General features: G+C 69.1%; 106 protein-coding genes, 1 tRNA gene, 1 pseudogene and 1 riboswitch (2 of these 109 running past the window's edge). Of the genes and pseudogenes, 40 read left to right on the top strand and 68 right to left on the bottom strand.

Going from position 1 to position 115,343, the window contains the following annotated elements; translation table 11 throughout:
• The 9 genes from atpA to prmC all read right to left on the bottom strand — a co-directional run.
• Positions 1-749, bottom strand: the beginning of a protein-coding gene (gene atpA, locus HF323_RS05160; RefSeq protein ID WP_169581525.1) for a F0F1 ATP synthase subunit alpha. The gene continues 889 nt to the left of window position 1, outside the view; 749 of the gene's 1,638 nt are visible here — the first part of the coding sequence; it begins with the start codon at positions 747-749; its stop codon lies off the left edge, out of view.
• 60 nt (positions 750-809) lie between these two features.
• Positions 810-1,601 carry a F0F1 ATP synthase subunit delta gene (locus tag HF323_RS05165; RefSeq protein ID WP_169581526.1) on the bottom strand — a complete coding sequence of 264 codons (792 nt, stop codon included), beginning with the start codon at positions 1,599-1,601 and terminating at the stop codon, positions 810-812.
• Positions 1,601-2,161, bottom strand: coding sequence for a F0F1 ATP synthase subunit B (locus HF323_RS05170; RefSeq protein ID WP_169581527.1), 561 nt, complete (start codon positions 2,159-2,161; stop codon positions 1,601-1,603). The genes HF323_RS05165 and HF323_RS05170 overlap by 1 nt, the downstream gene beginning before the upstream one ends.
• 28 nt (positions 2,162-2,189) lie before the next feature.
• Positions 2,190-2,426: an ATP synthase F0 subunit C gene (gene atpE / locus HF323_RS05175; RefSeq protein WP_169581528.1), complete on the bottom strand. Its 237-nt coding sequence runs from the start codon at positions 2,424-2,426 to the stop codon at positions 2,190-2,192.
• A gap of 46 nt (positions 2,427-2,472) precedes the next feature.
• Entirely contained in the window at positions 2,473-3,273 is an 801-nt protein-coding gene (gene atpB / locus HF323_RS05180) for a F0F1 ATP synthase subunit A (protein ID WP_188241667.1), read from the bottom strand.
• 131 nt (positions 3,274-3,404) lie between these two features.
• Positions 3,405-3,920, bottom strand: coding sequence for a hypothetical protein (locus HF323_RS05185; protein WP_169581529.1), 516 nt, complete (start codon positions 3,918-3,920; stop codon positions 3,405-3,407).
• Positions 3,917-5,086 carry an MraY family glycosyltransferase gene (locus HF323_RS05190; protein ID WP_169581530.1) on the bottom strand — a complete coding sequence of 390 codons (1,170 nt, stop codon included), beginning with the start codon at positions 5,084-5,086 and terminating at the stop codon, positions 3,917-3,919. Before HF323_RS05190 ends, HF323_RS05185 begins: the two co-directional genes overlap by 4 nt.
• Entirely contained in the window at positions 5,083-5,769 is a 687-nt protein-coding gene (locus HF323_RS05195) for an L-threonylcarbamoyladenylate synthase (protein ID WP_169581531.1), read from the bottom strand. The genes HF323_RS05190 and HF323_RS05195 overlap by 4 nt, the downstream gene beginning before the upstream one ends.
• Before the next feature lie 51 nt (positions 5,770-5,820).
• On the bottom strand, positions 5,821-6,699 hold the full coding sequence (gene prmC / locus HF323_RS05200; protein WP_169581532.1) for a peptide chain release factor N(5)-glutamine methyltransferase: 879 nt from the start codon (positions 6,697-6,699) through the stop codon (positions 5,821-5,823).
• A 128-nt stretch (positions 6,700-6,827) separates the two neighbouring features.
• Between prmC and cysK (HF323_RS05205) the strand changes: the two genes are divergently transcribed.
• From cysK (HF323_RS05205) to epsC, 3 genes are read left to right on the top strand one after another with little or no spacing between them, the layout of a single operon-like run.
• Positions 6,828-7,766, top strand: coding sequence for a cysteine synthase A (gene cysK / locus HF323_RS05205; RefSeq protein ID WP_169581533.1), 939 nt, complete (start codon positions 6,828-6,830; stop codon positions 7,764-7,766).
• A gap of 26 nt (positions 7,767-7,792) precedes the next feature.
• Entirely contained in the window at positions 7,793-8,746 is a 954-nt protein-coding gene (cysK, locus tag HF323_RS05210; protein WP_169581534.1) for a cysteine synthase A, read from the top strand.
• Between the two features lie 8 nt (positions 8,747-8,754).
• Positions 8,755-9,333, top strand: a complete 579-nt coding sequence (gene epsC, locus HF323_RS05215; RefSeq protein WP_348981581.1) for a serine O-acetyltransferase EpsC — start codon at positions 8,755-8,757, stop codon at positions 9,331-9,333.
• Between the two features lie 102 nt (positions 9,334-9,435).
• Here epsC and HF323_RS05220 read toward each other — a convergent pair whose 3' ends face one another.
• The 11 genes from HF323_RS05220 to HF323_RS05270 all read right to left on the bottom strand — a co-directional run bounded on the left by HF323_RS05220 (position 9,436) and on the right by HF323_RS05270 (position 22,688).
• Complete coding sequence (locus HF323_RS05220; RefSeq protein WP_169581536.1) at positions 9,436-10,392, bottom strand: hypothetical protein; 957 nt, start codon at positions 10,390-10,392, stop codon at positions 9,436-9,438.
• A gap of 173 nt (positions 10,393-10,565) precedes the next feature.
• Complete coding sequence (locus tag HF323_RS05225; RefSeq protein WP_169581537.1) at positions 10,566-10,964, bottom strand: phage holin family protein; 399 nt, start codon at positions 10,962-10,964, stop codon at positions 10,566-10,568.
• Positions 10,965-11,031: 67 nt separating this feature from the next.
• Positions 11,032-12,111, bottom strand: a complete 1,080-nt coding sequence (gene prfA, locus HF323_RS05230) for a peptide chain release factor 1 (RefSeq protein ID WP_169582110.1) — start codon at positions 12,109-12,111, stop codon at positions 11,032-11,034.
• 6 nt (positions 12,112-12,117) lie between these two features.
• Positions 12,118-14,187, bottom strand: coding sequence for a transcription termination factor Rho (rho, locus tag HF323_RS05235; RefSeq protein WP_317451001.1), 2,070 nt, complete (start codon positions 14,185-14,187; stop codon positions 12,118-12,120).
• 180 nt (positions 14,188-14,367) lie between these two features.
• Positions 14,368-15,321, bottom strand: a complete 954-nt coding sequence (gene thrB, locus HF323_RS05240; RefSeq protein WP_169581538.1) for a homoserine kinase — start codon at positions 15,319-15,321, stop codon at positions 14,368-14,370.
• Positions 15,318-16,406, bottom strand: a complete 1,089-nt coding sequence (gene thrC, locus HF323_RS05245; protein WP_169581539.1) for a threonine synthase — start codon at positions 16,404-16,406, stop codon at positions 15,318-15,320. The genes thrB and thrC overlap by 4 nt, the downstream gene beginning before the upstream one ends.
• Before the next feature lies 1 nt (position 16,407).
• Entirely contained in the window at positions 16,408-17,715 is a 1,308-nt protein-coding gene (locus HF323_RS05250) for a homoserine dehydrogenase (RefSeq protein WP_169581540.1), read from the bottom strand.
• Complete coding sequence (gene lysA / locus HF323_RS05255; RefSeq protein WP_169581541.1) at positions 17,712-19,130, bottom strand: diaminopimelate decarboxylase; 1,419 nt, start codon at positions 19,128-19,130, stop codon at positions 17,712-17,714. The genes HF323_RS05250 and lysA overlap by 4 nt, the downstream gene beginning before the upstream one ends.
• 149 nt (positions 19,131-19,279) lie before the next feature.
• Positions 19,280-20,095 (bottom strand): DUF2993 domain-containing protein, encoded by an 816-nt coding sequence (locus tag HF323_RS05260; protein ID WP_169581542.1) that lies wholly within the window; start codon positions 20,093-20,095, stop codon positions 19,280-19,282.
• Between the two features lies 1 nt (position 20,096).
• Positions 20,097-21,764 (bottom strand): arginine--tRNA ligase, encoded by a 1,668-nt coding sequence (locus HF323_RS05265; protein WP_169581543.1) that lies wholly within the window; start codon positions 21,762-21,764, stop codon positions 20,097-20,099.
• 81 nt (positions 21,765-21,845) lie between these two features.
• Positions 21,846-22,688 carry a transglutaminase family protein gene (locus HF323_RS05270; RefSeq protein ID WP_169581544.1) on the bottom strand — a complete coding sequence of 281 codons (843 nt, stop codon included), beginning with the start codon at positions 22,686-22,688 and terminating at the stop codon, positions 21,846-21,848.
• A gap of 172 nt (positions 22,689-22,860) precedes the next feature.
• Here HF323_RS05270 and HF323_RS05275 point away from each other — a divergent pair, with 172 nt between their 5' ends.
• Together HF323_RS05275 and HF323_RS05280 are read left to right on the top strand one after the other, a co-directional pair.
• Complete coding sequence (locus HF323_RS05275; RefSeq protein ID WP_169581545.1) at positions 22,861-23,670, top strand: SGNH/GDSL hydrolase family protein; 810 nt, start codon at positions 22,861-22,863, stop codon at positions 23,668-23,670.
• A 43-nt stretch (positions 23,671-23,713) separates the two neighbouring features.
• A tRNA-Arg gene (locus HF323_RS05280) sits at positions 23,714-23,786 on the top strand.
• Positions 23,787-23,913: 127 nt separating this feature from the next.
• Here the strand turns inward: HF323_RS05280 and HF323_RS05285 are convergent.
• Entirely contained in the window at positions 23,914-25,071 is a 1,158-nt protein-coding gene (locus tag HF323_RS05285; RefSeq protein WP_169581546.1) for a site-specific integrase, read from the bottom strand.
• Positions 25,072-25,699: 628 nt separating this feature from the next.
• Positions 25,700-26,272: a hypothetical protein gene (locus HF323_RS05290; RefSeq protein ID WP_169581547.1), complete on the bottom strand. Its 573-nt coding sequence runs from the start codon at positions 26,270-26,272 to the stop codon at positions 25,700-25,702.
• 157 nt (positions 26,273-26,429) lie between these two features.
• Here HF323_RS05290 and HF323_RS05295 point away from each other — a divergent pair, with 157 nt between their 5' ends.
• From HF323_RS05295 to HF323_RS05315, 5 genes are all read left to right on the top strand, one after another.
• Complete coding sequence (locus tag HF323_RS05295) at positions 26,430-29,573, top strand: DEAD/DEAH box helicase family protein (protein WP_317451002.1); 3,144 nt, start codon at positions 26,430-26,432, stop codon at positions 29,571-29,573.
• Positions 29,563-32,253, top strand: coding sequence for a site-specific DNA-methyltransferase (locus tag HF323_RS05300; protein WP_169581549.1), 2,691 nt, complete (start codon positions 29,563-29,565; stop codon positions 32,251-32,253). The genes HF323_RS05295 and HF323_RS05300 overlap by 11 nt, the downstream gene beginning before the upstream one ends.
• A complete protein-coding gene (locus HF323_RS05305) occupies positions 32,250-32,720 on the top strand; it encodes a hypothetical protein (RefSeq protein ID WP_169581550.1) in 471 nt (156 codons plus the stop codon). Before HF323_RS05300 ends, HF323_RS05305 begins: the two co-directional genes overlap by 4 nt.
• A gap of 142 nt (positions 32,721-32,862) precedes the next feature.
• Positions 32,863-35,634, top strand: a complete 2,772-nt coding sequence (locus HF323_RS05310) for an ATP-dependent DNA helicase (RefSeq protein ID WP_169581551.1) — start codon at positions 32,863-32,865, stop codon at positions 35,632-35,634.
• A 215-nt stretch (positions 35,635-35,849) separates the two neighbouring features.
• Entirely contained in the window at positions 35,850-38,588 is a 2,739-nt protein-coding gene (locus HF323_RS05315; RefSeq protein ID WP_169581552.1) for an AAA family ATPase, read from the top strand.
• 167 nt (positions 38,589-38,755) lie between these two features.
• Here the strand turns inward: HF323_RS05315 and HF323_RS05320 are convergent, their stop codons facing one another.
• The 3 genes from HF323_RS05320 to HF323_RS05330 form a co-directional block, all read right to left on the bottom strand.
• Positions 38,756-39,745, bottom strand: coding sequence for a hypothetical protein (locus HF323_RS05320; protein WP_169581553.1), 990 nt, complete (start codon positions 39,743-39,745; stop codon positions 38,756-38,758).
• 2 nt (positions 39,746-39,747) lie between these two features.
• Positions 39,748-40,794 (bottom strand): nucleoid-associated protein, encoded by a 1,047-nt coding sequence (locus HF323_RS05325; protein WP_169581554.1) that lies wholly within the window; start codon positions 40,792-40,794, stop codon positions 39,748-39,750.
• Positions 40,795-42,026: 1,232 nt separating this feature from the next.
• On the bottom strand, positions 42,027-43,259 hold the full coding sequence (locus HF323_RS05330) for a hypothetical protein (protein WP_169581555.1): 1,233 nt from the start codon (positions 43,257-43,259) through the stop codon (positions 42,027-42,029).
• A gap of 159 nt (positions 43,260-43,418) precedes the next feature.
• Here HF323_RS05330 and HF323_RS05335 point away from each other — a divergent pair, with 159 nt between their 5' ends.
• The gene (locus HF323_RS05335) at positions 43,419-47,009 is read left to right on the top strand and encodes an NACHT domain-containing protein (protein ID WP_169581556.1); all 3,591 of its coding nucleotides are present in this window, start codon (positions 43,419-43,421) and stop codon (positions 47,007-47,009) included.
• 234 nt (positions 47,010-47,243) lie between these two features.
• Here HF323_RS05335 and HF323_RS05340 read toward each other — a convergent pair whose 3' ends face one another.
• Positions 47,244-47,423: a DNA-binding protein gene (locus HF323_RS05340; protein WP_223169206.1), complete on the bottom strand. Its 180-nt coding sequence runs from the start codon at positions 47,421-47,423 to the stop codon at positions 47,244-47,246.
• A 111-nt stretch (positions 47,424-47,534) separates the two neighbouring features.
• Here HF323_RS05340 and HF323_RS05345 point away from each other — a divergent pair, with 111 nt between their 5' ends.
• Complete coding sequence (locus HF323_RS05345) at positions 47,535-48,149, top strand: hypothetical protein (RefSeq protein WP_169581557.1); 615 nt, start codon at positions 47,535-47,537, stop codon at positions 48,147-48,149.
• A gap of 347 nt (positions 48,150-48,496) precedes the next feature.
• On the opposite strand, the gene HF323_RS05350 is transcribed toward HF323_RS05345, so the two are convergent.
• Positions 48,497-49,441, bottom strand: a complete 945-nt coding sequence (locus tag HF323_RS05350; protein ID WP_169581558.1) for a hypothetical protein — start codon at positions 49,439-49,441, stop codon at positions 48,497-48,499.
• A gap of 351 nt (positions 49,442-49,792) precedes the next feature.
• On the opposite strand from HF323_RS05350, the gene HF323_RS05355 reads away from it, so the two are divergent.
• The 4 genes from HF323_RS05355 (at position 49,793) to HF323_RS05370 (ending at position 53,220) form a co-directional block, all read left to right on the top strand.
• On the top strand, positions 49,793-50,890 hold the full coding sequence (locus HF323_RS05355) for a hypothetical protein (RefSeq protein ID WP_169581559.1): 1,098 nt from the start codon (positions 49,793-49,795) through the stop codon (positions 50,888-50,890).
• Positions 50,891-51,239: 349 nt separating this feature from the next.
• Positions 51,240-51,548 (top strand): hypothetical protein, encoded by a 309-nt coding sequence (locus tag HF323_RS05360; RefSeq protein ID WP_169581560.1) that lies wholly within the window; start codon positions 51,240-51,242, stop codon positions 51,546-51,548.
• 204 nt (positions 51,549-51,752) lie between these two features.
• A complete protein-coding gene (locus tag HF323_RS05365; protein WP_169581561.1) occupies positions 51,753-52,412 on the top strand; it encodes a DUF6226 family protein in 660 nt (219 codons plus the stop codon).
• A gap of 10 nt (positions 52,413-52,422) precedes the next feature.
• On the top strand, positions 52,423-53,220 hold the full coding sequence (locus HF323_RS05370) for a nuclease-related domain-containing protein (RefSeq protein ID WP_169581562.1): 798 nt from the start codon (positions 52,423-52,425) through the stop codon (positions 53,218-53,220).
• Between the two features lie 37 nt (positions 53,221-53,257).
• Here HF323_RS05370 and HF323_RS05375 read toward each other — a convergent pair whose 3' ends face one another.
• A complete protein-coding gene (locus tag HF323_RS05375; protein ID WP_169581563.1) occupies positions 53,258-54,178 on the bottom strand; it encodes a hypothetical protein in 921 nt (306 codons plus the stop codon).
• Positions 54,179-54,349: 171 nt separating this feature from the next.
• Here HF323_RS05375 and HF323_RS05380 point away from each other — a divergent pair, with 171 nt between their 5' ends.
• The 5 genes from HF323_RS05380 to HF323_RS05400 all read left to right on the top strand — a co-directional run bounded on the left by HF323_RS05380 (position 54,350) and on the right by HF323_RS05400 (position 58,516).
• The gene (locus HF323_RS05380; protein ID WP_169581564.1) at positions 54,350-55,003 is read left to right on the top strand and encodes a hypothetical protein; all 654 of its coding nucleotides are present in this window, start codon (positions 54,350-54,352) and stop codon (positions 55,001-55,003) included.
• Positions 55,004-55,293: 290 nt separating this feature from the next.
• Positions 55,294-56,769: a decarboxylase gene (locus HF323_RS05385; RefSeq protein WP_169581565.1), complete on the top strand. Its 1,476-nt coding sequence runs from the start codon at positions 55,294-55,296 to the stop codon at positions 56,767-56,769.
• Positions 56,770-56,849: 80 nt separating this feature from the next.
• The gene (locus HF323_RS05390) at positions 56,850-57,527 is read left to right on the top strand and encodes a hypothetical protein (RefSeq protein ID WP_169581566.1); all 678 of its coding nucleotides are present in this window, start codon (positions 56,850-56,852) and stop codon (positions 57,525-57,527) included.
• A gap of 52 nt (positions 57,528-57,579) precedes the next feature.
• Positions 57,580-58,128, top strand: a complete 549-nt coding sequence (locus tag HF323_RS05395; RefSeq protein WP_169581567.1) for a putative immunity protein — start codon at positions 57,580-57,582, stop codon at positions 58,126-58,128.
• Positions 58,129-58,264: 136 nt separating this feature from the next.
• Positions 58,265-58,516 carry a hypothetical protein gene (locus HF323_RS05400; protein ID WP_169581568.1) on the top strand — a complete coding sequence of 84 codons (252 nt, stop codon included), beginning with the start codon at positions 58,265-58,267 and terminating at the stop codon, positions 58,514-58,516.
• Positions 58,517-58,519: 3 nt separating this feature from the next.
• Here HF323_RS05400 and HF323_RS05405 read toward each other — a convergent pair whose 3' ends face one another.
• From HF323_RS05405 to HF323_RS05440, 8 genes are all read right to left on the bottom strand, one after another.
• Entirely contained in the window at positions 58,520-59,104 is a 585-nt protein-coding gene (locus HF323_RS05405) for a hypothetical protein (RefSeq protein ID WP_169581569.1), read from the bottom strand.
• On the bottom strand, positions 59,088-59,906 hold the full coding sequence (locus HF323_RS05410) for a prolipoprotein diacylglyceryl transferase family protein (RefSeq protein ID WP_169581570.1): 819 nt from the start codon (positions 59,904-59,906) through the stop codon (positions 59,088-59,090). The genes HF323_RS05405 and HF323_RS05410 overlap by 17 nt, the downstream gene beginning before the upstream one ends.
• A 2-nt stretch (positions 59,907-59,908) precedes the next feature.
• Complete coding sequence (locus HF323_RS05415; protein ID WP_211160318.1) at positions 59,909-60,226, bottom strand: hypothetical protein; 318 nt, start codon at positions 60,224-60,226, stop codon at positions 59,909-59,911.
• A complete protein-coding gene (locus HF323_RS05420) occupies positions 60,223-61,812 on the bottom strand; it encodes a radical SAM protein (RefSeq protein ID WP_223169207.1) in 1,590 nt (529 codons plus the stop codon). The genes HF323_RS05415 and HF323_RS05420 overlap by 4 nt, the downstream gene beginning before the upstream one ends.
• 140 nt (positions 61,813-61,952) lie before the next feature.
• A complete protein-coding gene (locus HF323_RS05425; RefSeq protein ID WP_169581571.1) occupies positions 61,953-62,423 on the bottom strand; it encodes a hypothetical protein in 471 nt (156 codons plus the stop codon).
• A 9-nt stretch (positions 62,424-62,432) separates the two neighbouring features.
• Positions 62,433-62,702: a hypothetical protein gene (locus HF323_RS15380; protein ID WP_223169208.1), complete on the bottom strand. Its 270-nt coding sequence runs from the start codon at positions 62,700-62,702 to the stop codon at positions 62,433-62,435.
• A gap of 225 nt (positions 62,703-62,927) precedes the next feature.
• The gene (locus tag HF323_RS05435) at positions 62,928-63,458 is read right to left on the bottom strand and encodes a GNAT family N-acetyltransferase (RefSeq protein ID WP_223169209.1); all 531 of its coding nucleotides are present in this window, start codon (positions 63,456-63,458) and stop codon (positions 62,928-62,930) included.
• A complete protein-coding gene (locus HF323_RS05440) occupies positions 63,446-64,756 on the bottom strand; it encodes an NAD(P)-binding domain-containing protein (RefSeq protein ID WP_169581572.1) in 1,311 nt (436 codons plus the stop codon). Before HF323_RS05440 ends, HF323_RS05435 begins: the two co-directional genes overlap by 13 nt.
• 80 nt (positions 64,757-64,836) lie before the next feature.
• Between HF323_RS05440 and HF323_RS05445 the strand changes: the two genes are divergently transcribed.
• Positions 64,837-65,184 (top strand): metalloregulator ArsR/SmtB family transcription factor, encoded by a 348-nt coding sequence (locus HF323_RS05445; protein ID WP_169581573.1) that lies wholly within the window; start codon positions 64,837-64,839, stop codon positions 65,182-65,184.
• An 80-nt stretch (positions 65,185-65,264) separates the two neighbouring features.
• On the opposite strand, the gene HF323_RS05450 is transcribed toward HF323_RS05445, so the two are convergent.
• The 14 genes from HF323_RS05450 to HF323_RS05515 form a co-directional block, all read right to left on the bottom strand.
• Entirely contained in the window at positions 65,265-66,032 is a 768-nt protein-coding gene (locus tag HF323_RS05450; protein ID WP_169581574.1) for an ABC transporter permease, read from the bottom strand.
• Positions 66,029-66,838 carry an ATP-binding cassette domain-containing protein gene (locus HF323_RS05455; protein ID WP_169581575.1) on the bottom strand — a complete coding sequence of 270 codons (810 nt, stop codon included), beginning with the start codon at positions 66,836-66,838 and terminating at the stop codon, positions 66,029-66,031. The genes HF323_RS05450 and HF323_RS05455 overlap by 4 nt, the downstream gene beginning before the upstream one ends.
• Entirely contained in the window at positions 66,835-67,209 is a 375-nt protein-coding gene (locus tag HF323_RS05460; RefSeq protein WP_169581576.1) for a DUF1048 domain-containing protein, read from the bottom strand. The genes HF323_RS05455 and HF323_RS05460 overlap by 4 nt, the downstream gene beginning before the upstream one ends.
• 1 nt (position 67,210) lies before the next feature.
• A complete protein-coding gene (locus tag HF323_RS05465; RefSeq protein ID WP_169581577.1) occupies positions 67,211-67,552 on the bottom strand; it encodes a PadR family transcriptional regulator in 342 nt (113 codons plus the stop codon).
• A gap of 391 nt (positions 67,553-67,943) precedes the next feature.
• A complete protein-coding gene (locus tag HF323_RS05470) occupies positions 67,944-69,545 on the bottom strand; it encodes a M20/M25/M40 family metallo-hydrolase (RefSeq protein ID WP_169581578.1) in 1,602 nt (533 codons plus the stop codon).
• Positions 69,546-69,682: 137 nt separating this feature from the next.
• Complete coding sequence (locus HF323_RS05475) at positions 69,683-70,003, bottom strand: multidrug efflux SMR transporter (protein WP_169581579.1); 321 nt, start codon at positions 70,001-70,003, stop codon at positions 69,683-69,685.
• Between the two features lie 9 nt (positions 70,004-70,012).
• A riboswitch (guanidine-III (ykkC-III) riboswitch) is annotated at positions 70,013-70,076 on the bottom strand.
• A gap of 46 nt (positions 70,077-70,122) precedes the next feature.
• Entirely contained in the window at positions 70,123-71,007 is an 885-nt protein-coding gene (locus HF323_RS05480) for a CPBP family intramembrane glutamic endopeptidase (protein ID WP_169581580.1), read from the bottom strand.
• Between the two features lie 11 nt (positions 71,008-71,018).
• Complete coding sequence (locus HF323_RS05485) at positions 71,019-72,341, bottom strand: MFS transporter (protein WP_169581581.1); 1,323 nt, start codon at positions 72,339-72,341, stop codon at positions 71,019-71,021.
• Positions 72,338-73,003 (bottom strand): tRNA (guanosine(46)-N7)-methyltransferase TrmB, encoded by a 666-nt coding sequence (trmB, locus tag HF323_RS05490; RefSeq protein WP_211160363.1) that lies wholly within the window; start codon positions 73,001-73,003, stop codon positions 72,338-72,340. The genes HF323_RS05485 and trmB overlap by 4 nt, the downstream gene beginning before the upstream one ends.
• Before the next feature lie 93 nt (positions 73,004-73,096).
• On the bottom strand, positions 73,097-73,525 hold the full coding sequence (locus HF323_RS05495) for a hypothetical protein (RefSeq protein ID WP_169581583.1): 429 nt from the start codon (positions 73,523-73,525) through the stop codon (positions 73,097-73,099).
• 2 nt (positions 73,526-73,527) lie between these two features.
• A complete protein-coding gene (locus HF323_RS05500; protein ID WP_169581584.1) occupies positions 73,528-74,703 on the bottom strand; it encodes a C39 family peptidase in 1,176 nt (391 codons plus the stop codon).
• A gap of 89 nt (positions 74,704-74,792) precedes the next feature.
• Positions 74,793-76,313, bottom strand: coding sequence for an insulinase family protein (locus HF323_RS05505; protein WP_169581585.1), 1,521 nt, complete (start codon positions 76,311-76,313; stop codon positions 74,793-74,795).
• Positions 76,306-77,268: a hypothetical protein gene (locus HF323_RS05510; protein WP_169581586.1), complete on the bottom strand. Its 963-nt coding sequence runs from the start codon at positions 77,266-77,268 to the stop codon at positions 76,306-76,308. Before HF323_RS05510 ends, HF323_RS05505 begins: the two co-directional genes overlap by 8 nt.
• 100 nt (positions 77,269-77,368) lie before the next feature.
• Positions 77,369-78,205: a DUF3097 domain-containing protein gene (locus HF323_RS05515; protein ID WP_169581587.1), complete on the bottom strand. Its 837-nt coding sequence runs from the start codon at positions 78,203-78,205 to the stop codon at positions 77,369-77,371.
• 166 nt (positions 78,206-78,371) lie between these two features.
• Here HF323_RS05515 and HF323_RS15600 point away from each other — a divergent pair, with 166 nt between their 5' ends.
• The 4 genes from HF323_RS15600 (at position 78,372) to HF323_RS05535 (ending at position 82,614) form a co-directional block, all read left to right on the top strand.
• On the top strand, positions 78,372-80,390 hold the full coding sequence (locus HF323_RS15600; protein ID WP_169581588.1) for a TPM domain-containing protein: 2,019 nt from the start codon (positions 78,372-78,374) through the stop codon (positions 80,388-80,390).
• Positions 80,391-80,464: 74 nt separating this feature from the next.
• Entirely contained in the window at positions 80,465-81,226 is a 762-nt protein-coding gene (locus HF323_RS05525; RefSeq protein ID WP_169581589.1) for a PspA/IM30 family protein, read from the top strand.
• A 111-nt stretch (positions 81,227-81,337) separates the two neighbouring features.
• Positions 81,338-82,159, top strand: coding sequence for an arginase family protein (locus HF323_RS05530; protein ID WP_169581590.1), 822 nt, complete (start codon positions 81,338-81,340; stop codon positions 82,157-82,159).
• Entirely contained in the window at positions 82,156-82,614 is a 459-nt protein-coding gene (locus HF323_RS05535) for a Fe-S oxidoreductase (RefSeq protein ID WP_169581591.1), read from the top strand. The genes HF323_RS05530 and HF323_RS05535 overlap by 4 nt, the downstream gene beginning before the upstream one ends.
• 37 nt (positions 82,615-82,651) lie before the next feature.
• Here HF323_RS05535 and HF323_RS05540 read toward each other — a convergent pair whose 3' ends face one another.
• From HF323_RS05540 to HF323_RS05555, 4 genes are all read right to left on the bottom strand, one after another.
• Positions 82,652-82,963: a hypothetical protein gene (locus HF323_RS05540; protein ID WP_169581592.1), complete on the bottom strand. Its 312-nt coding sequence runs from the start codon at positions 82,961-82,963 to the stop codon at positions 82,652-82,654.
• A 116-nt stretch (positions 82,964-83,079) separates the two neighbouring features.
• Positions 83,080-83,541, bottom strand: a complete 462-nt coding sequence (locus tag HF323_RS05545; RefSeq protein ID WP_169581593.1) for an SIP domain-containing protein — start codon at positions 83,539-83,541, stop codon at positions 83,080-83,082.
• 56 nt (positions 83,542-83,597) lie between these two features.
• Positions 83,598-84,326, bottom strand: coding sequence for a tyrosine-protein phosphatase (locus tag HF323_RS05550; protein ID WP_169581594.1), 729 nt, complete (start codon positions 84,324-84,326; stop codon positions 83,598-83,600).
• Entirely contained in the window at positions 84,323-84,829 is a 507-nt protein-coding gene (locus HF323_RS05555) for a carboxymuconolactone decarboxylase family protein (protein ID WP_169581595.1), read from the bottom strand. The genes HF323_RS05550 and HF323_RS05555 overlap by 4 nt, the downstream gene beginning before the upstream one ends.
• Before the next feature lie 73 nt (positions 84,830-84,902).
• Here HF323_RS05555 and HF323_RS05560 point away from each other — a divergent pair, with 73 nt between their 5' ends.
• The 8 genes from HF323_RS05560 to HF323_RS15390 all read left to right on the top strand — a co-directional run bounded on the left by HF323_RS05560 (position 84,903) and on the right by HF323_RS15390 (position 92,672).
• The gene (locus HF323_RS05560) at positions 84,903-85,850 is read left to right on the top strand and encodes an alpha/beta hydrolase (RefSeq protein WP_169581596.1); all 948 of its coding nucleotides are present in this window, start codon (positions 84,903-84,905) and stop codon (positions 85,848-85,850) included.
• A 137-nt stretch (positions 85,851-85,987) separates the two neighbouring features.
• Positions 85,988-87,499 (top strand): ABC transporter substrate-binding protein, encoded by a 1,512-nt coding sequence (locus HF323_RS05565; protein WP_169581597.1) that lies wholly within the window; start codon positions 85,988-85,990, stop codon positions 87,497-87,499.
• Positions 87,496-88,446 (top strand): ABC transporter permease, encoded by a 951-nt coding sequence (locus HF323_RS05570; protein WP_169581598.1) that lies wholly within the window; start codon positions 87,496-87,498, stop codon positions 88,444-88,446. The genes HF323_RS05565 and HF323_RS05570 overlap by 4 nt, the downstream gene beginning before the upstream one ends.
• Before the next feature lie 101 nt (positions 88,447-88,547).
• The gene (locus tag HF323_RS05575) at positions 88,548-89,480 is read left to right on the top strand and encodes an ABC transporter permease (protein ID WP_169581599.1); all 933 of its coding nucleotides are present in this window, start codon (positions 88,548-88,550) and stop codon (positions 89,478-89,480) included.
• A complete protein-coding gene (locus tag HF323_RS05580) occupies positions 89,477-90,313 on the top strand; it encodes an ABC transporter ATP-binding protein (RefSeq protein ID WP_169581600.1) in 837 nt (278 codons plus the stop codon). Before HF323_RS05575 ends, HF323_RS05580 begins: the two co-directional genes overlap by 4 nt.
• A complete protein-coding gene (locus HF323_RS05585; RefSeq protein ID WP_169581601.1) occupies positions 90,310-91,110 on the top strand; it encodes an ATP-binding cassette domain-containing protein in 801 nt (266 codons plus the stop codon). Before HF323_RS05580 ends, HF323_RS05585 begins: the two co-directional genes overlap by 4 nt.
• Before the next feature lie 34 nt (positions 91,111-91,144).
• Complete coding sequence (locus tag HF323_RS05590) at positions 91,145-92,221, top strand: M4 family metallopeptidase (RefSeq protein ID WP_169581602.1); 1,077 nt, start codon at positions 91,145-91,147, stop codon at positions 92,219-92,221.
• Positions 92,190-92,672: a protealysin inhibitor emfourin gene (locus HF323_RS15390; RefSeq protein WP_223169210.1), complete on the top strand. Its 483-nt coding sequence runs from the start codon at positions 92,190-92,192 to the stop codon at positions 92,670-92,672. Before HF323_RS05590 ends, HF323_RS15390 begins: the two co-directional genes overlap by 32 nt.
• A gap of 35 nt (positions 92,673-92,707) precedes the next feature.
• Here the strand turns inward: HF323_RS15390 and HF323_RS05600 are convergent, their stop codons facing one another.
• The 4 genes from HF323_RS05600 to HF323_RS05615 form a co-directional block, all read right to left on the bottom strand.
• Complete coding sequence (locus HF323_RS05600) at positions 92,708-93,319, bottom strand: GNAT family N-acetyltransferase (protein ID WP_169581603.1); 612 nt, start codon at positions 93,317-93,319, stop codon at positions 92,708-92,710.
• Between the two features lie 9 nt (positions 93,320-93,328).
• Complete coding sequence (locus HF323_RS05605) at positions 93,329-94,027, bottom strand: uracil-DNA glycosylase (protein WP_188241668.1); 699 nt, start codon at positions 94,025-94,027, stop codon at positions 93,329-93,331.
• A gap of 90 nt (positions 94,028-94,117) precedes the next feature.
• Complete coding sequence (locus tag HF323_RS05610; protein WP_317451003.1) at positions 94,118-95,014, bottom strand: metal-dependent hydrolase; 897 nt, start codon at positions 95,012-95,014, stop codon at positions 94,118-94,120.
• Positions 95,011-95,805, bottom strand: a complete 795-nt coding sequence (locus tag HF323_RS05615) for an SDR family oxidoreductase (protein WP_188241650.1) — start codon at positions 95,803-95,805, stop codon at positions 95,011-95,013. Before HF323_RS05615 ends, HF323_RS05610 begins: the two co-directional genes overlap by 4 nt.
• A 150-nt stretch (positions 95,806-95,955) precedes the next feature.
• Here HF323_RS05615 and HF323_RS05620 point away from each other — a divergent pair, with 150 nt between their 5' ends.
• The gene (locus HF323_RS05620; RefSeq protein WP_169581604.1) at positions 95,956-97,278 is read left to right on the top strand and encodes a bifunctional o-acetylhomoserine/o-acetylserine sulfhydrylase; all 1,323 of its coding nucleotides are present in this window, start codon (positions 95,956-95,958) and stop codon (positions 97,276-97,278) included.
• Positions 97,279-97,347: 69 nt separating this feature from the next.
• On the opposite strand, the gene HF323_RS05625 is transcribed toward HF323_RS05620, so the two are convergent.
• Complete coding sequence (locus HF323_RS05625) at positions 97,348-98,289, bottom strand: hypothetical protein (RefSeq protein WP_169581605.1); 942 nt, start codon at positions 98,287-98,289, stop codon at positions 97,348-97,350.
• 58 nt (positions 98,290-98,347) lie between these two features.
• Between HF323_RS05625 and HF323_RS05630 the strand changes: the two genes are divergently transcribed.
• On the top strand, positions 98,348-99,367 hold the full coding sequence (locus HF323_RS05630) for a DUF2332 domain-containing protein (RefSeq protein ID WP_169581606.1): 1,020 nt from the start codon (positions 98,348-98,350) through the stop codon (positions 99,365-99,367).
• A 251-nt stretch (positions 99,368-99,618) separates the two neighbouring features.
• Positions 99,619-100,824, top strand: coding sequence for a homoserine O-acetyltransferase (locus HF323_RS05635; RefSeq protein WP_169581607.1), 1,206 nt, complete (start codon positions 99,619-99,621; stop codon positions 100,822-100,824).
• A 1-nt stretch (position 100,825) separates the two neighbouring features.
• Here the strand turns inward: HF323_RS05635 and HF323_RS05640 are convergent, their stop codons facing one another.
• The 6 genes and pseudogenes from HF323_RS05640 to HF323_RS05665 form a co-directional block, all read right to left on the bottom strand.
• Positions 100,826-101,566 carry an NUDIX domain-containing protein gene (locus HF323_RS05640; RefSeq protein ID WP_169581608.1) on the bottom strand — a complete coding sequence of 247 codons (741 nt, stop codon included), beginning with the start codon at positions 101,564-101,566 and terminating at the stop codon, positions 100,826-100,828.
• Positions 101,567-101,614: 48 nt separating this feature from the next.
• Positions 101,615-102,991, bottom strand: coding sequence for a permease (locus HF323_RS05645; RefSeq protein WP_169581609.1), 1,377 nt, complete (start codon positions 102,989-102,991; stop codon positions 101,615-101,617).
• 135 nt (positions 102,992-103,126) lie between these two features.
• A pseudogene (locus tag HF323_RS05650) lies at positions 103,127-103,285 on the bottom strand (ATP-binding cassette domain-containing protein); the annotation flags it as partial.
• Between the two features lie 111 nt (positions 103,286-103,396).
• Positions 103,397-103,714, bottom strand: coding sequence for a thiamine-binding protein (locus HF323_RS05655; RefSeq protein WP_169581611.1), 318 nt, complete (start codon positions 103,712-103,714; stop codon positions 103,397-103,399).
• A gap of 30 nt (positions 103,715-103,744) precedes the next feature.
• On the bottom strand, positions 103,745-104,968 hold the full coding sequence (locus tag HF323_RS05660) for a glycosyltransferase 87 family protein (protein WP_169581612.1): 1,224 nt from the start codon (positions 104,966-104,968) through the stop codon (positions 103,745-103,747).
• 73 nt (positions 104,969-105,041) lie between these two features.
• Positions 105,042-105,875, bottom strand: coding sequence for an NAD(P)H-hydrate dehydratase (locus tag HF323_RS05665; protein ID WP_169581613.1), 834 nt, complete (start codon positions 105,873-105,875; stop codon positions 105,042-105,044).
• 31 nt (positions 105,876-105,906) lie between these two features.
• Between HF323_RS05665 and HF323_RS05670 the strand changes: the two genes are divergently transcribed.
• Positions 105,907-106,971, top strand: coding sequence for an NADH:flavin oxidoreductase/NADH oxidase (locus tag HF323_RS05670; protein ID WP_169581614.1), 1,065 nt, complete (start codon positions 105,907-105,909; stop codon positions 106,969-106,971).
• Positions 106,972-107,016: 45 nt separating this feature from the next.
• Here HF323_RS05670 and HF323_RS05675 read toward each other — a convergent pair whose 3' ends face one another.
• Both HF323_RS05675 and HF323_RS05680 read right to left on the bottom strand, forming a co-directional pair.
• Positions 107,017-108,075 (bottom strand): hemolysin family protein, encoded by a 1,059-nt coding sequence (locus tag HF323_RS05675; protein ID WP_169581615.1) that lies wholly within the window; start codon positions 108,073-108,075, stop codon positions 107,017-107,019.
• Positions 108,072-109,403, bottom strand: a complete 1,332-nt coding sequence (locus tag HF323_RS05680) for a hemolysin family protein (RefSeq protein ID WP_169582119.1) — start codon at positions 109,401-109,403, stop codon at positions 108,072-108,074. Before HF323_RS05680 ends, HF323_RS05675 begins: the two co-directional genes overlap by 4 nt.
• Before the next feature lie 321 nt (positions 109,404-109,724).
• On the opposite strand from HF323_RS05680, the gene HF323_RS05685 reads away from it, so the two are divergent.
• A complete protein-coding gene (locus HF323_RS05685; RefSeq protein ID WP_169581616.1) occupies positions 109,725-110,678 on the top strand; it encodes a hypothetical protein in 954 nt (317 codons plus the stop codon).
• A gap of 95 nt (positions 110,679-110,773) precedes the next feature.
• On the opposite strand, the gene HF323_RS05690 is transcribed toward HF323_RS05685, so the two are convergent.
• Positions 110,774-112,234 (bottom strand): GuaB1 family IMP dehydrogenase-related protein, encoded by a 1,461-nt coding sequence (locus tag HF323_RS05690; protein ID WP_169581617.1) that lies wholly within the window; start codon positions 112,232-112,234, stop codon positions 110,774-110,776.
• A 175-nt stretch (positions 112,235-112,409) separates the two neighbouring features.
• Here HF323_RS05690 and HF323_RS05695 point away from each other — a divergent pair, with 175 nt between their 5' ends.
• Positions 112,410-115,343, top strand: partial view of a multifunctional oxoglutarate decarboxylase/oxoglutarate dehydrogenase thiamine pyrophosphate-binding subunit/dihydrolipoyllysine-residue succinyltransferase subunit gene (locus tag HF323_RS05695; RefSeq protein ID WP_169581618.1) — the 5' portion only. 795 nt of this gene lie beyond the right edge of the window; only the first 2,934 of its 3,729 coding nucleotides appear in the window; its start codon is at positions 112,410-112,412; its stop codon lies beyond the right edge, outside the window.

Consider the following 115,343-nt stretch of genomic DNA (forward strand, 5'->3'; position numbering starts at 1 on the left):
GCGAGGTACTTGAAGCCCGCGGGGTCGGAGGCGGGAGCCGCGACGATCGTCGTGTACTCCATCGCGCCGGCATCCTCGAGCGCGCCCTTCACGGCCGCGATCGTCGAGCCCTTCTGGCCGATGGCGACGTAGATGCAGCGAACCTGCTTCGAGACGTCGCCCGACTCCCAGTTGGCCCGCTGGTTGATGATCGTGTCGATCGCGATCGCCGTCTTGCCGGTCTGACGGTCGCCGATGATGAGCTGACGCTGACCGCGGCCGACCGGGATCATGGCGTCGATGGCCTTGATGCCCGTCTGGAGCGGCTCGTGCACCGACTTGCGCTGCATCACGCCGGGCGCCTGAAGCTCGAGCGCGCGGCGACCCTCGTTCGCGATCTCGCCGAGCCCGTCGATCGGGTTGCCGAGCGGGTCGACCACGCGGCCGAGGTAGCCGTCGCCGACCGGGACCGAGAGGACCTCACCGGTGCGGGTGACCGACGCGCCGGCCTCGATGCCGGAGAACTCGCCGAGCACGACGACACCGATCTCGTGCTCATCGAGGTTCTGCGCGAGACCGAGCGTGCCGTCCTCGAACGTCACGAGCTCGTTCGCCATGACGCCGGGCAGGCCCTCGACGTGGGCGATGCCGTCGGCCGCGTCGATGACGGTGCCGACCTCGGTCGCCGCCGCCCCGGTGGGCTCGTACGCGGCGACGAAGTCCTTCAGCGCGTCACGGATGACGTCGGGGCTGATAGAGAGATCTGCCATTGTTTTCCTTCGTTCATGGGGCCTCGGCCCCGAAACCTCCGCCTGGCGGCGGGAAGACTTTTAGCCGGCGAGTCGCTGGCGGAGGTCCGCCAGCCGGGACGACACGCTCGCGTCGATCACGTCGTCGGCGATCTGCACGCGCAGCCCGCCCACCACGGTGGGGTCGACCACGGTGCTCAGCGACACGGCGGTGCCGTACCGCTTCGAGAGCGCATCGGCGAGACGCTCGGTCTGGGCGGCGCTCAGCGGCGTCGCGGCGTAGACCGTGGCGACCTTGCGCCCGCGCTGGTCGGCGACGAGCTTGATCGCCCGCGACAGCAGCTGGCGCACGCGGCGCTCGCGGGTCTGCTGCACGAGCGAGGCCACGATCAGCGTGGTGGAGCGGCTCGCACGACCGACGAGGAGCTTCTCGACGAGCGCGCCCTTCACGGAGGAGTCGCCGAGGCGGCTGCCGAGCGCGAGCTCGAGCTCGGAGTTCTCGGCGACCGTGCGCGAGAAGCGGAAGAGCTCCGCCTCGACGTCGGCTTCGGGCTCGGCGATCGAGGCCGCGCGGACCGCGAGCTCTTCGATGCCATCCACGAGCTCCGACGCCGAGGACCAGCGCTGCTCGACGGCCGTCGTCAGAAGCGACACCGTCGCGGGCTTGACCGCCTTGCCGAAGACCGCCGCCACGACGTTGCGGCGGGCCTCGACGGGCGCGGCGGAGTCGGCGAGCGCGCCGCTCAGCTGCGACGAGTCGCCCACGGCGCGTGCGGCGGCGAACAGCTCGCCGGCCACGTCGAGGTCGACGCCCGACGCGGCGTCGAGCGCCATCGTCGTCGCCGCGAGGGCCTGAGTGGTCGCGCTGCCCATTACTTCGACGCCTTCTCTGCCTCGGATGCCTCGAGCTCGGCCAGGAAGCGGTCGACGACGGCCTGAGCCTTCTTGTCGTCGGACAGCGTCTCGCCGATCACGCCGCCGGCGAGGTCGAGGGCGAGCGAGCCCACCTCGCTGCGCAGCGACACGAGCGCGGACTGGCGCTCTGCCTCGATCTGGGCGTGAGCGGTGCTGGTCAGACGCGCGGCCTCGGCGGCAGCGGTCTCCTTTGCCTCGGCGACGATCTTCTTGCCGTCCTCGCGGGCGGCGTCGCGGATCTCACCGGCTTCCTTACGGGCGTCGGCCAGCTGAGCCGTGTACTCCTCGAGCGCGGCCTCGGCCTTGCGCTGGGCCTCGTCGGCCTTGGCGATGTTGCCCTCGATCGCAGCGGAGCGCTCGTCGAGCAGCTTCTTCATCCGGGGCAGGGCGACCCGCCAGAAGATGATGAGGATGACGACGAAGCAGACCGCCGACCACACGATGTCGTACGTGGCGGGCAGAAGGGGGTTGTAGGACTCCCCTTCCTCCGCGGCGTACGTGACAAGAGCGTTCAGCATCCTGTCTCCTTAGGTCGAGAGATTGCGATCAGAAGCCGAAGATGAAGCCGGTGGCGATGCCGATGAAGGCGAGCGCCTCGGTGAAGGCGATACCGATCCACATGAGCACCTGCAGGCGGCCGGCGAGCTCGGGCTGGCGCGCCACGCCCTCGATCGTCTTGCCGACGACGATGCCCACGCCGATGGCCGGGCCGATCGCGGCAAGGCCGTAACCGACGGTAGCGACGGAGCCGGTGACCTCGGCGAGAACCGTAGTTGCGTCCACGGGGGTGTTTCCTTTCGGTTGTGGGCGACCTTCCGGTCGTCCCGTATCAGTGCTCTTCGGCGACCGCGAGCTGGATGTAGACCGCGGTGAGAAGGGCGAAGACGTAGGCCTGGAGGACAGCCACCAGGATCTCGAACAGGGTGAAGACGAAGCCGAACGCGAGGCTGCCGGCGCCGAGGATCGACCACCATCCGCCCAGGTCGAAGATGAAGAACTGCGTGGCGGCGAAGAAGAGCACCAGCAGGAGGTGGCCGACCATCATGTTCATGAGGAGTCGCAGCGTCAGCGTGACGGGACGGATGATGAAGGTCGAGATGAGCTCGATCGGCGTGACGATGATGTAGATCGGCCACGGCACGCCCGAGGGGAACAGCGAGTTCTTGAAGAAGTTCTTCGGGCTCTTCTTGATGCCGGCGTAGATGAAGGTGACGTAGCTCACGATCGCGAGGGTGAGCGGAACCGCGATGATGCTCGTGCCGGCGATGTTCAGACCGGGGATGATGCCGGTGATGTTCATGAACAGGATCATGAAGAAGAGCGTCGTGAGGATCGGCAGGAAGCGCTGGGCGTCCTTCTTGCCGAGGAGGTCCTCGCCGATGTTCACGCGGACGAAGTCGAGGCCCATCTCGACGAGGCTCTGGAACCGGCCCGGCACCACCTTCATGCGGCGCGTGCCCAGCCAGAAGATGAGGACCACAGCGATCGTCGCGAGGAACTGGATCAGGTGGATGCGGTGGATCGACAGCGCCTCGATGCCGAACGGCGTGAAGAGGATCTCCGGGAAGAACTCGACGATCGAGGGACCGTGGAATTCCGGCGGAGCATCCGCGGCAAGGGGGGCGATCAGGGTCGCAGCTTGAGTAGTCAGCGCTGGCTCCAGCTTCGGGGCATCGGTCGAGAACCGTTGCGACGATGGTCGGTGAGCGTCACTCCGCAAGGGCTCGCAGAGCGAGCATGGGCGGGCGCGAGATCAGCCTATCAAACTTGAGGGGCGCCGGAATCCGCGCCCGGACGCTGCGGTCCGTCCTCGCGTCGGTCCCCCTCGTCCGGATCGGTCGGCAGCTGCACGTCGCTCACGTGCGGCACCCGCATGCGCAGGAGCACGAGCACGTCCACCGCGAGCGAGGCGAGCACGCTGGCGACGAGGGCGAGGAAGAACACGGTCGGCTCGACCCACGGCTGTCCGCGGAGCACGAACAGCAGCACCAGGAACACGACGAACTTCAGGATCCAGCCGCCGAGCACGATGCCGAAGAAGATCGGCACGTAGAGCGGGTCGCCGTACCAGCGGTTGGCGATGAGGATGCTGGCGACGGTGATGCCGAGGAACAGCGCCGCGATCACGACTCCCGCCAGCGCGCTCCACAGCCCGTCGGTGCCGGCGACGAGGTATCCGATCACCCCTCCGATCACCGCGAGGGCACCGGCGACGATGCTCCCCCACACCAGGACGGTGCGCAGGATCGGCGTGCTCGAGACGGGGTTGGGGCTCATCGGGCGTCCTCCAGGACGGGATCGGGGGCGGATGCCTGCGCGGAGCGGCGCGAGGGCAGAAGGGTCACGACGAGGCAGGCACCGGCGCCGACGACGCCGAACGCGACGCCGAGCAGGTAGTCGCCGGGCCATCCCTCGGACGTGCCGATGTACATCAGCAGCACGGAGAGGCTCACGATCGTCGTCCAGGCGTAGAAGATGAGCACGGCCCCGAGATCGGAGTGGCCCATGTCGAGCATGCGGTGGTGCAGGTGCTTGCGGTCGGGAGAGAAGGGCGACTTGCCCTTGCTCATGCGCCGGACGACGGCCAGCCCGAAGTCGAGCAGCGGCAGCAGCACGATGACGACCGGCAGCAGGATCGGGATGAAGGCGCCCAGCAGCTGCGAGCGGCCGAACTCGTCGTTGTCGCCGACCATCGCCGGCGTGATGCTGCTGGTCACGGCGATCGCCGAGCACGCCATGAGGAGCCCCAGCATGAGGGCGCCGGAGTCTCCCATGAAGAGCTTCGCCGGCTTCCAGTTCAGCGGCAGGAAGCCCGCGCACACGCCGATGAGCACTGCGGCGATGAACGACGCGAGATTGAAGTACGAGCTCGCTCCGGTGTCGCGCGCGAGCATGTAGGAGTAGGCGAAGAACACGCCGTTGGCGATGAGGCACACCCCGGCGACGAGCCCGTCGAGGCCGTCGATGAAGTTGACGGCGTTCATGACGACGACGATCGAGAAGACGGTGAGCGTGAAGCTCATCCAGCTCGACCCCATCGCGATGCCGCCGATCGGCAGCGAGTAGATCTGCAGCTCGCCGAACCACGCGATGATGCCGGCGGCGAGGAACTGCGCGCCGAGCTTGATCATCCAGTCGAGGTCCCACAGGTCATCGGCGACGCCGACCAGCACGATGAGGAACGTCGCGCCGAGGATCGCCCACACCTGCACCGGCTCGCTCCAGATGATGGCGAAGAACGGATGCTGCGACGACACCAGGAATGCGGCGACCACGCCCAGGAACATCGCGACTCCGCCGAGCCGGGGCGTGGGGGTCTTGTGGACGTCCCGCTCGCGGATGCCCGGGTAGAGCTTGTACTTGAGACTCAGCCGCCAGACGGTCCACGCCAGCGCGAAGGTGACAGCCGCGGTGAAGAGGATCGTGAAGACGTACTGCTTCACGAGGAGCTCGGGTCTTCGGGGTCGGGCTCCAGCAGCTCGCCGAGCACCTCGCGGAGCTCGGCGCGCGAGACCGCCCCGTCGCGCAGCACCCGGACGAGCGACTCGCCGTCACCCACGAGGCTCGTCGCATCGATGATCGTCGAGGCGACGCCGTTGCTCGACAGACCGTCGGCGAGGTACACCGCGACGCTCTCGCCGAGCATCTGCTCGGCATCCTCCGCGCTGATGGCCGCGGCCCTGCCGGTGAGGTTGGCGCTCGACACCGCGAGCGGGCCGGTCTCCTCGAGCAGCTCGAGGGCGATGCGGTGCGCGGGCATGCGCACGGCGACCGTGCCCCGGGTCTCTCCGAGATCCCACGAAAGCGACGGCTGTGCCGGCAGCACGATGGTCAGGCCGCCCGGCCAGAACCTCTCGACCAGGCGGTCCACAGGCTCGGGCACCTCGGCGACGAGCGCCCTCAGCGTCGCGACGCCGGCGACCAGCACGGGCGGGGGCATCTGCCGCGTGCGTCCCTTCGCGTCGAGGAGCCGCTGGACGGCGTTCGCGCTGAATGCGTCGGCGGCCACGCCGTACACGGTGTCGGTGGGGATGACGACGAGCTCGCCGCGGCCGATGGCCTGACGCGCGTTGCGCATTCCGGACAGCAGCTGCGCCTCATCACGGCAGTCGAAGATCGGGGACATGTCGCGCACAGTCTAATTGCGAGGTCGTGGACGGATGCTGCGAACCGGCGCTCAGGGACGGATCGCCGTGGTCGCGCGATCCCTCATCGTGAGGTCGGGGTGGGTCGCGGCCGCGCGCCATCCGTCGGCCGTCAGGATCTGGCGGATCGCCTCGCCCTGCCACTCGCCGTGCTCGATCACGATCGTCCCGCCGGGGTGCGCGAGCCGCAGGCCGACCCCGCTCAGGACGCGCACGACGTCGAGGCCGTCCTCTCCGCCGTACAGCGCCGCCGGCGGATCGAAGAACCTCACCTCCGGGTCGCGGGGGATCGCGGCATCCGGCACATACGGCGGATTCGACGCGACCACCGACACCGTCCCGTCGAGCTCGGGGAACGCGCGGGCCAGATCGATGAAGGCGAGCGTGGCGTTGTCGGCGCCGGTGCGGGCGAAGTTCTCGGTGGTCCACACGAAGGCGTCGACGGAGTTCTCCGCGGCGAACACCCGCGCGTGCGGGACCTCGGTGGCCATCGCGAGGGCGATCGCGCCGCTTCCGGTCCCGAGATCCACGGCGACGGGGGCGGGGGATGCCGCGGCACGCAGCGCGTCGATGGCGAGCTGTGCGACCATCTCGGTCTCGGGCCGGGGAACGAACACCCCCGGGCCGACCCGCAGCTCGAGGTGGCGGAACGGCGCGAGCCCGGTGATGTGCTGCAGCGGCTCGCGGGTCGCGCGCCGCTCGACCACGGCGGCGAAGCGCGCGGCATCCGTCTCGGACATCGCATCGCCCCTCACGACCGCCGCCTGCACTCCTCCGCGCCCCGTGTCGAGCACGAATGCGAGGAGCAGCTCGGCATCGACGTCGGGATCGGGCACGCCCACGTCGGAGAGGCGGGCGACGGCGCGCCGGAGCGCGCCGGAGACGGAGGGGGTCGGGTCGAGTGCAGCCATGGGCCCGTCCAGCCTAAGCCCGCCAGGGTAGCGGGCCGGGGCCAGCACTTCGTCACACAAGGACTCACGTCAAACGCCTCCCCCTAGGCTGTTTCCACCCGCTGACGTCTTCTCTCGAAAGGGCCGACATGACCGGCATCCACCCCGACATCACCTCCGCCTTCGGGAACACCCCGCTCGTGCGCCTCAACCGCATCGCGGAGGGCGTCGGCGGCAACGTTCTCGCGAAGCTCGAGTTCTACAACCCGGCCTCGAGCGTCAAGGACCGCCTCGGCATCGCCATCGTCGACGCCGCCGAGGCCTCCGGCGAGCTCAAGCCCGGCGGCACCATCGTCGAGGCCACGAGCGGCAACACCGGCATCGCCCTCGCGATGGTCGGGGCGGCCCGCGGCTACCGCGTCGTCCTCGCCATGCCGTCCTCGATGTCGATCGAGCGCCGCCTGCTGCTCAAGGGCTACGGCGCCGAGCTCGTGCTCACCGACCCCGCCGGCGGCATGAAGGGCGCCCTCGCGAAGGCCGACGAGATCCTCGCCGAGATCCCGGGCGCCGTCCTCGCCCGCCAGTTCGAGAACCAGGCGAACGTCGAGATCCACCGCAAGACCACCGCCGAGGAGATCCTCCGCGACACCGACGGCCAGGTCGACTACTTCGTCGCCGGCATCGGCACCGGCGGCACCATCACGGGCGTCGGCCAGGTGCTCAAGGAGCGCGTCCCCGGCGCGAAGGTCATCGCGGTCGAGCCCGCGGACTCTCCGCTGCTCACCAAGGGCACGCCCGGACCCCACAAGATCCAGGGCATCGGCCCGAACTTCGTGCCCCCGATCCTCGACCAGGGCGTCATCGACGAGGTCATCGACGTGGAGTTCGCCGACGCGATCGAGACCGCGCGCGCCGTCGGCACGAAGGACGGCATCCTCGTCGGCATCTCGTCCGGTGCCGCCGTCTGGGCCGCCCTGCAGGTCGCGGCGCGTCCCGAGGCCGAGGGCAAGAACATCGTCGTGATCATCCCGTCCTTCGGCGAGCGCTACCTGTCGACGGCGCTTTTCGAGAACCTGCGAGAGGATTGAGCCACACCGCTCCAGAAAGGCGCTCCGTGCCAGGAATCCACTCCGACATCTCCACCGCCTTCGGCGAGACGCCCCTCGTGAGGCTCAACTCCCTCACCGAGGGCCTCGGCGCCGAGGTGCTCGTCAAGCTCGAGTTCTACAACCCGGGCTCGAGCGTCAAGGACCGCCTGGGCTATGCGCTCATCGCGGCGGCCGAGAAGTCCGGCGAACTCCAGCCCGGCGGCACGATCGTCGAGTCCACGAGCGGCAACACCGGCATCGCACTGGCGCTCATCGGCGCGGCGCGCGGCTACAAGGTCATCCTCACGATGCCCGCCTCGATGTCGAAGGAGCGCCGGACGCTGCTCAAGGCCTACGGCGCAGAGCTCGTCCTCACCGACCCCTACAAGGGGATGACGGAGGCGGTCGCCGAAGCGCAGCGCATCGTCGAGGCGACCCCCGGAGCGATCCTGGCGCGCCAGTTCGAGCACGAGGCGAACGCCGAGATCCACCGCCGGACGACCGCCGAGGAGATCTGGCGCGACACCGAGGGGCGCGTGGACTACTTCGTCGCCGGCTCGGGAACGGGCGGCACCATCACCGGGGTCGGGCAGGTGCTCAAGCAGCGCAACCCCGACGTGCGGGTGGTGGTCGTCGAGCCGAAGGACTCCCCCATGCTGTCGGAGGGCCGCGCGGGCGGTCACCGCATCCAGGGCATCGGGCCGAACTTCGTGCCGTCGGTGCTGGACCGATCCGTGATCGACGAGATCTTCGACGTCGAGTTCGACGACGCCATCCGCGTCGCGCGCGAGCTGGCGACGTCGGAGGGCATCCTCGCGGGCATGTCGGCCGGCGCCGCCGTGTGGGCGGCGCTCGAGATCGCGGCCCGCCCCGAGGCGGCCGGCAAGCGCATCGTCGTGATCGTGCCCGACTCCGGTGAACGGTACCTGTCGACGGCCCTCTACGAGCACCTCCGCGAACCCGAGAAGGCCGCGTCATGAGCGAGCGCATCGGCTTCTTCGCACGCCTGCAGGAGGACGTGGTGGCCGCGCGCCTGCGCGACCCCGCGGCGCGGAGCGGCCTCGAGATCGCCCTCCTGTACCCCGGCCTGCACGCCATCTGGGCGCACCGCCTGTGGCACGCGCTGTGGGTGCGTCGCGTGCGGTTCGTCGCGCGCGCGGGCTCGCAGATCACCCGCTGGCTCACGGGCATCGAGATCCACCCGGGTGCGACGATCGGCCGCCGGTTCTTCATCGACCACGGCATGGGCGTCGTCATCGGCGAGACGGCCGAGGTCGGCGACGACGTCATGCTCTACCACGGTGTGACGCTCGGCGGTCGTCAGCGTGAGGGCGGGAAGAGGCATCCGACCATCGAAGACGGCGTCGCCGTCGGAGCCGGCGCGAAGATCCTCGGACCCATCACCGTGGGCGCGGGCTCGCTCGTGGGAGCGAACGCCGTCGTCACGAAGGACGCCCCGCCCGACAGCGTCCTGGTCGGCGTGCCGGCCAAGCCCCGCGGCCGCCGAGACGGCGAAGACACCCGCGCCCTGCTCACCACCCCCGAGTACCCCGAGTACCACATCTGACGCGGGCGCTCCGGCCCCGGGGCACCCGACCGCTCAGCGCCGGCCCCGCCGGTGGACTCATCTCTACGAAACCGACCCTGCAGCGCTCAATGAGCGTCGACTTCACACAGACGAACTCTCGAGAGCCACGCGCACGCGCCGAACTGCTTCGCGCGGGACCACGAAGACGTGCGAACCCGTCAGGCGGATCGTGCGCCAGCCGGCGGCGCTGTACGCGGTGTACTTGTCGATGTCGCGCTCCAGCTGCTTTCGCGTGAGGTGCCCGTCGCTCTCGTACTCCACAGCCACTCGTCGATCCGGATAGGCGAGCTCGGAGCAGCCGAGCCATCGCCCATGATCGTCGAGGACGTCGTAGTCGAGTGCGGGCTCGGGCAGGCCGCCGTCGACGAGCACCAGTCGCAACCATGACTCCGGCCGCGAGGATGCGCCGTCGCGGGCCCGTTCCAGTGCCGCGCGGAGGATCGCCGCTCCACGTCGACGTCCGGCGACGAGGGCGGCCTCGAGCTCTTCCCGCGTCCCGAGCGGTCCCTTCGTCGATGGCCGTGCAACGCCCGGATGCCGCGGCACACGGATGATCGCATCAGCGACGGCGACGAGATCGTTGAGCCCGAGATGTCCTCCGAGCATCGCCCACGTCGTCGCTACGTCTGTCAGCGGCACCCCGTCGACGCGGGTGGTACGGAACATCCGTGGGAGGACCTGCACACCCACCACCCCGCGACGACGAGGCGCACTCCGCGGATACGGCACTCCGACATGGAGCGGCTGAGCCGGGGTGGGCGGGAGCGGCAGACCGTGGAGGGCTGCCGCGGTCGGTCCGACGAAGAAGGCGTCTGGCGGCATCGCCGGTAGGTAACCGACGACGCGCTTCTGCAGCTCGAGTCGGCGCCTCTCCCATCCGTCGAGCATCGGGGTCGCCCCGCGGACGAGGGTCCGTGTCCCGTGAGTGAGCCGCTCGAGGTCGGATCCGCGCAGTCGCCCCTCCCCCATCCCCGCCGCGAGGGCGTCCGCGACACGGAAGGAGCCGCCGAGACTCGGCGGGACGGCGATGCGAGGCATCCGACCACCCTGGCGCACGCCCGGAGCGGCGGTGCGCGCCTTCCACAAGCCCGAGCGCTCCTAGCCCGCGCTCGTCTGTACGAAAACGACGCCCTCTCCGCCGCTGAGCATCGGTTTCGTACAGACGAAACGGTCGTGGGCGTTCAGCAGCCGCAGGGCTGGGGAGGAGCCGCTCAGTCGCGGCGCTGGTCGACCTTCTTCTTGATCAGCAGCGGCGGGAGCAGCCAGGTGGCGAGCGCCGTGACCAGCCACACGACGAGCGTGCCGAGGATCCACGCGAGGGGTCCGTCGATGCCGATCCCGGCGGCGGGGATCACGACGGCGATCAGCAGCGCGACGAACGTCGAGAGCAGTCCGATCCCGCCGAGGAACGCGTTGGCGTGACGGCGGGTGATGGTGAACAGCCACGGCGCGAGCACGCTCTGCAGCACGGCGAAGATCACGACGGCGAGGAGCACGCCCCACCAGTCGTTCCAGTGCAGGGTGAACCCGGGCACGAGCAGGTCGGCGGCGATGAGCCCCAGGAACGCGGAGACGAGGAAGATCAGCGCACGGATGACGAGGGTGAGCACGCGCCCAGGCTAGTCCCCCCAACGCGGCAGAGGACGGATGCCTCGCCCACCGCGCGCTCAGACCGCGTCAGTCCTCGCCGCCGAGGGCCGCGAGCCGGGCTTCCTCGTCAGCCTGGATGGCCGACTCGATGAGGGGCTCGAGCGCGCCGTCCATGACCTGGTCGAGGTTGTAGGCCTTGTAGCCGGTGCGGTGGTCGGCGATGCGGTTCTCGGGGAAGTTGTACGTGCGGATGCGCTCGGAGCGGTCCATCCCGCGGATCTGCGATTTGCGGGCGTCGGATGCCGCGGCCTCGAGCTCCTCCTGCTGCTTGGCGAGCAGGCGGGCGCGAAGCACGCGCATGCCGGCCTCGCGGTTCTGCAGCTGCGACTTCTCGTTCTGCATCGACACGACGATCCCGGTCGGCACGTGCGTGATCCGCACGGCGGAGTCCGTCGTGTTGACCGACTGACCGCCGGGGCCCGACGAGCGGAAGACGTCGATCTTCAGGTCGTTCGGATCGATGTGGATCTCTTCGGGCTCGTCGACCTCGGGGAAGACGAGCACGCCCGTGGTCGAGGTGTGGATGCGTCCCTGCGACTCGGTCGCCGGAACGCGCTGCACGCGGTGCACGCCGCCCTCGTACTTGAGGTGCGCCCACACGCCCTGCGCGGGGTCGGTCGACGACCCCTTGATCGCGACCTGGACGTCCTTGTACCCGCCGAGGTCGGATTCGTTGCGCTCGAGGAGCTCGGTCTTCCACCCCTTGGACGCGGCGTACTGCAGGTACATCCGCAGCAGGTCGGCGGCGAACAGCGCCGACTCGGCGCCGCCCTCCCCCTGCTTGATCTCCATGATCACGTCGCGCGCGTCGTCGGGGTCCCGCGGGATCAGCAGGCGCCGCAGCCGCTCCTGCGCCTCGGCGAGCCCCGCCTCGAGCGAGGGGACCTCTTCGGCGAAGGCGTCGTCCTCTTTCGCGAGTTCGCGAGCGGCTTCCAGATCATCGGATGCCGCGACCCAGTCCTCGTGCGCCTTGACGATCCTCGACAGCTCGGCGTAGCGCCGGTTGACCCGCTTGGCGCGCGCCGCATCGGCGTGCACCGCGGGGTCGGAGAGCTCCTCCTGAACGGCGCGGTGCTCCTCGATCAGCCCTTTGACGGACTCGAACATCACGCGTCAGCGGATGCTGTTGTCGTCTGCGTGGCTGCGTCCGCCGCCGTGGCCGGTGGTCGGAGCCGGGATCGACTTCTGCATCTGCACGAGGAACTCGACGTTCGACTGGGTCTCCTTGAGCTTGCCGAGCACGACCTCGAGGGCCTGCTGGGGCTCGAGGCCGGCCAGCGCGCGGCGGAGCTTCCAGGTGATCTTGACCTCGTCGTTCGACAGGAGCATCTCCTCGCGACGCGTCGACGACGCGTTGACGTCGACGGCCGGGAAGATGCGCTTGTCGGCGAGCTGACGGTTGAGGCGCAGCTCGCTGTTGCCGGTGCCCTTGAACTCCTCGAAGATGACGTCGTCCATCTTGGACCCGGTCTCGACGAGGGCCGTTGCGAGGATCGTGAGCGATCCGCCGTTCTCGATGTTGCGCGCGGCGCCGAAGAAGCGCTTCGGCGGGTAGAGCGCCGACGCGTCGACGCCACCGGTGAGCACGCGGCCCGAGGTGGGCGCCGAGATGTTGTAGGCACGGCCGAGGCGGGTGATCGAGTCGAGCAGCACGACGACGTCGCGGCCCAGCTCGACGAGACGCTTGGCGCGCTCGATGGCGAGCTCGGCGACCGTCGTGTGGTCCTCGGCGGGACGGTCGAAGGTCGAGGCGATGACCTCGCCCTTGACCGTGCGCTGCATGTCGGTGACCTCTTCGGGGCGCTCGTCGACGAGCACGACCATGAGGTGGACCTCGGGGTTGTTGGTCGCGATGGCGTTGGCGATCTGCTGCAGCACGATCGTCTTGCCGGCCTTGGGCGGCGCGACGATGAGGCCGCGCTGGCCCTTGCCGATCGGCGCCACGAGGTCGATGATGCGCTGCGTCAGCTTCTCGGGAGCCGTCTCGAGGCGCAGGCGCTCCTGCGGGTAGAGCGGCGTGAGCTTGCCGAACTCGACGCGGGTCGCGGCATCCTCGACCGACAGGCCGTTGATGGCATCGACCTTGACCAGCGCGTTGTACTTCTGGCGGCTGGACTGCTCGCCCTCGCGGGGCTGCTTGATCGCACCGACGACGGCGTCGCCCTTGCGGAGGTTGTACTTCTTGACCTGGCCGAGCGAGACGTAGACGTCGCTCGTGCCGGGCAGGTAGCCCGAGGTGCGCACGAAGGCGTAGTTGTCGAGCACGTCGAGGATGCCCGCGATCGGGATCAGGACGTCGTCCTCGCCGATCTCGGTCTCGAACTCGTCGCCGGCCTGGTTCGCCCCGCGACGCTTGTTGCGCTGGCGGTTGCGGCCGCCGGGCTGCTGCTCGTCGTCGGCGTCGGCCGGCGCCTGCTCCTTGGGCGCGTTCTGCGCCGGGCCGCTCTGGCCGCCCTGCGCGTTGGCGTTCGCGTTCGCGTTGCCGTTGCGGTTGCGGCTGCGGCTGCGCGAGCGGCTGCGGCTGCGCGACGGCGCCTCCTCGCCACCCTCGTTCGCCTGCTCGGCGGAGTCGGAGTCGGATGCCTCGGCAGCCGCCTCGCCCTGGGCGGGCGCGGACTCCTCGGCGGGAGCGTCGGTCTTGGCTTCAGCCGGAGCGTCGGTGGTGGCCTCGGCGGGGGCCTCGGCGGGCGCCTCGGCCGGAGCGTCGGTCGTCGCCTCGGCGGCCGCGCCGCCGGCCGCAGCCTCGGCCGTATCGGCGGGAGCCTCGGCGGGCGCCGCGGTCTCGGCAGCGGGCTCGGGCTGGGGGTCGGTGCTCTTGGCACGGCGCGGGGCCCGCTTGCGCGGCGCCTTCGCAGGCTTCTCGGTGGGCGCCTCGGCCTCAGCGGCGGGGGCCTCAGCGGCGGGGGCCTCAGCGGCGGGGGCCTCAGCGGCGGGGGCCTCAGTGGCGGGGGCCTCAGTGGCCGGTGCCTCGGCAGCCGGCTGCTCGGCGGCCGGGGCCTCAGCAGCCTCGGCCTGAGCCGCGGGCGCCTCTTCGGCGGCCGGCTCGTCGGCCGGAGCGGCCTCGGCGGCGGGCGCCTCGGCCTCGACCTGAGTGGTGGTGTCGACGTTCTCGGCCGTCTCGGGCGCTTCGGCGCGCTCGTCGGCTGCGGCGTCGGCAGCATGGATCTCGGAGATGGACTCCACGAGTTCTCCCTTGTCAAACGAATGGAATATGCACGTTCGCACGGACACTCTGCTCGGCAGGCGTCTCTCCCCCTGGCGTACTCAAGACCTTCGATCGGCGTGAGTACCGCGATGGTGCTCAGAGACCGTCAGCAGGATGGGGGTCGTGCGGGGTTCGCAGAATTGCGACGGAGGCCAGATTCACGATGACGTGGAACCCTCCGCGTACTCCCTCACTGTACCACCCTTGAAGTCGACGGCGAGCATGAGGGCCTCCCACGGGGTGTCGGTCGCCGAGGCCGCCAGCGCGGCCGCCTCGAGGCGGCGTCCCGGGCCGTCCGCCAGCACGAGCACGCTCGGTCCGGCCCCCGACACGACGGCCGCGAACCCGGCGGCGCGCAGCGCGCGCACGAGCTTGTCGGTCTCGGGCATGGCGCTCGCGCGGTAGTTCTGGTGCAGCTTGTCCTCGGTCGCCGCCTGCAGCAGCTCGGGGCTCTGCGTCAGCGCGGCGATGAGGAGCGCCGAGCGCGAGACGTTGAAGACCGCGTCCTCGCGAGGCACCTGGAGCGGCTGGAGGCTGCGCGCCACCTCGGTCGACATCGTGAACTCCGGCACGAAGACCAGCGGCGACACGCCGCGGTGCACGAGGAGCTTCTTGTGCTGCGGTCCGTGCTCGTCGACCCACGCGATCGTCAGCCCGCCGAACAGGGCGGGGGCGACGTTGTCGGGGTGCCCTTCGAGTTCGGTCGCCAGTCGCAGCAGCGTGTCGGGACCGAGCTCGACATCGCCTTCGAGCAGGCCCTTCGCCGCGAGCAGCCCCGAGACCACGGCCGCACCCGACGAGCCCAGACCGCGGCCGTGGGGGATGACGTTGCGGGCGTGCAGGCGGAGTCCGGGCATCCGTCGTCCCACCGACTCGTACGCGTACGCGATCGTGCGCACCACGAGGTGGGAGGCGTCGCGGGGCACGTCGGCGGCGCCCTCGCCCGAGACCTCGATCTCGAGCTCGCCCTCGGGCAGCGCCGTCACGTCGAGCTCGTCGTACACGCTCAGCGCGAGGCCGAGGGTGTCGAATCCCGGTCCGAGGTTGGCGCTCGTCGCGGGCACGCGCACGGTGACACGGCGTCCCGGGGCCGGGACGACGGCTGCATTCACGCGGTCGCCCCGACGGGGGCGAGTCCGAGGACGGATGCCACCTCCGACGTCGCGGCGTCGACGACGGTCGGCTCGACCTGGCTGCCGTCGGCGTTGCGCAGGGCCCACTGGGGGTCCTTCAGTCCGTGGCCCGTGACCGTCAGCACGACGCGTGCGCCCTGCGGCACGACGCCGGCCTCGACGCGGTCGAGCAGACCCGCGACGCTGATGGCCGATGCGGGCTCGACGAAGATGCCGACCTCGCCCGCGAGCAGCTTCTGGGCGGCGAGGATGCGGGTGTCGTCGATCGCGCCGAAGTAGCCGTCGGTCGCCTGGCGCGCCTCGAGTGCGAGCTCCCACGACGCCGGGTTGCCGATGCGGATCGCGCTGGCCACCGTCTCGGGGTTCTTCACGACCTCGCCGCGCACGAGCGGCGCCGAGCCCTCGGCCTGGAATCCGAACATGCGCGGCACGCGGGTCGAGACGCCCGCGTCGGCCTCTTCGCGATAGCCGCGGGTGTAGGCGGTGTAGTTGCCGGCGTTGCCGACGGGGATGAAGTGGAAGTCGGGGGCGTCGCCGAGCTGCTCGACGACCTCGTAGGCGGCGGTCTTCTGACCGTCGATGCGGTCGGGGTTGACCGAGTTGACCAGGTGCACCGGGTAGTGCTCGGCGAGCTCGCGCGCGATCTCGAGGCAGTCGTCGAAGTTCCCGCGGATCTGGATGAGCTGCCCGTTGTGGGCGACGGCCTGGCTGAGCTTGCCCATCGCGATCTTGCCCTCGGGCACGAGCACCGCCGCGGTGATGCCGGCGTGCGCGGCGTACGCCGCCGCCGAGGCGGAGGTGTTGCCGGTCGACGCGCAGATGACGGCCTTCGCACCGTGCTCGATGGCGCGCGAGACCGCGACGGTCATGCCGCGGTCCTTGAACGAGCCGGTCGGGTTCATGCCCTCGAACTTCACCCACACGTCGGTGCCGGTGAGGCGCGACAGCGCCGGGGCGGGAAGGAGCGGCGTGCCGCCCTCGCCCAGGGTGACGACGGTCGAGGCATCCGTGACGCCCAGACGATCCGCATACTCGCGCAGGACTCCGCGCCAGACGTGTGCCATGTCAGTCTCCTTCCACGCGCAGGACCGAGACGACGCGCTCGACGACGCCGCTCGCGGCGAGACGGTCGACCGTCTCGCTGAGGTCCTGCTCCAAAGCCTTGTGTGTGCCGATCTCCAGACGCGCGGTGCGGGCGTCCTCGCCCGCGACGGTCTGCTCGACGGTCGCGATCGACACGCGCCCGTCGCTGAGGATGCCGGCCACGGTCGCGAGCACGCCCGGCTGGTCGTCGACCTCGAGCGTGATCTGGTAGCGCGTGGTCACCCGCCCGACCGGCACGATGGGCAGGTTGGCGAGGGTGGATTCGCCGACGCCGACTCCGCCGGCGATGTGGCGGCGGGCAGCCGACACGACGTCGCCGAGCACGGCGGACGCGGTCTGCACTCCCCCGGCGCCGGCGCCGTAGAACATGAGGTTGCCGGCCGCCTCGGCCTGCACGAAGACGGCGTTGTTCGCGCCGTGGACGCTCGCGAGGGGGTGGGCGCGGTCGACGAGAGCCGGGTAGACGCGCACCGAGATGGACTCGCCGGTCTCGGCATCCGTCAACCGCTCGCACACCGCGAGGAGCTTGATGACGTACCCGGCGTGGCGGGCGGCGTCCATCATCGTCTTGTCGATCGCCGTGATGCCCTCGCGGTGGACCGCCTCGAGCGGAACCGTCGTGTGGAAGGCGAGGCTCGCGAGGATCGCCGCCTTCTGCGCGGCGTCGTAGCCCTCGACGTCGGCGGTCGGGTCGGCCTCGGCGTACCCGAGGCGCTGGGCGTCGGCGAGCACGTCGGCGAACTCGGCGCCCTCGGTGTCCATGCGGTCGAGGATGTAGTTCGTCGTGCCGTTGACGATGCCCATGATGCGCTGCACGCGGTCGCCGGCGAGCGAGTCGCGCAGCGGGCGGATGATCGGGATCGCGCCGGCCGCCGCGGCCTCGTAGTAGACCTCGGCGCCCACCTGGTCGGCGGCGTCGAAGATCTCGGGACCGTGGGTCGCGAGGAGCGCCTTGTTGGCGGTGACGACGTCGGCGCCCGAGTTGATGGCCTGCAGCAGGTAGGTGCGCGCCGGCTCGATGCCGCCCATGAGCTCGATCACGATGTCGGCGCCCACGATGAGGGCGTCGGCGTCGGTCGTCAGCAGCTCGCGGGGCAGATCGGTCTCGCGCGGCGCATCGATGTCGCGCACGGCGATGCCGACGAGCTCGAGGTGGGCACCGGCGCGGTCGGCGAGCTCGTCGGCGTGCTGGCGCAGCAACGCAGCGACCTGAGAGCCGACGGCACCCGCACCCAGCAGTGCGACGCGGAGGCGGCGGTAGTCCGTCATGCGATCCCTTCCGTGGGGTGGCCGAGGCCGGCGTCGCGGGCGAGCAGATCGTCGATCGTCTCGCCGCGCACGATGACGCGGGCCTCTCCCCCGCGCAGCGCCACGACGGGCGGGCGGGGGACGTAGTTGTAGTTGCTCGCGAGCGAGAAGCAGTAGGCGCCGGTGGCCGGGACGGCGAGCAGGTCGCCGGGGGCGACGTCGCCGGGCAGGTATTCGGCGTCGACGACGACGTCACCCGACTCGCAGTGCTTGCCGACCACGCGCACGAGGGCGGGGGCGGCGTCGCTCGTGCGCGACGCGATGCGGGCGGAGAACTCCGCGCCGTACAGGGCGGGGCGGGCGTTGTCGCTCATGCCGCCGTCGACGCTGACGTAGAGGCGCTGCGCGCCCTCGCCGATCTCGACGGGCTTGGTCGTGCCCACTTCGTAGAGCGTCACGCCGGCGCGGCCGACGATCGCGCGACCCGGCTCGAAGGCGAGGTTGGGGACCGGGATGCCCCGCACCTCGCACTGCCGCGCGACGGCGTCGGCGATCCCGACCGCGAGCTCCTCGATGGGCGTCGGGTCGTCGACCGACGTGTAGGCGATCCCGAAGCCGCCGCCGAGGTTCAGCACCGGCAGATCACCGCCGGTAAGCAGCTCGGCGTGCAGCTCGACGATGCGCGAGGCGGACTCCTCGAAGCCCGCGGTGCCGAAGATCTGCGAGCCGATGTGGCAGTGCAGGCCGACCAGCTCGAGTCCGGGAAGCTCGCGGATGCGGGCGGCGGCGGCCGGGGCATCCGTCAGCGTGAAACCGAACTTCTGGTCTTCGTGAGCGGTCGCCAGGAAGTCGTGGGTCTCGGCGTGCACGCCGCTGTTGACGCGCAGGAGCACCGACTGGGTGACGCCGCGACGGTCGACGATGGCCGCGAGGCGCTCGATCTCGATCAGGCTGTCGATGACGATCGACCCGATGCCGGCCTCGACGGCGGCCTCGAGCTCGGCGACGCTCTTGTTGTTGCCGTGGAACCCGAGGCGGGCGGGATCGGCTCCGGCGGCGAGGGCGACGGCCAGCTCGCCGCCGGTGCACACGTCGACCGCGAGTCCTTCGTCGGTGACCCAGCGCACGACCTCGGTGCTGAGGAAGGCCTTGCCGGCGTAGTAGACCCGCGCCTGCACGCCGTAGAGGGCGGCCGCGGCGCGGAACGCGTCGAGGGTGCGGCGGGCGCGGGCGCGAACCTCGTCCTCGTCGAGGATCCACAGCGGCGTGCCGAACTGCTCGCGCAGGGCCGTGACCGGGATGCCGCCGAGCGAGAGCACCCCGTCGTCGGAGCGCTCCGCGTTCTCGGGCCACACCAGCGGCGCGAGCGCATTGGCGTCGTCGGGCTCGACGAGCCAGTCCGGTGCCAGGGAACGGGACTGCGAAGGGGCGGACACGGGTGGGACCAATCGATTCGAGCTTCGGCGCTGAGCCGTCCGGGGGCCGGATCGGCGCGGATGCCTCGGCCGGGATTTCACGTGCCGGGCGGTTTCAGCAGTCTAGGGCACGGCCCATGCCTGCCCCGTGATGTGTGACACCCGCCGACTCAGGTGCTGCAGGTTCCGTTCGCCTGCAGTTCCGGGTCGGTGACGATCGCGCCGTCGACGTCGGCCTCGGCGACGAGGAAGTCGCCGTCGACCGAGACGTCGGTGAGGGTCACGCCCGCCGGGATGTACTGCGCGAGGCAGACGGTCCAGTCGCGCACCACGGCGTCGGCGACCGCGCCGAACTGGTCGGACAGCTGCGCGGCGTCGATCTCGGCACCCGCGAGCTCGAACCCGACCGGGGTGAGGACGAGGTCTCCCTCGGCGATCGACGGCGTGAGCTCGACGCCGACCGGGAACCGCACGCCGAACACTTCGAGCTCGGCGTTCATCGAGACGTTCGGCTCGGCGAGGGCGACCGTGTCGACGGGGAGCTCGTCGATCGTCGAGAGCAGTGCCTGCAGCTGCGCCTCGTCGAGCGTGACGGTGGCGGTCGCGCCGCCCATGTCGACGCCTTCCTGGATCGGCACGTCGGTCGCCACGACCGTGACGTCGCCCTCGAACTCGCCGACCGGCACGTCGTGGGACGACACGGTCACCTCGTTGAGGCTGCCGCCCAGCAGCTGCGGGATCAGCACGCCGGGGACTTCGACGTCGACCGGGTGGTCGGCGGGGAGGGACAGCCGCTCGGTGATCTCGGTGCGGATCGTGCGGGTGACGAGGTCGCGGGCGATGGCCTCGGCCGCGAACCACGCCACGATGGCGAGGACGATCACGATGCCGAACGCGACCAGCCACGGCCACGCACGCTTCCGCCGGCGCGGCGCCGGCTCCCAGTCCGGCGGCCGTTCGGTCGAGTACGCGTCGCCGGCGGTCATGTCACATCCGTTCCGGCGCGCTCACGCCGAGCAGGTCGAGGCCGTTGCGGAGCACCTGGCCGGTGGCGTCGTTGAGCCACAGCCGCGTGCGGTGCACCGCCTCGACGGGTTCGTCGCCGAGCGGGATGACACGGCAGTTGTCGTACCAGCGGTGGTAGAGGCCGGCGAGCTCCTCGAGGTAGCGGGCGACGCGGTGCGGCTCGCGCATCTCGGCCGCGAACGCGACGATGCGCGGGAACTCCTGCAGTGCGCCGAGGAGCGCCGACTCCGTCTCGTGCGAGAGCAGCTCGGGTGCGAACTCGGAGCGGTCGACACCGGATGCCCCGGCATTGCGCGCCACGTTGTGCGTGCGCGCGTGGGCGTACTGCACGTAGAAGACGGGGTTGTCGTTGGTGCGCTTCTGCAGGATCTCGGGGTCGAGAGTGAGCGGCGAGTCGGCCGGGTAGCGGCCGAGCGAGTACCGCAGGGCGTCGGTGCCGAGCCATTCGCGCAGGTCGTCGAGCTCGATGATGTTGCCCGCGCGCTTGGACAGGCGCGCGCCGTTGACCGACACGAGCTGGCCGATGAGCACCTCGATGTCCTTGTCGGGGTCGTCGCCTGCCGCGCCGGCGAGCGCCTTGAGGCGGTGGACGTAGCCGTGGTGGTCGGCTCCGAGCAGGTAGATCTTGTGCGCGAAGCCGCGGTCGCTCTTGCTCAGGTAGTACGCGGCGTCGGCGGCGAAGTAGGTGTACTCGCCGTTGGAGCGGCGGATGACGCGGTCGCGGTCGTCGCCGAAGTCGGTCGTGCGCACCCAGACGGCGCCGTCTTCGTCGAAGACGTGTCCCTGCTCGCGGAGGCGGTCGACCGCCTCGTCGACGAGGCTCGGTCCGCCGTCGGAGGCCTTCGCGTGGAGCGTCCGCTCCGAGAACCACACGTCGAAGTGGACGTTGAACCTCTCGAGCGAGACCTGCAGCTCGCCGAGCTGGAAGTCGTACGCGAGGTCGCGCGCCGTCGTGAGCTGCTCGTCGGGGCTCAGCTCGAGCAGGTCGGGGCGCGCGGCGAGCACGCGCTGCGCGAGCGCCTCGATGTAGCCGCCGGCGTAGCCGTCCTCGGGAGTCGGCTCGCCCTTCGCGGCGGCGAGCACCGAGCGGCCGAACCGTTCCATCTGGGCGCCGGCGTCGTTGATGTAGAACTCGCGCACGAGGGTCGCGCCGCTCGCGAGCAGCAGGCGCGCCATCGAGTCGCCGAGGGCCGCCCAGCGGGTGTGGCCGATGTGCATCGGTCCGGTGGGGTTGGCACTGACGAATTCGAGGTTGATCGTGTTGCCGCGCTGGGACTCGTTGGTGCCGAACGCCGCGCCGGCGTCGACGATGGTCTTGGCGAGGGCACCGGCGGCTGCGGCATCCAGTCGGATGTTGATGAATCCGGGACCGGCGACCTCGACGCTCGCGACGCCGTCGACGGCTGCGAGTCCGTCGGCGATCTCGGCGGCGAACTCGCGCGGGTTGACGCCGACGACCTTCGCGAGCTTGAGGGCGGCGTTGGACGCCCAGTCGCCGTGGTCGCGGTTCTTGGGCCGCTCGAGGGGCAGGTCGGCGGCGGTGAGCCCTTCGGCCGCTCCGGGTCGTCGGGCCTCGGCGAGCGGGGCGACGACGGCGAGCAGGGCGGCGGAGAGGGCTTCGGGATTCATAGCCCGCTCATTCTACGGGCGCGCCCCCCGGTCGTTGAGCGAGCGAAGCGAGACGAAACGCGTCAGGCCCCCGCCCGCCCCTCAGGCCAGCTGCACCAGCGAGGTGAAGTCATCGAGCGACGGATCGGATGCCTCGGGCAGCGTCTCCAGTCCATCGAGGGTCGCCGTGTCGGGAACGACCCAGGCGTCGACGCGCATCCGCTTCAGTCCGACGTAGCCGCCGTGGTAGCTGAGGAAGGCGCAGTCTGCGGCATCCCTCCCCGTCGCGATGCGGACGAGCGAGCGGCGATTCGCGAGGCGCGTGCCGTCGATGACGTACCAGGCGCCGTCGAGGTACGCCTCGGCGACGGCGTGGAAGTCCATCGGCTGCAGGCCGGGGGCGAAGCACGCGGTGTAGCGGGCGGGCATGTCCATGGCGCGCAGGAGGGCGATGACGACGTGGGCGTAGTCGCGGCAGACGCCCTGTCCGGTCATGAGGGTGGTGACGGCGCTGTCGGTGCCCTGGCTGAGGCCGGGCGTGTAGGTGGTGCTCGTCGCGACGAAGTCGGACACGGCGGCGATGAGGTCGTGGCCTGAGAGTCCCTTGAACTGGCGGCGGGCCTGCTGGAAGACCTCGTCGGACTGGCAGTAGCGGCTCGGGCGCAGGTAGGTGATGGCTTCGAGGTCGCTGGTGCGGCCGGTCGTGGCGTGGCCGTCGACGGTGGCTTCGTACCGGACGTCGAGGCGTCCGGCCTCTCCGAGAAGGCGGTGCAGGCGGCTGCCGGACTGGTCGACGATCTCGGTCGGCGTGTAGACGCGGTCGCCCTGGGTGAAGGTCAGCTGCTCGCTCACGAGGGGGTTTCCCTGGGCCGCCGTGATCTGGAAGATGAGGTCGACGGATGACCCCAGTTCGAGGTCCAGTTCGGCGGTCACGACGCGTTGCACCGGAGTATCTTACGCATGCCGAAGTGACTGCTCTCTGCACGTGTGAGCGCGGAGCGGGCGGGGCCGCTCGACGGAGCTTCGGGAGCGCGTCGAGGCTCAGGATTCGCGCGGAGTTTCCCCACCTTTCGGACGCGGATGCGGAGCACACGGATTCGTGACGTACCCTCTGTGCATGCCCGCGCCCGGACGCCTTCGCGAACGGCGTCCGTGGCTGCCGCTCATCGGCGCCGCGCTCGCCGTCGTGGCCGTGTGCGCGCTCGGCATGTGGCGGCCGTGGGTGACGCCGTCGGCTCCCGTCGCGGTGGAGCAGAACGTGGTGGCGCAGATCGCTCCGGCCACCCTGCAGCTGCCGGATGAGCCGCACGTTCTCGTGTTCGGCGATTCGTGGGTATACGGCTCCGCCGCCATCGTTCCGACGCTGGGCTTCGCCTACCGTCTCGAGGACGAGCTCGGGTGGAACGTGACCGTCGACGGCGTGCGCGGCAGCGGGTACCTCAAGCCCGGCATCGACGGCGGCTCGTACGGCGAGCGCGTGGCTGCCCTCGACCCTTCACTGGATCCCGATCTGGTGATCGTCGAGGGGTCGATCAACGATCGTCGGCTTTATCCGGCGGGGTATCAGGATGCCGTCACCGCCGTGTGGGATTCGCTTGTCGCCCTCTATCCCGAGGCGCAGTTCGTGATCCTCGGGCCAGCGCCCCAGGTGCTTCCGGTCGAGGCGCCGACCGCTCAGATCGACGCCGACCTCGCGGCCCTCGCTGGAGCCCGCGGCTGGTGGTACATCTCCCCCATCGCCGAGGGCTGGATCAGCCCCGACAACTACGCCGCGGTGATCGACACCGGCCCCACCGGTCGCGACCACCCCTCGACGGCCGGGCACGCGTTCCTCGCCGGCAAGGTCGCCGAGGCGGTCGCCGGCATGATCGAGCCGACCGAGGTCGTCGCCGACGCTCCCCTGGACGAGGCGCCCATCACACCGTGAGCGACGAGAGCGAGGTCGCCGGGGTGGTAACCTCGATCGGCACGCCTCCGTAGCTCAGGGGATAGAGCGTTGGTTTCCGGTACCAAAGGTCGCAGGTTCGATTCCTGTCGGGGGCACGAGAGAAATCCCAGGTCATCCTGGGATTTTTTCTTTGCCCGAGTTCGGGGTTGACGATTTCGGGGCCGATTTGCCCACATTTTGCCCACATCCGTTTTGTAGACCTTCGACCACAGGCACGCGCGCTCAGCTGCCTAAGCCGACAACCTGCGTGGGATTGGTCGGCAGGATCGGGCGTGCGGGATCGTCGCGTGTGACGAGATGACGCTGCGCGGCGAGGTCGAGCGCGGCGGCCACGCTGTCGAGATCGTCGGGGAACAGGTCGGCGTAGACGTCGAGGGTCATCGTCGCGGAGGCGTGGCCGAGCATGCCCTGGATCGCCTTGATGTTCGCGCCCGACGACAGCGCAAGGCTGGCCGCAGTGTGGCGGAGATCGTGCGGCGTGACTCTGGGGAAGCTCGGGTCGGCCCGCTGCACTCGCTGCACTGCCGAGGCGAGGGTGCGGGACCGGAAGTTGCCGGCGCGGATGACGTCGCCGTTCGGCGACGGAAAGAGCAGATCGTCGGGCTCGCGATCTTCGCAGGCCTCTGCGATCGGGTCGACGAGGAACTGCGGGAACGGCACCGACCTTCGCGCGTGGGTCTTGGGCGTGCCGAAGACTATGTGGCCCGCCGGTTCAGAGACGGCGCGAGCGACCTCCACGCGGAGACGCGCGAACTCGACGTCACGGACGCGCAGCGCGGCCGCTTCGCCCCACCGCAGGCCGGTGTACGCAAGGAACAGCACGAGCGTCCGCGAATCGCCGCACTCGTCGGCGAGGCGATGGACCTGAGCGTGGGTGAGGTACCCGCGCTTTGCCTTGATGCGGCGCGGCAGCTGGATGCCTTCGGCGGGGTTCCGGACGAGCCGGCCGTCCCTGACGGCGAAGGAGAAGACGAGCGAGAAGACGGCGTAGATGTTGCGGACGGTCTGAGGTGCGAGGGTCTTCGACAGGTCGCTGATCCAGTGCTGGATCTCGGCGTAGCCGATGTCGCTCAGGCTGCGCCTCCCCCACCGCGGGATGATGTGCTTGCTCAAGGCGCTCTCGTACCCCACCAAGGTCGTCGGCTTGAGTTGGGCCTGGCTCTTGAGCCAGTCCTGCACCCAGGATTCGACGTTCACTCGCGCGAGCGCTGGGTCGACATATGAACCTCGAGCCTTCGAGAGCTCCACCGTGTGAAGGAACTCCTCCGCGTCGCGCTTGGTGCGGAAGCCGCGCTTGTCCGTCTGGGAGTGATCAGGCTTGCGATACCGCACTCGGTAGCGACGGCCCTGCGCCGATTCGTATGCCGTGATGGTGCCCATTTCGACCTCCGATCATGCGGGTTGACGGTCAGTATCGGGCCAGTGTCGGACACTGGACGGGGGTCGTCAACGCGATCGATCACGGATGTCGATGGATGTCGGAAGACGTCGTCAACTGGCGTTGGGTCGAGGGGCGCCTCCCTCCGACGCCGAGAGTGTAGCGATCGGTCGCGCCTCCGTTCTCGCCGCTCACTCCTTGCAGACTCCGCGCTGGCGCGCGTCGCTTAGCAGCCGTTCGACGACGAGCACTGCGCCGCGCCCGAGCGCTGGGAGGCTGATTGTCGGACGGACGCACAGCGCAACGAGCGTGCAAGCTAGCGATCGTTGATCCGCTCGGCGGCCCGCAGCCCGGCGGCTGACAGCTGCCATGAGCCATCCGCGTCTCCTACTAACAATCCTTCTCGGACCATCTTCGCCCTCTCGTAGCTCGCCCGGTTCCGCCACTTGGTCTCGAACGGTCGTGACCGAGGAGTGCTGAGGTCGTCAGAAGTCCAATAGCGACCCCACCTGTGATCGAGTTGGTCGAGAACTGAGCCTCGCGAGCGACGTTGGGCCGGTGAGTCGCGCAGGACCAGCAGAATCATCTCGCGAAGCCGTGGCTGGGGCGTGAGCGCCATCGCGCATCTCCTCAGCTCTTGGGCGCCGGGCTCAACGAGCCGGTCGCGTCGAGAACTTTCAAGGTGGCAAGCACGGCGCTGTCACGGTATTGCTTCGATTTGGCTGCTGTGCGCACGGTCTTGACGACAGTGCTTGCGTCGAACACCGAGACCGGGCCGCCCCCGATTACCTGCCCCGCTGCCCACGTCCGAATAGCTGCCTCGCTTGCGGCGGTCGAGAACCGTCCAGCGTAGAGGCGCATCTCAATTTGGCCAAGGTCGTATCCGAATCGCTCGGCGGCGCCTTCGACGACGCTCTCGCGGACGTCGGGCTGGTTCAGAAGCGCATACCATTTCGAGTAGGTCGGATCATTGCCAATCACGTGATCGGCCACTACACCACGGGAGCCGAAAAACGATTTCACGGTCGCAAGGACGAGCTTGTCTCGGCGAGCACCGACGAGGTCAACTTCGAACCCATGGGTCTGGTACTCGTCGTACGCCTGTTTGCGGGTCTTGCGGCGCACGTTGAACTTGAGCGCGCCCGATACAACGAGTCCTTCGGACTCCATCGCGAGCGCCACGAACTGTTCGAATGCTTCCATGGCTGTCGTCGTCATTCTAGTTGGAAACTCGGGTTTCAGAGCGGATGCTTGAGTTGATCGGAGCGGCAGTCCTCCCATCCCGCTAGAGTGCACAATCGGGGGATCGACGTGTTGGCGAATCCCCGCGAGCATGACGGATGCAAGGGGAGCAACAAGGGTGACGACGCAAGGCTCGTTGGAGAACCCGATAATCAATTCGCCCTACGACGAACCTGGAAAGCACTGGGTGGTGGGCGAAAACGGGCCTACCGGCGAGATCGCGGAGTTCCGCCGACCGAGCGAGTTTTTCGTCCCCGTGCCGAAGGTGCGCAAGCGCTCCGCGAAGGCCACACCGACTCAGCCGCAGTTCGAGCAGCTTGAACTAGAACTGAACGCGACCGACGAGAAGGTCGAGCGCAACGACTTCGTCGACCAGCTCCGCGCGGAAGTCCGACACTGGCGGCAGTTCGGCTACCAGCGAGTCACTCCGATCTCGCGCAAACTCCTGGAGCACTGGGCGGACGAGAAGCGTGAGAACCGCATCCTCTTCGCCCAGCGCGAGGCTGCCGAGACCGCAATCTTCCTTGCCGAGGTCGTGGGGCGCCGCGACTACGTGCCCAGCCGCGGCGGCCAGGCGACGGCGTGGCTGGACACGATCCGCTCGGCGAATGCGGAGCACAACGCGAACCTGCCCCGCATCGCACTGAAGATGGCGACCGGCTCGGGCAAGACGATCGTCATGGCGATGCTCATCGCGTGGCAAACGCTTAATAAGACCGCAAGCCCGCACGACGCCCGATTCGCGAAGAAGTTCCTCGTCGTCACACCCGGCATCACGATCCGTGATCGCCTCAAGGTGCTGCAGCCCGGCGACGAGGAGAACTACTACGACCTGCGTGGTCTCGTTCCCGCCGACCTGCGTGGGCAGCTCGGACAGGCCGAGATCCAAATCGTCAATTACCACCAATTCATGCCCCGCGACGCCAAGGAGATTAAGGGCGTCAACGCAAACACCCGCAAGCTCCTCCTCGCAGGCAAGGCTTCTGCCGAGGATCCTTTCCGTGAGACGCCGCAGGCAGTAGTCTCCCGCGTGCTGCGCGGGTTCAGTAAAAGCAAGGGCGACATCGTCGTGCTCAACGATGAGGCCCATCACTGCTACCAGCCGCGTGACCTGGGGGCGAAGCTCGACGCCGATAGTAAGGACGCGAACGAAGACGCCCGGGTCTGGTTCAAGGGGCTCGTCGACATCCGCAAGCATGCGGGAATCAAGCAGATCTATGACCTCTCTGCGACCCCGTTCTACCTCACCGGATCGGGCTGGGCCGAAGGACTGATCTTCCCGTGGACGGTCAGCGACTTCTCCCTCATGGACGCGATCGAGTCCGGAATCGTAAAGATTCCTCGGCTCCCCGTCGATGACGACGCAGCGCACAAGCAGGTGACCTACCTGCACCTCTACGACCAGATCAAGGACGATCCGCACTGGCCACGCACCGCCAAGTCTGCGCCGGCCAACCCGGCCGAGTGGGTGATGCCGGCGGCGCTCGAGGGTGCGCTACTCAGCCTCTACAAGAGCTACAAGGCGGCTTTCGCTGAGTGGGAAGCCACGCTCCGCGACCATGGCGAACCGCCGCCGGTGATGATCGTAGTTTCGCCCAACACTCTGGTCTCCCGCCTGATCTTCGACTGGATCGCCGGCTACGAAGTCGAGCAAGACGGCGCGGCCGTGCACGCGAATGGCAAGCTGCCTCTGTTCAGCAATGTCGTCAACGGCGAGCCGTTGGCCCGACCGCGCACAATCGTCGTCGATTCGAAGCAGCTCGAGTCGGATGCACCGCTCAAGGGAGACTTCAAGGATGCCGCGGCCGACGAGATCGAGGCCTTCAAGAAGCAGTACCGGGTCGACAATCCGGGCGCGGACACCGACAAGCTCACTGACAAGGATCTTCTTCGCGAGGTGATGAACACCGTCGGCAAGAAGGGAAAGCTCGGCGAGCAGGTCCGGTGCGTCGTGAGCGTCGCCATGCTCACCGAGGGCTGGGACGCCAACACGGTCACCCACATCCTGGGTATCCGTGCGTTCGGGTCGCAACTCTTGTGCGAGCAGGTCGTCGGTCGCGGGTTGCGCCGTCGGTCATACGCTCCCGACGAAGAGAGCGACCTCTTCGCGCCCGAATATTCCAACGTCTATGGCATCCCGTTCGCCTTCATCCCATCCGACAAGGCGGTACCCCCGCCCAAACCTCCGCAGCTCGCGACGCGCGTGCGTGCGATCGAAGAGCGCGATCACCTGCGCATCGACTTCCCGGTTCTCAGCGGCTACCGCGTCGAGATTCCTGACGCGAAGCTCATCTTCGATCGCGACAACGCGGACACGTTGCGAATCGACGGAAACACCGTCCCCAGCTGGGTCGAGACCGCTGGCATCGTCGGGCAGAAGGAGCGCATCGAGGGGATCGCGGAGGTGCGCGAGCAGGCGCTGTCGTTCCAGATCGCCGAGCGCATTCTGCGGACATACTTCATGTCGCAGGGCGACCGCCGGCCGTGGCTATTCCCGCAGCTCGTCACCATCACGAGGGAATGGCTGCGCGACTGCGTGCGCGTAGACCCGGGCTACTCGCTCGGCTACCTCACCCTCGCTGAGCCACAGCAACTCGCCGCTGCCACGATCTATAACGCGATCACGCGCCTCGAGTCGGAGGACGCGCGACGGCCCCGTCTGCGCCCGATCCTGCGCGCATTCGATCCAACGGGCACGACCGCATCGGTGCACTTCGACACGCGCAAGAAGGTGATCGAAACCGAGTTCAGCCACGTTAGCCACGTGACGCTCGACGGCAAGGACGGCAACGAATGGGAGAAGCGCGTGGCCCGCGTGTGCGAGGAGCTTGCTGCCAAGGGCATCATTCTGAGCTACGTGAAGAACGACCAGCTCGGCTTCTCGATCCCCTACGTCCATCTTGCTCGCACGCACGAGTACTGGCCGGATTTTCTGCTCCGCCTCCCAACGGACGACGACGGCCTAGAGCGCACCCTGATCGTTGAGGTATCCGGGTCGCACAAGAGTCCCGGGCCAACGAAGGAGAAAGCCCGCACCGCGCGCGACAGCTGGTGCGTCGCAGTCAATAACCACGGAGGGTTTGGCAGGTGGGGCTACATCGAGATGCACCAGCATGAAGTCGCCAACGCCGACACGGTGCTTCCTCGTGCCATCCACGATCTCATCGCGGGCACGCCGATCATCGGCGACCCCGATCTTCTTGACGACAACGTGCTCGCGGAGCGGCAGCCCGCGCACCAGGAGGAAAAGCATGGCGCGTAGCAGCACCCCGAAGGGTCCGACACCGGTCGAGTCGATCCGCCACGAAGACAAGCGGACGAACATACCGACGGCCGATGCCGCGGGCACCTTCTTCGACGAGCCGAACTCCGGCCTGCCTCCACTGCTGTATCCCCGCGACCCGAGCCTCGACCCGCAGCTCGTGTGGCGCGGCAAAGATGCCCAGGATCGCGAGGATCTCGTCGTCGATGCGCCGCCGATCTACATCCAAGAGAAGATCGATCCCCGTGTGCTCGTCGAAAACCTGCGCAAGACCGCGGCCGCGGGTCAGGTCGAGCCCGAGCTGACTCTCTTCGATCACTTCGATGATCTGCCCGAGATAGACGCAGTCGAGTTCTACCAGCACGACATGAACTGGAAGAACCGCATGATCCTCGGTGACTCGCTGCAGGTAATGGGCTCCCTCGCCGAGCGTGAGCAGCTGCGCGGCAAGGTGCAGATGATCTACATCGACCCTCCTTACGGGATCAAGTTTGGGTCGAACTGGCAGGTCTCGGCACGTAAGCGCGACGTCAAGGACGGCAAGCTCGAGGATGCCGCGCGCGAGGCCGAGCAGATCAAGGCGTTCCGCGACACGTGGGAGCTGGGAATCCACTCATACCTGTCGTACCTACGTGATCGGCTCGTGGTCGCGCGCGATCTCCTGACCGAGTCAGGTTCAGTTTTTCTGCAGATCGGTGACGAAAATGTCCATCTGGTGCGCAGTCTTATGGACGAGGTCTTCGGCGCCGAGAACTACGTTTCGCAGATCATCTTTCGAAAGAAGCTGATGCCGCTCGGAGCCAAGACTCTAGAGCGCATGCATGACCACATCCTGTGGTTCGCGAAATCCCTAGATGACCTCAAATATCGCCAGGCATATGTACCGACAACCCCGGATCGCAATGGTCGGTGGACGGGTGTCGAACTGGCCGATGGCACAAGGCGCCGGCTAACTACCGAAGAGCGGCAGGACCCTGCGTCGGTGAGCACCGACGTACGGCTCTTCGGAACCATCTCCCAGTGGGCTCCCTCATACTCCGACACAACAGTGTTCGAGTTCGAGTTCGAAGACAAGCTCTACCGACCCGCAGCTGGGCAGTCGTGGGTCACTACCGAACCGAAGATGCGCGCGCTGGCGAGCATTGGTCGGCTGTTTGTCGAGGGGGATTCCCCTCGATTCGTATCATTCCACGACGATTTTCCCTTCCGGAAGTTGACGAACCCCTGGCACGACACGGCTCCGGCCGGAGAGGCCACCTACGTTGTCCAAACGAACCCGGAAGTCATAAAGCGCTGCATGCTGATGGCCACTGATCCTGGAGATCTCGTTCTTGATCCGACTTGCGGGTCTGGCACGACGAGCTTCGTGGCGGAACAATGGGGTCGCCGCTGGATTACCGTCGACACGTCTCGCGTTGCGCTCGCGCTGGCGCGGCAACGCCTCATGGGCGGCAGGTACCCCTATTACCTCCTCTCCGACAGTGCAGTGGGCCGCGCGAAGGAGGCCGCGCTATCGGGCACGGCGATTGATCCTTCGACGGCTGGCGGCGACATCCGCCACGGGTTCGTGTATGAGCGTGTGCAACACGTCACGCTCAAATCGATCGTGAACAACCCTGACATTCGCGAGGGCATGACGCGCGCCGAGATCGACGTCGCGATCAAGCGGCACGCGGAATTCGAAGTGCTCTACGACAAGCCCTATGAGGACAAGTCAAAGGTGCGCGTGTCGGGCCCATTCACTGTCGAGAGTCTCTCGCCGCACCGCTCACTCTCGTTCGACGAGATCGACAAGACCGAGCCGGCGAGCGAGCGCGCGGCCGACGAAGACGCGGACACCGCAAACTTCGAGCAGTCGATACTCGACAACCTGCAGCGCGCCGGCATCCAGAACGGGCGCAAGACCGAGCGCATCCAGTTCGCTTCGCTCGGTGGCTACGCCGGAAGTTACGTCCAGGCGATCGGTGAGCGTCGCCATGACGACGAAGACACCGCGCCGAGCCACGTCGCTATCGCAATCGGTCCGCAGTACGGCACCGTGAGCCCGGGCTTCATCAAGGCGGCAGCGAAGGAGGCGATCGCCGATAAGGACGTCGATCTGCTCTGCGTGCTCGGATTCGCGTTCGATCCGCAGGCGACTGGTGTCACCGAGGCCGACGGCGTCACGATCGTCGCCGACGAGGGCTTTGCACAGGTGGAGGGCGAACGCACGCTCGGACGCATCCGCGTGCTGCTCGTGCGTATGAACGCCGACCTTCTGATGGGCGAAGAGCTCAAGAAGACAGGGGCGGGCAATCTCTTCACCGTCTTCGGCGAGCCCGACATCGACGTGGTCCCGCTCGACGACGATCAGTTCCGAGTCGACCTGCGTGGCGTGGACGTCTACGACCCGACGACGAGTGAAGTACGCAGCGCCGGCACCGATCGCATCGCGCTGTGGATGATCGACACCGACTACAACGAGGAGTCGTTCTTCGTGCGCCACTGCTACTTCACGGGCGGCAATGACCCCTACAAGAAGCTGAAGACTGCCCTGAAGTCCGACATCGACGCCGACGCGTGGGCAGCTCTCTACCGCGATAGCTCGCTTCCGTTCCCGCGCCCATCGACTGGCCGCATCGCTGTTAAGGTCATCAACGATTACGGCGATGAGGTCATGAAGATCATCGACATTCCGTGATGGAGTCGACGCCTCCTAACTGGACTGACATCGCCTCAGTCGTGATCGGTGCACTGACCTTCCTCACGATCGGAGTCGCGGCGATTCAATTGATCTTCCACAGCCGACAGATGCACCGCGAGTTCGAGTCGCTGTACGTGTCGCGTTACTGGGAGCTGATGGATCGGCGTTCCGAGAGCTTTGCGGTCGATCGCGTTCCGACCGCTGCCGATCGTCCCGTGATGCGTGCTTACCTTCAGCTTTGTGAAGACGAGGTAGATCTCCGGGGACTCGGTCGAGTAACAGATAGCACGTGGAAGTTCTGGGCGCTAGCAATCGTCGATCAATGCGCAGCCGACGGTTACCGGGATGAGCTTCGCGCGGCTAGCGACGATGAGTATCCGAATGTCAGACGTCTCATCGAGACTCGAGGTGAGGGAGATCCTCTTGACGCCTCGTGGGGATGGCGCATGAGGCACGGGCTCTGAACGGATCGGGAGACTGCGTGGGAGCGCTCAGCCCGCTGGCACCCGGAGCGAGCCGCCGCGGGCGGAATCGTTGCGAGGTGTACACCGGGCGGCTCATGTGCTTCGGGCGGCATGTCGAGAACTGGAAGCGAAGGCAAAATCGATGACGACATACACTCCTTCGCAGCGAGACGCGATCGCGGAGATCGATCGTCCGCTGCAGCTAGTCGCCTGTGCTGGTTCCGGAAAGACGCAGGTCATCTCACAGCGCATCTCGCACATCCTCGCTCAGCCGGGGGTTGAGCCACGCAACATCATCGCCTTTACGTTCACAGATAAGGCTGCCGCTGAACTCAAGGAGCGCATCCATGCGATTGTCGAGGCAGAGCACGGCGAGCTACAGGGCATGGCGGAAATGTTCATCGGCACGATGCACGCCTACTGCCTAAACCTTCTACAGACGTATGTGCCTGAGTCCTTTAAGTTCGGCGTCCTGACCGAGATTACGCAGAGGCTGCTCGTCGATCGGAACAGCCGTGAGTCCGGGCTAACGACGTGCCCCACGATGTCGGCCGGGACGCCCGTGCTCAAGCGCTACACCAACTCAAAGCTCTACCTTCAGGTGCTCTCGATCCTGCAGGAGGACGAGATCGACTTTGACCTCGTGCCAGACGGTGTCAACGCGAGTCTGCATTCCTACCTGCACATGATCGCCAAGCGCAACTACTTCGACTACACGACGATGATCGCCACCGCGGTCGCGATGCTCCAGATCGACGAGAGCGACGAGCTCGACGCATCCGAGCGTGCCCTACTCGATCACATCCGCGACGACATCCGCTTCGTCGTTGTCGACGAGTATCAGGACGTCAACCCCCTGCAGGAAAAGCTCGTGGCCGGCCTCGTGCGGTTCGGCGCGAACATCTGTGTGGTCGGCGACGACGACCAGACCATTTACCAGTGGCGCGGCAGTGAGGTGCAGCACATCCTCGAGTTTGCGGATCGCTACGATGACGTGCGCACGATCCAGTTGGTCGACAACTTTCGTTCATCCAAGGGCATCGTCGCACTCGGTCGGAGCGTCGCAGATCGTATTCCGGACGAGGAGCGGCTAGTCAAGCAGATGGAGTATGCGTCGCATCAACAGTGGGAACGCGGCGACATGCTTGCGCTTACTCTTAAAGATCTCGAGGCCGAAGCCGCGTGGATCGCGGACCGCATCGCTGCGTTGCAGGGGATGCCGTTCACGGATGAACCCGATTCGGATCCTCGCGGGCTCTCATGGTCGGATTGCGCGGTGCTGTTCCGAACGGTGAAAGACGCCGGGCCGCTCGTCGAGGAGCTGCGACGCCGCGGCGTCCCTTACCTGATCAAGGGACTCGCCCGGCTCTTCGACGCACCGGAAGTGGTCGCGCTCGTCGCGCTCTTCCGATACATGGTCGGTGAAATCGACGGCGGCGAGCTGCGGGGTCTGTGGGAAGAAGCAAATCTCGTGCCCTTCGCCGACCGTTTTCCTGCCGTGCTGCAGTCGCTCGACAGTGCTCGCCGCTTTGACAGCGGTGAGCGCTGGGGTACGTACAACATTCAGCGCCTCTACCTCGAAGTGCTAGAGCAGCTCGGGCTGCGCGAAGACACCATTCCCGGCGGCGCAGCCCGAGCCGAGCTGGTGATGTATCAACTCGGCAAGTTCTCTCAGGTGATCTCGGACTTCGAGACGATCTACTTCGCTTCCTCTCCTCAGAACAAGTACGACTCCTTCGTCGGATTCCTTCGCTACAACGCCCCCAGCTACTACGAGGAGGCCGACGAGGATGCCGGCTACGCCACGCCGGATGCGGTGACGATCTCGACTGTTCATCGCGCGAAGGGAATGCAATGGCCGGCAGTGTTCGTGCCGTGCGTCCGCCGCAATCGGTTCCCAGCCGCGGGGATCGGCGGTCTCGGCATCTTCCACGTCATCCCGCTCGAGGCCGTGCCGCACGGTCAGCGGTACAAGGGCGGCGAACTTGAAGAGACGCGCCTTTTCTACGTCGCTGTGACGCGTGCAAAGAAGTACCTCTACGTCACCTTTGCGCCAGGCAACGGAAAGCGGGATGCGAATCCGTCGGATTTCTTCGTTCATACGACCAAGGCGACGTGGGTCTCAACTCGAGATGAAGGCCTGCCAGACGTGCCTCGACTCGAACCCAGGCCGAAGCTCGAGACACCTGCCGTGACTATCTCGTTCTCTGAGCTCAAGTACCTGTTCGAGTGCCCATACCAGTTCAAGCTCCGCTTCATGTACGGATTCAACCCACCCATTCACGAGGCGCTCGGGTATGGGAAAGGGCTCCACGACGCGCTCGCTGAGATGCACAAGCGTGCGATCTCGGGAGACGTGCCGGCGCGCGCGGAAGCACAAGAACTCGTCGAGCGACACCTGCACACGCCGTACGCGTACCCAGCGCTCCGTGCGCAACTGGAGAAGGCCGCGGTTGAGTCGCTCGAGCGATACTTCGACCTCCACGGCGACGATCTGACACGCACGATCCACTCGGAAAAGCAGATCGAAGTGGTCGTTACCCCGGGAGTCACGGTCAACGGACGTATTGACCTGGTGAAGCGGCTGGAGACGGACGAAGTCTCGATCGTCGACTTCAAGTCGACCAACAGAGCGCAAGAGGAGGATGTCACGCGCGATCAGCTGCACGTCTATGCGCTCGGATATCGCGACCTCACAGGAGAGTCAGCCGATCTTGTCGAGGTGCTCAACCTGGATGCGGAGGCGAAGAATTCTCGCGAGACCGTGGACGCCGCGCTTCTGGGCGGCATACGGGCTCGGATCGCCGGCGTCGCCGATGACATTCGGAACAGTCGCTTCGCGTGCACACACGATCACACCGCCGAGAAGGGATTCGATGATCTCGCCTGGCTGCTCGAGGGCGGCAAAGCCTGACGCGACCGGGACGCGGCCCTCTGGGCACGCCACCCACGGAAGTCGCAATGCGCCAGCGCGATGTCTGCCGATCGAGCGCGGCATCGTAGACGAACCGACTGCAATGCACGCAGGCACCCAGGGTGGGCGACGCCCTTTAGGAGCACTCCCCTACACATACCTTCAACGCAGAAAAATACCTGGATAACGCACAAAACCTTGCCTACGCTGGCGGCATGCGAGGAGGCCTCGAGCGATGGAAGCGAGGTGCCGAGTCCCGAGGGGTTCGACAAGCGCTCACCTACGCGCTCGAGGGCACTTGCGATGCTCACCTGCAGCACTCCCCCAGTGTTGACGCACTTGGAGCGTACAGTGACGCTTCCGATTCGACCGTCGCGCGGTTCATCGTCGAGAACGGCGTCATCACCTCCGATGAGCTCGATGCCGGCGGCCTTCGCGTCTGGCTTACAGGACACGACCCAGTCACCGGCGAAGGGCGAGGCCATCAGCGACTGAGCCCTGACGCGGACCTTCTGCTTGACGGAACGCTCAATCATCCGAAGTCGTACAGCATCGCCGCGCTACTGCATCCCCAGCTCGCCGCCGAGTTCGAAGCCCTCCAGAATCGGCTACGTGAGCGCATCCTGCTCACCTGGCAGACGGAGCTCAACGCGCGGCGCGGGCACGGTGGGCTCATCCGCGAGGAGATCACCCGCATCGAGGTCGTCGAGCTACAGCATCGACGCTCGCGCGCGCTCGACCCGCACATCCACCGTCACCTCTGGCTCAACATCAAGGTGCTCGGCGCGGACGGCAAGTGGTCGAACCTCGACTCACGCGTCGCGATGAAACTGCACACTGTCGTCAACGCCGAGGGCGAACTCGCCGCTCGCACCGATCCCGCCTGGATCGCTGCGCTCGCGCGGCACGGATACACGCTTGACCACGCCGGCGAGATCGCCGAGCTCGCGGGCGCGGTCCGGCCCGTCTCGCGTCGGTCGGCGCAGATCGAAACCAACCGCGCGCGCATGATCGCGGAGTGGTCGGCGGCGCACGGAGGATCCGCGCCGAGCGTGGAGGTGTTGCAACAGATCGATCGGCGCGCGTGGGCGGTGGCGCGTCCGAACAAGCCGACCGATCTTGACGAGGAGTGTTGGGAGGCCCAGGTCCGTGACGAGATCACAGCGATCGATCCGAGCGCGACCCGCCCGCGCGCACCCATTTCAGTTGCCGCCACAGAGCTGCACGCCATCGACTTGGATCTGCTCGCGGCACAGGCGGTGGTCGACGCGGACGAACGGTCCACGTCATCCGGCGGGAGGTTCAGCGTTTTCGACATGCGCGCCGGCGCAATACGCGCTCTCTCGCGCACGGGCGTCGTTGCGGAACGCGACCGTCTCGACGGTGTGATCACCGAGATCACGGAGCGTGCAATGCGTTCCGTCTATCGGCTCGTTGCGGATGATCCACCCACGCAGGTGAAGGCGTTTATGGCGACGGAAACCGTCCTCGCCAAGGTGCGCCTCGCTGGCCGCTTGGACGCGCTCGCCCGACCCGGGCGCTCCCTACTGCCGGACGAATTGCACCGGCTCGCACCAGACGCGGATCTGTCGGCGCTGGATACGTCGCAGGGCGTTGCAGCGTGCGCCATCGCCGGCACGGACGGGCTCGTGACAGTTGCCGGCCCCGCAGGCGCGGGCAAGACCACGATGTTGCACGCCGCGTTCGCGGCGCTGACGTCGCAACGGCGACGAATGCTGGTCATTGCTCCCACGCGAAAGGCTGCATCGGTGGCATCTCGCGAGGTCGGGGCCGCGGCATCCAGTATTCACTCCTTGCTTTCGGATCACGGCTACCGATGGGGCACCGACGACGCTGGCGCGAAGGTGTGGACCAGGCTTCGAGTGGGAGAGGTCGATCCAAGCACGGGCGTCGCATACGGCGGACCGGCCCAGTACGTGTTGCGTCCTCGCGATCGGATTGTCGTCGACGAAGCCGGCATGGTCGATCTGCAGACGGCGAACATCCTCGTCGAGCTCGCGATCGAGCAGAGCGTCGGGCTGGCGTTCGTGGGTGACACGCACCAGGCGTTGCCGGTCGGACACGCGGGTGCGATGGGTTCTGCGATCCGGCACGCGAACGCTGCGGTCGAGCTCGACACAGTGCACCGGTTCCGCGATCCCGAATACGCGGCGCTCACACTGCGGCTCCGGGACGCAGGTGACCGCGGGCGTGCGCTCGCCGTCGCGGGCGAGCTTGCCGAACACGGTCACGTCGAGCGGGTCGACCATCACGACGCGGCGCGTGAGCGGATGATCGACGCGTACTTCGAGTGGCACGCGCGCGGCAAGCGGGTGACGCTGGTATCAGGCACGAATGCCGAGGCGGATGCGATCAGCGACGCCATCCAGCAGCGGCGAGTCGATCAGGGCGAGCTCGACGTCCGCGTCGCCGCGTGGGGAATTGGGCAGCAGCGCATCCTCGTCGGCGACACCGTCCAGACACGCCGCAACGACCGACTCACGGGCGTCGAGAATCGCGCGCACTGGATCGTGCGCGGCATCCGCGACGAGTTCCTCTCTCTTGCCTCCGTGAGCGACAGCGGCGAGGTTGCGCAAGTGTCCACCGAGTATGCGCGCGAGCACCTGCAGCTCGCCTACGCGTCAACCGTGCACGGCGTGCAGGGCGACACCGCCGACGCGTCGATCGTCGGGCCCGACGTGGATGCCGCGGGACTCTACGTAGGTCTCACGCGCGGCCGGCTGCACAACGCCGCGATCGTAGTCGCACGGAGCGATGCCGCAGCCCGCGAGTGCCTCGCCGAGTCGATGCAGCGCGGCACTCCGGACTTGACGATGCAGGATGCTGTGCGCGCGGCCCGGGCGGAGGTGTGGCGCGCGGCGCGGCGCCGGTACTCGGCGATGGCGACTGGTCCGGTCGTGGCGCCGAGTGCGGGGCGCGGGATCGGGATGTGACAAATGCTCGATTCACCGGACGATCATTGGGCAAGCCCTCGGTTGGCTATTCGGGCGGGGTCGAATGCGCCATCACCGCACTTGCGTCATTTTCTCCCCCTCCGGTAGAAGACCGGATTGCGGGCGGCCAAGACCAGCTCCCTTGTGCCGACCGGAAAACCGTCGAGCTATCCCCGAAGGAAGCCCATGTGCCCAGTCGCCATCGCGAGTCGTTCGACAGGGTCGAACAGGTCCGACCCTTCAAGTGCGTTCGACAGTGCATACTCGTCGCGGTTCAGCAAAGCGAGTATCAGGATCAGTTCGCCTTGAGTCGTTATCCACCCTGAGCTCACATCATGCGATTCGGATTTCGGGCCGTACTCGTTGATGACCGTCGAGACCTCCCCCAGATTCTCCCTCATATAGACCTCAACCAAAGCGCGAAGCTCGGTCGCGGAACCAAGGCCGGCCGACTCCACCTGCTCGATGACATGCATCGTTAAGTGAGCATCGCTGGGCGCGCGAGTCAGATGATTCACCGTTGCCTCAAGATATTGAGCTAGTTCAAGCCGTCGAAAGCCGTCGAGCTCGCGTGCCATGGACACGCCCTCTTCGAGCTGGAGGTCGAAGAGCTCCATCAAGACGAGGAGGCGATTAAAGTGTCGTTTCACGGCGTCCGGTACCTCGCCCTTCTTGTAGATGTAACGGTGCTCCGTTTCAGCCCAGGCGTGTTGCGCCGCGGTTCTGATTTGCACCTCGCATTGCAGTGGCGTCCCGTCCGGACGCTGAACGGCGTCCGAGGTGATGTGAGCGTGTAGCCCTCGATAACGAATGACCGATGGGTCGGACTGTTCCTCCTGGTTCTCTATGGCGATGACCTGAAAAAGATTGGAGCTTCGCAGACTAGCGACCACCTCCGACCTTTCGGATGACGTCCCGACAATCACGCGCGCGCCAACGATGTCGGAGCATTCAGACCATGGGTCGGAGTACTTCTTCCGCAGCTGCTTCTTGAAAAGCTCAAGCGGTTCTTTCGCTCGCGCTGACACCGCAGCCTTTAGAACGCCACGCTCGCCAATGCACTCGGCGAGGTCAACCTGGAGCTGACTCGCCTGCGCCTTATACTGCGCGTGCAGTCCTGCATATTGCTCATACAACTCTCGCGCTGTGATGGTCACACCTACCGCGCTCCGTTCTTGACGCTCTCCACTCGCGCTCCCATGATCTGCACGGTGGGTCCAGCCGTGCCGTCCGACACCTGCACTGCGCCATCGCCCCCCACCTCCTCAGGTGGCGCGGTAATTGTGATGTCGTTCTCGAGTTCGATCCGCACTTTCCGCATTCGACTATCGATCCGCGAGTTGTCCTTCGAGAACGCAACCAAGGGCGCCTTCGCGGCCTGCGCAAGGGAGGCGATCTCTTTTCCGTGCCCGTTCGGAACGTGCTTCTGAATGAATGCGACTGGATCGAACTGCCTGTCGTTTGAACGAAGTTCGGACAGCAGTGCATGCTGGACGTCGACCTTTTGGTCGCCTGTCATGCTGCTCCGGTTGATCGCTTGCGTGATGCCGTCCAGCAGCATCTCCGTCATGACCGACGGTTCCTCCCTCAGCCGCATTCCGAGAAACTTGCCGAGGAAGTATGCGGCGATGTTCCGATCGCTCTGCTCGTCGACCGCTTCCCCCGACACGAACCCCGTTGCCGACCAGGCCTTGATGAAAATCGCAACCTTGTAAATTCTTGTCTTGTCACCGAACACCAGGTCCCGGAGCAGCTCTACGGCGAACACGTTATTGCCGTGCTCGTCCTTTGTGGGCTCCAGGCGCATCGCCTCTTGGTGCTCAACTTTGGCGATAACGAAGCCCTCTTCGTTCCCGAGGCTAGCCTCGGCGACCACCAGCAGCCCTTCGGCCGCTGTACCAGGCTGAGTAGACGCCAACGCGTCCGCCAGCAACTTGCTTGCATCCTCGAGAGATGTGGACGAGCCCCAGAGCGCTAGGAGTGTGTCTCGGGCGGGGTGCTTCTCCGCGTTCGCCTGGACGATCGGGAGGGCTCTGTTGTAGAGAGACTTCTGAAACCGACTAACAAGGTACCCAAGGTCCTGCGCAGACAGTTCCACGGGCGCGTCGGTCAACATTGTCGAGAATGTGTGCTGCCCGGAACCATCGCGAAGCACTCGATGCATCATCACGCTCCCGAGCTTGAGCGACGAATAGTTAATCATCATGACCCTCCCGCCTCGAAGACTAGGGGACGCCCCTCCCCATTCCGCTGAATGGATGCGTGTACCCCCGCGCGTCGGGCGGGCGACGCCCGCACCCTTACCTTGACGCGGCACCGGCGTTGACCTCCGCACCCCTCAACCGCCGAATCGGCGAACCCGCAATTACCGAGGTTCCGGACTACTTCGATGCCGGCTCGCGGCATCCTCCGTCAGCACAGCCGGCGCAGCTCGCCGCGGCGGGTTCGCGCCGTGATCCAATGGGCGAGTCATCTATCATGCCGGCGTAGAGGTAGGCGGCCTGGCAGCGAGAGCGATGCTGAGGTTGCTTGCCACGTTGGTAGCGAAATCGCTAGTCACGTTGCTGGTGAGATTGCCCGTGACGCTAAGAGTGTCAACGAGACTTGACATCGTGTCAGGATTGCTAGTCCGACTGATAGCGACTCTGTGCACAACGTTGAGCGACACGCCGACTAACTTCGGTTACTCTTTTGAGTAGTGGTTTCCCCAGGACCGTCCGCAGCGCCAACTACGAACGGTCCCAGCGCGGGGCAACCATCGCCAGTCATTCAGGACCGGCACTGCCTCAGTCAGATAGGACTGGGACTCTTTTTCAAGAGAAGGCCTCGGGGTCATAACTCCCGAGGTCTTTCTCTATGCACAGGATACCGAGGCGAACCGACTTCCGCGCCGTTACACGTCACGCTGTCGGACACGACAAGCACGAATCGGTCTTGCTCCTTGACGCGGACGCCAAGCACGAAGGGCTGGCTTCACCACTCTCAGGTAGTACGCATCCCCGGAAATCCGCGGGCGCTGAATCATGTCGGCAGACGGTGTGTCGATGGGCACGGACCCTGAGAGTTTGCCTAGAAGGCGAGGCGGCGTCGAGCAGGGGCCGAAGTAGTAGCAGTATCGCGGGCGTCAGCTACCTGGCCCCTATACTCGCGGCCGTGGCAGACCTCGCCCCAATCCGCCTTTGGATCAGGTCCGGATCTCGTTCCTGGTGGCTCAACCGGTGCCTCACGGCTGAGCCCTCGCAGCACTCCAGCATGAGATCGCTCGCGATCCTCTGGTCCCATGACCGGCACGGGACACAGCCGCTGGTCGCGATCGCGCCAGTGCGCGCCGACGGCACAGCTTCGTTTGCTGCACGCAATCGGATAGTGCGTTGGCTTCCTTTGGCACGATCCATCCAGCCGGGAACGATCAGGGCTGGACGGGCGAGACTTCTCGATTCACTTCGGGGCAGGCGGGCCATCCCCCTCGAAGGGCGACGCGTGAGAGTGACGGCGCCTGCCCGCGAAAAGAAGTGCGCGGACGTGGTGAGCTAGCCCCATGCGTCCGCGATACCCCTCAGCCGCGTGAAGTGCTTCGAGGAGCTTCCGTTCGCGAGCTTCCGCCACGGCCACGCGCTTTCGCCGACTCGCGTCCGTGAAGAGCACCGTAGCGAGCCGACCACGCCACCAAGGTCCAACCCACAGCAGACCCGGAATAAGAAAGCCCGTCAGGTATAGAGCACTTTCAACCTCATGCCCTCGGTAACCGAGCGCCGCACGCACGACAATAGTCGCCCACAAGATCCAGAACACGAGAGGTAACAACGTGAGGCTCCACCGGACCCATGGGTCGAAAAAGAATCTCGCCTCGGTCGCGAGGACGGCGAATGACATCATGGCTAAACCCCACAGCGACAGAAGGAGCGCAACCGGCCCAAAAGGAGAGACCTCGCCATTGGCTGCGCCGATCCCCGACGCCACGACGAGTGGCACTACGGTGATCGCGCTCGAAAGTGCAATGGCCCTCCAGAAGGCCAGGTGAGGACGCGCACGCGAATGCCGCGCAATTCGCACATCCCAAGCGCGTGTCCGCTCAGCTTGATCTCGAGCGATGATGTAGCGAGACAAGAGAGAGCCGAGTGAGTAGCGCCCGCAAGACGCGCCGACGACAACCACGAGTGGGACCAGAGCAACGAGTCCAATGATCGAGGGGCTCCAGGGCACCGCGGGGTGGATTGAGAGACTAAGCAGAATCACTACAAATGCCACGTACGCCCCAGTGACCACTGTGGCGGACGTGGCGACGATCGAGCGAGTCGACTCGAGGTCGAGAAGGTCGTCGCCGGGTGCCACCTCAGGGAGCCCCTCGCTGGTCCAGCGCAGCAGTTCAGGCCGATCGTGCGGGATCGCCAACCACACAAGCAGAGCTACCAGCACCGTCGTCGTGAGGGGCGCGATCCAGCCCGCGAGCTCCGAAAGGCTTTCTGACCAACTGACCACGGCGTACTCCGAGGCGTACTCCAACTTCGAGATGAACGACGAGCCAGGGGCTGAAGTCAGTGCGTTAGCAACCACGCCGAACAGACTGAGCGATACCGCGATCACCAGTAGCAAGGCGACCGCCGCGATCTGCGCGATCGTCGATCGCCACGTATGCCGATCAGAGCCCGTCGTCGCGACTGATTCACTCATGCGGCAAACCTAGAGGACTCTGTGCGCATCACAGGTTCGCTCGGCCCCCTGGCCCGCTGCGCCGGCGCCCGCTGAGCGCTCCTGACTGCGCGCGGTGACCACCACGGTGTCGTACTCGCGCCAGTTGATCGCAGTCGCCTACAGTTGGGCGGACTCGACGTGGGCCCCAACTCCCCCAATAGAATCGCGTGGCGACGGCGCGCTGACGCGGCGACACCTGACTGGAGTGCGATGCATAACGGGAGCGCTGGCGGCTCGGCGAACGAACAGGGCAGCCGGCACAGAAGCGGTGCCGCGGCTTTTCTGGCTGTGCACGGCATGGTCGGCCGCGAAGTTGAGAGTCGCCCCGGCGCCGTACCATCGCGTGTCTACCTGGAGGCACCCGAAGATGTCGACGACATCGTCGTGCAGATGAGCGACGGTACGACGTGGTACTTGCAGTGCAAACGGTCGGCAGGAGTTGACGCTCCTTTTCGGAAGACACTGGCACAGTGGTGCGGACAGTCCTATCTCCCAGGCGACCGGCTCGGCCTTGTCTCTCGTGAATTTCGGGGCGCACTGCGGAGCATCCAGCGGACAATTGACCAGTTAGGCGACGATCACGCCCCCGCGCTGAATAAACGTCAGCTCGCCGATCTGAGCACAATTAAGTCCGAGCTGGAGCTTGCAGGGTGCTCAGAACCAGACAGGCTGATTCAAGACGCGCTCTTCTTGAACTTGGCAACTGAGACCGCGGCGGACCCTCATCGACAGGTGGCGTGCGCCTTGCTCAGCATGATCGTTCCACAGGGTAAGGCCGAGTCAGCCTTTCGCGCACTGGAGAGCCTGATGCAGGAATCAGCAGCCGCCAGGCGTTGGACGGACATGGCCGACTGGCTCGCGGCCCTCGAAGCCGCGGGCATCGAAGTCAGGGCTGACATCTCAGGGGTGCCAGCGGCGGCGGCCCAAGCGAAGCGTCAGGCAATTGATGCCTATCGTGGCCGACTTTCGCGCCCCCACGATCTCCTCGCCCTCTCGACACTTGCCCCTCGCCTCGCCGAGGTACGTGTCGAGGGACTGCTCCAAGGGTGGGAAGTTCGGTGGAGCGACCGGATGTCGGCTGACGTGCTGAGAGTCGCGCGTCGCAACACCAGATTCATCCTGACGGGGCTGCCAGGTATCGGAAAGAGTGAGGCGATGCGTCAGTTGGCAGCAGACTTCGCGTTGAACACCGAAGCTCCGGTCCCGGTCCTCTTTGACCTCAAAGAGTCTTTGGCAACGATCCAGTCGGGTGGCTCGCTCACGCTTGAGACCATTCTTCTCCGGGTATCGGAACAGGTCGTCAGTGTGGATCCGTCTGTGACTGTGGTCGCTCTGCGGGAAGCCCTCCTCTCGGGGAACGCGATCCTCATGGTCGACGGTCTCGACGAGGCGCGGAAGCAACTCGGCTCGGTCGCCGCCAACCTGGCACAAATTGTTGCCGCGCTGCCCGCACAAACTGGTTTCATCCTCTCAACACGCCCAAGCGCCGCAGAGGCCGCGCTTCAACTCGGTCTACCCACGGTCACTCTTGAGTCGCCCACGAGCCTAGAAAGGTCGCTGCCGGAGATCGTCAAAGCGCTAGTCCCAGAGGACGTTGCGGAGCCCGATGCTTGGGTTGATGAGCGAATCCGGCGCGTGATGAGCGCTTCGGAAGGTGCGGACGCCATCTGGAAGGTCCCACTGCTCGCCACACTTGCAACTCTCCGTATAGCCGCTGGCAAGGCCGACACCGGGAATCCGGTCGAGCTTCTCAGCAACGTGATCGACGACAGCGTCACAGCCTGGGAAGCCCTCAAGGCCAGCCACTCTGACGGACTCGACCCCGCGATGCGATCGTCGATGTTGACAGACGGCTTCATCACGATCGGGCGGCTCATCAACACAAGCCCCGCTACTTTGGAGGAGGCTGAGTCTGCGGTCGCTCAGCAACTCGAGCCCTGGGACCTAGCGCTCCCGCTTAGAAAGGAACTCGCACGCCAGATAATCCACTTCTGGGACGAACGAGTCGGTGTGTTCCTGGTGACTGGCGACCATCTGGTGGCACGAAGCCGTCAGTTCGCCGAGCTCGCGGACGCGCGTCGTGCTACCCAACTATCCCAGGCGGCCAAGCGGGAATGGCTTGCGACCGCTCTCGCGGACCCCGACCTCCGGAACACAGTACAGCTCGCGGTACAGACGGACGAAACGCTCCGAACTTTCCTTCTCGACATGGCGGACCGTGGCGCGGACGAACCCACCCGTAATCGAGCAGTCGAGTGGGCGGCTAGCTTCGCCTCGAACTGGACGGATACGTCTCTCGAATCACAGCGACGACTTATCGATATTGTCGCGAACGCAGCGGAGGATGCTCTCCCTGCGCCGCAACCTGGCACGTCCTGGATCGAGCGAATCCGAGCAGGCGATCTCGATGGCGAGGGCTGGCACTTCGCCGTCCAGCTCGCCCGGCTCCGGTCGTCCCAATCGCTCCGCGAGCATCAGCACGCTCGCGTTCGACGACTCGGCCTCCCTCCGCAGAGGAGGGCACTGATCGACCTTCTTTTCAGCCTGAGAACGGCGGAAGACGAGCGGCGGCCGCTGAATGACATCGAGCTCACGCTCGTCGCCGACCTCTTGGACTCATCCAAGCCTGCAAAGGGCTCGAAGGGATTCCGAAACGGGACGTTCGTAATCGAGTCAGTCGAACGCTACGTCGAGGGTACGGGTGACGTCATCGAGATGGCGGTGGAGCACGTCGACCAGCTGCCGGAAGGAGCCGCGGAAAAGTTTCTCGCGATCGCCAAGCGCTTGACCCACGGAACGTTCGAGAAAGTAGCAACTGAGCTCTCGGCACGGGGCTACAAAGTAGATTTCTCAGGAATGTTGTCCGCCCTCAGCCCGTTGCGCGAGTTCGCGGAGCTGTACGCGGACAAGCACGGTCTCGGGTGGCTCTTATCCCTGCTCGCGAGCTGGCCGGAAGAGAACAGTCCGGGCACGCCTCCTGAACCGTGGCGCTGGGGGGAGATTTCTGATCTCATTTCGATCATTGGCTGGGCCCAGGGCTCCATCGGCGATCTGAAAGAAGTCGCGAAGACCTCGGACGATCTTCGCGCGATTTGGATTGAGACGGTTGTCGGTGCATACGGCTTGGACCGTGAGAGATTGGCGACCGAAGCTCGCGCGATACTGCTTCAAGATGACGACGCGATGAACGACACTCTTCGGCAGGTCTGTACCACCCGTTTGGTCGCTCGCGAAGTCTCGCGTCAACTCACTTGCGAAGAAGCTGTCGCTCTGGCGGGATGCTTCTCTTCCGGGGCCGAATCGATCGTCTCTCTGACTGCGCAGTTGACAGTGAACACCGGCTGCTCCGGTGCAAGCGAGATGATCGAGGCGCTCGACGTCCCGATGACTTGGCAGAACCGATTCCTTGCCACCGTGGTTTCGCTCGCGACATCTGCAGGCGACCCCGTGCTGGTGGAGAAGTACCGCAATGCCGACAGCTCGTGCCGCGCGGCCCTCGCCCGATATGCATCATCCGTCACTGACCGAGAAGTCTTTCCCCTCGCGGAGCTTCGTGAGGATTCCGATGCCTCGGTGCGTCGCCACTGTGACGGCGACATTGAGTCCGCCGAGATTTGGACTTGCAGCCACTGCTGGACAGAGAACCCAATCGGTGTCGATTCGTGTGCCAAGTGCCACCTGCACCCAGGTTGGCTCGTCCGTTCGGGCGCTCATACCGACGGGCGCTGAGGATCGCCGCGCGCGACTTTCGACGTCGATGCGCGACCGGCATCCCTGGGGACTTGCTGATCCAGACGTCCTGCCACGTTGATGAGCCCGCGCGGCAGCGCGCGGACGTCGCAAATCATCTGCGGTTCCGCGGGCCCGCGCGACCGGACGCATCTAGCCTCGGCCACCGAGGTAAGCCCCGCGGGCCACGGGCTGGGTAACCACCAATAGGCCCGTCTTGCGACCGTCGTCCCGCTAGGCGTCCACGCCGAAGGCGCGAAGCAGCGGCACGCGTGGGATCATCCGACGCGGGCCTAGTTGGACCGTGGGGATGGTTCCGTTCTCGATGCCGAGCTTGATCGTGCGGTAGTCGACGCCGACGAGCTTCGCGGCATCCTTCATCGTCAGGGCGAGCGAATTCGGCGATGAGTTCATGACTTTCTCCTTCGTGGATGGTAGATGTCATCACTTGCTCACGCACTTTACTCCCGTGAGTGCTCGATGTCATCGCTTGCTCGCGCTTCCGGAACCTGCGAAACTCGCAGCATGCCTGAACTCTCGATCGAATCGATCGACGATGAGATCCTCGACGCCGGCGACGGCATTCATATCCCCCGCTCGTGGGTCGCGGTCGTGACGGGAGTTCCTGACATTCCGGGTACGGTCCGCGCGCACCTCGTGTACGACCCGACCCTGCGGCGGGCGGCGGCTGCGTCGATTCGAGTCGATCGGAGCGGCGAGGGCGATGAGGTGACCACCACGCTGCTGCGCGACCTCCGGGTGCAGGCCATCGTCAAATGGGCTGCGGCTCGCGTTGTCCGCATCGACGGTGATCTCTCGGAGCCTGAGACCTACGGAAAGTACCTGACGCGAGTGCGGGCGGACGAGTCGCGCTCCGAGGAACAGAACCTGCGCGAGGCGGTGAGGCTGTACCGGCTCGCCTCGGTCATCAACGACGGTCCACTCAAGCTCGTCTCGGAACAGCTCGGCGTCAGCGTCAGCACCGCGACGCGCATGATGAATCGGGCGCGTATCGCCGGCCTCGTCGACGAGGCCACCGGACGCGAGGTTCTTCGCCAGACACGCCAGCAGCAGCTCCGCGAGCAGCTCACCGGGCCCGTGGTCCGACCAGGTTCATCGGGGCCTTCGATCGGACGATGAGCGGCCCGCCGGCGCTGCCGGCCGACGACCATCAGGGGCAACGGGATTTGGCGAGGTGCGGCTGCGCGTAGGGCGCCCAACTCGCGTCCAATTTGCCCACATTTTGCCCACACTTGGTGAGATTTCATGTGTTTTCGGGCGAAGCCAAACGCACCTCGGAACCTCGAAAACCCGCGGAATTCCGCGGATTTTGGAGGTATCTGAAGCTTTCGGAAATCGCTCTCCGACATTTCCGGTACCAAAGGTCGCGGGTTCGATTCCTGTCGGGGGCACGAGCGCTGAAGGCCGGCCGCAGGGCCGGTTTCTGATCGTCCCTGCCGAGCCGAGGGGGGCGAGGAGCGCGTACTTCAGCTCGCGGCGTCGGACGAAGAAGTCCCACGGTCGTACTTCGCAAGGATGGCATCGATCGCCGCTAGATCCTCAGCTGAAATCTTCGGCTGGTGGGTTTCGAGGTTGGTGAGCACTCCGCTAACGGGGGCGAGTACCGGATATCCGTCTTCGGGGTCATGAGGCCCGAGACGATTGACCCACTGACAGCCAAGGCTGTCCTCTCGGAATCTCGAGGCATTGATGCGTCCGAAGATCATGTTCATCTGGACAGCCAAGACAGTCAGCACAACGTCTTCGTCGGGAGCAACGAAGACCCAAGCATGGTCCGGTGGGAACTCGTCATTGCTTTCTGGGCGGAAGCTGGCCCCATCCGGGATCCCGCCGGCCCGATTCGCTGGCCCATGGAGCATGACTCGCACAAGGGCATTTGGGGCCTCAACAACAGTGCCCCACTCGTAGGGTTGATGGCTGGCCTTATGATCCAGGACTGCGCGGAATTGCCGCGCCTCCGTGAGGATTTCGAAGTGATCCTTGAACGCTGCAGCAGGTTTGAGCCAAGCGAGAAACTTCGAGTTGCTCGCGTGAGGCGGATCACCCAACTCGTCCCGTAGCTCTGCACGGAACCGCACCGCGACACCCGCGAGCGCGGAGAGCGCGGAGTAGTACATGAGGAAGAAGCTTGACGTCGCTTCGAACAACCCCTGTTGGGCTTCCGTGAGTGAGGCCCGGCTGAACTTCGCGAGGCTGCCCGCCGGGGTGAACCGTCTTCGAGCGTCTTCGACCTCGTTGCGGCGCTTCATCAAGAGGCCAAGCGATGCTCCGAGTTCGCGAACCGCCTTCGCTTCGTGCTCGGATATCGTCCAGTGCTCTAGCGCCTCGTGCATCCAGTAATTGATGTAACCGGGGCCCACTCGAAACAACGGTGTACCGGAAGTGCCCGCTTCATCGGTCTGTTCTCTCAATCAACCCCCCCAGTCGACCGAAATTCTAGCGTCGAGTTGACTCACTCAGGCATGTCCGGAGACATGATATGACTCACCCCGTACTGAGCCAAGTTGTGACTATCGCAGAGGTCGGAGCCGTTTCGCGGGTGCCCGTTTTCTTCCGGGACGTTCTGCTGTGGTGTCGCGAGAGATGCGATGAGTTCCTCGTCGCATCACTCGGAAAACGAATGAATCTCTTCGGGAGCAGGGACGCCCTGCCATAGGATCGGCGACGGACAGAAATGGAGCACTGTGGGATTTCTTGGGTCGCTTCTTCCAGGGGTGCGGGAAATGCGGCCGCCGCTCGCTGCCGGCGCCGTTTGGTTCGCGGTGGCCGTGCTCGTCCTTCGGTGGAACTGGACCGCCGCTTCGGCGGCTCTCCCCCTGCTGAACGACCTGTGGGGTTCGGTTGTTCAGTGGAACAACCTTTCAGCAACAATCCCGCTCGTCGCCGCAGCGACCTTCCTTGCGTACTTAGTGGGCACCGCGGCGCTCCCGCTTTCTAGGGTGTTCTCGGCAGCAGTGAACTGGCTCCTCGTCCGCGCAAGAAATGCCATCGCGAGCATGTCGTCCACGCGAGTCGGACGGCGCTTGCACCCCCTTGCCGTCCGCACCGCCTACGCACAATATGGGCGGCGCGAGGAAATGATTCGAGAACTAGTCCGCTCAACCTTCAAGCAGGCGGGCATCCCGTCGGAGGCCGCAGAGGCATTCGACACGTACCCAGCCCTTCGTGATCTGGCTGCACTGGAGATGAGACTGTGGAGCAACGCCGAAGAGCAGTACCAGGAGTATGACCGCGTGCGTTCGGAAGCGCGATTTCGCGAGGGTGTCTCACTACCCCTGGTGACGCTTGGCTGTTTCCTTTTGCCCTCCTCGTGGTGGCTCGGTGCTCCAGTTATCGCACTGGGCGTCGTGCTCTGCGTGCAGTCGCTGCAACTGCGAAACGAACAGACCGACCTGCTTGCCGAGGCGCTCAGGGCAGGGTTGATCGAGAGCCCGTTCGTGACCGGTACGAGGGACGCCCTTATCGAGCGCGGCTTCGACGACCGTGTGTCGGCGCCGGAGTGGCTCGCAAGGCTTACGGTGGCACACCGCTCAGCAAGCCCCGGCGCGTTCATCACCTATCCCAAGTCCCTCCGCTTCCTCGAGATCGACTGGTCGGTTCCTCGCACGAGCCTCGCGGAGAACATCCTCGAAGCGGCTGCGCCGGTCCGGAAGGTGTACGAGCAAGACGACGACCCACTGTTCGCGGAGAGCTTCAAGGACGAGGTCGACAGACACGTCAGTGAGTTGCTCGCTTCTCAGAACGAACTAGCGCCGAATGACGATCGCGCTTATCCAGATCAAGTCGCGTGGTTTGAACTGAACCCCGACGACGATTGGCGGCTGGAACCGTACCTTAAGGTACAAGCCGGCGTCGGGTGAAGTCGTATGGACGATCGACTCCAACGCAACCTCACGATCGGCCGTTGTGGCGATGGCACATCGTGGCTGGGTTTGTGCAACTGACGGAGGCGGTCGGTGGTAGTTGTAGTGGTCTTCCCACTGCTGGAGGCGTTCCGCGAACAGGCGGGTTTCGTCCAGAACCTTGCCCCGAAATCAGGTGCATCCGGGAAAGCGCGTTTTCGCGAGTACCCGAAACCGCACGGTGCGTCTCCGGTACCAGATGTCGCGTACAGGACTCGCGACAGCGCGGCATGGTCTGGCGCACCCCCGGCATCGAACGAACTCGCCGCTATGGGCTGATCCGCACCCTCGGCTCTAGATTGAGCCTGTGGATCCCGAAACGTCGATGTTCTTCGTCGGCCTCGTCGTCGGTCTGATGTGGGGCGCGATCTTCATGATCGTGCTGCGCTGGGCGAGCGGTCGCATGGCGAAGGCTCGATGGAAGCGCCGGCAACGCCGGGCGGCGCGCCACAACAAGCGCGAGCAACTCCCCCAGCTCTGGGCCACGGGAGCCGGATATCCCGCCGCCGGCGCCGCAGGAAATGCACGTCGAGCTCCAGGCGGAATCGACGACTTTCGCGAGGGCGATCGCGACCGACCTGACTTCAACCCCAGTCCCGGTCCGCGCGACTGGTAACCCCCTGGGCGTAGTACTGGATCCGAGCGCCGCCGGGCCAGGAGGGCCATTCGCCGAGCGGCGCCCGTCCCCCGACTGCCATGCTGGTGCCATGGCGCAGCCCAACGACCTTCTTGCGGTCCTCGTCGACGCGAGGGACCTGCAATCCACGCGGCGCTTCCGTACCGGCGGTCTGCAGGTCCGCAACAAGGGGAAGACCGGCGGATGACGCACAGGCCCGCCGCGTACGTCCGCCCGCCGATCGTCGGACCGACGTTCCACGACGCCGAAGGGGCTCTCATTCCCTACGGGAATCGATGGGAGGGGCCACCCCCGGAGGACACCTACTCCGTCGACACCCATCCGGAACGATTCGCGCCGATCCACGCGGTGGCCGATGCCCTCATCGCGCACCTTCGCGACGCATACGACGTCGAGGTGACGGACGACATCGAAACGAAGGCGGATCTGATCCACCCCGCCGTGGAGGCAGTCCGAGCGGTGCGGATCCAGCCGAAGGATCCGGCATCCGCTCCCCTGACCTTCGTGTTCACGAGCTACCCCGGGATCGTTCTGCACGCCGGTGCCCTGCACGACTTCCACTACCCGTCGTGCGGCTGCGATGCGTGCGACTCCACGTGGGAGGCAGAAGCGGCCGAACTCGAGAGGCACGTCGCTGCCGTCGTGAGCGGACAGTATCGCGAGTCGGTCGTTCGACGTCCGCGCCCGTGGGTCGCGTATTCGATGACCTACCCCGACGGCCAGACTTCGGGGCGAGGGCCCGCCCCCGACGTCCCGTCGAAACGCCTCAAAGCCGCCCGGCGGGTCCTTCGCGACATCCCGGGACACTGGGCGCCCTGGCCTCAGGCTTCTCCCCGTTCGTGAAAGGCCCGGGATGAAGACACCGTCGACCGAGTTCGGGACCGTACCAGCTGCCGCCGTCGTGAGCGCATGCCTCCGGGCACAGAGCGGCGTCCCGGCGCGATCGGGTGCAGCTCGCGCGTTCGGCCGCTCGCCGCTCTCGGCCGAGTCCCGATCGTGGTACGTGGGCGCGCTCGGCGAGCTCCACGTGGCAGAGCAGCTCGCGAGGCTCGGTTCGGGGTGGACGATACTGCACTCGGTGCCGGTGGGTGACCGGGGCAGCGATATCGACCACGTCGTCGTCGGTGCTGCGGGCGTGTTCACGATCAACACGAAGTTCCACGAAGATGCGAAGGTCTGGGTCGGCAGCAGGCGGCTTCTCTTGAACGGACAGAAGACCGACCACCTGCGCAACTCGAGATACGAGGCGCAGCGCGTCGCCCGGGCACTCAGTGCCGCGGTCGGCACGGCGATCGCGGTGCACCCCGCGATCGTGATCGTCGGAGCGCGCAGCATCACGATCAAGGAGCAGCCCGGCGACATCACCGTGCTGCGCGCGAGCGAACTGGTCCGCTGGCTTCGCCGCCGCCGGGCCATCCTCGACCCCGACACGAGTGGTCGGCTCGCGGAAACCCTGGCGAGCCGCCGATTCTGGCAGACGGATGGGGTAACCCCCGAAGAGCCCGTCGACATGGCCGCGTTCGGCGCGCTTCGTCGAGAGGTCAACGCAGCCCGTCGTGTGCGCGGAGCGTGGGTGCTGGCCGGCGGAGCGACCCTCCTCGCGGTCGCCGCCACGCTCACGACGAACGCGCTCGGAATGCTCGGGCTCTAGCCTCGAGCCCGCGCCGGCCGAGGCATCCGCCCCTCGATCACTGCTCGAGGAAGCTCACCGGATCGCGGGCGAAGGACAGACCTGACGATCGGATGGCCTCCTCGATCGCGTCGTGCTGCGCGGCGGGCGCCACGACCTGCACGTTTCCGGTTCCGTCGGCGGAGGCATCCGCGCTCGTGACCCAGAAGGAGCTCGCGCCGTACTCCTCGGCGAGCTCGGTGAGCAGCGCGACGCACCGATCGCGCTCACCCGGCTCGAACGTGAAGCCGAGGTTCTGCGAGTTGATCTCGACGATCCCGGTCGCCGGCAGTCCCGCCGCCTCGAGCAGCCGGCCGGCGTTCGACACGAGGGGCAGGACGGACGTGAACCCACTCGGTACCTCGAGCGCCACGAGGGCGAAGCGTCCGTCGTCCCAGACGGCCGGCTGCACCGCGAGTCCCGGAGCAACGCGACCGAGCTCGTCGACGAGGCTCACGGCGTCGAACCCGAAATCCGGGCATGCCCGGGCACCGTCCGATTGGGCCGGAGCCGGCGGCCCCGCATTCAGCGTCACCTCAGCCGCTCCGCCGACGCGGATCGTCCAGGTGACGGGATCGGCGTAGTCGCTCGCGCACGCGGCCTCGATCACACCCGACAGGCCGTCCGCGCTCACCGAGACCGACATCCACGATGTCGGGTGGGAGAAGGTCGGAGCCTCGACCCACCGCTCGTTGTCGACACTCTCGACGCCCGGAATCCCCGCGATCTCGGCGCCGAACTGGTCGAACTGCTCGCTCGGACGATCGAAGTGCGTCTCGTTCACCGTCCAGGCGAACAGCACGCCGGCCGCCAGCACCGCGACGACAGCACCCGTCGCGAGCGCCCACGGCCACACGCGCACCCCGCCCTGTCGGCGCGCAGGCTCGCGCGGCGCGGCCTCCACCACGCTGCCCTGCTCAGACCCCAGTCCCATCGGCACGCTCGCCCCCTCGCGAAGATTGCATGCTCGTTGTCGAGGAGCGTACCGCCCGGATGGCAGTGCTGACGAGAGTCCGCGGCATCCGACCAGCCGTTCGCGTTCCGGCTCAGCGCGCGTCGGTTGCGGATACAGCTCTGGCGCCGGATGCCGCAGCAGTGGTGCAATCAGCGCATGGGGGAACACAATCCGACCTTCGTCGACCGATCACGTCCGTGGCGCGCGGTTATCGCCGGCGTCGGCGGACTCTGGGCCCTGGCGATCCTGCCGTTCCCGGCGTCGGAGTTCGGAGTGCCCTGGTACGACTGGGTGTTCCGCTACCGCGCCTACTTCTGGGCGCGCGAGGCGGTGCACGATCCCTACATCGTGTTCGGCGCGCTCGCGGCGATCTCCTTCCTCGTGATCGGACTGGCGGTGCTGCCCGATCTGCGCCGAACGGGATGGGGAGGCACGGCGATGGCGTGGCTGATCATCTCGGGCGCGCCGGTGACCGCGCTCAGCTACGTCAACACCCCCAAGGACGCCCCGCTGCACTTCCTCTGGGGCGCGGAGGCCTTCGTGCTCATCGCCGTCGGCCTCGCCGGCATCGTCGCCGCGATCACGGCCGGATCGCGGTGGCGCCTGTGGGTGCGCATCATGCTCGGACTGACGCTGCCGCTCATGGTGGCCGGAACCCTCGCGACCGGGTACTGGCCGCACGGCCCGCTCATGGTGCTCGGCATCGAGGCGGTCGTGATCATCCTCGCCGCGCCGAGGGATGCCGCACCCGGCTCCGTCTCCCCCGGTGAGCGCTCCGGCGCCGAGGTCCGCGTGGGATCCGACAGCTGAGGCTGCTCCCAGGCACCCCCGGCGCGAAAGACACGCGATCCGTCCTGATCCAAGAGAGAAGTGGACAAGCGCGTAATAGCGCGCTCCGTTCCGCGTCTCCCAGATGAGGCACCTGGCTTACCTCACCGCCGCCCCGCATCCTTTCCTCAAAACGGCTGCGGGGCGGCACTCATTCATCTGCGGCATCCCGCGGGGGTCGGGCGGCGCCGCTATCGTCGACACGTGCGCACCTCCGATCTCGGCGCCGACGCCGTCATCGACGCCGTCGGCCGCTTCCTGGAGGACGGCGCATGAGCGATCCCCGCGACCCGCTCGGTCTCACGGCCGACGCACCGCTGCTCGAGGCGTGGCTGCGCTTCACCGCCGACGTGCGCGACGGCCGGAGCATGCCGATGAGCATCCCCGGGCACAAGCACCGCCGCGACCTCGTCGGAGACGTCATCGCCGGCGACGTTCCCATGCTGGCCGGTCTCGACACGATGAAGCAGGACCATGCGCTCCTCGCGACGGCCGAGGCGCGCGCCGCCGGCGCGTGGGGCGTGGACTGGTGCCGGCTCTCGGTCGGGGGATCCACCCACGCCAACCAGGCGTCGGTGCTCGCGCTGGGCCGCCCCGGCCAGAGCGTCGTGGTCTCGCGCACGCTGCACCGCTCGGTGCTGCTCGGACTCGTGCTCGCCGGCCTGACTCCCGTGTGGGTGCACCCCGAGATCGATGCCGCGACCGGCCTTCCCGGCGCGGTCCCGGTCGACGCGGTGCGGACGGCGCTGCGCGCCCACCCCGACGCGTGCGGGGTGCTCGTCGGCGACCCCTCCTACGTCGGCACCATGTCCGACATCGCCGGACTCGCCGACGCCGCTCATGAGGCCGGCGTGCCGCTCGTCATCGACGCCGCGTGGGCCGCGTACTTCGGCTTCTCACCGCGCGTGCCGGCCCACGCGCTCGCGCGCGGCGCCGACGCGCTGGTCACGAGCGCTCACAAGACGCTGCCCGCCTGGAGCCAGTCGGCGCTGCTCCTCGCCCGCACGACGCGGACCGGTGGCCTGCTCGACCCCGACCGCCTGGAGCGGGCGTTCGAGGCATCCGCCACCACCAGCGCCGCAGGCGCGATCCTCGCGAGCGCCGATGCCTCCCGCGCGCTCCTGCAGCGCGATGGCGCCCGGCTGGTGGGGCGTCTCGTCGACCTGGTCGCGACGGCCCGCGCCTCGCTCGCGGCGGTGCCCGGCGTCGGCGTGCTCGTCGACCGGCCGGCGGACCACCCCGACGGAGCACTCGCCGTCGACCCCGCCAAGCTCGTCGTCCTGCTCGCCGGCACCGGCGCGCACGGCCATGCCGTCGAGAAGGACCTGCTGGCGCAGGGCATCACCCTCGAGATGGCCGATCGCGACGTGCTCGTTGCGGTGATCACGCTCGCCGACGACGAGACGACCGTCGCCCGCTTCGTCGACGCGCTCGTCGCCGCGATCGAGCGGCACCGCGGCGAGCCATGCCGGATCACCGCCTCATCGGCGTGGAGCGTGCGCGCCGACACCGCGATGCCCCCGCGCGAAGCGTTCTTCGCTCCGCACGAGACGGTGGAAGCGGATGCCTCGGCCGGCCGCGTCTGCGCCGAACTCATCGCCCCCTACCCACCCGGGGTTCCCGTGCTCGCGCCGGGCGAGGTCATCACGACGACCGCGCTCGAGGCCCTCCGCGCGACGCGAGCGGACGGCGGACGCATCGCCTACGCGGCCGACCCGACCCTCGTGACCATCCAGGTCATCGCCTGAGCACAGCGGGAGCCTTTCGCTCCCTGCGCCCGCGCGTCATACTTGCCCTGCTCCGCCGTCTCGCCCACGAAGGAGGCGCCATGGTCGACCAAAGGGTCCGAACGCGTGACCGCTGGCGTGAACTCGACAGGATCACCGGCATCGTCGGCCTTGTCGCCACCGTGCTGCTGTTCACCCCCATCATCGCCATCTCCACGCTCGGCGAGCCGGGATTCGACGGCTCACGCGATCAGGCAGCCGAATTCTTCCGCGCCGGCGACACTGCGTGGGTGACGGCCGCGCAGGCGACGGCCGCCGTCGGCATGCTCGCGTTCGTCTGGTTCGTCGGATGCCTGACCACCCGGCTCCGCGCGACCGAGGGCGATCCCGCGTGGCGCTCCACCGTCGCGCTCGCCTGCGGCGTGCTGGTCGCGGCGTACGGCGTCATCGACGCCAGCTGGGACGCCGCCTTCAACCGTGGGGACGAGCTCGAGCCGTCCGTCGCGCTCTTCGCCTTCGACCTCGGCAATCTCGGGTTCGCCAACGCCTGGCTGGCACTCGGAGGCTTCGCGCTCGCCACGGGGTGGGCGATTCTCGCCGGACGCGCCCTCCCCGCCTGGTGGGCGTGGTGGGTGATCGCCGCGGGCATCGGGCTCATCGCCGTGCGCTTCTTCTGGGAGGGCTACGCGTGGACGGCCCCGTACTTCCTCTTCTGGATCTGGGTGATCGCCGTCTCGATCCGGCTGCTCGCACGCCCCGTCCGACCCACCGGTGAGTGAGACGCGCCGCGCATCCGTCGACCGCGGTGCGGGGACGCGGCAGGATGATCGGGTGCCCTCGCCTCAGTCCCTCAGCGAACCTGACCGCCGCCTCCTCGCCGCGTGGGCGGCGGACTGCGCCGAGCGGGTCCTGCCGCTGTTCGAGGCGGAGAACGCCGACGACGGCCGGCCCCGCGACGCGATCGCGCGCGCACGCGCCTTCGCGCGCGGCGAGCTGACCGCAGCCGGTGAGATCCGCCGACGATTCGTCGCCGGACGTGCCGCCCACGCGGTGACCTCGCCCGCGGCGATCGCCGCCGCCCGCGCCGCCGCGCAAGCGGCCGGCGTCGCGCACATGGGAGCCCACGCACTCGGCGCTGCGGCCTATGCGGCGAAAGCCGCAGGGGTCGATCCCGAGGCCGCGACCTCGGCCGACGACGACGAGATCGAGTGGCAGCTCGGCCAGGCGAGCCCGGCCGTCGTGGCGGCGCTCCTCCTGCTGCCTCCTCTCGGCGAGGACTCCGCGGGGCCGCTCGGCGCGGGGCTGCTCGCCTCCGGCGAGCTCGGCCGACACATCCGCACCATCCAGGCGAAGCTCGCCGAGCCCGCCGAGCGGGCCTGATTCCGGCGCCCACCCGGCCGGCGGCGGGCGCGAATCAGAAGCGGCGCATCACGTCAAGCCCCATTCCCGCGTGCCGACATGAGGCCAATCTGGGCTTAGCAATGCTCCCCTCGCCGGACCATCAGGAGGCACCGCCATGATTGCGACGTCGACAGTCAGCGACATCCGCCGTCGCCCCGAGCTCGTCGGGGTCGGGTCCGGGGGCTGGGTCGCGTGCGATCCCGACGCGGCAGCGGATGACCCGCACCGCGTGGTCGCCTACCTCGAATGCAAGGACGAGATCGTCTACGTGCTGTGGGTCGCCGGCTCGACCGGCGTCCGCGAGTTCGACTCCCTGCCCGACGCGCTCGACGCGATCGCCGCCCGGCTGGCCGACCGCGTCAGCTGAGCCTCACGGCGTCATGCCGCTGACCAGGAGCAGGCACGGCCCGATCACCGTGAGCCACGTGGCCGCCGAGACGATGAGGATGCCGGTCGCGATGGGGCGCGTGCGCGGGAAGAACATCATCACGATGGCGACCGCGGCGATGATGATGAACGGCCACAGCCAGCCGAGCACACTCCCGATGATCCCGAGGGTGGCGAAGACGATCACGCCACCGATGGCGTAGGCGCCGCAGCCGATGCCGACGCCCGTCCCGACCCCGGCGCCGAAGCTCATGCCGCGCTTGGCGGGCGGAGCGTACGCTCCCGGCGGGAGCGAGCCGGGCCCGGCCGCACCGATCGCGGGCGGGACCGCGCTGCCCGGCGGCGGCGCGTAACCGGACGGCGGCGCGTAGCCGCTCGGCGGCGCATCCCCCTCGTCGGGCGCGGCGTCCGGGGCAGGTGGAGCAGAGTCGTCGGCCGACCCGTCGGCCCCGACGCCGGGCGCCGCGGATGCACCGACGCCGGGCGCCGCGTCGGCAGCGTCGCCGGTCGCGGCGTCGCCGGGCTCATCGGGCGTCGGCTCTCGAGGATCCTCAGGCGTGCTGGTCATGCGGAACCGTCCTCTCTTGCTGGTCGGGGGCGGGAAGGCGGAAGTCCCCGCGACGCGCCATCCAGACGATGCGCGCGAGGAGGAGCGGGATGGTGACGGCGAGGAACAGCTGCGGACGCGTGAGCCCCATCCACGCGACCTCGTTGCCGCGGACGAACTCGACGAGGAACCGGAAGATGCCGTACGCGGCGATGAAGAGCGTGAGCGTCTCCCCCGCCGCGATCGGGCGGTGACGCAGCCAGAACCACAGCACGACGAAGGCGGCGGCGTGGAAGACGATCTCGTACACGAAGCTGGGATGCAGCCCGACGCCCGCGGGGGAACCGACCCGCGCGGCGGCGGCCGGGTCGAGCACGATGCCCCAGCCGGAGCCGGTCGGGGTTCCGGGTTTCTCGGTGAGGAGGCATCCGATCCTCCCGATGGCGAGCGCGAGCGCGACCGCCGGCGCGAAGAGATCGCCGGTGCGCAGCGGATAACGCACGATGCGCTTCGCGACGTGCACCCCCAGCCAGGCCCCCACGAGCGCCGAGAGCATCGATGCGTTGCCGTAGGCGAGCTGGTCGATCAGGCTGAGGTTCCTGCTCGGATCGAGGTGCTGCGCCCACGTGCCCAGGCGCGAGAAGAGCGCCGCGCCGACCAGCGCCCCCAGCACGATGTAGGCGATCCGCGGATCGGAGACGCCCCGGCGCCGCTTCTCCACGAGGAAGACGACGCCCGCCGCGGCCAGGCCGAGGGCGACGAAGGCAGAATGCGTGTCGAGCGGCGGCAGCCACGGCACGAGATCCTGCAGCGTCGGGAACACGGTCAGCCCAGGATCCGCACCCAGAGGGCGACCCAGAACGGGATGGCGGCGAGCGCCAGCACGGCGATGACCGACAGGTAGACGAGCACGAGCCTCGTGTCGCCCAGCTTGCAGCGCGAGCGCAGCAGCCCGTCGCGCCGCGCCTTCGCGTATCCGGCGATCGCGACCCCTGCGAACGCGGCGACAGCGATCGGGCCCAGCAGGCACGCGATCACCGCGATCGTCGTGAAGACGCACAGCCGCAGCGGATCGAACGGGGGTGCGGGATCGCCCACGCTGTCGTCGCGCTGGTTGAGGTGGCTGAAGTCCGCGGCGCTCATGCGACGGTCACCGGAATCTGGCGACGGCCCGTCGCCGTCGAGAGGCGGGTTCGCGACAGCGGCGCCCACGCCTGTACGGCGCAGAACGGCGCGCACTGGTGGGCGTCGGTGGTCTCGTTGACGGTCGCCACGTGTACGCAGCACTGCGTGAGGCGTTCCTCGATCATCGTGTTGATGTCCATGAACGGCTTCACCGTCACGCGCAGCACGCGCTCGCCCATCATCTTGCGCAGCCGCTGATGCTGGCCGGGAAGCTGCGAGGTCGCCAGCGTCGCCAGCGTGCCGATGCCGAGGTCGCAGTTCGAGCAGATGTCGCGCCAGATCGACGACATCGACGGATGCGACAGCGAAGACTGCTCGCTCAGCAGATCGAGCAGCGAGTTCTTGACGACGTCGCGGATGGCCTTGTTGATCTGCGAGTCGGCGATGCGGTTGGCGATCATGTCGGGCTGCAGCTCGAGCAGCTCCTTCAGCCGGTCGTGCCCGATGAGTGCCGTCAGCGACTTCCAGTCGCCCGAGTCGTCCTTGAGCAGGTAGCCCACCGAGCAGCAGTGCGGATGACTGCACGGCAGCGCCGTGAGGTCGCGCCAGGTCACCTCGCCGTCGGTCTGCGGACCCAGCCGGGCGAGCACGCCCGTATGCGTGAGCCGGCTCTCGGGGTCGATGCCGGCGCTGCGCCCCGAGCCGAACACCGGCTGGATCGTGACTCCCCCGACATAGGGCGTCGCCATCGCCCGCCGGATCACCGCACCGATCTCGCCGTCGTTCACCCCGAGCGCCGCCGTCATCGTGAGCGTCGTGAAGACACCCGCCTCCGACAGCCGCTCGAGCGCGCGCTGCTTGAATCTGCGGATGTCGGCACCGCGATGGTAGGCGGATGCCTCGGCCGACTCGCCGTCGTACTGCAGGTAGATCTCGACCCGCTCGCGGTGCTTCTTGAGCGTCGCCACGAGCGCGTCGTCCTGCGCGATGCGCAGGCCGTTCGAGTTGATGAGGATGCGCACGACCGGGCGCGCGACGAGATGCTCCAGCAGCTGCTCGAGCCACGGGTACAGCGTCGGCTCGCCGCCGGACAGCATCAGCACGTCGATGCGGTCGTTCTCCTTCGCCAGCCGTGCGTCCACCGATGCGAGCACTTCGGCGAGCGGCGCGACCGCCGTGGCCGCAGGCCCCGACTCGGCGAAGCAGGTCGGGCACCGCAGGTTGCAGTGGTCGGTGAGGTCCTGGAGCAGAATGCACGTGTGCTGGGTCTGCATCTGCGGCAGCCCGTCCTCATAGGCGGAGGGAACCGGCTTGAAGTTGCCGATCGTGTCGGGCCCGTGCACCTTCGTCGGCGCCGTCCACTGCTCGAGGTATTTCAGGATCTCGGCGGACTCGTCGTACAGCGTGCTGATCAGGCCATGGTCGGGGCATCCGCGTTCGAGCCAGATCGTGCCGTCGCGGTCGGCCAGCCAGCCCGAAAGCCGGCGGACCTCCGACAGCGGCCGGTCGGGATCCTCCTCGTGGCAGCGCGGGCAGAACGCGTTGACGTAGCGGTGGACGCGGTAGTCCCGCAACGGCATGCCTGTCCCTGCGGTCTGGCTCATCCGCTCACGATAGCGGCGCGGCGTGCCGCACCGGGAGCGCCGGGCCGTTCCGGCGGCGGCCCGAGGATGTCAGCCACCCGCCGGACCGCCGTTGCGCGTCAAGAGTGAGGCGCTAAGGGACCGATCGGTGCGGTGGAGTCCTACCCGACCGGCGCGGGTCGCGCTTTGCGATCCTGGGTGAAATCACGGTCGGCCCAGTACACCGGATCGACGGCGACCAGCACGTCGCCATCTTCGATGATCTGAACGAAGCCACGGTACGGCTCGCCCGTCGTGAGCACACCGGTGACCTGGACCACCACCGAACCGTCCTCGAGTGGTTCGGTGCCGAGGATCTGGGCCGGCCGCACAGGAACGGCGCTCCCAACGACCTCGAGGGACATGGCGCACATCGTCTGGTCCGACGCATGCTCCAGGCAGAAACTCACTGAATCGGGGCGCCCGTCCGCCGCGACGACGGAATCCTGGATCCTGTCGAACGCCGCCAACGCGGCTCCTTCGCCCACAGCGCTGTCAGAATGCCACCCGGCGGCCATCGCCCCCGAGGCGACGGCCAGTGCTACGCAGCCGAGCCCGACCGACGTCGGCCAAAGAATCTTGGCTTGAACCATCACGCTTCCTTACAGAATCGGGACGCCGGTGATATCCCATGCGAGTGTATAGGTGGGCCGCTGCCCGTTCGGAACTCCCACGGCGATCTGGGACTGCACGGCACGTTCGCTGCTAGCAACTCCTGAATCACGCCACATACTCGTGAACGAACCCGCCGCGGACCCCTTGGTGATGTCGTTGATCTGCGGCAGCCCGTCCTCGTAGGCCGAGGGCACCGGCTTGAAGTTGCCGACCGTGTCGGGCCCGTGCACCTTCGTCGGCGCCGTCCACTGCTCCAAGTAGGTCAGGATCTCGGCGGACTCGTCGTACAGCGTGCTGATCAGGCCATGGTCGGGGCATCCGCGTTCGAGCCAGATCGTGCCGTCGCGGTCGGCCAGCCAGCCCGAAAGCCGGCGGACCTCCGACAGCGGCCGGTCGGGATCCTCCTCGTGGCAGCGCGGGCGATAGCGGCGCGGCGTGGCGCACCGGGAGCGCCGGGCCGTTCCGGCGGCGGCCCGGCGACGTCAGCCGCCCGCCCCACCGCCGTTGCGCGTCGATCGCCGCTCGATGAGGACGGTGTCGCGCCACTGGCCGGCGCGGGGTCCGACCAGTGTCTGCGCGATGCGCTCCCGGCGTCCGACCACGCGGAACCCGTTCTTCTCGTGCAGCCGCAGGCTCGCCTCGTTCTCGGGGAAGACGCTCGACTGGATGGTCCAGAAGCCTGCGGCATCCGCCCGCTCCACGAACGCCTCCAGCAGGCGCGCGCCCACCCCTTCTCCCCTCCGCGCGGGGTCGACGTACACCGAGTGCTCGATCACCCCGCGGTAGGCGGCACGCGCCGAGACCCGGCTCGCGGCAGCCCACCCCACGACCGCGCCGGCGTCGTCCACGGCGACCAGCCGCGGATCGCCGATCTTGCCGGCGTCGAAGTCGTGCCACGACGGGGTGGCCGTCTCGAACGTGGCCTCGCCCTCGGCGATGCCCGCCGCGAAGATCGCTTCGACAGCGGGCCAGTCGCCGGGCGTCATCGGACGGATCTCGATCACGAGCAGCATCCTCCGCCTGCCTGGTCGGTGGAGCACACGCCGGTCGCCGGGAGCGTAAGGGCAACGGCGCTCGCGGCGGACATGTCGCCGGCGATCCAGGCGGTCACCGACCGCACCTGCTCGTACCCCGTCGCCAGGAGGAAGGTCGGGGCGCGCCCGTACGACTTCATGCCGACGAGGAAGAACCCGCGCTCGGGCTGAGTGAGCTCGCGGAAGCCATGCGGCTCGACCGTGCCGCAGGAGTGCACGTTCGGGTCGATGAGCGGGGCGAGCAGGCGCGGCGCCTCGACGATGTCGTCGAGGTCGAGCCGCACCTCGCGCAGCATGGCCAGGTCGGGCCGGAAGCCCGTCGCGTTCACGACGACATCGGTCTCGTGCGACGCGTGCTCGCCCCGGCGCGTGCCCACGAGCCGCACTCCTCCGTCGGCGAGAGGCTCGACGGCGCCGATCTCGAACGAGTCGATCAGCTCGATCGCACCCTCTGCCACCAGGCGGTCGAGCCGCGACCCGAGCCGCGCGCGGTCGGGCAGCTCGTCGCCGGGGTCGGACGACACCCGCACGGCGCTGCGATTGCGGATCAGCCACGCGACGCGGGTGGGCGTGGACTCGGCCAGCTCGGCGAGGCGGATCAGCGTGTTCGCGGCGGAGTGCCCCGCCCCGACGACCGTGACGCGGCGTCCGGCGAACCGTTCGCGGTCGCCGCCCGTCACGTCGGGGAGCGCGTGGGTGACGGCATCCGATGCCTGCTCCCATCCGATCGGGTCGAGCCCGGTCGACCCCAGCGGGTTCGGCGACAGGTAGGTTCCGGAGGCATCGATCACCGCGCGCGCCGAGAGCTCGCTCACGACGCCGTCCTCGACGACCCGCAGCACGAACGGCGTGCGGTCGCGCCCCGCGGTGCGCGTGCGGTCCATCCCTTCGCGCGCGACGGCGACCACCCGCGTTCCGAAGCGGATGCGCGGGCCGATCTCGTCGAGCGCGGCGAGCGGCTCGAGATACTGCGTCACGAGCTCGCCGCCCGTGGGCGCACGGTCTTCGGCGGGGATTCGCCAGCCGGATGCCTCGAGCAGCCGCCGCGAGGCAGGATCGACGAGGTAGCGCCACGGCGAGAACATCGGCACGTGCCCCCACAGCCGGATCGACGAGCCGACACTCGAGCCCGCCTCGAGGATCACGAAGTCGATGCCTCGCTCGGCCAGGTTCGCCGCGGCGGCGAGTCCGACCGGTCCGGCGCCGACGATGGCCACCGGCAGGGCGGTGAGGCGGTCGGTCGTCGGCACTCTCGGCGTGAGCTCCAGCAGGGTCATGGCTCCTCCATATCGATCGATGTCGATGTTCAGTATGGGCAGGTCTATCGATGGCTGTCAATATCGACTATTGTCGATGCATGGTCACGACGCTCCCCGTCACCGACATCACCGCGACCGCGTGCTGTCAGCCGCTCGCCACCGAGCCGCTCGCGCAGCGCGACGCCGAGCAGCTCGCCGGCACGCTGAAGGCCCTCGCCGACCCGGCGCGACTCCGGCTGCTGTCGATCGTGGCCGCCAGCCCCGACCAGGAGGCGTGCGTCTGCGACCTCATCGAGCCGATCGGTCTCGCGCAGCCCACGGTGTCGCACCACCTCAAGGTACTCACCGAGGCCGGCTTCCTCTCGCGCTCCAAGCGCGGCACGTGGGCCTACTACCGGCTTCAGCCGGGAGCCCTCGACCAGGTCTCGCAGCTCCTGGCGCCGTAACCCGCACGCACGACAAGAAGGGCCGCCCCGAGGGGCGGCCCTTCTTGTCTAGTGGCGGATGCCGAGGCATCCGTCCCCGCTCAGCGGATCTTGCGACGATAGATCGCCGTGGCGAACCCGTAGGCGACGACCAGGATGCCCACGCACCAGGCGAGCGCGACCCAGATCTCGGTGCCGACGGGCTGCTGTGTGAACAGCGCCCGGATGGTGTTCACGATCGGCGTGACGGGCTGGTTCTCGGCGAACCAGGCGACCGGCGCCGGCATGGACTCGGTGGGCACGAACGCCGAGCTGAGGAACGGCAGGAAGATGAGCGGGTACGAGAACGCGACCGCTCCGTCCATCGTCTTGGCCGTGAGGCCCGGAATCACGGCCAGCCAGGTCAGCGCCAGCGTGAACAGGAAGAGGATTCCCGCCACGGCCAGCCAGGCCCCGACGCCGGCGCCGGTGCGGAAGCCGAGCAGCAGCGCCACCCCGACCACCACGACGAGCGAGACGCCGTTGGACACGATCGACGTCAGCACATGCGCCCACAGCACGCCCGCGCGCGCGATCGGCATCGACTGGAAGCGTTCGAAGATGCCGCCCTGCATGTCCTGGAACAGCCGGTAGGCCGTGTAGGAGATGCCCGAGGCGATCGTGATGAGGAGGATGCCCGGCAGCAGGTAGTCGACGTACGAGCCTTCGAACGAACCGGTGTCGATCGCGCCGCCGAAGACGAAGACGAACAGCAGCATGAACGCGATCGGCATGACCGCCGTGGTGATGATGGTGTCGGGACTGCGGGAGATGTGCCGCAGCGACCGGCCGGTGAGGACGGCGGTGTCGGCGAGAGCGTGCGTGGTCATCGGAGGTCCTTTCGTGTCGTGGCACCGCTCGCGTCCGCGGCGGGGCCCTCTTCGCCGGAATCGCCGACGAGAGCGAGGAAGACATCCTCGAGCGAGGGCTGCTTCTCGATGTACTCGACCTGAGCGGGCGGCAGGAGCTGCTTGAGCTCGGCGAGCGTGCCGTTCTGGATGATCGTCCCCTTGTGGAGGATCGCGATGCGGTCGGCCAGCTGCTCGGCCTCGTCGAGGTACTGCGTGGTCAAGAGCACGGTCGTGCCGCCCTCGGCGAGCTGCTTGACGGTCTGCCACACCTCGATGCGGGCCTGCGGATCGAGGCCCGTCGTCGGCTCGTCGAGGAAGATGACCGGCGGATCGCCGATCAGGCTCATCGCGATGTCGAGCCGGCGACGCATGCCGCCCGAGTAGGTCGACGCCTTGCGGCCCCCCGCGTCGGTGAGGGCGAAGCGAGCGAGGAGCTCGTCGGCCACCGCACCGGGATCGTCGAGATGGCGGAGCTTGGCGACCAGGACGAGGTTCTCACGACCCGTGAGGATCTCGTCGACCGCCGCGAACTGCCCCGTGAGGCTGATCGAGTCGCGGACCTCGCCCGCCGCCGTGGCGACGTCGTGTCCGTGCACGGACGCGGTGCCCGCGTCGGCCTTCAGCAGCGTGGCGAGGATGCGGACGAGCGTCGTCTTGCCCGCGCCGTTCGAGCCGAGCAGCGCGAAGATCGAGCCCGCGTCGACATCGAAGTCGACGCCCCGCAGGACGGAGAGGTCTTTGAACGACTTCTCGATTCCGCGAACGCGGATGGCGGTGGTGCTCATTCGGAATCCTCCTTGTTCAGTCCGCGGATGGTGTCGTTGAGACGGTCGCGCTCCTTGTCGATCCAGCGCTTGCCGGCGTAGGCCGCGGCGAAGGCCTCGGCGAACTCGACCGGGTCGTCTCCGACGATGTCGTCGACGGGGGTCTGGTCGGCCGCGGCCCGCTCCCAGAGGTCGGCGAAATCGTTCAGCATGGTGATCATCACGGCGGGGTCGCCGTCGGTGATGCCGCCGTTGTACATGAAGTAGCGCTCGAAGGCTTTCGCCGCCGTGCCGTAGGGCTCGGGCAGCGCCGCGATCCGCGCCTTGTACTGGCGGTACGCCCGCTTGTCGTCGAGCGAACCGGTCAGGAATTCGATCCACTTCGCGGCCATGTCAGTTCTCTCCTTCGGTGTTTTCGGTGTGGAGCTGGTCGATCCGTTCGGCGAGGAAGCTCCACGTCCTCCAGAACTCTTCAAGCTGCTCGCGCCCCTGCGGGTTGAGCGTGTAGACCTTGCGCGGCGGGCCCTTCTCCGACGGCACCTTCTCGACGTCGACCAGGCCCTTCTGCTCGATGCGGACCAGGAGGGCGTACACGGTGCCCTCGACGATGTCGGCGAATCCCTGGTCGCGAAGCCGTGCCGTGATCTCGTATCCGTACGCGGGACGGCCGGCGAGGATGGCGAGCACCATCCCTTCGAGAGTGCCCTTGAGCATCTCGGTCATCTGATTGCCCATAGCGCCTCACCTCCTTCTACTCTGTGTCGCTGAGTACTACTAGACGGTAACACTAAGTACCGGTACTTGGCAACACTGAATAGTCGACGCGTTTCGACTCGCTCCGCTCGCTCGACGACCGGGGGGAACGGGCGTGCGGAACGGGCATGGGGGCGCGGGAGGGGCGGCGGGAGATCCGCGCACGTGCGCGGGAAAATGAAGATCGCCCCGGGGCCGGAGCCTCGGGGCGATCATCATGCGATGTGCGGTTTCCGTATCGGGTCCCTTTCGGGTCCTTCGTGTCTGTTTTCTCTTCGCAGGACCGAATCTACTCAGGGACCGGACGTCGTCAAGAGTTCACGAAGAAGTCGATTCGACGTCAGGTTGAACGTGAGGAACCGGCCCTCTCCGCTCAGCTGGAGAAGCGGTTCTGCATGGCCTCCAGGCTCTTCACGTTCGCCTTGCCGTGCGACTTGCCGGGTGCCGACACACCGTTCACGGTGGACGTGTCGAACGCGAACGTCATGATCGCCGCCGCGACCGCGTCGGAGTTCACGTCGAGCGCCCACAAGTTGATGTTGCCCACGAGGTCGTAGTACTCCTCGAGAGCGGCATACAGCGCATCGTCGTGACCTTCACCGGTGAGGTTGTCGCACGGCTCGTGGTAGCAGGGGTCGAGCTGCGCGGCGGGCACGCCGCCCCACACAGCCGCTTCCGCCGCGGTCTTGGGAGCCTCGGCTCCGGTGAAGAGGCCGCCGGCGGGAACGCCCACCGCGATGAACGGACCGTAGTCCGAGCGCCCCGAGAACTCCGTGCCCTTGTACGGCTCGCCGACGCTGTCGTAGAACGACTCGAAGACGTCCTCGATCTGAGCCGAGCCCTCCGGCACCACGACCGGCGCGGTGAAGTCGGACTCGTCGCCGTCGTAGATGCCGAACGTGTAGTTCGGCGACGCGATCATGTCGAAGTTGAGGTACAGCGCGATGTCGCCGATCTCCTCGTCGGTCAGGCTCGCGACGTAGTGCTCCGACCCGAGCAGCCCGCTCTCCTCAGCACCCCACCACGCGAAGCGCACGGTGTTGTTGGGCTTGGTCTTCGACATCTGGATCGCCGTCTCCAGCAGCGCTGCGCTGCCCGAGCCGTTGTCGTTGATGCCCGCGCCGTCCTGAACGCTGTCGAGGTGCGCGCCGGCCATCACGGTGTTGTCGTCATTGCCCGCGGATGTCTCGGCCAGCACGTTCCACGCGGTGCGCACGTCGGCGTCGTACGACACCGTCACGCGAACAGTCGAGTTCGGCGTCGAAGCCAGGTCGACACCGGTCGCGTACGTGGCGAACACGGCCGGGATGGTGAGTCCGGTCGCGTCTCCGATCATGTTGATCAGACCGGTGCGGCCGGGCTGGCCCTCGTTCATCACGATGACGGCCGAGGCGCCCGCCGCCTGCGCGTTGAGCACCTTGACGGCGAAGCCGCACGTGCCGCGCTGCACCAGTGCGACGCTGCCTGCCGGCATGCCGGCGAAGTCCGCCGCCTCACAGCCGCTGTTGCTCGAGTTGGCCGGACCCGCAGGGTTCAGCACGAGGTCGACCGGGTACAGCGCTCCGGTCGCCGTGCCCTCGGGACTGCCGGAGTCGAAGGTGTTGCGCGTGAACTCGTCCTCGTCGGCGAAGACGCGAGGGTTCGGGCTGATGCGGATGAGTTCGTTGTTCTCGTCGAAGTAGTCGAACTCGAAAGCCTGCACCGTCGGCGTGTAACCGGCGGCTTCGAGCTCCGCGACGACGTAGTCGACGGATGCCTCGTACCCCGGCCGCCCGGCGGCACGGTCTCCGTACTGGTCGGCGATGTCCTGGAACGCCTCGAGGTGCTCCATGACCCCTTCCAGCGTCACGGCTTTGGTGATCTTCTTCACCGAATTGTTGTTCGGCGCCGCGTATGCGGGACTCGCGAAAGCGACCGACGCGCTCAAGGCGGCGATGGTGGCCACCGCCCAGACGCGCCTGTTGTTGATCGGCATGGTGCTGCCCTTTCTGCCGACGACCCCTTTGGCATCGGCTTCCTGCGGGCAGACTGGCACAGCGTCGCGGCGAGTACTAGCCCCTCCGCCGACAGCGCGTTCGCAGGGGTGGGATGCCGCGGCATCCCACCCTCGGATCACTCGTGACCGACGAGCTTGAGTCCGACGACGCAGCCGACCAGGCCGAGGATCAGCAGCATCTTCACGATGGAGAAGGATTCGTCACCGGTGATCATCGCGTACGCAACCGTGAGGGATGCGCCGATGCCGACCCAGACCGCGTACGCGGTGCCGGTCGAGATGTCGCGCATCGCCCACGCGAGGCCGCCCATGCTGAGCACGAGCCCGACGCCGAAGACGACGGCCGGCCAGAGTTTCGTGAACCCCTCGCTCTTGCCGAGCGCCGTGGCCCAGACCGCTTCGAGGATGCCCGAGAGGATGAGGATGACCCACGCCATGACTGTGCTCCTGGCCAGTCTTGTCGCTTACCGGGTACTGATCCGTCGTCCGGGGATCCGGTCGGGATCCGCCATCCACGGTAGCCGACCTCCCTGCGCACCCCCTGTGCACCTCGGGGTCAGACGAGGAAGAGCCAGTCGAGCACGCCCGGGTTGTGCGCATGCACCAGCACGAGGAAGACGACCGCGTCGAAGAGGAGGTGCACCGTCACGACATACGCGAGCGAGCGGGTGCGCATGAAGATGAAGCCCATGAGGAAGGCGAAGGGGATCGTGAGCACCGGCCCCCACGCCTGATACCCGAGCTCCCACAGGAACGACACGAACACGATGCTCTGCAGGACGTTGGCCTGCCAGAACGGGAAGTGGCGGCGCAGCAGCGCGAAGCACGTGCAGATGAAGAAGAGCTCGTCCCAGATGCCGACCGCCCCCACGCCGACGAAGAGCCGCGCGATGAGATCCGGGGTGTCGACCACCGGCCAGTTGAGGTACACGCCCGACGTGATGAAGTAGAACGGCAGGATCAGCCACCCCAGCACCAGCACCGCCGCCAGCCACGACCACTGGAAGGCGGTCCATCGGCCGCCCCCGCGCCACGGGAAGCGGATCGCGTGATCGCGGTACACCCATCGCGAGATCGCGTACGGCACCGCCACCGCGCCGCCGAGCGCGACGGCGAACCGCAGGATCGCCACGTTGTCGAGCTCGGCCTTGAGCGGGATGGCGCTGACGATCAGCAGACCGATCGCGATGAGCGACAGATCGCGCAGGATCGACGGCCGCCGCGGCGACCCCGGTTCTTCCTCGGCGCCGGCGGGGGAGGCATCCGCCCGCTCCACGACGAGCGCGAGCACCAGCCCCACGGCCAGCAGCACCCAGCCGAGCCACGCCACCCGCACCACGAAGAACGCCGGCGCGGCCAGGCACACCACGAACGCGGGAGCCAGGCGCCACGACCACGCGGGCAGCGTCGTGACGGGCGCGGCGGCGGGATGGGCGGGCATGGGTCTCCGGTTCAGTGGTCGAGCGGGTGCGCCATCTCATCCTGCGGCATGCGGGCCACCACATAGGCGATCGCACCGAGGAAGAGCGGGATGACGCCCGCCGCGATGAAGATGGCCTCGACGGGGACGACTTCGGCGAGCGGGCCGGCGAGCGCCATCGACAGCGGCATGAGGGCGAGCGAGACGAAGAAGTCCAGACTCGACACGCGACCGAGCATGTGCGTGGGCACGCGCCGCTGCAGGAGCGTTCCCCAGATCACGTTGCCGTAGCTGAAGCCGAACCCGACGAGGAACAGGCACACCGCCATGAGCCAGTACTCGTGGGTGATGCCGACGATCGCGAAGGGCAGCGTGCTCACGCCCCACACGCCCATCATCGCGGTGAGGTAGCGCCGGGGCAGCTTCATCGACGACACGAAGATCGAGCCCGCCACTCCCCCGATCCCGTAGATGGCGAGGAGGAAGCCGAACAGCCGCGGGTCCTCGCCGACGCGGTCCCGCGTGACGAACGGCAGCAGCACCTCCTCGGGTCCGACGAAGACCAGCACCCAGCCCGTCGCGAACAGGAGCGTCCACAGCAGCCACGGCGTGCGGACGGTGAAACCCACCGCCTCCTTCAGGTCGTGGAACACCCCGCGTACGCCCTCCGGCGCCTCGCGGACCTGTCCGGCGGCGGCCTCGGGCTCGGGCCGCACGAACAGCAGCAGCACGAGCGCGACCGCGTGCGCCGCGACGACGCCCCACGCGGCGTGGGCCGGCGCGAGGACCGCCGCCACGATGATGCCCGCAGCGGCGGGTCCGGCCGCCTGTTGAAGAGCGGGCCGGATCGCCCCCTCGAGACCGTTGGCCGCGAGCAGCTGAGCGGGCGGGAGGATGCGCGGCAGGATCGCGCTGTACGCGGGGAAGAAGAACCCGGCGCCCGCACCGAGGAGGAAGGCGACGATCGTCAGGTGCGGGATCGTGACGACTCCCAGCACGCCCGCGACCGCGACCGACGTGATCGCGAGCAGGTTGACGAGTTCGACGATCCGCAGCAGCAGCCGCCGGGCGATCCGGTCGGCGGCGATGCCGCCCGGGATCGCGCACAGCAGCAGTCCGACCGCGTTGGCGGCGGCCACGACCGACAGGTCGACGGGCCCTCCGCCGGCGCCGATCACCGTGTAGACCATCACGACGGCCCACATGCCTGCGCCGAAGATCGACAGCACCACCGCCCCGAACAGCATGCGGAAGTCGCGATGACCCAGCGGGCGCACGAAACGCCACGGGTCCCGCGCGCCGGGCGCCTGCTCCGCCCCGGGGGCGGTCACCGGCTCGCGCTGCTCGCCGCTCATCGCCTCGGGACGCGCGCGTACGCCAGATCGCGGATCTCTCGTCCGACTCGCGCGCCCTTGCGCTCGAACGCCGTGAGCACGCGCCCGTCGAACCGGGGCGCCCACTCCCCCTCGAACGCCGGCGCGAAGTCCGGAGCCTCCGCCATGACGTCGCGCATCTGGCGCGCGTAGTCCTCCCAGTCGGTCGCGAGCCGCAGCATCCCGCCGTCCGTCAGCGCCCGCGCGGCGAGCGCCGCGAACTCCGGCGTCACGAGCCGGCGTTTCGTGTGCTTCTTCTTGTGCCACGGGTCGGGGAAGAACACCCAGAGTTCGGAGACGGATGCCTCGGGCAGGAGGTGCTCGAGCACCTCGGGCGCGTTCGCCTCGACGAGCCGCAGATTGCGCGCGCCCGCCTTGTCGGCATCGAGCATGGTGCGGGCGAGCCCGGCCTTGAAGACCTCGATGGCGAGGAAGTCGGTGTCGGGGCGGGATGCCGCGGCATGCACGATCGCGTGGCCCTGACCCGACCCGATCTCGACGATGAGCGGGGCCTCGCGCCCCCAGACCTCCGCGGGCCGGATGGCCGAGCCCGGGCGGACGCTCGTCGACGCGATCGCACGGGGCGACTCGATCACGTACCGCGGCGAGAGCTCCTCCCACGCGCGCTCCTGCGCCTCGGACATGCGACCGCTCCGCCGCACGAACGACACCGGCCGGTCGCGGAAGGTGCGTGCGGGAGTCTCGGCGGGGGGAACGGGGTCGGACACCCCTCCAGGCTACCCAGGCCCGCCGACGGCATCCTCTCCGCGCCGACCCCGCCACACGGCCTCGCCCGCGACGAACACGACATCGGAGGTCCCGTCGACGGGCACCGCCCAGGCGCGGCGGTCGAGCGCGCCATCGAAGGACAGGTAGGGATCCCCGGCGGCCTCGCCGGGCGCGAGCGCCTCGGCGGCGCGCTCGCGCACCGCGGCCGGGTCGAGCCACGCGCGCGCGTCCTGCGGCGTCCCGAACCTCGACGTGCGCCGGTGGGCGAGGTCGGGCATCAGCTCGACGAAGCCGAGGAGCCGGTTCCCCGACACCTGCGGCACGAACCATGCCGCGAGCTCCCCGCTTGCGTCGCGGATGCCGATCGGGTCGCCGAGCAGAGCCGGGTCGTCCGCGAACTCCCCGGCTCTGCTGCGCACCTGTGCGAGATCTGCCATGACTAGATCTTGGTCACCTCGGCCGTGTAGGCGTACTGGTACGTCTGCGTGGCGAAGTTCTCCCACCGGGTGATCACGCCGGCGTTCGGCGGCCAGGGGTCATAGACCAGCAGCCCCCGGTTGGACCCGCCGAACAGCACCGGGATCCGCGTCTCGGTGAAGCCGGCGACGGTCCGGGAGTGCCCCGGCACGAAGCTGATGAGCGGCCGGTTGGCGCGGATCTCGTTGCGGAACGTCGCGAACGTGGGATTCGTGATCATCGTCACGTCCAGTCCGTTGCCGGTGAGCGCCTCCAGTGCCGTGACGACGTGCGCCACCTGGCTGTAGGGAAGACCGTTCGGATTCGACTTCGTGCCGAGGCCGAGCTCTTCGGCCAGCCGGTCCTGCGTGTACTCGTAGCGGTAGAAGTCGAGCAGCATCTGGGAGCTCGCCCCCACGCACCACACGTTGGTCTCCTGCCCCCGCAGCTCGTAGCAGGGGGTGTGGTGGCTGGTCCGCAGCGAGTAGCGGATCTCGCGCGTCTCGACGAGCTGGAAAACCAGGATGTCGCGCCACACATCGGGATCGATCTCGTACACGCGGCGCGGGATCTTGAGCTCGCCGATGCTGCGCAGCCGCTCGTGGAACCGCTTGGCCCGCGAACGTCGCTGCGTCGCCGGAAGCTCTTCGATGAGACTCCACCGCTCGAAGTTCTCCGGCTCGAGCGGCGTGCGCTCCTTGCTCTGCGCACCCGCCGGCGGCACCGGCTCCCACGTGAAGAGCTCCAGCAGCGCGATCTCCTCCCCGCCGCGGAGGAACTGCACTCCCAGCTTCGGATAGCTGTAGGCGACGAATCGCGCCTCGTCGGCGCCGTCGACCTCGTACCCTCGGCGTCGCGCGACCTCGCGCGCCTCGCCCGTGAGCGCATCCGGGTTCCAGATCATCCCGTCTGCGTACGCGATCAGGACGTCGCCCATCACCGGATCCGCAGCCACGTCGGCCGCGCCCAGCTGCTCGCGCCCGCGCTCGACCGGGAGCCGATGGAAGAGCACCGCCCCCGTGATGTCGTACACGGGCGTCGCCTGAGCCGACACCTCCGCTCCGACCAGGCGCTCCTTGGGGAAGACCCCGGCGAGCGCCAGCGCGTTGAGCTCGACTCCGGCGAGCATGCGCGCGTCTTTCGATTCGATCTCGGCCATGACGGCCACCTCCTCGGTAGACAGGCGAGCCCCGCGCTCGCCCCCTCCTCAAGGAGTGCCCGGCGGCCCCTCGCGATACATTCCGGTGGTCAGGCGGGGCGCGGGATCGAGTCCGGGTCCCGGGCGGGTCTCGGGATGTGCAAGCCGGCGGGCACCGCCGCATCGATCGCAGCAACGGCGTCGCCCGGCATCCCGTCGTAGAGGGTGGGCTCGATGAGGATCTGGAACCCGTCTGCACCGACGATCCGTCGCGCGCCGTCGGGCCAGGCCTCGAGGGCCTCGGCCTCGTCGAAGAGCACCGTCACGAACCCCTCCGGCTCGCGCATCATCACCCCGCGGTCGCCGATGACGAGGGCCGCCTCATCCTGCCCGCGGCGGCTATAGGCTCGGCCGTCGACCTCCGCCTGCGACCAGGCCGGCCGCGCGGTGAAGCCCGCCCAGTCGAGGCTCCCCTCGGGGATCTGCGCGAGTGCTGCCTGCGAGAACTGCTGCGCCTGGTCGATGACGTCCGACGCCGTGACCGAGGCGAACTCCTCGGCCAGGCGCTCGGGGCCGCGGCTGTCGATCCCGGCAGCGAGTTTGAACGCCGTCGACGGCAGCAGGCGCGCCCCGAGCGACGAGGCTCCCCTCAGCTCCTCGACGGAGGCCTGCGCCGCCTGAAGGTCGGATCCGTCGACCCTCCCGACGCGCAGGGCGGCCAGGAGGTCGACGACCTCTCCCACGACGGCAGCCTGCTTCTCGGGCAGCGCGTCGGCGAACAGCGTCAGGCGCGCGTGGCTGGCGTCGAGCCGCTCCCAGTCGCACCGCGCCTCGTACGAGAGGCCGTTCTCCTGCCGGAGGACCCGGAAGAGGGCGCGGGAGAGCACCTGCGAGAACACGAGACTCGCGGCGGTGGCGGGCACGATCGCCTCGAGGAGCAGGCCGCCCGGTGCACCGCGGAAGAACGCCGGCGTCTCGGTCAGCAGGTCCGCGGGTTCGGGAACCGGCCACGCGCGCCCTTGCGGGAGACGCAGATCGAGCCCGTCCGGCAACTCGTCGACGGTGATCCAGGCGACCGCGTTCTCGGCGGTGAACCGCTCGGCCACCCAGCCCGAGACATCGTCGGCGGTGATCGCGGGCAGACCGAATCCCTCGTATCCGCCGAGGCCCGGGCCTCGAGCGCCGTACCGCTCGAGCCGCATGCGCTCGGCGAGACCGGAGCCGCGGCGCGCCGCTTCGGTCTCGAGGACGCCCTTCTCGACCTCCGCGCGATCCAGCGGCAGCGAGCGCAGCGCGGCGCAGACGTCGTTGAAAAACTGCACGACCTTCTCGGGCGACCCCGTCGCGTGGAAGTGCGTCGAGAACTCGTCGGTCGTCCCGTTGTGGTGGATGTCGCCGGGGTTCCTTCCGAAGAGCGCCAGATGCTCCACGAGGTGGGTGATGCCGCTGCGGGCGAGCTGCTCGTCGGCCCATCCCACACGGAACACGATGCCCGCGGCGACCTGGTCCCCCTCGCCGGGAGCCGTGAGCACCCGGACCCCGTCGACGACGGCGCCGGCGACCAGACCGTCCAGGTCGCGGATGGCGTCGAAGCCGCCGCTCCTCTCCTCGCGCCCGCCCGCCTCACTCATGGCCGCCGCCCTGCTCGGCGAGGATGCGCGTGCGCACGGCCGCGACGCCGCTCGCCTCGTCGAAGGCGAAGCTCCACGGGAACTCCGTGATTCGATCCCCGATGGCACGGAAGTGCACGGCCGCCTCCTCTTCGCGACGCGCAAGCCAGAAGGCCATGGCGAAGGCGCTGTGGGCCTGCACCGAGAGAGGCCCCGGCCGGCTGTCTTCGTGGAGGACCGACCGGGCTGCGGCATCCCTCAGCTCTTCGATCACCTGCGGCTGGGTCATGTACTGACGGCCCGGCTCGTCGCCGTCGAGCTCGAGCCAGCGCTCCACGTGGTACACGGCGACGAGCGCTCCACTGTGCGAGCCCGGCGGGGCCGCGGCGGCCGTGTCGTGCGCGAACGAGCGAGCCTGCTCATCGCTGCCGGCCCACTTCGGCAGCAGGTACTCGAGCATGTGGGTCTGGGCCGGGAGGTCATCCGGCGACAGCGCGCGAAGGCGGTCGAAGCGCCGCCAGGCCTCGGACGGCCCGACCTCGAGAGCACGTGCCGTGAGCACCCGCACGCCCCACGCCGGGGCGAAGGCCTCCTCGAGCGCGCAGGCGTCGATGAGCAGCCGCTCGGCTGCCACGAGCCACGCGCGGAAGCCCTCGAACTGCTCGCGCGACACGTTGTCAGCCCGTGCGCCCGTGCGGATCTGCCAGCCGATGGCGATGTCGCGCACGGCCAGGGTCGCACGGGCGCACGCGGAGCGGGGTGCGACGCGGACCGCCTCCTCGAGGAACCCCTCGATGCCGTCGATCTCGCCGATCAGCGACATCGCGTACGCCGCCTCGTCGGGTGGCAGAGCCCGCAGCTCCGCCTCGGCAGCACCCCAGTCCTCGCCGCCGAGGGCGGCCGTCAGTCTCGCGAACTCGGGAACGGTGTCGATCGAATCGAACCCGAGCGTGGTGCTTCCTGTCAGTCGAGTCACGGCGATCCCCCTCTGGACGCGCCACGGCGCGCGCATCGCGCAAAGCTAACAGCGCCCCGGTCGCCTCAGAACCCGTTGACAACGGGCAGGACCTCTGCCCTCAGGCGGTCACGAAGTCGATGAGCTCTTCGACGCGCCCGAGGAACGCCGGCTCGAGATCGCGATAGGTCCGGACCGATCCCAGGATGCGCTGCCATGCCCGCGCGAGGTCGGCCTGGTCGCGTGCGGGCCAGCCGAGGGCGCGGCACACGCCGACCTTGAAGTCGACGCCGCGCGGCACCTCGGGCCAGGCCGCGATGCCCATCGCGCGCGGCGTCACGCATTGCCACACGTCGATCCACGGGTGGCCCACGATGCGCAGGTGGCGGCCGTGCGGCCCCCGTTCGATCGCCTGGGCGATGCGCGACTCCTTCGAGTTCGGCACCAGGTGGTCCACGAGCACCCCGTACCGGCGCTCGGCCGACGGCGGCGCCTCGGTGAGAGCATCCTCGAGCAGGTCGATGCCCTGCAGGTACTCCACGACCACGCCTTCCGCGCGCAGGTCGTCGCCCCACACCTTCTCCACGAGCTCGGCGTCATGGCGACCCTCGACGAAGATGCGGCTGGCGCGCGCCACCCGGGCGCGCGACTCGGCGGCCGCGAACGACCCCGACGCGGTGCGCTGCGGCCCGCTTCGAGCCGGCGCGGACGTGGGGGCGATCAGCACGACGTCCTCTCCGTCGACGAGGAAGCCGGCGCCGAGGGGGAAGAGGCGCCGGCGCGCGTGCCGGTCCTCGAGCTCGACCATTCCCGACGCGAGCCCGACCACCGCGCCGCAGAAGCCGTCGTCGGCCACCTCGACGACGAGGTCGCGGGATGCCTCGACCCGCGTCAGCTGTCGGGTGCCCTGCGTGCGCCATCCGGCGGCGAGCACATCGGTGCCGTAGCGATCGTCCATGGGTCCTCCGGATCCGAGACGCTACCGCCCCGCACCCGCCCGCACGGGGAGCGACCCGGGTTCTCGGCGAACACACACGTTGCGCGATCGCGGTGGGCTACCGTCGTATCCCCGGGCCTGAATAGACTCGCCCGAGGGGGTTACCCGAGTCCCAGAGGGGGGATCGATGCGACTGCGACGGGCTGCAGCGCTGGCGTCCGCTGCGGTGGTCGCTCTCACCGCGATCGCAGTCACCCCCGCGTCCGCGACACCGCCCGTCCAGCTCGGATCGGCCTACGTCCTCGATGACGCCGATGTGCTCACACCCGCCGAGGAAGCAGAGGCCGAGCAGCGCCTCGAGCAGTTGAAGGCCGACACCGGCATCGACCTGTGGGTCGTGTACGTCGACCAGTTCACCGACCCTGCCGACGCCGAGGGCTGGGCGAACCAGACTGCCGACGCCAACGGCCTCGGCACCACCCAGTACCTGCTCGCGGTCGCCACCGAAGGCAGGCAGTACTACCTCTCCGGCTCCTCCGACGGACCGCTCGAGCCGGAGCAGGTCGCCACCGTCGAGCAGGAGCACATCCAGCCCGCCCTCCGGCAGGACGATTGGCTGGGCGCCGTCGACGCCGCGGCGGACGGGATCACCGACGCCGAGGGCGGCTCGGGAGCTCCCGGTGCCGGTGGCTCGAGCTGGTTCACCTGGCTGCTCGTCGGGGCGGCCGTGATCGTCGGCATCGTGCTGCTGGTGATGTTCCTTCGTCGTCGTCGACGCGCGACCGGCCCCGCGGGCGGCACGGCACCCGCCGTCGAGGAGGTGCCCCTCGACGAGCTGGAGAAGCGCGCGGCATCCGCCCTCGTCGAAACCGACGACGCCGTCAGAACCAGCGCGCAGGAGCTGCAGTTCGCGCGAGCCCAGTTCGGCGACGCCGCCACGGTGGAGTTCGAGCAGGCGCTCGCGCAGGCGAAGGCGAACCTCGACGAGGCCTTCACCCTGAAACAGCAGCTCGACGACGCGACGCCCGACTCGGAGCAGGACGCGCGCGGCTGGAACACCCGCATCATCGCGCTGTGCGAGCAGGCGAACACCTCGCTCGACGAGAAGGCCGCAGCGTTCGACGAGCTGCGCAAGCTCGAGCAGAACGCGCCCGAAGTGCTCGCGCGCGTGCAGGAGGACCGCGAGCGCGTCGCAGCCTCGCTCGACGGCGCGGCCGCGCGCCTCCAGGCCCTGCGCTCGTCCTATGCCGCGGAAGCGCTCGCCACCATCGCCGACAACCCCGAGCAGGCCCGGCAGCGGCTCGCCTTCGCCGACGAGCAGCTCGCCGCGGCACAGGGAGACATCGGCGCCGGCAAGGGAGGCGAGGCCGCCGTGGGCATCCGCGCGGCCGAGGAGGCCGTCGGACAGGCCGAGCTGCTCCAGACCGCGATCGGCAAGCTCGCCGACGACCTCGCCGCGGGCGAGCAGAACGCCGCCGCGCTCATCGCCGAGCTCGAGCAGGACATCGCCGCGGCGCGGGCGCTCCCCGACGCCGACGGCCGCGTGGCGGCCGCCGTCACGGCCACCGAGCAGCAGATCGCCGCCGCACGGGCGAACCTCACCGGCCCGGCGAAGCGGCCGCTTCTCGCGCTTCAGGGCCTCGAAGCGGCGAACCGTCAGATCGACGCCCTCGTGCAGGGCGTCCGCGATGCCGAGGTGCAGGCGCAGCGGGCCCGGCAGATGGTGGGCCAGCTCATCATGCAGGCCCAGGCGCAGGTCTCCACCGCCGAGGACTACGTCACCGCACGGCGCGGCGCGGTCGGCGCGACGGCTCGGACCCGGCTCGCCGAGGCGGGAGCGGCGCTCGTCCGCGCCCAGCAGCTGCAGGCGAGCGATCCCCAGCAGGCGATGCAGCACGCGCAGCGCGCCGACCAGCTCGCCGGGCAGGCGATCCAGGCCGCGCAGAGCGACGTCGGCGCGTTCGGCGGTGGCGGCGGAATGTTCGGCGGCCCCTCGCAGGGCGGCGGAGACGGCGGCATGCTGGGCGCCGTGCTCGGCGGCATCCTCATCAACTCCATGATGGGCGGGGGCGGCCGGTCCTCCGGAGGCCTCGGCGGCCTCGGCGGCGGGCTGGGCGGCATGCTCGGCGGAGGAGGCGGCGGGATCCGCCCCGGAAGCTTCGGCGGCGGAGGAACGCGCGCACGCCGAGGAGGTGGCCGCTTCTGATCCGATCACGCGCCGCGGTCGCGGCATCCCCCACACGTCTGAACACCGCTCTTGTCCGATAGGAAGGAAAACCGATGGCGAAGCAGTCCATCTTCGGTCGTATCTCGACCCTCATGAAGGCCAACATCAACGCACTCCTCGACTCCGCCGAGGACCCGCAGAAGATGCTCGACCAGCTGGTGCGCGACTACACCAACTCGATCGCCGACGCCGAGGCGGCCATCGCCGAGACGATCGGCAACCTGCGTCTGCTCGAGCGCGACCACCAGGAGGACATCCAGGCGGCGACCGAGTGGGGCAACAAGGCGCTCGCCGCGAGCCGCAAGGCCGACGAGCTGCGTGCCGCCGGCAGCACCGCGGATGCCGACAAGTTCGACAACCTCGCCAAGATCGCGCTGCAGCGCCAGATCAGCGAAGAGAGCGAGGCTCGCGCGGTCGAGCCCACGATCGCCTCGCAGACCGAGGTGGTCGAGAAGCTCAAGGTCGGCCTCAACGGCATGAAGCAGAAGCTCGAGCAGCTCAAGTCGAAGCGCTCGGAGCTGCTGGCGCGCGCCAAGACCGCCGAGGCGCAGAACAAGGTCCACGACGCCGTCAAGTCGATCGACGTCCTCGACCCCACGAGCGAGCTCGGCCGCTTCGAAGACAAGGTCCGCCGTCAGGAGGCGCTCGCGGCCGGAAAGCAGGAGCTCGCCGCCTCGACGCTGGACGCGCAGTTCGAGAGCCTCGAAGACATCGGGCAGCTCACCGAGGTCGAGGCGCGCCTCGCCGCCCTCAAGTCGGGCCAGGCCCCGGCTCAGGCGGCGATCGATGCGCCGAGCGCGCCGTACACGCCGTAACGCGCACGACCCGAAGGGCGCCGGTCCGCGCGGCCGGCGCCCTTCGGCGTGTTCGCCGATGGCGTCCGGCCGCGCATGCGCTCCGGACGCACCCTGCGAGAGGATGAGGGGATGACGCGCTACCTCGTGGTCCCGCAGTGGCAGGGCAGCCCCTCCTCCCGGGCGATGCAGCTCATCGACGGCGCGCAGGCGATCGCAGGCGACCTGCCGAAGTCGGCCACGACCGTCCTCGACGTGCCGATGGAGGCCGGCGAGGCGCTCGGGACCGGTGTCCACCGCCTGAGCTCGCTTCAGCGGGTGCGGGATCAGATCGCGGCATCCCTCGACGGACACGCCGATCCGGTGCTGACGATCGGCGGCGACTGCGGCGTCGCGCTCGCGCCCATCGCGCACGCCGTGCAGCAGGTGCCGGCTCTGGCGGTGCTGTGGTTCGACGCGCACCCCGACCTCAACACCCCGTCGTCGTCACCATCCGGCGCATTCGCGGGCATGGTCCTGCGAGCCGTGCTCGGCGAGGGCGAGGCGGGGCTGGCGCTCCCCGCGGGGACGATCGCGCCCGAGCGTGTGCTCGTCGTCGGGGCACGGTCCTACGACGACGCGGAACTCGAGGCCATCGCCGCGCTGGGAGTCACGGCGATGGACGTCGACGCCGCGCGCGACCCCGGCGCCATCGTCGAGGCCGTCCGCCGCAGCGGCGCCGCCGGCGTCTACATCCACGTCGACGTCGACGTGCTGGATCCGGCCGAGATCGCCGGCAACGCCCACCCCGAGCCGTTCGGCCTCTCGGTGGCCGAACTCACCGCAGCCATCGCGCGCGTGCGCAGCGAGGTGCCGCTCGTGGGCGCCTCACTCGCGGGATACTCGCCGGCGTCCATGGCGACGGCGACGGATGACCTCGGCGCGATCCTGCGGGTCGTCGGGGCCCTCGCGTGAGCCCGATCCCTCCCCCGCCCGCCGGCTGGCGCGCGGCCGCCGACCGCGCGGTCGCACGCGGCGAGCGCCTCGATCGCCTCATCCCGAACATGCTCCTCGACTCGCGGATCAGCCGCCTGGGCTACTGGTACGGGACGGCGATCGGCTGGGTGTGGGGCGGGCTCTGGAGCACGGGCCGGGTCGAGCGGCGCGGAGGCCTGTGGGTGTTCCGGGGCATGCCGAGGTGGACCTTCGCCCGGGGCGGGGTCTGCGTCGGCGGGTGCTTCCTCACCGGAGACGGCCGCGTCACCGACCGGCTCCTTCGGCACGAAGCCGCCCACAAGCGGCAGTGGGAGCGGTACGGGATGCTGATGCCGTTCCTGTACCTCTTCGCGGGGCGTGATCCGCTCCGCAACCGCTTCGAGATCGAGGCCGGGCTCGAGGACGGCAACTACCTCCCGCGGGGAACGAACTGAGGCGCGGCCCGAACCGATCGGACCGCGCCCCAGGGACTCACTTGTTCGGGTAGAGGTTGGCGTTGCAGCCTTCTTCTCCGAAGGGCGTCGCCACCTCCGCGGCTCCCCGTACGCTGAACATGTCGCGGAGCTCCTTGGGGATGTGTCCCCAGTTCTGGACGACGCCGGGGTCCACAGGAGCCTCGAAGTCCATGTCGTCCAAGCCCGAGAACGCACACAGCGAGCGGGCGTTGTCGCCCGCCGGCGTCTCCTTGCCGCTTCCGCCGCGCTCCCCTGCGAACGCCCCTCCAGCCGAACCGAGCACGATCACGGCCCCCACCGCGATCCCCAGCAGCATCGGTCTGCGCATCTTCCTCCCCTTTCCATCACGGAACGACGAGCAAGGCACTCGTCGGCGCTCATCGAACTCCTGATGAGCGCACTCGTCAAGGGGGGAAGCTCCCTGGGGACGCGCAGCGGACCTTCTCAGCGCGCGGTGGCCAGGCCGTACTGCGCGGGAGTGTGGATCGACTGCGCCGGGATTCCCATCGCGGTGAGGTGGTCGACGATGTCGGCCGTGCCCAGATAGCCGCCCAGCAGATGGATGCGGGTCTCGTCGTCCTCCGCGCACAGCATCTCGTCGGCCCACGCCGTCACCGCACGGGAGAGCGCCTCACCGGCCGCGCAGCCGCGCCCGGTGCCGGGAGCACCCGACCGCTGCGAGCGATCAAGCCACGTGAGCACCATGCGGGTCGGCACGACGATGTCGGCCTGCCACGAGGCATCCGGAACCTCCACGAACACCCGGCCCGTCGAACAGATCGGCAGCGTCGCCAGCAGGAGCTCGAGGTCGGCGAGAGAGGACTCGTCGGCCGTGATGAGGTGCTGCACGCGGGTGTGCCGCGACGCGCGGCATGCGGCCGCGCTGTGCTCGGTGGAGTGGGTCATGGCCCCTCCAGTATACCCGCAATGAAGGGTTGCCTAACCTCAGTCGACACCCTTCGTCACAGAGAACGCAGCAGCACGCGTCGCAGCTCGGCGACCTCGTCGGCCGTCATGCCGTGCGCCTGCAGATAGTCGGCCGCCGAGCCGTAGCGCTCGTGGACACCGTGCAGCAGGGCGCGCATGACGGGGGCGGGCGAGCGCGTCGCGAGATCCTCGAGGTGGACGGCTTCGGGATGCATCGACCGCAGCATCGACAGGACGCGGCGGTTGCGCCACTCCGGCAGCAGGCCCTCGGTGCGGGCGTAGTCGGCGACGACCGCCTCGAGGTCCACTCCCGCGGCCGCAAGGGTGAGCGCGACCGTCACGCCCGTGCGATCCTTGCCGACCGTGCAGTGCACGAGCACCGGCTGGTCGGTCACGATCCCCCTCACGACCTCGACGACACCCGCCGAGGAGTCGTCCACCAGGCGGCGGTACATCTCGTCGAGGCTGATGTCGTCGGCGAAGAACGACTCCACCGACCCGAGGAAGAGCGGCACGCGCTGCGTGACCACGTCGAGCCCCTCGATCCGGCTCGGCGCCCACGAGACCTCGTCGTCCGCGCGCAGGTCGATGATGCGGCGCAGGCCGAGCGCACCGAGCGCCCGCGTGCCCTCCCCGTCGAGTTGCGCGAGGTTCCCCGAGCGGAACAGCACACCGTGGCGGGTCACCGACGCTCCCGCGGGCAATCCCCCGACGTCGCGAAGATTGACGGCGCCGGAGACGACGGGATCGCCGGAATCCGTCACCAGGCGGCCCCGGAGGCGGCGTCACGGTCCTCGCCGGCGAGATCGTCGCGCGGCGGCACGCTGTAGCGGCCGGCGATCGCGATGCGGTTGAACGCGTTGATCGACACGAGGATCCAGCTGAGTGCGACGTACTCCTGTTCGCTCAGGATGGCGCCCACGCGGTCGTAGACGTCGTCGGGCACGCCGTCCTCGTGGATGAAGGTGAAGGCCTCGGCGAGCTCGAGCCCCGCCCGCTCGCGGTCGGAGAAGACCCCGGAGTCGCGCCACACCGGCAACTGCGCGATGACGTCGGCGGACACGCCCTCCGTGACCGCACGCTCGACGTGGACGCGCACGCAGTAGGCGCAGCCGTTGAGCTGCGACGTGTGGATCTGGACGAGCTCCTTCAGCCGCGCGTCGACTCCCCCCTCGGCCGCGATGGCCCCCACGGTCTTCGAGAAGGCGGACAGCGCCTGGTAGGCCGGCGGGGCGGAACGCGACAGGTGGACACGCCGTTCGGTCATTCCGCCAGCCTACCCACGGGCGGGCGCCACGCGGCCGCGTCGCGGCGAGGCGGCCGTGGGAGAGAATGTGCGGGTGAGCGACCCCATCGAGTTCTCGTTCCTGCCCGAGCAGGCCGCCGACGCCGGCATCGACCGCCCCCTTCCCCGCGGCGAGCGCCTGACCCTGACACTTCCCGACGGGAGGACGCTGAGCGCGCTGCGGTGGACGCCGGACGGCGCAGCCGCGTCCCCCGCTGTCACCCTGCTTCACGGCGCCGGGCTCAACGCGCACACGTGGGACACCACGGTCCTCGCCCTGGGGCTGCCCGTGCTGGCGATCGACCTGCCCGGTCACGGCGACTCCTCGTGGCGCGACGACTTCGCCTACGTCGCTCGCGTCCTGGCGCCGGACGTCGCCCTCGGGATCGAAGCCTGGACCGACCGGCCGCAGGTGCTGGTCGGCCAGTCGCTCGGCGGCCTGACGGCCGCCGCGGTCGCGGCGTCGCGGCCCGATCTCGTGCGCGAGCTCGTCGTGATCGACATCACGCCCGGTGTCGACCCGAACGCCGGCCCGACGCAGATCCGCGAGTTCTTCGCCGGGCCGACCGACTGGGCCTCGCGCGACGAGCTGGTCGACCGCGCTCTGGCGTTCGGCCTCGGCGGCGGCACGCGCCGCAAGGCCGAGCGGGGCGTCTTCTTCAACTCCCGCATCCGCCCCGACGGCCGAGTCGAGTGGAAGCACCACTTCGCCCACCTCGCCGCAGCCGCGGCCGCGGCACGCGCGTCCGCCCCCACCGCCCCGCCGCAGGACGCCGTCTCGGCCGTGCTGGGAGAGTCCGGGTGGGAGGACCTCGCGGGCGTCGAGGCGCCGGTCACCCTGATTCGCGGCGAGCGGGGGTACGTCACCGAAGCCGACGCCGCGGAGTTCGCGCGGCGGCTGCCCGAGGCATCCGTCCTCGCCCTTCCGTCCGGCCACAACGTGCAGGAGGACGCACCGATCGACCTGGGCGAGCGCCTGCGCGCGATCGCCGGGAACGATTGACCGCTCTGTTGCGTTTCGAGTAGCGCGCGCTCCCCCGCCCCCGCGCGTTCTCTAGGCTTGAAGGACGCACGTCCCGGCACACGCCACCGCGCCGAGCCGGCCCCGCACACCCCGCGGATCCTCCCGAAAGGACCTCCATGCTCCGTCGCACCGCCATCGCCGCGGCCTCGATCCTGGCCGCCGGCGCACTTCTGCTCAGCGCCTGCAGCGGAGGCTCGTCGCCCGCGCCGAGCACGACCGGCGAGCCCGACCCCGACGCGTCGGCTGCGATCCGCCTTGTCCTGGAGCCGAGCAACCTCGACATCCGCCAGACCGCAGGTGCTGCCCTCGACCAGATCCTCGTCGACAACGTCTATCAGGGACTCGTCGGGCGCACGCCGGAGCAGGAGATCGTGCCGGTGCTCGCGAGCGACTACGAGGTGTCGCCCGACGGTCTGACGTACACGTTCACGCTGCAGGAGGGCGTGACGTTCCACGACGGCCAGGAGCTCACGCCGCAGGACGTCGTGTGGTCGCTCACGACGCGCAAGGCCACCCCGGAGTGGCGGGACTCGGCACGCCTCGCGAACGTGACCTCGATCACCGCCGACGGTCAGGACGTCGTCCTCACCCTCGCCGAGCCGGACTCCTCGCTGCTGTGGAACCTCACCGGACGCGCGGGCATCATCCTGAAGGAAGGCGACACCGTCGACTACAGCACGGCCGCCAACGGAACCGGTCCCTTCGTGCTGCAGGACTGGCGCCAGGGCGACAGCATCACCTTCGTGCGCAACGACGACTACTGGGGCGAGCCGGCCCAGGTGGCCGAGGTCGTCTTCGACTACATCCCCGACAACCAGGCGGCGCTCAACGCCGCACTCGCGGGCGAGGTCGACGTGCTCACCGGGTTCGACGCGAACCTCCGGGAGCAGGTCGAACAGGGCGGCGACTTCACGCTCGAACTCGGCGAATCCACCGACAAGGGCACGCTCGCGTTCAACCAGAAGCCGGGCAGCCCGCTGGCCGACCAGCGGGTGCGCCAGGCGATCCGCCAGGCGATCGATCACGATGCGTTCGTCGAGGCGCTCGGCGCCGGCGAGACCCAGTACGGCCCCATCCCCTCGCTGGACCCGGGGTACGAGGATCTCTCGGACGTCGCCCCGTACGATCCCGAGGCAGCGCGCGCCCTCCTCGACGAGGCCGGTGTCGAGGACCTCGAGCTGACCCTCACCATCCCGAACTTCTACCCGACGACGATCCCGCAGATCCTGGTGTCGAACCTGAACGAGGTCGGCATCACTCTCGAGGTGGACTCGGTCGACTTCTCCACGTGGCTCAACGACGTCTACGTCAATCAGGACTACGACCTGAGCTTCGTGCTGCACACCGAGGCGCGCGACTTCGAGAACTGGGCGAACCCCGACTACTACTTCACGTACGACAACGCCGAGGTGCAGGACCTGTACGCCCAGTCGCTCGCCGCGACCGACGAGGCGGAGGCCGCCGCGCTGCTCGCCGAGGCGGCACGCATCGTGTCGGAGGATGCCGCCGCGGACTGGCTCTACAACGGCGCCTCGGTCGTCGCGGTCGGCACTAACATCACCGGTATGCCCTCGATCAACGTGAACGAGCGCCTCAATCTCGCCGAGCTCGCCAAGAGCAACGGGTGATCCGATACACGCTGACGCGCCTGGCCCTGCTCTTGCTCGGCTTGTTCGTCGCCAGCGTGCTGATCTTCCTCTCGCTGCGGGTGCTGCCGGGTGACGTCGCGCAGCTCATCGCCGGGGTGAACAGCTCTCCCGCGCAGATCGACGCGATCCGCGAGCGTCTCGGCCTCGACCAGCCGCTGCCGGCGCAGTATCTCGACTGGATCGGCGGCGTGCTGCGCGGCGACCTCGGCACGTCGCTGCTCACCGGATCGACGGTCACGAGCGAACTGGCCGAGAAGGCGCAGGTGACCGTTCCGCTCGGCGTGCTGTCGCTCACGATCGCCGTGGTGTTCAGCGTCCCGCTCGGGGTGCTGTCGGCGATGCGCCGGCGTCGGCCGGACGGCACCGCGCTGAGCGTCGGAGCGCAGACACTCGCGGCCGTGCCGGTCGTGTGGGCCGGGATGATGCTGGTCGTCGTGTTCGCCGTCTGGCTGGGCTGGCTTCCCGCGCAGGGCTTCCCGCGCGCCGGCTGGCAGGACCCGGCCGCCGCGATCCGCGCGCTGATCCTGCCTGCGCTGACGATCGGGATCGTCGAGGGCGCCATGCTGATGCGCTTCGTGCGCAGCGCGACGCTGCAGGCGGTCGGGCAGGACCACGTGCGCACGGGAGCCGCGAAGGGGCTGACACGCAATGCGGCGCTGATCCGGCACGGCCTGCCCGATGTGGGCCTGTCCGTCATCACGGTGCTCGGCCTGCAGGTCGCCGGGATCATCGTCGGCGCCGTCGTGATCGAGCAGCTCTTCACGCTGCCGGGGATCGGGCGCATGCTCGTCTCCGACGTGGGCGCGCGGGACCTGCCCATGGTTCAGGGCGAGCTGCTCGTGCTCACCGGCTTCGTGCTCGTCGTCGGCTTCGTCGTCGACCTGGTGCACCGTGTGATCGATCCCCGCCTGCGGGAGGCCTCATGACCCCCGACGACCAGGCGCCGACGCCCCCGTCCGGCGATCATGTCCCAGACGTCGCCGGTTCGGGCGCCCCCAGCCGACGAACTTTAGGACACGATGCGCAAATGGTGGGACACGAACGGACGACGGATGCCTCGCCCGACGCTCCCCCGTCGCGCTGGGCCTGGCTGGGGCGCCTGTGGCGCCTGTCGACGGGCCGGTTCGGACTGATCGTCGTGCTCGTCGTGGTCGCCACCGCGATCGTCGCCACCTTCTGGACGCCCTTCGACCCGCAGCAGGTCGACATCTCGGCGCGATGGGCGCCGCCGGGCTGGCCGCACCTGCTCGGAACGGACGCGACGGGCCGCGACATCCTGAGCCTCCTCATGGCGGGAGCGCGCACGACCGTGTTCGTCGCGGTGGGGGCGGGCGTGATCGCCACCATCGTCGGAATCGCCCTGGCCGCACTGGGTGCGCTGACGGCGCGATGGATGCGGGAGTCCGTCGCGGTGTTCGTCGACATCCTCATCGCGTTCCCGGTGCTGATCATCGCGATGATGATCTCGGCGGTGTGGGGCGGGTCGCTCGGGGTGGTGATCTGGTCGGTCGGCATCGGATTCGGCGTGAACATCGCGCGCGTGACGCGCCCGGAGCTGCGGCGCGTGCTGCACAGCGATTTCGTCGTCGCGGGGCGGGCGTCGGGCCTCACCCCCGCGCAGAACCTGATCCGCCACCTCCTGCCCAATGTCGCGCCGGTCTTCATCGTCCAGCTGTCGTGGGGCATGGCCGTGGCCGTCCTCGCCGAAGCCGGCCTGTCGTACCTGGGCTTCGGCGCACCCGTGACCGAGCCCTCGTGGGGCCTGCTCCTCGCCGAGCTGCAGCAGTTCATCACGGTGTATCCGCTGTCGGTGGTGTGGCCCGGCCTCGCGATCACGCTGACGGTGCTCGGACTGAACCTCCTGGGCGACGGCCTGCGCGAGGCGACCGATCCGACGCTGAGCCATGCCCGCGGCGCCGGTCGCGTCGCCCGCACGCACATGCCGGAGGTGGTGGCATGAGCCTCGAGGTGGCGGGCCTGACGGTCGAGATCCGCGGACGGCGGGTCGTCGACGGGGTGTCGTTCTCGGTGCCCGACGGCGCACGGGTGGGACTCATCGGCGAATCCGGATCAGGAAAGTCGCTCACGGCGCTCGCCATCCTCGGGCTCCTCCCCGACGGCGCGACGGCCGGTGGCAGCATCCGCTGGAACGGCCGCGAGCTCATCGGCCTGAGCGACCGCGAACTCGCCCGCCTGCGCGGCGACGAGATCGGCATCGTCTTCCAGGAGCCGCGGACCGCCCTCAATCCCATCCGCACCGTCGGGCGCCAGATCGCCGAGTCGATCCGCATCCACGAGAAGGCGTCGAGACGGGATGCCTCGGCTCGCGCGATCGAGGAGGCCGAGCGCGTCGCCCTGCCCGACCCCGAGCGCATCGTCTCGCGATACCCGCACCAGCTCTCCGGCGGTCAGCGTCAGCGCGTCGCGATCGCGATGGCTCTCGCGTGCCGTCCGCGGCTGCTCATCGCCGACGAGCCCACCACCGCCCTCGACGTGACGATCCAGGCCGAGATCCTCGAGCTCCTGCGGGCGCTGGTCGAGGACGATGGCATGTCGCTCGTCTTCATCACGCATGACCTCGCCGTGCTCTCGCAGATCGCCACGCACGGCGTCGTCCTGGAGGACGGGCGCGTCGTCGAGAGCGCGCCGGTCTCGACCCTCCTCACGACACCCGCCTCCCCCGTGACCCAGGGGCTGCTGCGGGATGCCACCGCCACGCTGTGGCGTCCGGTCCCGCGCGATGACGGCGCGCGCGGCCACGCCCCGCGGGCTCTGGACGGAGGCGGGTCATGACCGGCATCCTGGTGCGCGGCCGAGGCCTCACGCGGCGCTACCCCACCCCGAAGACCTCCCTGTTCGGGCCCCGCGCGTTCACCACCGGGCTCGAGGATGCCGACATCGACGTGGCCGAGGGGTCGGCGGTGGGCATCATCGGCGAGTCCGGATCGGGCAAGTCCACGCTCGTGCGCCTGCTGCTGGCGCTCGACATCCCGACCGCGGGCACCGTCGAGTTCGACGGGCGGCGGGTGGAGGCATCCGCCCCCGCCCGCTCGCTGCACTGGCTGCGGCGGCAGACCGGCATCGTGTTCCAGGACCCGTACGCCTCTCTCGACCCGCGCATGAGCGTCGGCCGCATCGTGGGCGAGCCGCTGTGGGCGCTCGGGATCGAGGGCGACCGCCGCGCCCGCGTGCGCGAGGTGCTCGAGGACGTCGGACTCGAGGCGGGCATGGCGAACCGGTTCCCCCACGAGTTCTCGGGCGGTCAGCGGCAGCGCGTCGCCCTCGCGCGGGCGATCGTGCACCGCCCCCGCCTGCTGGTCGGCGACGAGCCGCTGTCGGCCCTCGATGTGACGGTGAGAGCGCAGATCCTGCAGCTCCTCGCCGAGCTGCGCGCGCGTGAGGGGCTCACGCTGCTGCTGGTGTCGCACGACATCGGCGTCGTGCAGAACCTGTGCGACGAGGTCGTCGTGATGAAGGACGGCCGCATCGTCGAGGAGGGGCCCACCGAGAAGGTGCTGCTGCAGCCGCAGGTCGCCTACACGCGCCGGCTGCTGGCCTCGATCCCCGTCATCGACCCCGGATCGGCCTGACCCGACCGTCGGTGGCCACGGCTAGCCTCGGACCATGGCCCCCGCGATCGTCCCCCCGTACCTGCTCGCCCGCATCGCCGCCGTGCAGGAGCCCACCTGGGCCAAGGCGGCCCAGGCGGCGCGCTCGACGCTCGCCGCACCCCGCGACTACCGTCCGACGCGGTCGCGCCTGCGCCTGTCCATCGAGGGCGGCGACACGCTGGTCGCCGAGACGACGCCTGCGCCCGAGCGAGAGATCTCCGACGCGCAGCAGCGCGAGGTGCTCCCCGGGGTCCGGGTGCGCGGCGAGGATGACCCGGCGACCGGCGACACCGCCGTCGACCAGGCGTTCGACGGGCTCGGGTCCACCTTCGACTTCCTGTGGGACGCCTTCGGCCGCAACAGCCTCGACGGCGCCGGCGGAGCCCTGCTGGCGACGGTGCACTATGGCGAGGACTACGACAACGCGTTCTGGAACGGCGAGCGCATGGTGTTCGGCGACGGCGACGGCGAGGTGTTCACCGGGTTCACCGGCTCGATCACCGTCATCGCACACGAACTCGCGCACGGCGTGATCGAAGACGAGGGGGGCCTGGTCTACCGCGGCCAGTCCGGCGCGCTGAACGAGTCGATCGCCGACGTCTTCGGGGCGCTGGCCGAGCAGCACGCGCTCGGGCAGACCGCCGACGAGGCGTCGTGGCTGATCGGCGAAGGGATCTTCACCGATGCCGTGCAGGGGCGAGCGCTCCGCTCGCTGGCAGCCCCCGGCACGGCGTACGACGACGACGTGCTCGGCCGTGATCCGCAGCCGGCGCACATGCGCGACTACGTCCAGACGCAGGACGACAACGGCGGCGTTCACATCAACTCGGGCATCCCGAACCACGCCTTCTACCTGGTCGCGACCTCGCTCGGCGGGCGGGCGTGGGAGCGGGCCGGGCTCATCTGGTACCGCACGATCACGGCGGGCACGCTGTCGTCGCGGGCCGACTTCACCGCCTTCGCACAGGCCACCCTGTCGGCGGCCGAGGCGGAGTACGGTGAGGAGTCGGAGGAAGTCGCCGCCGTCCGGGCAGGCTGGGCAGGCGTCGGCGTGATCGATGATCCAGGAGCCGCACCCGAGCGGGACTGACGAACGCGGTTCCGGCGCGCCCGCCCCCGCGCCTTCGCCCGTCGCCGGTGAACCCGCGCCGCGGGAGCGCCCCGGCGGATCCGACCCGCCGACCGCCGCGCCGGTCCAGGTCGCCGTCAAACGGACCGGCGGGTTCGCCGGACTGACGAAGCAGTGGCGTGCCGAGCCTGGGGCGGACGAGGCATCCCTGTGGATGTCGCTCATCTCCCAGTGCCCGTGGGACGCGCCCGATTCGCTCGCCGACGGCACCGCACACGGCGACGGCACCGCCCGCGGGGAGTCGTCCGACGGGCGCCCGCCGGCCGGGGCCGACCGTTTCACCTGGTGGATCCAGGCACGGTGCGGCGAGACGGATGAGCGCGAGGCCGAGGTGCCCGACGGCGCCCTCGTCGGCGCATGGCGCGAACTCGTCGACGCGGTGCGCGACTGGAGCCGCCACGCGAGCGACTGACCGGGGCGCGGCGCGCGCGGGCGGCGAGCCGTCGGTCAGCGCGAGAAGAGGCCCTTCTTCTTGACGGGCTTGAGCTCCTTCTGCAGGTAGATCGTGCCGAGCCACCGATTGAACTTGAAGCCGACACGGCCCATGCGGCCGACCTCCACGAATCCCAGCTTCTCGTGGAGCGCCACCGACCCCTCGGCACCCTTGTCGCTGATGATCGCGACCATCTGGCGGATGCCCTTCTGCTCGCACGCCGCGATGAGCGCCTCCAGGAGCGCGCGCCCGAGCCCCTTGCCCGTGGCGGCCTGCCCCAGGTAGATCGAGTTCTCGACCGAGTACCGGTAGGCCGACTTGCTCGACATCGGCTGCACGAGCGCGTACCCGAGGATCTGGCCGGTCGGCCCCTCGGCCACCAGGAAGGGAAGGTCGAGCTTGCGCAGCAGGGCGACCTTGTCGCGCCACTGCGCGATCGTCCACTTCTTCTCGTCGAACGTCACGACCGAGTTGGTCACGTAGTAGTTGTAGATCTCGCGGATGTCGGGGATATCGGCATCCCGGACCGGACGGATCTCATATGAGAACGGGCGCTCGGGCTCGGGCCGGCGACGCAGGTGCAGCGGCAGCCGGCGCCGGTCGCGGTCGTATTCCTCCTCGAGCATTCCGTCAGCCTACGCGTCGGCGGGGAGGGTCCAGTCGACCGGTCCGGCGCCCTGCCGGGCGAGCAGCTCATCGGCCCGCGAGAAGGGACGCGAGCCGAAGAAGCCGCGGCTCGCCGACAGCGGCGACGGATGCGCCGACTCCACGATCGGCGTCTCGCCGAGCAGGGGACGCAGGCCTGCGGCATCCCTCCCCCACAGGATCGCCACGAGCGGACCGCCCCTGTCCACCAGCGTGCGGATGGCGTGCTCGGTCACCCGCTCCCACCCCCAGCCGCGGTGCGACGCCGGCTGACCCGGTGCGACGGTGAGCACCCGGTTGAGCAGCATGACGCCCTGGTCGCTCCACGCCGAGAGGTCGCCGTGCGGTGCCGGCGGGATCCCGAGGTCCGCGTCGAGCTCGCGGTAGATGTTCGACAGGCTGCGCGGCAGCGGGCGGACGTGCCGGTCGACAGCGAACGACAGACCGATCGGATGCCCCGGCGTGGGGTACGGGTCCTGGCCGACGATCAGCACGCGCACGTCGGCGAGCGGCCGCTGGAACGCCCGCAGCACCCGGTCGCCGGCGGGAAGGTACGACCGGCCGGCCGCCACCTCGGCGCGCAGCCGGTCGCCGAGCGCGGCGATGTCCGGCGCGACCGGGGCGAGGGCCTCGGCCCACCCCGGATCCATGAGGCCGTTCTCGGCGAGCTGGGGCAGGGTCATGGCCAATGGGATGCTCCCCGTCGATGAAGACTCCGACGCGATCGTCACGGTCTCCAGACTAGGCGGGAGGCGGGAACGGATGCCGCGGCATCCGGCTCAGCGGCGGACCGCCGTGGTGCGCATCTCGAGCTCGAGCCCTCCCTCGACGGGCGTCCTCTCGAAGTCCACCGTCGCCGACGCCAGCTCGGCGAGCGATGAGACGTGCGTGCCGCCGCACGGGATGCGCGCTTCCGCGCCGGGCAGCTCGCACACCCACGTGCGGCGATCGGCGAGCGCGTCGCCCGACGTCTCGACACGCACGGCGCCGCCGGTGGCGATCCACTCGGCGAGACGCTCGTTCACGCGTTCGGCCAGGACGCCGAGGTCCGTCAGCGCCTCGGGATCGAAGCCCTTGCGGCGCAGCGACTTTCCGATGCGGTAGCGGTCACTCGATCCGTCGGGCAGGATGCGCGACTCGGTGATCGCGAGGGCGTCGAAGGCCGGCGCGCCCAGCGCATCGGCGGGGACGTCCTTGCGCCACGCGCCGACCAGCGCCGCGTCGAGTGCGAGCGATGCGAGGTGGCACGCGGTGTGGCCCGCCGACAGGGCCGCGCGATACTCCGCATCGACGGCGACCTCGGCCGCCTCTCCCTCGGCGGGACCGGAACCCTCGACGAGATGGCCGACCACGAAGGTCCAGCCCTCCGTGCCGGTGCGGACCGGAACGTCGCGGCCGAGGAGCAGCTCTCCCCCGTCCGTGGCGCCGACGACGCCGTCGACGATCGCGTACTCCACGCCGCCCGCGCGCAGCACGCCGCGGTCGGCAGGCTGGTCGGGCCACGCGGTGTCGACGGGATGGAACGCCGTGGCGTCGAGGATCACCGCGGAACGCCCGGCTCCGGCGTCCGTGACGAGGAGGACCGTGCCGGTCGAGCGCGTGGCGCCGGACGGGTAGGTGACCGCGGTGCCGCCGCTCAGCGTTGTGCCGCCGGGGGTCGCGTCGCCCGGGGTCACGGGCGCAGTCCGTCCTCGAGGCGAGGACGGAGCGGGCCGCGCGAGAGCAGGTGCTGGGCGGACTGCGCGACGGGTCGCATCGTGATGAGGTCGAGGTTGACGTGGCCCGGGACGCCCAGTGCGTAGGCGATCACGTCGGCGACGTCCTCCGCGGTGAGGGGTGCCTCGACGCCTTCGTACACCCGCTCGGCGGCGACCTTGTCTCCGCCGAGCCGGTTGGCGGTGAACTCCTCGGTGCGCACCATGCCCGGCGCGACCTCGATGACCCGGATGGGCTCGCCGTTGAGCTCGAGCCGCAGGGCGTGGGCGAGCATGGCCTCCCCCGCCTTCGCCGCGTTGTAGCCCGCACCGCCGGCGTAGGCGGTCTGCGCCGCGGTGGACGTGACGAAGAGGGTGTCGGCGTGGCCATCAAGGGCCGCCGCGTGCCGCAGCTGCGGCAGCAGCGCCGCGACGAGGCGCTGCGCGGAGAGGACGTTGACGTCGAACATCCACTGCCAGTCGTCGACCCGGCCGTCTTCGACGCGGTCGGTGCCCCGCGCACCGCCCGCCACATGCACGAGGGAGTGCACCGGCCCCAGGTCCCCGAGGAAGGCGGCGAGCGCCTCGACATCGGTGTCGGACGTGAGGTCGGCCGCGAACGCGATCACACCGATCTCCTCCTCGAGTCTCGCGAGGCGCTCGGCCCGCCGGGCCACCGCCACGACCTCCCACCCGCGCTCGCACAGAGCCCGGGCTGTCGCCTCGCCGATCCCGGAACTCGCCCCGGTCACCACCGCACGTCTGATCGTCATGCCTCCACGCTACCCACGCCGCCCGGTCCTGACGGGCGGCGCCGAGGTTACGTCACATTTCCCTTCCGTTGTTGACAAGGGCGCCTCGTCCTACTCTCGATCCGGTCGGGGGATGCCGCCCCCACCCACTGAACCCCGCAGGAGCTAGCCATGACCGCACCCGAGAACTGGCGTTTCGAGACCAAGCAGATCCACTCGGGCGCCCAGCCCGACCCGGTCACGAAGGCCCGTGCCACCCCGATCTACCAGACGACGTCGTACGTGTTCGACAACGCCGACCACGCCGCGAACCTGTTCGCCCTCGCCGAGTTCGGCAACATCTACACGCGCATCCAGAACCCGACGCAGGCTGTCGTCGAAGAGCGCCTCGCCGCGCTCGAGGGCGGCACCGGCGCGCTGCTGGTCGCCAGCGGTCAGGCCGCTGAGACGTTCGCGGTGCTCAACATCGCCGAGGCCGGCGACCACATCGTCTCGTCGAGCTCGATCTACGGCGGCACGTACAACCTCTTCAAGTACACGCTCGCCAAGCTCGGCATCGAGACGACGTTCGTCGAGAACCAGGACGACCCCGAGGAGTGGCGCCGCGCCGTCCGCCCCAACACCAAGCTCTTCTTCGCCGAGACGATCGGCAACCCGAAGATCAACGTGCTCGACATCCGCACCGTCGCCGACGTCGCGCACGAGAACGGCATCCCGCTGATCGTCGACAACACGATCGCGACGCCGTACCTCATCAAGCCCTTCGAGCACGGCGCCGACATCGTCATCCACTCGGCGACGAAGTTCCTCGGCGGCCATGGCACGGTCATCGGCGGCGTGATCGTCGACGGCGGCACGTTCCCCTGGTCGGAGAACGTCGAGAAGTTCCCCGGCCTCACCGAGCCCGACCCGTCGTACCACGGCGCCTCGTACACGGCCGCGGTCGGCGATGGGCTCGCCTACATCATCAAGGCGCGCGTGCAGCTGCTGCGCGACCTGGGCGCGGCCATCGCACCGCAGAGCGCGTGGCTGCTCATCCAGGGCATCGAGACGCTGTCGCTGCGCATCGAGCGCCACGTCCAGAACGCGCAGGAGATCGCGGAGTGGCTCGAGAACCAGGCCGACGTCGCCTCGGTCAACTACTCGGGCCTGCCCACGTCGCCCTGGTACGCCGCCGCCAACCGATACGCCCCCAAGGGCGTCGGCGCCGTGCTGTCGTTCGAGCTCAAGGGCGGCGTCGAGGCGGGGCGTGAGTTCGTCAACTCGCTCACGCTGTTCAGCCACCTGGCGAACATCGGCGACGTCCGCTCGCTCGTCATCCATCCCGCGTCGACCACGCACTCGCAGCTGACCCCCGAGCAGCAGCTCACGACCGGCGTCACGCCGGGCCTCGTGCGCCTGTCGGTCGGGCTCGAGAACATCGAGGACCTCAAGGCCGACCTCGAGCAGGCCCTCGCCGCCGCCCGCCGGGTGTCGGAGGCCGCGCGCGCCTGAGCCGCGAAGACACCGGATGCCTCGGCCCCGCGGGCCGGGGCATCCGTCGTCTTCGGCGCTCGGTGCGGGTCAGCCGCCGCCCCACCAGCGCAGCACGCGCAGGGCCCGCAGCGTCGCCCAGCGGCTCGGGAACCCGTCATGCTCGCCGTCCATCGCGAACAGCATCGGACCCTCGTGGTGGTTCTCGAACGGGAACAGGCCGTTGCCGAGCCGCTTGCCGCGCACGAGTTCCACCGCCTCGGCGCACCGCGGGTCCCGCTCCGGCCGGGCGACGCGCATGTACTCCAGGCCCCTCAGGACGTCGTAGAACCACCGCCACGGCACCGAGATCATCGTGATCCGCGGGTCGGGAATCGTCCCGTCCGACTTGCGCCGGAACAGGTGCCGCTCGAGGAGGTACTCCTCGCCACGACGCCGTGCATCCCGTGCTGCGTCGGTCGCGCCCCTCGCCTGCTCCCACGCCCAGAGGCCCTCGAGCGCGCAGATCGTGGAATGGAAGGAGCCGGGGGTCGCGGGATCCTCCTCCCAGCAGTTCCACCCGCCGTCCTCATGCTGGGTCGCCAGCAGCGTGTCGACGATGCCGCCAGCCTCCTGGCCGAAGTACGCGCCGGTCACGAGCGCGATGCCGTTGATGCACGGCTCGGCCTCGCCTTCGAAGTACAGCTCGCCGTTGTACTCCCACCGCGCGTTGTCGCGCACGAGGGTCACCGCGCGGCGGGCCTCGGGCGAGTCCGGGTCGAGGCCGTACTCGACGAGCGACTGCAGCGAGAAGTGCGTCGCCGTCCACGCGTCGAAGAACGGGCGGGACTCGTCGACCCAGCCAGGACGGTACGTTCCCCCGTCCCACAGCCCGTCCTCGCCCTGCTCGGCGAGCATGCGGGCTCCCCAGCCCTCGGTCGCCACCTTCGCTCGCTCGGCCGCCACATCGTCGGGTGACGCGTCGGTCAGGTCGCGCATCACCTGCCAGCGGATCGCCGGGTCACCGGTCATGAGGTACTCGATGACGTCCATTCCACGCATGGTAGACCGGCCCGGCGACACGGCGGCCGCGACCTCGTAGGGTGGCGTCGTGACCACCGATCCGCGCGAGGAGATCGCCGCGTACTACGACGACTTCGGCCGCAGGTGGGCGCGCGGCACGTCGCCGCTCTACGAGGACTGGGCGCTGGGCGTCGCGAACGATCCGGAGATGCTGAACCGCCTCGCCGGGCTGCCGGGTCCCAAGCGCCAGGCGAACCTCGTGTTCGCGTCCGCGCGATGGGAGGGCGCCCCCCTCGTCCCGTACGCCGAGGTTCGCGCGTGGCTCCTCGACAACTGGGACCGCATCGTCGGCACCGGAGCCGAGCGCACCGTGCAGACGAACGAGGCGAACCGATGCGCGACGTGGCTGCCACCGCTCTCGCGCATCGACGGCCCGGTGGCGCTGCTCGAGGTGGGCGCCGCCGCGGGACTCTGCCTCTTCCCCGACCGCTACAGCGTCGAGTACGCCGCACCCTCGGGCATGCGACGCGTCGATCCGCCCGCCGGTGCGAGCGAGGTCGTGCTGACCTGCCGCGTCGACGACGAGGCATCCGTCCCCTCGCGATACCCCGAGGTGGTATGGCGCCGCGGCATCGACCTCGACCCGATCGACCCCACCGACAGCGACGCGATCGACTGGCTCGCCAACCTGGTGTGGCCCGGTCCCGACCACGACGCGCGCGTCGCGCGGCTGCGGGCGGCAGCGGCCGTCGCGGCATCGGATCCGCCCGTCATCGAGCGCGGCGACCTGCGCGAGCGGGTGACGGATGCCGCGGCATCCGCCCCGACCGACGCCACGGTCGTGGTCTTCCACAGCGCGGTGCTCTTGTACCTCGACGCCTCCGGCCGGCGGGAGTTCGCCGACGTGATTGCCGGACTCGGCGAACGCATCGGGCGCCGCGTGGTGTGGCTCTCGAACGAGACGATGGGGACGCTTCCCGAGATCGACGCGCAGGTTCCGGCCGAGACCGCGACCGACCACCGGTTCGTGCAGACCTGGGACGCCCGCCCGATCGCCCTCGCGCACCAGCACGGCGCGACCTACGAGACGGCGCCGTTCCGCCGCTGACGCCGCTGTCCGGCGTCGAGCGGGCCCTGCCGGGGGCCGGCCCTCCCCGGGCGCCGGCCCTCGCCGGGCGCCGGGCGGCCGTGCCAGGCGCAGGAGACACGCCGGCGCAGCGAGCGCCTCTCAGGCGCCGCGCGGCGTGTCTCCTGAATCCGGCACCGCTGTCCGGCGTCGAGAAATCGGGAACGACGCCGCACGCGGTTTCTACGCGTAACAGTCGGGCCCGTTCACCCCGCACCGGCGAGAATGGGCGAATGGACTGGCAGACCTCGGAAGACACCGTGCCCTCGGCGCCGGTGACCGAGGCCGACGCCCGGCTGCTGCTCGGCCGCCCGCCGGCGACCGGCGCGTGGCGCGACGGCGACCCGATCGGCGAGCGCCAGTTCGCCGCCTTCGGGTCCTTCCGCACCGAGGGCGGGCGCGAACTCCCCGCGTATCGCCTCGCGTTCGAGACCTGGGGAGAGCTCAACGCGGCGCGCGACAACGCCGTCCTCATCCTGCACGCACTGACCGGCGACAGCCATGTGCGCGGGCCGGCGGGGCCGGGGCATCCGACCACCGGCTGGTGGGACGACATCGTCGGCCCCGGAGCCCCCATCGACACCGACCGCTGGTTCGTCGTCGCACCGAACATGCTCGGCGGCTGCCAGGGTTCCACGGGCCCGGCGAGCATCGCACCGGACGGGTACGAGTGGGCATCGCGCTTCCCGTACCTGACGATCCGTGATCAGGTGGCAGCCCAGGTGCGCCTCGCCGACGCCCTCGGCATCGACGTATGGGCGGCGGTCATCGGCGGCTCGATGGGCGGAATGCACGCGCTCGAATGGGCGGCCGGGCTGCCCGACCGCGTCGAGCGGGTCGGCATCCTGTCGGCGCCGCCGGTGAACACCGCCGATCAGATCGCGCTCAACTCGGTGCAGATCGAGGCCATCCGCATCGACCCCCGCTTCCAGGGCGGCGAGTACTACGACGCCGCCGACGGCGACGGCCCCACCCGGGGTCTCGCCCTCGCGCGCCGCATGGCGCTGCTCAACTACCGCTCGCCGACCGAGCTCAACCAGCGGTTCCAGCGGTCCTGGCAGTCGGGTGTCAGCCCGCTCGGCCACGGCGGACGCTTCGCCGTCGAGTCCTATCTCGACTTCCACGGCAACAAGTTCACCCGCCGCTTCGACGCCAACAGCTACATCACCGTCGTCGAGGCGATGAACTCGCACGACGTGGGCCGCGACCGCGGTGGCATCGACGACGCCCTCGCACGCGTCTCCGCGACCGCACTGGTGCTGGGCATCGACACCGACCGTCTCTTCCCGATCGACGGGCAGCACCGCATCGCGCGAGGCATCCCGAACACCCTCGACGGGGACCGCGCGGTCGTGCTCACGAGCGACTTCGGCCACGACGGGTTCCTGATCGAGACCCACCTCGTGGGCGCGCACGTGCGGCGGCTGCTCGAGACCTGACTCACGCGTCGCGCGTGTACCGCCAGGGCAGCGCGCCGATCTCGAGTCGGTGCCGGGTTCCGGATGCCTCGCCCTCCGCTTCGTACGCCGCGTCGCCCTGCCACAGCAGCAGCGGACCTTCCGCACCTCGGCGGGCGACGGTCTCGAAGCGGTCCACCCCGGCGACCCGGGCCGCCTGGATCGCGGAGGACGCGTGGGAGTGCTGGGAGAGCCCGTGCAGCGTGACCCACGTCGGCGGATACAGGTTCACCTCGCCCCGCCCGTGACGCGCGAGCACATCGGAAGGCCCCGCCCACTCGGCGGCCACGGCCTCGTCGGCCGCGAGCGCGAGGTCGCCGCCGGGCGCCGGGGCGAGGAAGAACCAGGTGCGGATCCGCAGCGGGAGCCCCGGCGGCGGGTCCCAGCACGAGAGGGTCACGAGGGCGTCGGGGTCGACGACGAGGCCGGTCTCCTCGAACGTCTCGCGCACGGCGGCGCGGCGAGCCGACCCCTCCTCGTCTCCGCCGAGATCAGCATCCTCGAGCTTCCCTCCCGGGAACACCCACGCACCCGCGAACGACCCGCGATCGGGACGCTCGATGAGCAGAACCTCCGCACCGGCTGGGCCATCGCGGAGGAGGACCACCGTCGCCGCGACCGGGATCGTCGGGTCGCCGCCGTCCTCGGCCGTGCGAGGACGGGCCAGAGCGATCGAGTCGGCGACTGCTCGCACAGCGCGGTCCGCGGGGGTCTGCTCCGACACCCGACCCACTCTAGGGCCCGAGGCCGCCCGGGCCGAGCGTGGCCGGTGTCACGTCCGGTACGCCGCACGGCGTATCGACACGAGGACGGGCGTGGTGGCGATGAGGCTCAGCCGGACCAGCAACAGCCCACCGAACAGGGTGAGTGCGACCGTGGCCATGGTGACGGGCGAGAAGACCAGGAGGAGACCGGCCAGAGGCAGCGTCAGCGCGAGCCCGGCGGCCATCCCACCGAGCGCCGCCCACCGCAGGGGTGTCATCACCGTCATCTTCCGTGCGAGTTCCAGCTCGCGGCGAGGGACGCCCAGGCGGTCCAACCCGACGATGAGTTCGCGGTCCTCGAGGATCGCCGCCGCCTGGGTCACCCCGGTCGAGCAAGCCACGACGATGAAGCTGATCGCGAGCGTGAGGAGCACTCCCGTCCGAAGATCGTCGGCCATGGGGTCGCCTGCCGCGCCTGCCGCCCCGATGACGGTGAATCCGATGCCGCAGACGACCGCGGTGAAGGCGGTGAGAGCGATCACCGACACCCGACGCCACGCCGGCCCGGCGTGCGCGGCCAGCTCCCGGCCCGCGATCAGCGCGGCCGCGGTGCGCGCGCGGCGCGCGATCGACGTGCCGCGCGCGGCGATGATCGGCGCCCCGATCAGGTTCAGGACGCCCATCGCGCCGGCGAACAGGCCGAGCAGGACGACCAACCCCACGGCCATCCCCGTGGTCTCCGCGAGGAGGTAGGCGGCCGCCGCGACCAGGGCGACGAGTGCAGCAAGGGCGCCCACGAGCGCCCCCCGCCGTCGCGGTGGGGCGTCGGACCGTCGCCGGATCCCCAGCGGAGTCAGCGCGACGCGCCGCAGACCGGTCAGGCTGCTCACCGCGGCCGTCAGGATGACACCGACGATCGTCACGGCCAGCAGCTCCCAGCCGGTCCACGCAGCGGCCGGGCCGATCGGCCCGCCGAAGAACTGCAGGAGCCCGACGACCGGGAGCAGTGCCGCGTACAGCGCCGCTCCCGCCAACGCGCCCGCCGCCGCGGGAACGGCGGACCCGATGACCGAGACCGCACCCACCTCGGCGCTGGTCGCACCGAGCAGCCGGAGCGTCGCGAGCTGGGAGTCGCGCAGGCGGCGGGTGAGGCGGGCCGCCGAGCCTCCGAGGGTGAGAAGCGGGACCAGCAGCAGGATGAGGGCGAGGATGCTCGGCAGCGCATAACCCACGCCGCCGGCGTCGGCGGGGCGCGAGAGGAACATCCTGGCACCCCCGACGACGACGAGGAGAACCGCCGTCGTCACGGCGAACGCGACGATCGTCAGCACGGTGCCGAGCCTCCCATCGCGGGAGGGGCGCATGAGGAGCGCCCCGATCGTGAGCACCCGCCGCAGCTTCTCGGTCGCGGCGGCGATGGGAGGGGACGATGCCGGCGCGCTCATGGCAGATCCGTCCTCACCGCGCGGCCGGGTTCGGATCGCAGGTCCCCGGCACGTCCGCTCTCAACCAGCCGACCGTCCCGCATGCGGAAAATGCGGTCGCACCGGGCCGCGACGGTGTCGTCGTGCGTCACCACGCAGCAGCGTCGTCTTCCCCGAGCCCGAGGCCCCCATGATCGCCACCGATTCACCCGCCCGGATCGTCAGATCGACCCCCGCGACGGCGAGGAGATCGCCGTAGCGCTTGACCAGTCCCGACGCCACGAGGACGTCGGATGCATACGCTGAAGCATTCATGCCTCCAGCACACCGGCTCGCAGACGCGAGGACATCATCCCGCCGGTGCATTCGCATCAGCCTGGAGAACCACTTCGAAGTGAAGCGCGCGTCGCCGCCGCGCGACACGGTTCAGTCGCGCGGCTCCTGTTCGGCGATGGCCGCCTCGAGGCGCTCGATCTTGCCGTGGAGCTCGCCGGAGTACCCGGGCCGGATGTCGGCCTTGAGGACGAGCGACACCCGCGAGCCGAAGGGCTGGACGGCCTCGGTGGCGCGACGCACGACGTCGAAGACCTCGTCCCACTCCCCCTCGATCTCGGTGAACATCGACGTCGTGCGGTGCGGCAGGCCGCTGTCGCGCACGACGCGAACGGCCGCGGCGACGGCATCGTGCACCGAGCCGTCGGCGTTGCCGGTGCCGCTCGGGGCGACGGAGAAGGCGACGAGCATGGGGAACCTCCGGGGTGTGCGGGCAGGCGGTCAGGGGACGCGCGGGCGCACCGGCGTGCGGGCGATCCGAGGGCGCGCGGGCGCGCGTGCGACGCGCACCACGGCCCAGGCGAGGAGCGCGATCAGCACGACGTTGCGCAGGGTCAGGATGCCGGCGGCGAGCCCGTCGGCGACGATCAGCCGGTGGTACAGCAGCGGGTAGACCAGCTGCGTCAGCAGGGCGGCGAGCAGCGCGATGATCGCCGGCGTGCGCCACCGACGACGGTCGATCACCAGGCCCATGACCACCGGGGCGATGATCCAGGTCAGGAACTGCGGCGACCCGACTTTGTTGAACACGATGAAGCTGAGCACGAGCGCGAGCGCGAGCGGCGGGAACAGCGCCGCGAAGCTCGCGCCCCGCCACGCCCGGACGCCGCCGAGCGCGGCCACGGCGAGAACGGCGATCGCCAGAATCGGCGTCATGACGGCGATCACGGCGTCGACGTTCGGCCCCGTCACCTGGAAGGTGAGGATCTCCGAGTCGTAGTAGACGAAAGCCCCTTCGGCGCCGGCCACCGCCTGCCACAGGTACCACCCCGTCACCGGGGCCTCGAGCTGAAGGCCGCGGCCGGTCTGGCCGGCGACGAACCCGAATGCGTGCGATCCCCCGCCGGCGACGAACACCGCGGCGAGCGTCACCGCCGTCACGATGAGCGCTCCGCCGATGAGCGCGAGCCGCCGTCGGACGGCGATCACGGCCGCGGCCAGGAGAGCCGCCGGCCACACCTTCATCCACGTCGCGATCGACAGCAGGATCGAGGCGAGCAGCGGTCGTCCGACGAGCCAGAGCGCACCGGCGATCGCGAGCGAGACGGTCACGCCGTCGAGCCGGTACATCCCGACCGGTCCGAGCAGCAGGAGGAAGGCGAGCCAGAAGGCGGCGGCGGCGGTGCGTCCCGCAGACCGCCCGCGGCCGACGAGGAGGGCGAACGCGACCGCATTCAGCGCCGTGACGAGAAGCGCCCACGCCACTTCGTACCCGGCGATCCACGCCAGCGCGAGGGCGAGCACCATCGGCACGATGGCCAGCTGCGGGTACACCCACTGCTGCGCGATGCCCATGACGCCGTTTCCCTCGACGGCTCCACGGGCCCACGGCTCGTAGACCAGAGTGACGTCGCCCATCGGCATGTTCGGCAGGACGAACCCCAGCGAGGCGACGGCGAGATGGACGACGGCGAAAGCGATCCACAGCCCCGCCCGCCTCGACACCCTGTCATCCTATTCAGCGGTGCGGGGGCCGCCCGACCGGGTCACGCCGGATCGAGCGCCCGGGCGGGATCGGTCACCGCGTGCCGAGAGCCTCGGCGACCGCCCGCGGAAGCGCCTCGGCGACGTCCAGCGCCGTGATCGGCCCACCGCCGCGCGCTTCCGAGGCGAGGCGTCCCGCGCGGCCATGCAGCCAGGCGGCCGATGCCGCGATCGAGGCGAGGGACGAGGCATCCGCCCCCTGCCCCTGGGCCATCGCGCCGGACGTCAGCGCGCCGATCACGCCCGCGAGCACATCGCCCGTCCCGGCCGTCGCCAGCCACGGGGTGCCCGCCGAGACCTCGATGACCTCGCCGGTCGGGGCCGCCACCATCGTCGCCGCGCCCTTCAGCAGCACCACCGCACCGGTGGCCTCAGCGGTCTGCCGGGCTGCCTCGGCGCGGTCCGTGCCGGCCGGGCCGAGCCCGAGAGCACGCCGAAGGCGCGCGTGCTCGCGGTCGTGCGGCGTCAGGATGCGGGGCGCGGTCGCCTCCGCAGCCAGGTCGAGCGCACCGGCGTCCACGACGACCGGATCGGTGTCGTGCAGCAGACCGCGCAGCGTCTCAGCCTCTGCTGCGGAGCGGACCGAGGGATCCGTGCCCGACCCGATGAGCCACGCCTGCACCCGGCCCTCGGCGGCCACCGTCTCGGGCCGCCGTGCCAGCACGAGGTCCGTCGGGCGTTGCGGACCGAGATAGCGCACCATGCCGAGACCGGTGCGCCAGGCGGCCTCGACGCCGAGCACGGCAGCACCTGGATAGGCGTCGGAGCCCGTCCGCACCCCGAGCACTCCCCGGGAATACTTGTCATCGGAGGCCGTTGGCCTCCGGAGGACGCGTCCGGCGTCCTGCGCCGTCCAAGACCGGGTCATGGCGCCACCCTACCCGCGGAGACTTCCCCGAATGAGCACCCTCTTCACTCCCCTGTCGCTGCGCGAGATCACGCTGCGCAACCGTCTGTGGGTCTCGCCGATGTGCCAGTACAGCGCCGTGGACGGCGTGCCGCAGGAATGGCACCACACCCACCTGGCGCAGTTCGCCTCGGGCGGCGCGGGGCTCGTGGTCGCCGAAGCGACGGCCGTCTCGCCCGAGGGCCGCATCTCGCCGGAAGACACCGGGCTGTGGAACGACGGCCAGCGCGACGCGTGGAAGCCGATCGTCGCGGCGATGCGTGCCCGCGGGGCGGTCGCCGCCGTGCAGCTGGCCCACGCCGGGCGCAAGGCATCGACGTGGTCCCCGTTCTCGGGCCGGCGCGGCACGGTCGCCGAGACCGAGGGCGGGTGGCAGACCGTCGCCCCCTCCGCTGTCGCCTTCGACGGCTTCGCCGATCCGGTCGCCCTCGACGCAGCGGGCATCGATCGGGTCGTCGCCGACTTCGCCGCGGCCGCCCAACGCGCGGTCGAGGCCGGATTCGAGGTGCTCGAGATCCATGCCGCGCACGGGTACCTGCTCCACCAGTTCCTGTCGCCGCTGTCGAACCTGCGCGACGACGAGTACGGCGGATCGCTCGAGAATCGGGCGCGGCTGCTCCTCCGGGTGATCGATGCGGTGACGGATGCCTCCCCCGCCGTCCCGCTCATGGTGCGACTTTCGGCTACGGACTGGGCGGACGGCGGGTGGGATGCCGACCAGACCGCGACCGTCGCCCGGTGGGCGGCAGAGCGCGGCGCCGACTTCTTCGACATCTCCAGCGGCGGGCTCGTCGCCCACCAGCGGATCACCACCGGCCCGGGGTACCAGGTGCACCTCGCGGCGCACGTGCGCCGGGCGGCAGGCGTCCCGGTGAGCGCCGTCGGCATGATCGACGACGCGGCTCACGCCGAGCGCATCCTGTCCTCCGGCGAGGCGGATGCGGTCATGGCCGGGCGGGAGTGGCTGCGCGACCCGCACTTCGCCCTCCGCGCGGCCGCCGAGCTCGGTGCCGACATCGACTACTGGCCGAAGCAGTACCTCCGCGCGCGGCGCTGAGTGACGGGGAGGGCCCGGAACGGTCCCGTCCGGGCCCTCCCCGGATCAGCGCCGGCCGCGACGCGTCGCGTCCTGCACCTCGCCGATGAGCTCCTCGATGATGTCCTCGAGGAACAGCACCGCCGTCGTCTCCCCGTCGGCCGAGCGCACCTGGGCCAGGTGCCGCCCCGCCCGGCGCATGACCGCGAGCGCGTCCTCCAGGTCGGTGGTCTCGAGCACCGGGACCATGTGGTGGATGCGCTTGGGCGGGATCTGCCGGGCGACGTCGGTCGCGGCATCCGGCCCCTCCGCTGCCCTCAGCACGTCCTTGAGGTGAACGTACCCCAGCGGCGCGCCCGCTCCGTCGACGATCACGTACCGCGAGAAGCCGTGCTTGGCGACCGCGCGCTCGATCTCGTCGGGGGTCGTCGTCTCGGGCAGGGTCACCAGGTCGGCGAGGGGCACCGCGATGTCGCCGGCTTTCTTGTCGGTGAACTCGACGGCCGCCGCGACCGTACCGGCGGCGTCGTCGAGCACGCCTTCGATGCGGGACTGATTGACGATCGTCGCGACCTCTTCGAGCGTGAAGGTCGAGGCGGCCTCGTCCTTCGGCTCGACCCGGAACAGGCGCACGACGTGGTTGGCGATCCAGTTCAGCGTCGAGATGACGGGATGGAACAGCTTCGAGAACCACACCAGGGGCGTCGCAAGCATCAGCACCGCGCGGTCGGGCACCGAGAACGCGAGGTTCTTCGGCACCATCTCGCCGAACACGACGTGCAGGTACGACACCAGCAGCAGCGCGATGATGAACGCGACGGTGTCGACGGCCCCCTCGGACCACCCCGTGAGCCCCAGCGGCTCGGCCAGCAGGTGGTGGATCGCCGGCTCCGACACGTTCAGGATCAGCAGCGAGCAGATCGTGATGCCGAGCTGGCTCGTGGCGAGCATGAGCGTCGCGTGCTCCATGGCGTACAGCGCGGTCTTGGCTGAGCGCGAGCCCTTCTCGGCGAGCGGCTCGATCTGCGAGCGGCGGGCCGAGATGACGGCGAACTCGGCGCCGACGAAGAAGGCGTTCGCGACGAGGAGCACGAAGAGCCAGGCGATTCCTGCCCAGTCGTTCATCGACGCTCACCCCCTTCCGCCGCGGCTTCGGCGTGCGGCATCGGCGTCGGCGTGAACCGCACGCGGTCGACGCGGCGGCCGTCCATGCGCTGCACCTCGATCGTGCCGTCCTCGGTCTCGATGCTGTCCCCGACGACGGGGATGCGCTCGAGCACGCTCATGATGTAGCCCCCGACGGTGTCGTAGACGTCTCCCTCGGGGATGCGGATGCCGGTGCGGTCGAGCACCTCGTCGGGGCGGAGCTCGCCCGGGAAGATCACCGAGCCCTCGGCGCGGACGATGCCTGCCCGGCGCCGGTCGTGCTCGTCGAGCACCTCGCCGACGATCTCCTCGACGAGGTCCTCCAGCGTCACGACGCCGGCCGTGCCGCCGTACTCGTCGACGACGACGGCCATCTGGTAGCCGCGCGCGCGCAGCTCCGAGACGAGTGCGTCGAGGTGGACCGCCTCGGGGATGCGCAGCGGCTCGGTGGCCAGCGCGGCGGCCGGAACCTCGGCGCGGCGATCGCGCGGCACGCTGACGGCGGCCTTGAGATGCACGATGCCGGTGATGTCGTCCATCGAGTCGTCGTAGACCGGGAAGCGGCTGTGTCCGGTGCGCCGCGCCAGCTGGATGACCTCTTCGGCGGAGTCGTCGGCGGCGACGGCGTGGATGCTGGGGCGCGGTGTCATCACATCGGCTGCGCTCAGCCGCGAGAACGTGAGGCTGCGGTCGAGCAGCGAGGCGGTGTCCTCCTCGAGGACGCCGGCGCTCGCCGACCGGCGCACGAGGCTCGAGAGCTCCTCGGCGGTCCGGGCGCCCGACAGCTCCTCCTTCGGCTCGATGCCGACAGACCGCAGCACGCCGTTGGCGCTGCCGTTGAGCACGAAGATCGCCGGGCGGAACACCGTCGTGAAGGCGACCTGGAACGGCATGACGAGCTTGGCCGTCTGGCGCGGGATCGCCAGCGCGAAGTTCTTCGGCACGAGCTCGCCGATGATCATCGAGAAGATCGTCGCGAGCGAGACCGCGATGACGACCGCCAGCGGGCTCACGAGCCCCTCCGGCAGCCCCCACGCCGTGAAGACGGGACGCAGCAGGTTCGAGATCGCCGGCTCCATCGTGTAACCGGTGAGGAGCGTCGTCAGCGTGATGCCGAGCTGCGCGCTCGAAAGGTGCGTCGAGGTGATCTTCAGCGCGCTGATCGTCAGCGCGAGACGGGATTCACCGGCCGCCTGACGAGCCTCGAGGTCGGCGCGGTCGAGGTTGACCAGCGCGAACTCGCTCGCGACGAACAGGCCGGTCCCGACCGTGAGCAGGAGCCCCACGCCCAGCATGACGTAGTCCATCACGCGTCACCTCCGCAGGCGCGGGAGGCGGGTCGGTGGGGCGATCGTCTGCAACTAGGAGGGTCGTCCATCGTGCCGACAAGTCTAGGGCAGGGGCAGAGCGGATGCCTCGGCCGGGGCATCCGCTCTCCTCCCCTCCCCCCACTTCTGCTGTGCGGCTGCGTGCCGCGCAGAAATCGTCGTCGCGCGTAGCTGCAGCTGCGCGCGACGACGCCAGCTGCGCGGGGCATGGTTCCTCCCCTGCTGCGCGGGTGGAGGAGTCATCCCCCGATGGCGCGGGATGGAGTCGGTGACCCGCGATCGGCGCCGAGACTGGGCGACATGACGTGGCTGGCCGCTCCTCCGCTTGACTCGATCGTACGCAGAGGCGACGCGATCGATCCTGCGGCCGAAGACCGCCGAATCCGCCGGCTGGTGAAAGCGGGAGCGCTGGTGCGGATCGTTCGCGGCTCGTACGCGCCGGCCGAGGCGTGGCACCGGTTGACCCCGATGGCCCGGCACGCGCAGCGGGTCTGGGAGGCGGCGGCTCGGATGTCGCCGGGCGCGGTCTTCTCGCATCACTCCGCAGCCGCGATCCTCGGTATGGACCGGATCGGCCACTGGCCCACCCGAATCGACGTGAGCGACGAGCCGTCGGGCGGGTACTCCGGCAACATCAGCCGTCACCGCCGGGCGGCGGCCCCGCACGAGGTCCTGAGATGGCAAGACCATTTCGTCACGACGGCCGCTCGCACCGTGATCGACTTGGCCGCAAAGGACTACCTCGGCGGTGTCATCGCGGGCGACCAAGCCCTGTGGATCCGACGCGCAGGCGGGGCGCTGACCTCGTCCGCTGATCTGATGCGGGCGGCAGCGGAGTACGACGGCAGGTCCTCGACCCGGGTCGGGCGGGCCGCGCGGTTCGCGCGCCCGGGCGCAGACAGCGTGCGCGAGTCGCACAGCCGTGTGCTGATCGTCGCTCTCGGCTTCCCGGAACCCGAGCTGCAGCATCCGTTCGAGGTTCCGTCCGGACGCGTCTACAGCGACTTCTGGTGGCCCGAGCACCGACATGCCGGTGAGTTCGACGGCACCGGCAAGTACCTCGACCCCCACCTCCTGAGGGGACGGACGCCGCAGCAGGCGCTCCTCGCGGAGAAGGACCGAGGCGATGCCCTCCGACGTCAGGTCCGGGCGCTCTCGCGGTGGCGCACGCCCGCACTCGAGCGGCCGTCGCAGTTGTACGACATCCTCCAGGGGGACGGTCTTCCCGCGGCGCGTCCCCGCCCCGCGAGATGACCCGGCACCGATCGCGCGCTCCTCCTTGCGCGCCGCGCTGCTGCATCTGCGCGCCATGGAGGAAGGCGCTCGGCGGACGCCGCCCGAAGGGCGCGCTACCAGCTGACGGGGAGCGCCTTGCCCTCCTCGTAACCGGCGGCGGACTGCAGGCCCACCCGCGCGCGGTCGTGGAACTCGGGAACCGTCGACGCACCGGCGTAGGTGAAGGACGAGCGGACGCCCGACGTGATCATGTCGAGCAGGTCCTCGAGACCCGGACGCAGCGGGTCGAGGTAGATCTTCGACGACGAGATGCCCTCGGCGAAGAGCTCCTTGCGCGCGAGCTCGTACGGGTCGAGCCGGCCGAAGCGCTCATGCACGGCCTTCGTGGACGCCATGCCCCACGACTCCTTGTACGTGCGGCCGGCCGCGTCGACCTGGAGTTCGCCGGGCGCCTCGATCGTTCCCGCGAACCACGAGCCGATCATGACGGATGCCGCGCCCGCCGCAAGTGCGAGGGCGACGTCACGCGGGTAGCGCACCCCGCCGTCGGCCCACACGTGCGCGCCCATGACCCGGGCGGCTTCGGCCGTCTCGAGCACGGCGGAGAACTGCGGACGCCCGACGGCGGTCATCATTCGCGTCGTGCACATCGCGCCCGGGCCGACGCCGACCTTGAGGATGTTCGCGCCTGCCATGACGAGGTCGTGCACGCCTTCGGCCGTGACGACGTTGCCCGCCGCGATGGGGATGCCGAGATCGAGCGCGGCGACCTCGCGCAGCGCGCGCAGCATCCCCTCCTGGTGACCGTGCGCGGTGTCGACGACCAGCACGTCCACGCCGGCGCCCGCGAGGGCCTTGGCTTTGGCGGCGACGTCGCCGTTGATGCCGACGGCAGCCGCGACGATGAGGCGGCCGGATGAGTCCACCGCCGGGCTGTAGAGCGTCGAGCGCAGCGCGCTGCGCCGGGAGAGCGTGCCGACGAGGTGCCCGTGGTCGAGGACGCAGACGGTTTCGGCTCCGGCGGCGACGATCACGTCGAACGCGTGCCGCGCGCTCTCGATGTCGACGGCGTCGACGGATGCCGCGCGCCCCCGTGCCAGGTCGCCCAGACGCGCGTCGGGCAGGGCGGTGCCCAGGCGCGACGCCGGGATGACGCCGAGGATGTCATCGACGTCGACGCGGCCCGACGCCGCGGCATCCGTCACCACGATGCCGTGACCATCGGTCGCAGGAAGCAGGCGGGCGGCGTCGGCGACGGTGGCCGCGGACGGGAGCACGAGCGGCGTGTCCCACGGGACGGGCTGCGACTTGACCCACCGGATGGCGGCATCGAGCTCCTGCAGCGGCATGTCCTGCGGGAGGACGCCCAGTCCGCCGCGGCGCGCCAGAGTCGCGGCGAGGCGCGCGCCGGTCACCGAGTTCATGTTGGCCGAGACGATAGGGATCGTCGCGGTCGTGCCGTCACCCGGAGACAGGTCGACGTCGAGGCGACTCGTGATCGATGACCGTCGCGGGACGAGGAAGACATCCGAATACGTCAGATCGACATCGGGCCGGTCGCCGTAGAACTCCATGTCCAGAAAGGGTAGTGACATTCCCTGTACGGACGATGATGCGCGTTCTTTCATGTGGTGACCGCTCACGCCCCGAACCGGCGACCGAGACTGGGTTAGGCTTAGCAGTCGTGCGAGCAGCCCCCGGGCGTGTCGCGCTTCTCAGATCTTCACCGATGAAAGCAGGCGATCCAGCGTGTCGAGCCAGGTGACGGGCCTCGGGGTTTCGAACGAAGGAGAGTTCGGAGCCAACGAATGGCTCGTCGACGAGCTGTACGAGCAGTTCAAGATCGACAGGAACTCCGTGGACAAGGCCTGGTGGCCCGTCCTCGAGGCCTACCACCCCGTCGACGAGAAGGCCGGCCCGAGCGACGCCGCTCCCGCCGCGCCGACCCAGCAGGTCTCCGAGGGAGCAGCGCCCCCCGCGACGGCGCCCGCTGCCGCGGAGCCGCGCCCGGTGACCGCTCCCGTCCCGGTGATCGGCGCTCAGCCGGTCGCGCGCACCACCGCGCGCCCCGCAGCCCCGCAGCCGATCCCCGCGCAGGCACCCAAGGTCACGCCGTCCGAGGCCACCGAGAGCGCGGAAGACCAGGTGACGGTCCTGCGCGGCATGCCCAAGACGCTCGCCGCCAACATGGACGAGTCGCTCACCGTCCCCACCGCGACCAGCGTGCGGACCGTGCCGGCCAAGCTCATGATCGACAACCGGATCGTGATCAACAACCACATGGCGCGCACACGCGGCGGCAAGGTGAGCTTCACGCATCTCATCGGCTGGGCGATCATCCGGGCGCTGAAGGAGTTCCCGAGCCAGAACGTCTTCTACGCCGAGATCGACGGCAAGCCGTCCGTCGTGGCTCCCGCCCACATCAACCTCGGCATCGCGATCGACCTCCCCAAGCCCGACGGCACGCGCGCACTGCTCGTCCCGAGCATCAAGCGCGCCGACCAGCTCACGTTCGGCGAGTACCTCACCACCTATGAGGACCTGGTCACGAGGGCGCGCAACAACAAGCTGACGGCCGCCGACTTCCAGGGCACGACGATCTCGCTGACCAACCCGGGCGGCATCGGCACCGTGCACTCGGTCCCGCGCCTCATGAAGGGCCAGGGCTGCATCGTCGGCGCCGGCGCGCTCGAGTACCCGGCCGAGTTCCAGGGCGCGAGCGAGAAGACGCTCAACGAGATGGCGATCGGCAAGACCATCACCCTCACGAGCACTTACGACCACCGCGTCATCCAGGGCGCCGGCTCGGGCGAGTTCCTCAAGAAGGTGCACGAGCTCCTCATCGGGCAGCGCAATTTCTACGACGACATCTTCGCGGCGCTGCGCATCCCCTACGCGCCGATCCACTGGGCCGCCGACATCAACGTCGACCTCGCCGAGCGGGTGGACAAGCAGGCTCGCGTGCAGGAGCTCATCAACTCCTTCCGCGTCCGCGGTCACCTGATGGCCGACATCGACCCGCTGGAGTACGTGCAGCGGACGCACCCCGACCTCGAGATCGAACAGCACGGGCTCACGTTCTGGGATCTCGACCGCGAGTTCGTGACGGGCGGCTTCGGCGGCAAGCGCACGATGAAGCTGCGCGACATCCTCGGCGTGCTGCGTGACTCGTACTGCCGCACGATCGGCCTGGAGTACATGCACATCCAGGACCCCGAGCAGCGCAAGTGGTTCCAGGAGAACGTCGAGGTCAAGTACCAGAAGCCGGGGCACGCCGAGCAGCTGCGGATCCTCGACAAGCTCAACCAGGCCGAGGCGTTCGAGACGTTCCTCCAGACCAAGTACGTCGGCCAGAAGCGCTTCAGCCTCGAGGGCGGCGAGTCGCTCATCCCGCTCCTCGACGAGATCCTGCAGGGCGCGGCCGAGGCGGGCCTCGACGGCGCCGCGATCGGCATGGCGCACCGCGGCCGCCTGAACGTGCTGACCAACATCGCCGGCAAGACCTACGGTCAGGTGTTCCGCGAATTCGAGGGCTCGGTCGCGATCGGCTCGAAGAGCGGCTCAGGCGACGTGAAGTACCACCTCGGCACCGAGGGCACGTTCGTCGCCGACCACGGTGAAGAACTCCCGGTCTACCTCGCCGCCAACCCCTCGCACCTGGAGACGGTCGACGGCGTCCTCGAGGGCATCGTCCGAGCCAAGCAGGACCGCAAGCCCATCGGCACGTTCTCGTGGCTGCCGATCCTCGTGCACGGCGACGCAGCGTTCGCCGGCCAGGGCGTGGTCGTCGAGACCCTTCAGATGTCGCAGCTGCGCGGCTACCGCACGGGCGGAACGGTGCACGTGATCGTGAACAACCAGGTCGGCTTCACCACGACGCCGATCGACGCGCGCACCTCGGTGTACGCCACCGACGTGGCGAAGTCGATCCAGGCCCCGGTCCTGCACGTCAACGGCGACGATCCCGAGGCCGTGACGCGCGTCGCCCAGGTCGCCTTCGCGTACCGCGAGCGCTTCCACCGGGACGTCGTCATCGACCTCGTCTGCTACCGCCGTCGCGGTCACAACGAGGGCGACGACCCCTCGATGACGCAGCCGCTCATGACGAACCTCATCGAGGCGAAGCGCTCGGTGCGTCGCCTGTACACCGAGGCGCTCGTCGGTCGCGGCGACATCACCGAGGAGGAGTACGAGAAGGCCAAGCAGGACTTCCAGAGCCGCCTCGAGATCGCCTTCGCCGAGACGCACGCGGCCGAGACCGGCTCGTCGCCCATCGTCACGCCCGAGACCGAGGTCGAGGAGTCCCCGGTGGGCGAGCCCGACACGACCGGCGTCTCGCGCGAGGTCGTGCAGAAGATCGGCGACGCGTTCGTGAACAAGCCCGAGGGCTTCACCGTGCACGCGAAGCTCCAGCAGCTGCTCGACAAGCGCTTCGACATGAGCCGCAACGGCTCGATCGACTGGGGCTTCGGCGAACTCCTCGCCTTCGGCTCCCTCCTGCTCGAGAAGACCAACGTGCGCCTGGCAGGCCAGGACGCACGCCGCGGCACCTTCGTCCAGCGTCACTCGGTGCTCCACGACCGTGCCAACGGCCAGGAGTGGATCCCGCTCGCCAACCTGTCCGACGACCAGGGGCGCTTCTGGGTGTACGACTCGCTCCTGAGCGAGTACGCCGCCATGGCG

This window comes from Microbacterium sp. MF43 (assembly GCF_012847295.1).
Taxonomy (GTDB): domain Bacteria; phylum Actinomycetota; class Actinomycetes; order Actinomycetales; family Microbacteriaceae; genus Microbacterium.

Excerpts from the sequence above, each read along its gene's own strand:
- HF323_RS05165 (WP_169581526.1), bottom strand. The coding sequence starts at position 1,601 with ATGGGCAGCGCGACCACTCAGGCCCTCGCGGCGACGACGATGGCGCTC.
- HF323_RS05170 (WP_169581527.1), bottom strand. The coding sequence starts at position 2,161 with ATGCTGAACGCTCTTGTCACGTACGCCGCGGAGGAAGGGGAGTCCTAC.
- HF323_RS05185 (WP_169581529.1), bottom strand. The coding sequence starts at position 3,920 with ATGAGCCCCAACCCCGTCTCGAGCACGCCGATCCTGCGCACCGTCCTG.
- HF323_RS05195 (WP_169581531.1), bottom strand. The coding sequence starts at position 5,769 with ATGTCCCCGATCTTCGACTGCCGTGATGAGGCGCAGCTGCTGTCCGGA.
- prmC (WP_169581532.1), bottom strand. The coding sequence starts at position 6,699 with ATGGCTGCACTCGACCCGACCCCCTCCGTCTCCGGCGCGCTCCGGCGC.
- cysK (WP_169581533.1), top strand. The coding sequence starts at position 6,828 with ATGACCGGCATCCACCCCGACATCACCTCCGCCTTCGGGAACACCCCG.
- HF323_RS05220 (WP_169581536.1), bottom strand. The coding sequence starts at position 10,392 with ATGCCTCGCATCGCCGTCCCGCCGAGTCTCGGCGGCTCCTTCCGTGTC.
- prfA (WP_169582110.1), bottom strand. The coding sequence starts at position 12,111 with ATGTTCGAGTCCGTCAAAGGGCTGATCGAGGAGCACCGCGCCGTTCAG.
- thrC (WP_169581539.1), bottom strand. The coding sequence starts at position 16,406 with ATGGCACACGTCTGGCGCGGAGTCCTGCGCGAGTATGCGGATCGTCTG.
- HF323_RS05250 (WP_169581540.1), bottom strand. The coding sequence starts at position 17,715 with ATGACGGACTACCGCCGCCTCCGCGTCGCACTGCTGGGTGCGGGTGCC.
- HF323_RS05260 (WP_169581542.1), bottom strand. The coding sequence starts at position 20,095 with ATGACCGCCGGCGACGCGTACTCGACCGAACGGCCGCCGGACTGGGAG.
- HF323_RS05265 (WP_169581543.1), bottom strand. The coding sequence starts at position 21,764 with ATGAATCCCGAAGCCCTCTCCGCCGCCCTGCTCGCCGTCGTCGCCCCG.
- HF323_RS05275 (WP_169581545.1), top strand. The coding sequence starts at position 22,861 with ATGCCCGCGCCCGGACGCCTTCGCGAACGGCGTCCGTGGCTGCCGCTC.
- HF323_RS05285 (WP_169581546.1), bottom strand. The coding sequence starts at position 25,071 with ATGGGCACCATCACGGCATACGAATCGGCGCAGGGCCGTCGCTACCGA.
- HF323_RS05290 (WP_169581547.1), bottom strand. The coding sequence starts at position 26,272 with ATGGAAGCATTCGAACAGTTCGTGGCGCTCGCGATGGAGTCCGAAGGA.
- HF323_RS05300 (WP_169581549.1), top strand. The coding sequence starts at position 29,563 with ATGGCGCGTAGCAGCACCCCGAAGGGTCCGACACCGGTCGAGTCGATC.
- HF323_RS05310 (WP_169581551.1), top strand. The coding sequence starts at position 32,863 with ATGACGACATACACTCCTTCGCAGCGAGACGCGATCGCGGAGATCGAT.
- HF323_RS05315 (WP_169581552.1), top strand. The coding sequence starts at position 35,850 with ATGCGAGGAGGCCTCGAGCGATGGAAGCGAGGTGCCGAGTCCCGAGGG.
- HF323_RS05325 (WP_169581554.1), bottom strand. The coding sequence starts at position 40,794 with ATGATGATTAACTATTCGTCGCTCAAGCTCGGGAGCGTGATGATGCAT.
- HF323_RS05330 (WP_169581555.1), bottom strand. The coding sequence starts at position 43,259 with ATGAGTGAATCAGTCGCGACGACGGGCTCTGATCGGCATACGTGGCGA.
- HF323_RS05340 (WP_223169206.1), bottom strand. The coding sequence starts at position 47,423 with ATGAACTCATCGCCGAATTCGCTCGCCCTGACGATGAAGGATGCCGCG.
- HF323_RS05345 (WP_169581557.1), top strand. The coding sequence starts at position 47,535 with ATGCCTGAACTCTCGATCGAATCGATCGACGATGAGATCCTCGACGCC.
- HF323_RS05365 (WP_169581561.1), top strand. The coding sequence starts at position 51,753 with ATGACGCACAGGCCCGCCGCGTACGTCCGCCCGCCGATCGTCGGACCG.
- HF323_RS05370 (WP_169581562.1), top strand. The coding sequence starts at position 52,423 with ATGAAGACACCGTCGACCGAGTTCGGGACCGTACCAGCTGCCGCCGTC.
- HF323_RS05380 (WP_169581564.1), top strand. The coding sequence starts at position 54,350 with ATGGGGGAACACAATCCGACCTTCGTCGACCGATCACGTCCGTGGCGC.
- HF323_RS05385 (WP_169581565.1), top strand. The coding sequence starts at position 55,294 with ATGAGCGATCCCCGCGACCCGCTCGGTCTCACGGCCGACGCACCGCTG.
- HF323_RS05390 (WP_169581566.1), top strand. The coding sequence starts at position 56,850 with ATGGTCGACCAAAGGGTCCGAACGCGTGACCGCTGGCGTGAACTCGAC.
- HF323_RS05400 (WP_169581568.1), top strand. The coding sequence starts at position 58,265 with ATGATTGCGACGTCGACAGTCAGCGACATCCGCCGTCGCCCCGAGCTC.
- HF323_RS05405 (WP_169581569.1), bottom strand. The coding sequence starts at position 59,104 with ATGACCAGCACGCCTGAGGATCCTCGAGAGCCGACGCCCGATGAGCCC.
- HF323_RS05415 (WP_211160318.1), bottom strand. The coding sequence starts at position 60,226 with ATGAGCGCCGCGGACTTCAGCCACCTCAACCAGCGCGACGACAGCGTG.
- HF323_RS05420 (WP_223169207.1), bottom strand. The coding sequence starts at position 61,812 with ATGAGCCAGACCGCAGGGACAGGCATGCCGTTGCGGGACTACCGCGTC.
- HF323_RS05425 (WP_169581571.1), bottom strand. The coding sequence starts at position 62,423 with ATGGTTCAAGCCAAGATTCTTTGGCCGACGTCGGTCGGGCTCGGCTGC.
- HF323_RS05435 (WP_223169209.1), bottom strand. The coding sequence starts at position 63,458 with ATGCTGCTCGTGATCGAGATCCGTCCGATGACGCCCGGCGACTGGCCC.
- HF323_RS05440 (WP_169581572.1), bottom strand. The coding sequence starts at position 64,756 with ATGACCCTGCTGGAGCTCACGCCGAGAGTGCCGACGACCGACCGCCTC.
- HF323_RS05445 (WP_169581573.1), top strand. The coding sequence starts at position 64,837 with ATGGTCACGACGCTCCCCGTCACCGACATCACCGCGACCGCGTGCTGT.
- HF323_RS05450 (WP_169581574.1), bottom strand. The coding sequence starts at position 66,032 with ATGACCACGCACGCTCTCGCCGACACCGCCGTCCTCACCGGCCGGTCG.
- HF323_RS05455 (WP_169581575.1), bottom strand. The coding sequence starts at position 66,838 with ATGAGCACCACCGCCATCCGCGTTCGCGGAATCGAGAAGTCGTTCAAA.
- HF323_RS05460 (WP_169581576.1), bottom strand. The coding sequence starts at position 67,209 with ATGGCCGCGAAGTGGATCGAATTCCTGACCGGTTCGCTCGACGACAAG.
- HF323_RS05465 (WP_169581577.1), bottom strand. The coding sequence starts at position 67,552 with ATGGGCAATCAGATGACCGAGATGCTCAAGGGCACTCTCGAAGGGATG.
- HF323_RS05470 (WP_169581578.1), bottom strand. The coding sequence starts at position 69,545 with ATGCCGATCAACAACAGGCGCGTCTGGGCGGTGGCCACCATCGCCGCC.
- HF323_RS05475 (WP_169581579.1), bottom strand. The coding sequence starts at position 70,003 with ATGGCGTGGGTCATCCTCATCCTCTCGGGCATCCTCGAAGCGGTCTGG.
- HF323_RS05480 (WP_169581580.1), bottom strand. The coding sequence starts at position 71,007 with ATGCCCGCCCATCCCGCCGCCGCGCCCGTCACGACGCTGCCCGCGTGG.
- HF323_RS05485 (WP_169581581.1), bottom strand. The coding sequence starts at position 72,341 with ATGAGCGGCGAGCAGCGCGAGCCGGTGACCGCCCCCGGGGCGGAGCAG.
- trmB (WP_211160363.1), bottom strand. The coding sequence starts at position 73,003 with ATGTCCGAGGCGCAGGAGCGCGCGTGGGAGGAGCTCTCGCCGCGGTAC.
- HF323_RS05495 (WP_169581583.1), bottom strand. The coding sequence starts at position 73,525 with ATGGCAGATCTCGCACAGGTGCGCAGCAGAGCCGGGGAGTTCGCGGAC.
- HF323_RS05500 (WP_169581584.1), bottom strand. The coding sequence starts at position 74,703 with ATGGCCGAGATCGAATCGAAAGACGCGCGCATGCTCGCCGGAGTCGAG.
- HF323_RS05505 (WP_169581585.1), bottom strand. The coding sequence starts at position 76,313 with ATGAGTGAGGCGGGCGGGCGCGAGGAGAGGAGCGGCGGCTTCGACGCC.
- HF323_RS05515 (WP_169581587.1), bottom strand. The coding sequence starts at position 78,205 with ATGGACGATCGCTACGGCACCGATGTGCTCGCCGCCGGATGGCGCACG.
- HF323_RS15600 (WP_169581588.1), top strand. The coding sequence starts at position 78,372 with ATGCGACTGCGACGGGCTGCAGCGCTGGCGTCCGCTGCGGTGGTCGCT.
- HF323_RS05525 (WP_169581589.1), top strand. The coding sequence starts at position 80,465 with ATGGCGAAGCAGTCCATCTTCGGTCGTATCTCGACCCTCATGAAGGCC.
- HF323_RS05530 (WP_169581590.1), top strand. The coding sequence starts at position 81,338 with ATGACGCGCTACCTCGTGGTCCCGCAGTGGCAGGGCAGCCCCTCCTCC.
- HF323_RS05540 (WP_169581592.1), bottom strand. The coding sequence starts at position 82,963 with ATGCGCAGACCGATGCTGCTGGGGATCGCGGTGGGGGCCGTGATCGTG.
- HF323_RS05545 (WP_169581593.1), bottom strand. The coding sequence starts at position 83,541 with ATGACCCACTCCACCGAGCACAGCGCGGCCGCATGCCGCGCGTCGCGG.
- HF323_RS05555 (WP_169581595.1), bottom strand. The coding sequence starts at position 84,829 with ATGACCGAACGGCGTGTCCACCTGTCGCGTTCCGCCCCGCCGGCCTAC.
- HF323_RS05565 (WP_169581597.1), top strand. The coding sequence starts at position 85,988 with ATGCTCCGTCGCACCGCCATCGCCGCGGCCTCGATCCTGGCCGCCGGC.
- HF323_RS05575 (WP_169581599.1), top strand. The coding sequence starts at position 88,548 with ATGGTGGGACACGAACGGACGACGGATGCCTCGCCCGACGCTCCCCCG.
- HF323_RS05580 (WP_169581600.1), top strand. The coding sequence starts at position 89,477 with ATGAGCCTCGAGGTGGCGGGCCTGACGGTCGAGATCCGCGGACGGCGG.
- HF323_RS05585 (WP_169581601.1), top strand. The coding sequence starts at position 90,310 with ATGACCGGCATCCTGGTGCGCGGCCGAGGCCTCACGCGGCGCTACCCC.
- HF323_RS05590 (WP_169581602.1), top strand. The coding sequence starts at position 91,145 with ATGGCCCCCGCGATCGTCCCCCCGTACCTGCTCGCCCGCATCGCCGCC.
- HF323_RS15390 (WP_223169210.1), top strand. The coding sequence starts at position 92,190 with ATGATCCAGGAGCCGCACCCGAGCGGGACTGACGAACGCGGTTCCGGC.
- HF323_RS05600 (WP_169581603.1), bottom strand. The coding sequence starts at position 93,319 with ATGCTCGAGGAGGAATACGACCGCGACCGGCGCCGGCTGCCGCTGCAC.
- HF323_RS05615 (WP_188241650.1), bottom strand. The coding sequence starts at position 95,805 with ATGACGATCAGACGTGCGGTGGTGACCGGGGCGAGTTCCGGGATCGGC.
- HF323_RS05620 (WP_169581604.1), top strand. The coding sequence starts at position 95,956 with ATGACCGCACCCGAGAACTGGCGTTTCGAGACCAAGCAGATCCACTCG.
- HF323_RS05625 (WP_169581605.1), bottom strand. The coding sequence starts at position 98,289 with ATGGACGTCATCGAGTACCTCATGACCGGTGACCCGGCGATCCGCTGG.
- HF323_RS05635 (WP_169581607.1), top strand. The coding sequence starts at position 99,619 with ATGGACTGGCAGACCTCGGAAGACACCGTGCCCTCGGCGCCGGTGACC.
- HF323_RS05645 (WP_169581609.1), bottom strand. The coding sequence starts at position 102,991 with ATGAGCGCGCCGGCATCGTCCCCTCCCATCGCCGCCGCGACCGAGAAG.
- HF323_RS05655 (WP_169581611.1), bottom strand. The coding sequence starts at position 103,714 with ATGCTCGTCGCCTTCTCCGTCGCCCCGAGCGGCACCGGCAACGCCGAC.
- HF323_RS05665 (WP_169581613.1), bottom strand. The coding sequence starts at position 105,875 with ATGACCCGGTCTTGGACGGCGCAGGACGCCGGACGCGTCCTCCGGAGG.
- HF323_RS05670 (WP_169581614.1), top strand. The coding sequence starts at position 105,907 with ATGAGCACCCTCTTCACTCCCCTGTCGCTGCGCGAGATCACGCTGCGC.
- HF323_RS05675 (WP_169581615.1), bottom strand. The coding sequence starts at position 108,075 with ATGAACGACTGGGCAGGAATCGCCTGGCTCTTCGTGCTCCTCGTCGCG.
- HF323_RS05680 (WP_169582119.1), bottom strand. The coding sequence starts at position 109,403 with ATGGACTACGTCATGCTGGGCGTGGGGCTCCTGCTCACGGTCGGGACC.
- HF323_RS05685 (WP_169581616.1), top strand. The coding sequence starts at position 109,725 with ATGACGTGGCTGGCCGCTCCTCCGCTTGACTCGATCGTACGCAGAGGC.
- HF323_RS05690 (WP_169581617.1), bottom strand. The coding sequence starts at position 112,234 with ATGGAGTTCTACGGCGACCGGCCCGATGTCGATCTGACGTATTCGGAT.